115 protein-coding genes and 1 riboswitch (2 of these 116 running past the window's edge) are annotated in these 110,600 nt (G+C 55.7%); of the genes, 62 read left to right on the top strand and 53 right to left on the bottom strand.

Annotated elements, in window-relative coordinates; translation table 11 throughout:
* Nucleotides 1-649: the 3' portion of a type I methionyl aminopeptidase gene (map, locus tag F3J39_RS12100; RefSeq protein WP_071668125.1), read on the top strand. Its footprint begins 137 nt before the window's first position; 649 of the gene's 786 nt are visible here — the last part of the coding sequence; its start codon lies beyond the left edge, outside the window; the stop codon is at nucleotides 647-649.
* Here the strand turns inward: map and F3J39_RS12095 are convergent.
* A complete protein-coding gene (locus F3J39_RS12095; RefSeq protein ID WP_104085749.1) occupies nucleotides 646-1,560 on the bottom strand; it encodes a LysR family transcriptional regulator in 915 nt (304 codons plus the stop codon). The two genes, map and F3J39_RS12095, sit on opposite strands and share 4 nt — an antisense overlap.
* A gap of 133 nt (nucleotides 1,561-1,693) precedes the next feature.
* On the opposite strand from F3J39_RS12095, the gene hpxD reads away from it, so the two are divergent.
* The 4 genes from hpxD to F3J39_RS12075 all read left to right on the top strand — a co-directional run bounded on the left by hpxD (nucleotide 1,694) and on the right by F3J39_RS12075 (nucleotide 5,122).
* Complete coding sequence (gene hpxD / locus F3J39_RS12090; RefSeq protein ID WP_166714244.1) at nucleotides 1,694-2,725, top strand: molybdenum cofactor-independent xanthine hydroxylase subunit HpxD; 1,032 nt, start codon at nucleotides 1,694-1,696, stop codon at nucleotides 2,723-2,725.
* Between the two features lie 9 nt (nucleotides 2,726-2,734).
* Nucleotides 2,735-3,703, top strand: a complete 969-nt coding sequence (locus F3J39_RS12085; RefSeq protein ID WP_104085751.1) for a PDR/VanB family oxidoreductase — start codon at nucleotides 2,735-2,737, stop codon at nucleotides 3,701-3,703.
* Between the two features lie 435 nt (nucleotides 3,704-4,138).
* Entirely contained in the window at nucleotides 4,139-4,342 is a 204-nt protein-coding gene (locus F3J39_RS12080; RefSeq protein WP_040113773.1) for a general stress protein, read from the top strand.
* 513 nt (nucleotides 4,343-4,855) lie between these two features.
* Nucleotides 4,856-5,122, top strand: a complete 267-nt coding sequence (locus F3J39_RS12075) for a DksA/TraR family C4-type zinc finger protein (protein WP_040113772.1) — start codon at nucleotides 4,856-4,858, stop codon at nucleotides 5,120-5,122.
* A gap of 21 nt (nucleotides 5,123-5,143) precedes the next feature.
* On the opposite strand, the gene F3J39_RS12070 is transcribed toward F3J39_RS12075, so the two are convergent.
* Nucleotides 5,144-6,199, bottom strand: a complete 1,056-nt coding sequence (locus tag F3J39_RS12070) for a diguanylate cyclase (RefSeq protein ID WP_071668122.1) — start codon at nucleotides 6,197-6,199, stop codon at nucleotides 5,144-5,146.
* A gap of 343 nt (nucleotides 6,200-6,542) precedes the next feature.
* A complete protein-coding gene (locus tag F3J39_RS12065; protein WP_040113766.1) occupies nucleotides 6,543-7,592 on the bottom strand; it encodes an NAD(P)-dependent alcohol dehydrogenase in 1,050 nt (349 codons plus the stop codon).
* Between the two features lie 108 nt (nucleotides 7,593-7,700).
* Between F3J39_RS12065 and F3J39_RS12060 the strand changes: the two genes are divergently transcribed.
* Nucleotides 7,701-8,102 carry a helix-turn-helix domain-containing protein gene (locus F3J39_RS12060; RefSeq protein ID WP_040113764.1) on the top strand — a complete coding sequence of 134 codons (402 nt, stop codon included), beginning with the start codon at nucleotides 7,701-7,703 and terminating at the stop codon, nucleotides 8,100-8,102.
* A 34-nt stretch (nucleotides 8,103-8,136) separates the two neighbouring features.
* Here the strand turns inward: F3J39_RS12060 and F3J39_RS12055 are convergent, their stop codons facing one another.
* From F3J39_RS12055 to F3J39_RS12035, 5 genes are all read right to left on the bottom strand, one after another.
* Nucleotides 8,137-8,958, bottom strand: a complete 822-nt coding sequence (locus tag F3J39_RS12055) for a Cof-type HAD-IIB family hydrolase (protein ID WP_104085752.1) — start codon at nucleotides 8,956-8,958, stop codon at nucleotides 8,137-8,139.
* A gap of 242 nt (nucleotides 8,959-9,200) precedes the next feature.
* Nucleotides 9,201-10,307 carry an ABC transporter substrate-binding protein gene (locus tag F3J39_RS12050; protein WP_071668119.1) on the bottom strand — a complete coding sequence of 369 codons (1,107 nt, stop codon included), beginning with the start codon at nucleotides 10,305-10,307 and terminating at the stop codon, nucleotides 9,201-9,203.
* A gap of 258 nt (nucleotides 10,308-10,565) precedes the next feature.
* Nucleotides 10,566-11,537 carry a ParB family protein gene (locus F3J39_RS12045; RefSeq protein WP_071668118.1) on the bottom strand — a complete coding sequence of 324 codons (972 nt, stop codon included), beginning with the start codon at nucleotides 11,535-11,537 and terminating at the stop codon, nucleotides 10,566-10,568.
* Between the two features lie 7 nt (nucleotides 11,538-11,544).
* Entirely contained in the window at nucleotides 11,545-12,744 is a 1,200-nt protein-coding gene (locus tag F3J39_RS12040; RefSeq protein WP_104085753.1) for an AAA family ATPase, read from the bottom strand.
* Between the two features lie 1,026 nt (nucleotides 12,745-13,770).
* A complete protein-coding gene (locus F3J39_RS12035; protein ID WP_040113754.1) occupies nucleotides 13,771-14,706 on the bottom strand; it encodes a RepB family plasmid replication initiator protein in 936 nt (311 codons plus the stop codon).
* A 397-nt stretch (nucleotides 14,707-15,103) separates the two neighbouring features.
* On the opposite strand from F3J39_RS12035, the gene F3J39_RS12030 reads away from it, so the two are divergent.
* From F3J39_RS12030 to F3J39_RS12020, 3 genes are all read left to right on the top strand, one after another.
* Complete coding sequence (locus F3J39_RS12030; protein ID WP_166714243.1) at nucleotides 15,104-16,480, top strand: aldehyde dehydrogenase family protein; 1,377 nt, start codon at nucleotides 15,104-15,106, stop codon at nucleotides 16,478-16,480.
* A gap of 54 nt (nucleotides 16,481-16,534) precedes the next feature.
* Nucleotides 16,535-17,134: an NTP transferase domain-containing protein gene (locus tag F3J39_RS12025; RefSeq protein WP_166714242.1), complete on the top strand. Its 600-nt coding sequence runs from the start codon at nucleotides 16,535-16,537 to the stop codon at nucleotides 17,132-17,134.
* A gap of 111 nt (nucleotides 17,135-17,245) precedes the next feature.
* Nucleotides 17,246-18,556 (top strand): MFS transporter, encoded by a 1,311-nt coding sequence (locus F3J39_RS12020; protein WP_071668114.1) that lies wholly within the window; start codon nucleotides 17,246-17,248, stop codon nucleotides 18,554-18,556.
* Nucleotides 18,557-18,653: 97 nt separating this feature from the next.
* Here F3J39_RS12020 and F3J39_RS12015 read toward each other — a convergent pair whose 3' ends face one another.
* Complete coding sequence (locus tag F3J39_RS12015; protein WP_040113746.1) at nucleotides 18,654-19,202, bottom strand: XRE family transcriptional regulator; 549 nt, start codon at nucleotides 19,200-19,202, stop codon at nucleotides 18,654-18,656.
* Between the two features lie 119 nt (nucleotides 19,203-19,321).
* On the opposite strand from F3J39_RS12015, the gene F3J39_RS12010 reads away from it, so the two are divergent.
* The 3 genes from F3J39_RS12010 to corA all read left to right on the top strand — a co-directional run bounded on the left by F3J39_RS12010 (nucleotide 19,322) and on the right by corA (nucleotide 21,413).
* The gene (locus F3J39_RS12010) at nucleotides 19,322-19,978 is read left to right on the top strand and encodes an AzlC family ABC transporter permease (RefSeq protein ID WP_233207442.1); all 657 of its coding nucleotides are present in this window, start codon (nucleotides 19,322-19,324) and stop codon (nucleotides 19,976-19,978) included.
* Entirely contained in the window at nucleotides 19,968-20,288 is a 321-nt protein-coding gene (locus F3J39_RS12005) for an AzlD domain-containing protein (RefSeq protein WP_040113737.1), read from the top strand. The genes F3J39_RS12010 and F3J39_RS12005 overlap by 11 nt, the downstream gene beginning before the upstream one ends.
* Nucleotides 20,289-20,408: 120 nt before the next feature.
* Entirely contained in the window at nucleotides 20,409-21,413 is a 1,005-nt protein-coding gene (gene corA, locus F3J39_RS12000; protein WP_094110794.1) for a magnesium/cobalt transporter CorA, read from the top strand.
* 58 nt (nucleotides 21,414-21,471) lie between these two features.
* Here the strand turns inward: corA and F3J39_RS11995 are convergent, their stop codons facing one another.
* Nucleotides 21,472-22,206: an SDR family oxidoreductase gene (locus F3J39_RS11995; protein ID WP_104085755.1), complete on the bottom strand. Its 735-nt coding sequence runs from the start codon at nucleotides 22,204-22,206 to the stop codon at nucleotides 21,472-21,474.
* A 158-nt stretch (nucleotides 22,207-22,364) separates the two neighbouring features.
* On the opposite strand from F3J39_RS11995, the gene F3J39_RS11990 reads away from it, so the two are divergent.
* Entirely contained in the window at nucleotides 22,365-23,282 is a 918-nt protein-coding gene (locus F3J39_RS11990) for an AraC family transcriptional regulator (RefSeq protein ID WP_040113733.1), read from the top strand.
* A gap of 537 nt (nucleotides 23,283-23,819) precedes the next feature.
* Nucleotides 23,820-24,218 (top strand): response regulator, encoded by a 399-nt coding sequence (locus F3J39_RS11985; protein WP_104085757.1) that lies wholly within the window; start codon nucleotides 23,820-23,822, stop codon nucleotides 24,216-24,218.
* A 102-nt stretch (nucleotides 24,219-24,320) separates the two neighbouring features.
* On the opposite strand, the gene F3J39_RS11980 is transcribed toward F3J39_RS11985, so the two are convergent.
* Nucleotides 24,321-25,745 (bottom strand): MFS transporter, encoded by a 1,425-nt coding sequence (locus F3J39_RS11980; RefSeq protein WP_104085758.1) that lies wholly within the window; start codon nucleotides 25,743-25,745, stop codon nucleotides 24,321-24,323.
* A 110-nt stretch (nucleotides 25,746-25,855) separates the two neighbouring features.
* On the opposite strand from F3J39_RS11980, the gene F3J39_RS11975 reads away from it, so the two are divergent.
* Nucleotides 25,856-26,527, top strand: a complete 672-nt coding sequence (locus F3J39_RS11975; RefSeq protein ID WP_233207443.1) for a MarR family transcriptional regulator — start codon at nucleotides 25,856-25,858, stop codon at nucleotides 26,525-26,527.
* A gap of 46 nt (nucleotides 26,528-26,573) precedes the next feature.
* Here F3J39_RS11975 and umuC read toward each other — a convergent pair whose 3' ends face one another.
* The 3 genes from umuC to dsdC all read right to left on the bottom strand — a co-directional run bounded on the left by umuC (nucleotide 26,574) and on the right by dsdC (nucleotide 29,264).
* Nucleotides 26,574-27,836: a translesion error-prone DNA polymerase V subunit UmuC gene (umuC, locus tag F3J39_RS11970; RefSeq protein ID WP_094110791.1), complete on the bottom strand. Its 1,263-nt coding sequence runs from the start codon at nucleotides 27,834-27,836 to the stop codon at nucleotides 26,574-26,576.
* Nucleotides 27,837-27,838: 2 nt separating this feature from the next.
* Nucleotides 27,839-28,216, bottom strand: coding sequence for a S24 family peptidase (locus tag F3J39_RS11965; protein WP_104085760.1), 378 nt, complete (start codon nucleotides 28,214-28,216; stop codon nucleotides 27,839-27,841).
* A 124-nt stretch (nucleotides 28,217-28,340) separates the two neighbouring features.
* Entirely contained in the window at nucleotides 28,341-29,264 is a 924-nt protein-coding gene (dsdC, locus tag F3J39_RS11960) for a DNA-binding transcriptional regulator DsdC (RefSeq protein WP_348769943.1), read from the bottom strand.
* A gap of 211 nt (nucleotides 29,265-29,475) precedes the next feature.
* Here dsdC and F3J39_RS11955 point away from each other — a divergent pair, with 211 nt between their 5' ends.
* Nucleotides 29,476-30,795 (top strand): D-serine ammonia-lyase, encoded by a 1,320-nt coding sequence (locus F3J39_RS11955; RefSeq protein ID WP_071668107.1) that lies wholly within the window; start codon nucleotides 29,476-29,478, stop codon nucleotides 30,793-30,795.
* Between the two features lie 44 nt (nucleotides 30,796-30,839).
* Here F3J39_RS11955 and F3J39_RS11950 read toward each other — a convergent pair whose 3' ends face one another.
* From F3J39_RS11950 to F3J39_RS11940, 3 genes are all read right to left on the bottom strand, one after another.
* Nucleotides 30,840-31,316, bottom strand: coding sequence for a DUF1348 family protein (locus F3J39_RS11950; RefSeq protein WP_166714241.1), 477 nt, complete (start codon nucleotides 31,314-31,316; stop codon nucleotides 30,840-30,842).
* A gap of 42 nt (nucleotides 31,317-31,358) precedes the next feature.
* Entirely contained in the window at nucleotides 31,359-31,925 is a 567-nt protein-coding gene (locus F3J39_RS11945; RefSeq protein WP_104085763.1) for a TetR/AcrR family transcriptional regulator, read from the bottom strand.
* A 151-nt stretch (nucleotides 31,926-32,076) separates the two neighbouring features.
* Nucleotides 32,077-32,478 carry a RidA family protein gene (locus F3J39_RS11940; RefSeq protein ID WP_104085764.1) on the bottom strand — a complete coding sequence of 134 codons (402 nt, stop codon included), beginning with the start codon at nucleotides 32,476-32,478 and terminating at the stop codon, nucleotides 32,077-32,079.
* 138 nt (nucleotides 32,479-32,616) lie between these two features.
* On the opposite strand from F3J39_RS11940, the gene F3J39_RS11935 reads away from it, so the two are divergent.
* Nucleotides 32,617-33,219, top strand: a complete 603-nt coding sequence (locus tag F3J39_RS11935) for a TetR/AcrR family transcriptional regulator (protein ID WP_040113711.1) — start codon at nucleotides 32,617-32,619, stop codon at nucleotides 33,217-33,219.
* 62 nt (nucleotides 33,220-33,281) lie between these two features.
* On the opposite strand, the gene F3J39_RS11930 is transcribed toward F3J39_RS11935, so the two are convergent.
* A complete protein-coding gene (locus F3J39_RS11930; RefSeq protein WP_104085765.1) occupies nucleotides 33,282-34,286 on the bottom strand; it encodes an ABC transporter substrate-binding protein in 1,005 nt (334 codons plus the stop codon).
* A gap of 15 nt (nucleotides 34,287-34,301) precedes the next feature.
* The gene (locus F3J39_RS11925; protein WP_233207444.1) at nucleotides 34,302-36,320 is read right to left on the bottom strand and encodes a TonB-dependent siderophore receptor; all 2,019 of its coding nucleotides are present in this window, start codon (nucleotides 36,318-36,320) and stop codon (nucleotides 34,302-34,304) included.
* A gap of 341 nt (nucleotides 36,321-36,661) precedes the next feature.
* Between F3J39_RS11925 and F3J39_RS11920 the strand changes: the two genes are divergently transcribed.
* Nucleotides 36,662-37,411 (top strand): class I SAM-dependent methyltransferase, encoded by a 750-nt coding sequence (locus F3J39_RS11920; RefSeq protein WP_104085766.1) that lies wholly within the window; start codon nucleotides 36,662-36,664, stop codon nucleotides 37,409-37,411.
* 250 nt (nucleotides 37,412-37,661) lie between these two features.
* Here the strand turns inward: F3J39_RS11920 and F3J39_RS11915 are convergent, their stop codons facing one another.
* A complete protein-coding gene (locus F3J39_RS11915) occupies nucleotides 37,662-38,081 on the bottom strand; it encodes an ASCH domain-containing protein (protein WP_071668101.1) in 420 nt (139 codons plus the stop codon).
* A 279-nt stretch (nucleotides 38,082-38,360) separates the two neighbouring features.
* On the opposite strand from F3J39_RS11915, the gene F3J39_RS11910 reads away from it, so the two are divergent.
* Complete coding sequence (locus F3J39_RS11910; protein WP_071668100.1) at nucleotides 38,361-38,813, top strand: acyltransferase; 453 nt, start codon at nucleotides 38,361-38,363, stop codon at nucleotides 38,811-38,813.
* A 416-nt stretch (nucleotides 38,814-39,229) separates the two neighbouring features.
* Here the strand turns inward: F3J39_RS11910 and F3J39_RS11905 are convergent, their stop codons facing one another.
* Both F3J39_RS11905 and F3J39_RS11900 read right to left on the bottom strand, forming a co-directional pair.
* Nucleotides 39,230-39,529, bottom strand: coding sequence for an XRE family transcriptional regulator (locus tag F3J39_RS11905; RefSeq protein WP_071668522.1), 300 nt, complete (start codon nucleotides 39,527-39,529; stop codon nucleotides 39,230-39,232).
* Nucleotides 39,526-39,885: a type II toxin-antitoxin system RelE/ParE family toxin gene (locus F3J39_RS11900; RefSeq protein WP_104085767.1), complete on the bottom strand. Its 360-nt coding sequence runs from the start codon at nucleotides 39,883-39,885 to the stop codon at nucleotides 39,526-39,528. Before F3J39_RS11900 ends, F3J39_RS11905 begins: the two co-directional genes overlap by 4 nt.
* 618 nt (nucleotides 39,886-40,503) lie before the next feature.
* Between F3J39_RS11900 and F3J39_RS11895 the strand changes: the two genes are divergently transcribed.
* The gene (locus tag F3J39_RS11895) at nucleotides 40,504-41,514 is read left to right on the top strand and encodes a Gfo/Idh/MocA family oxidoreductase (protein ID WP_104085768.1); all 1,011 of its coding nucleotides are present in this window, start codon (nucleotides 40,504-40,506) and stop codon (nucleotides 41,512-41,514) included.
* Between the two features lie 74 nt (nucleotides 41,515-41,588).
* Here F3J39_RS11895 and F3J39_RS11890 read toward each other — a convergent pair whose 3' ends face one another.
* The 4 genes from F3J39_RS11890 to F3J39_RS11875 form a co-directional block, all read right to left on the bottom strand.
* A complete protein-coding gene (locus F3J39_RS11890) occupies nucleotides 41,589-42,620 on the bottom strand; it encodes a Gfo/Idh/MocA family oxidoreductase (RefSeq protein WP_166714239.1) in 1,032 nt (343 codons plus the stop codon).
* Nucleotides 42,621-42,632: 12 nt separating this feature from the next.
* Complete coding sequence (locus tag F3J39_RS11885) at nucleotides 42,633-43,820, bottom strand: Gfo/Idh/MocA family oxidoreductase (RefSeq protein WP_104085769.1); 1,188 nt, start codon at nucleotides 43,818-43,820, stop codon at nucleotides 42,633-42,635.
* Nucleotides 43,817-44,737: a myo-inosose-2 dehydratase gene (gene iolE, locus F3J39_RS11880; RefSeq protein ID WP_166714279.1), complete on the bottom strand. Its 921-nt coding sequence runs from the start codon at nucleotides 44,735-44,737 to the stop codon at nucleotides 43,817-43,819. The genes F3J39_RS11885 and iolE overlap by 4 nt, the downstream gene beginning before the upstream one ends.
* A gap of 501 nt (nucleotides 44,738-45,238) precedes the next feature.
* Nucleotides 45,239-45,847 (bottom strand): cupin domain-containing protein, encoded by a 609-nt coding sequence (locus F3J39_RS11875; protein WP_166714238.1) that lies wholly within the window; start codon nucleotides 45,845-45,847, stop codon nucleotides 45,239-45,241.
* Nucleotides 45,848-45,890: 43 nt separating this feature from the next.
* On the opposite strand from F3J39_RS11875, the gene F3J39_RS11870 reads away from it, so the two are divergent.
* A complete protein-coding gene (locus F3J39_RS11870; RefSeq protein ID WP_104085771.1) occupies nucleotides 45,891-46,586 on the top strand; it encodes a B3/4 domain-containing protein in 696 nt (231 codons plus the stop codon).
* 355 nt (nucleotides 46,587-46,941) lie between these two features.
* Here F3J39_RS11870 and F3J39_RS11860 read toward each other — a convergent pair whose 3' ends face one another.
* Nucleotides 46,942-47,841 carry a LysR family transcriptional regulator gene (locus tag F3J39_RS11860; protein ID WP_035897671.1) on the bottom strand — a complete coding sequence of 300 codons (900 nt, stop codon included), beginning with the start codon at nucleotides 47,839-47,841 and terminating at the stop codon, nucleotides 46,942-46,944.
* Nucleotides 47,842-48,068: 227 nt separating this feature from the next.
* On the opposite strand from F3J39_RS11860, the gene F3J39_RS11855 reads away from it, so the two are divergent.
* The 5 genes from F3J39_RS11855 (at nucleotide 48,069) to F3J39_RS11835 (ending at nucleotide 52,887) form a co-directional block, all read left to right on the top strand.
* On the top strand, nucleotides 48,069-48,425 hold the full coding sequence (locus F3J39_RS11855) for a cyclophilin-like fold protein (protein ID WP_166714237.1): 357 nt from the start codon (nucleotides 48,069-48,071) through the stop codon (nucleotides 48,423-48,425).
* Between the two features lie 127 nt (nucleotides 48,426-48,552).
* On the top strand, nucleotides 48,553-49,767 hold the full coding sequence (locus F3J39_RS11850; RefSeq protein WP_104085773.1) for an MFS transporter: 1,215 nt from the start codon (nucleotides 48,553-48,555) through the stop codon (nucleotides 49,765-49,767).
* Nucleotides 49,768-49,783: 16 nt separating this feature from the next.
* Nucleotides 49,784-50,830, top strand: coding sequence for an NAD(P)-dependent alcohol dehydrogenase (locus tag F3J39_RS11845; protein WP_104085774.1), 1,047 nt, complete (start codon nucleotides 49,784-49,786; stop codon nucleotides 50,828-50,830).
* Nucleotides 50,831-50,846: 16 nt separating this feature from the next.
* Nucleotides 50,847-51,875, top strand: a complete 1,029-nt coding sequence (locus F3J39_RS11840) for an alpha/beta hydrolase (protein ID WP_166714236.1) — start codon at nucleotides 50,847-50,849, stop codon at nucleotides 51,873-51,875.
* A 25-nt stretch (nucleotides 51,876-51,900) separates the two neighbouring features.
* Nucleotides 51,901-52,887 (top strand): aldo/keto reductase, encoded by a 987-nt coding sequence (locus tag F3J39_RS11835; protein WP_045325189.1) that lies wholly within the window; start codon nucleotides 51,901-51,903, stop codon nucleotides 52,885-52,887.
* Between the two features lie 228 nt (nucleotides 52,888-53,115).
* Here the strand turns inward: F3J39_RS11835 and F3J39_RS11830 are convergent, their stop codons facing one another.
* Entirely contained in the window at nucleotides 53,116-54,300 is a 1,185-nt protein-coding gene (locus tag F3J39_RS11830) for an MFS transporter (protein WP_166714235.1), read from the bottom strand.
* Between the two features lie 169 nt (nucleotides 54,301-54,469).
* Complete coding sequence (locus tag F3J39_RS11825) at nucleotides 54,470-55,399, bottom strand: LysR family transcriptional regulator (protein WP_104085836.1); 930 nt, start codon at nucleotides 55,397-55,399, stop codon at nucleotides 54,470-54,472.
* A gap of 123 nt (nucleotides 55,400-55,522) precedes the next feature.
* Here F3J39_RS11825 and F3J39_RS11820 point away from each other — a divergent pair, with 123 nt between their 5' ends.
* The 3 genes from F3J39_RS11820 to F3J39_RS11810 all read left to right on the top strand — a co-directional run bounded on the left by F3J39_RS11820 (nucleotide 55,523) and on the right by F3J39_RS11810 (nucleotide 57,380).
* A complete protein-coding gene (locus tag F3J39_RS11820; RefSeq protein WP_166714234.1) occupies nucleotides 55,523-56,089 on the top strand; it encodes an NADPH-dependent FMN reductase in 567 nt (188 codons plus the stop codon).
* A gap of 43 nt (nucleotides 56,090-56,132) precedes the next feature.
* Entirely contained in the window at nucleotides 56,133-56,657 is a 525-nt protein-coding gene (locus tag F3J39_RS11815; RefSeq protein ID WP_166714233.1) for a VOC family protein, read from the top strand.
* Nucleotides 56,658-56,798: 141 nt separating this feature from the next.
* Entirely contained in the window at nucleotides 56,799-57,380 is a 582-nt protein-coding gene (locus F3J39_RS11810) for a cytochrome b (protein ID WP_166714232.1), read from the top strand.
* Between the two features lie 144 nt (nucleotides 57,381-57,524).
* Here F3J39_RS11810 and F3J39_RS11805 read toward each other — a convergent pair whose 3' ends face one another.
* A complete protein-coding gene (locus tag F3J39_RS11805; protein WP_166714277.1) occupies nucleotides 57,525-58,067 on the bottom strand; it encodes a cysteine hydrolase family protein in 543 nt (180 codons plus the stop codon).
* Between the two features lie 452 nt (nucleotides 58,068-58,519).
* On the opposite strand from F3J39_RS11805, the gene F3J39_RS11800 reads away from it, so the two are divergent.
* The 3 genes from F3J39_RS11800 (at nucleotide 58,520) to F3J39_RS11790 (ending at nucleotide 61,001) form a co-directional block, all read left to right on the top strand.
* Nucleotides 58,520-59,215, top strand: a complete 696-nt coding sequence (locus tag F3J39_RS11800; protein ID WP_247648253.1) for a DUF2268 domain-containing putative Zn-dependent protease — start codon at nucleotides 58,520-58,522, stop codon at nucleotides 59,213-59,215.
* A 118-nt stretch (nucleotides 59,216-59,333) separates the two neighbouring features.
* A complete protein-coding gene (locus tag F3J39_RS11795; protein ID WP_166714231.1) occupies nucleotides 59,334-60,014 on the top strand; it encodes a hypothetical protein in 681 nt (226 codons plus the stop codon).
* A gap of 27 nt (nucleotides 60,015-60,041) precedes the next feature.
* On the top strand, nucleotides 60,042-61,001 hold the full coding sequence (locus F3J39_RS11790; RefSeq protein ID WP_040113689.1) for a sensor domain-containing diguanylate cyclase: 960 nt from the start codon (nucleotides 60,042-60,044) through the stop codon (nucleotides 60,999-61,001).
* 24 nt (nucleotides 61,002-61,025) lie between these two features.
* Here F3J39_RS11790 and F3J39_RS11785 read toward each other — a convergent pair whose 3' ends face one another.
* On the bottom strand, nucleotides 61,026-61,289 hold the full coding sequence (locus F3J39_RS11785) for a DUF2798 domain-containing protein (RefSeq protein WP_166714230.1): 264 nt from the start codon (nucleotides 61,287-61,289) through the stop codon (nucleotides 61,026-61,028).
* A gap of 123 nt (nucleotides 61,290-61,412) precedes the next feature.
* Between F3J39_RS11785 and F3J39_RS11780 the strand changes: the two genes are divergently transcribed.
* The 3 genes from F3J39_RS11780 (at nucleotide 61,413) to F3J39_RS11770 (ending at nucleotide 64,070) form a co-directional block, all read left to right on the top strand.
* Nucleotides 61,413-62,348: a LysR family transcriptional regulator gene (locus tag F3J39_RS11780; RefSeq protein WP_166714229.1), complete on the top strand. Its 936-nt coding sequence runs from the start codon at nucleotides 61,413-61,415 to the stop codon at nucleotides 62,346-62,348.
* 131 nt (nucleotides 62,349-62,479) lie between these two features.
* Nucleotides 62,480-62,866, top strand: a complete 387-nt coding sequence (locus F3J39_RS11775; RefSeq protein ID WP_166714228.1) for a cupin domain-containing protein — start codon at nucleotides 62,480-62,482, stop codon at nucleotides 62,864-62,866.
* Nucleotides 62,867-63,053: 187 nt separating this feature from the next.
* The gene (locus F3J39_RS11770; protein ID WP_040113682.1) at nucleotides 63,054-64,070 is read left to right on the top strand and encodes an NAD(P)-dependent alcohol dehydrogenase; all 1,017 of its coding nucleotides are present in this window, start codon (nucleotides 63,054-63,056) and stop codon (nucleotides 64,068-64,070) included.
* Nucleotides 64,071-64,109: 39 nt separating this feature from the next.
* Here F3J39_RS11770 and F3J39_RS11765 read toward each other — a convergent pair whose 3' ends face one another.
* Nucleotides 64,110-65,840 (bottom strand): DUF2534 family protein, encoded by a 1,731-nt coding sequence (locus F3J39_RS11765; RefSeq protein ID WP_166714227.1) that lies wholly within the window; start codon nucleotides 65,838-65,840, stop codon nucleotides 64,110-64,112.
* A 74-nt stretch (nucleotides 65,841-65,914) separates the two neighbouring features.
* Nucleotides 65,915-66,313, bottom strand: coding sequence for a DUF2946 domain-containing protein (locus F3J39_RS11760; protein WP_040113679.1), 399 nt, complete (start codon nucleotides 66,311-66,313; stop codon nucleotides 65,915-65,917).
* Nucleotides 66,314-66,499: 186 nt separating this feature from the next.
* On the opposite strand from F3J39_RS11760, the gene F3J39_RS11755 reads away from it, so the two are divergent.
* Nucleotides 66,500-67,441 carry a D-2-hydroxyacid dehydrogenase gene (locus tag F3J39_RS11755; protein ID WP_040113677.1) on the top strand — a complete coding sequence of 314 codons (942 nt, stop codon included), beginning with the start codon at nucleotides 66,500-66,502 and terminating at the stop codon, nucleotides 67,439-67,441.
* 3 nt (nucleotides 67,442-67,444) lie between these two features.
* Here the strand turns inward: F3J39_RS11755 and glsB are convergent, their stop codons facing one another.
* Entirely contained in the window at nucleotides 67,445-68,368 is a 924-nt protein-coding gene (gene glsB, locus F3J39_RS11750) for a glutaminase B (RefSeq protein ID WP_094110772.1), read from the bottom strand.
* Nucleotides 68,369-68,634: 266 nt separating this feature from the next.
* Here glsB and clcA point away from each other — a divergent pair, with 266 nt between their 5' ends.
* Complete coding sequence (gene clcA / locus F3J39_RS11745; RefSeq protein ID WP_166714226.1) at nucleotides 68,635-70,035, top strand: H(+)/Cl(-) exchange transporter ClcA; 1,401 nt, start codon at nucleotides 68,635-68,637, stop codon at nucleotides 70,033-70,035.
* Between the two features lie 113 nt (nucleotides 70,036-70,148).
* The gene (locus tag F3J39_RS11740; protein WP_040113672.1) at nucleotides 70,149-70,682 is read left to right on the top strand and encodes a sterol desaturase family protein; all 534 of its coding nucleotides are present in this window, start codon (nucleotides 70,149-70,151) and stop codon (nucleotides 70,680-70,682) included.
* Here F3J39_RS11740 and crtB read toward each other — a convergent pair.
* The 5 genes from crtB to F3J39_RS11715 are packed head-to-tail and all read right to left on the bottom strand — an operon-like array spanning nucleotide 70,621 to nucleotide 76,392.
* On the bottom strand, nucleotides 70,621-71,550 hold the full coding sequence (gene crtB / locus F3J39_RS11735; protein ID WP_166714225.1) for a 15-cis-phytoene synthase CrtB: 930 nt from the start codon (nucleotides 71,548-71,550) through the stop codon (nucleotides 70,621-70,623). The genes F3J39_RS11740 and crtB overlap by 62 nt on opposite strands.
* A complete protein-coding gene (locus F3J39_RS11730) occupies nucleotides 71,547-73,028 on the bottom strand; it encodes a phytoene desaturase (protein WP_166714224.1) in 1,482 nt (493 codons plus the stop codon). Before F3J39_RS11730 ends, crtB begins: the two co-directional genes overlap by 4 nt.
* Nucleotides 73,025-74,197: a lycopene beta-cyclase CrtY gene (gene crtY, locus F3J39_RS11725; RefSeq protein WP_166714223.1), complete on the bottom strand. Its 1,173-nt coding sequence runs from the start codon at nucleotides 74,195-74,197 to the stop codon at nucleotides 73,025-73,027. Before crtY ends, F3J39_RS11730 begins: the two co-directional genes overlap by 4 nt.
* Nucleotides 74,197-75,474, bottom strand: a complete 1,278-nt coding sequence (locus F3J39_RS11720; RefSeq protein ID WP_166714222.1) for a glycosyltransferase — start codon at nucleotides 75,472-75,474, stop codon at nucleotides 74,197-74,199. The genes crtY and F3J39_RS11720 overlap by 1 nt, the downstream gene beginning before the upstream one ends.
* A 12-nt stretch (nucleotides 75,475-75,486) precedes the next feature.
* Nucleotides 75,487-76,392 carry a polyprenyl synthetase family protein gene (locus F3J39_RS11715; RefSeq protein WP_071668403.1) on the bottom strand — a complete coding sequence of 302 codons (906 nt, stop codon included), beginning with the start codon at nucleotides 76,390-76,392 and terminating at the stop codon, nucleotides 75,487-75,489.
* A 329-nt stretch (nucleotides 76,393-76,721) separates the two neighbouring features.
* Between F3J39_RS11715 and F3J39_RS11710 the strand changes: the two genes are divergently transcribed.
* Nucleotides 76,722-76,940, top strand: coding sequence for a hypothetical protein (locus F3J39_RS11710; protein WP_040113660.1), 219 nt, complete (start codon nucleotides 76,722-76,724; stop codon nucleotides 76,938-76,940).
* 38 nt (nucleotides 76,941-76,978) lie between these two features.
* Here F3J39_RS11710 and F3J39_RS11705 read toward each other — a convergent pair whose 3' ends face one another.
* Complete coding sequence (locus F3J39_RS11705) at nucleotides 76,979-77,686, bottom strand: phage antirepressor KilAC domain-containing protein (protein WP_040113658.1); 708 nt, start codon at nucleotides 77,684-77,686, stop codon at nucleotides 76,979-76,981.
* Nucleotides 77,687-77,950: 264 nt separating this feature from the next.
* On the opposite strand from F3J39_RS11705, the gene F3J39_RS11700 reads away from it, so the two are divergent.
* Complete coding sequence (locus F3J39_RS11700) at nucleotides 77,951-79,144, top strand: zinc-dependent alcohol dehydrogenase (RefSeq protein WP_040113656.1); 1,194 nt, start codon at nucleotides 77,951-77,953, stop codon at nucleotides 79,142-79,144.
* A 41-nt stretch (nucleotides 79,145-79,185) separates the two neighbouring features.
* On the opposite strand, the gene F3J39_RS11695 is transcribed toward F3J39_RS11700, so the two are convergent.
* Genes F3J39_RS11695 through F3J39_RS11685 form a run of 3 tightly spaced genes read right to left on the bottom strand, consistent with a single transcriptional unit; the run spans nucleotide 79,186 to nucleotide 80,658 of the window.
* Nucleotides 79,186-79,533, bottom strand: a complete 348-nt coding sequence (locus F3J39_RS11695; protein ID WP_166714221.1) for a hypothetical protein — start codon at nucleotides 79,531-79,533, stop codon at nucleotides 79,186-79,188.
* Between the two features lie 21 nt (nucleotides 79,534-79,554).
* Nucleotides 79,555-79,728 (bottom strand): hypothetical protein, encoded by a 174-nt coding sequence (locus F3J39_RS11690; RefSeq protein WP_166714220.1) that lies wholly within the window; start codon nucleotides 79,726-79,728, stop codon nucleotides 79,555-79,557.
* Nucleotides 79,729-79,764: 36 nt separating this feature from the next.
* Nucleotides 79,765-80,658: a helix-turn-helix transcriptional regulator gene (locus tag F3J39_RS11685; RefSeq protein WP_052246563.1), complete on the bottom strand. Its 894-nt coding sequence runs from the start codon at nucleotides 80,656-80,658 to the stop codon at nucleotides 79,765-79,767.
* Nucleotides 80,659-80,775: 117 nt separating this feature from the next.
* Here F3J39_RS11685 and F3J39_RS11680 point away from each other — a divergent pair, with 117 nt between their 5' ends.
* Nucleotides 80,776-82,185, top strand: a complete 1,410-nt coding sequence (locus tag F3J39_RS11680) for an MFS transporter (protein WP_166714219.1) — start codon at nucleotides 80,776-80,778, stop codon at nucleotides 82,183-82,185.
* 3 nt (nucleotides 82,186-82,188) lie between these two features.
* Here the strand turns inward: F3J39_RS11680 and F3J39_RS11675 are convergent, their stop codons facing one another.
* From F3J39_RS11675 to F3J39_RS11655, 5 genes are read right to left on the bottom strand one after another with little or no spacing between them, the layout of a single operon-like run.
* A complete protein-coding gene (locus tag F3J39_RS11675; RefSeq protein WP_094110767.1) occupies nucleotides 82,189-83,277 on the bottom strand; it encodes an ABC transporter ATP-binding protein in 1,089 nt (362 codons plus the stop codon).
* Nucleotides 83,278-83,280: 3 nt separating this feature from the next.
* Nucleotides 83,281-84,228 carry a carbohydrate kinase family protein gene (locus tag F3J39_RS11670; protein ID WP_166714218.1) on the bottom strand — a complete coding sequence of 316 codons (948 nt, stop codon included), beginning with the start codon at nucleotides 84,226-84,228 and terminating at the stop codon, nucleotides 83,281-83,283.
* A complete protein-coding gene (locus F3J39_RS11665) occupies nucleotides 84,225-85,064 on the bottom strand; it encodes a carbohydrate ABC transporter permease (protein WP_040113648.1) in 840 nt (279 codons plus the stop codon). Before F3J39_RS11665 ends, F3J39_RS11670 begins: the two co-directional genes overlap by 4 nt.
* Nucleotides 85,054-85,962 carry a sugar ABC transporter permease gene (locus F3J39_RS11660; RefSeq protein ID WP_113655311.1) on the bottom strand — a complete coding sequence of 303 codons (909 nt, stop codon included), beginning with the start codon at nucleotides 85,960-85,962 and terminating at the stop codon, nucleotides 85,054-85,056. The genes F3J39_RS11665 and F3J39_RS11660 overlap by 11 nt, the downstream gene beginning before the upstream one ends.
* A 9-nt stretch (nucleotides 85,963-85,971) precedes the next feature.
* A complete protein-coding gene (locus tag F3J39_RS11655) occupies nucleotides 85,972-87,207 on the bottom strand; it encodes an extracellular solute-binding protein (protein WP_071668396.1) in 1,236 nt (411 codons plus the stop codon).
* 255 nt (nucleotides 87,208-87,462) lie between these two features.
* Between F3J39_RS11655 and F3J39_RS11650 the strand changes: the two genes are divergently transcribed.
* Together F3J39_RS11650 and F3J39_RS11645 are read left to right on the top strand one after the other, a co-directional pair.
* Nucleotides 87,463-88,632, top strand: coding sequence for an ROK family transcriptional regulator (locus F3J39_RS11650; protein WP_104085795.1), 1,170 nt, complete (start codon nucleotides 87,463-87,465; stop codon nucleotides 88,630-88,632).
* Nucleotides 88,633-88,794: 162 nt separating this feature from the next.
* Nucleotides 88,795-89,730, top strand: coding sequence for an ROK family protein (locus F3J39_RS11645; RefSeq protein WP_166714217.1), 936 nt, complete (start codon nucleotides 88,795-88,797; stop codon nucleotides 89,728-89,730).
* On the opposite strand, the gene F3J39_RS11640 is transcribed toward F3J39_RS11645, so the two are convergent.
* A complete protein-coding gene (locus F3J39_RS11640; protein WP_071668393.1) occupies nucleotides 89,724-90,605 on the bottom strand; it encodes a LysR family transcriptional regulator in 882 nt (293 codons plus the stop codon). The genes F3J39_RS11645 and F3J39_RS11640 overlap by 7 nt on opposite strands.
* Before the next feature lie 120 nt (nucleotides 90,606-90,725).
* Here F3J39_RS11640 and F3J39_RS11635 point away from each other — a divergent pair, with 120 nt between their 5' ends.
* Together F3J39_RS11635 and F3J39_RS11630 are read left to right on the top strand one after the other, a co-directional pair.
* Nucleotides 90,726-91,451 (top strand): pirin family protein, encoded by a 726-nt coding sequence (locus F3J39_RS11635; RefSeq protein ID WP_040113632.1) that lies wholly within the window; start codon nucleotides 90,726-90,728, stop codon nucleotides 91,449-91,451.
* 266 nt (nucleotides 91,452-91,717) lie between these two features.
* Nucleotides 91,718-91,930, top strand: a complete 213-nt coding sequence (locus F3J39_RS11630) for a glycine zipper 2TM domain-containing protein (protein ID WP_040113630.1) — start codon at nucleotides 91,718-91,720, stop codon at nucleotides 91,928-91,930.
* 116 nt (nucleotides 91,931-92,046) lie between these two features.
* Here F3J39_RS11630 and F3J39_RS11625 read toward each other — a convergent pair whose 3' ends face one another.
* The gene (locus F3J39_RS11625; protein ID WP_040113628.1) at nucleotides 92,047-92,484 is read right to left on the bottom strand and encodes a 6,7-dimethyl-8-ribityllumazine synthase; all 438 of its coding nucleotides are present in this window, start codon (nucleotides 92,482-92,484) and stop codon (nucleotides 92,047-92,049) included.
* Between the two features lie 548 nt (nucleotides 92,485-93,032).
* Here F3J39_RS11625 and F3J39_RS11620 point away from each other — a divergent pair.
* The 8 genes from F3J39_RS11620 to F3J39_RS11590 all read left to right on the top strand — a co-directional run bounded on the left by F3J39_RS11620 (nucleotide 93,033) and on the right by F3J39_RS11590 (nucleotide 97,804).
* Nucleotides 93,033-93,278 (top strand): hypothetical protein, encoded by a 246-nt coding sequence (locus F3J39_RS11620; protein WP_040113898.1) that lies wholly within the window; start codon nucleotides 93,033-93,035, stop codon nucleotides 93,276-93,278.
* Nucleotides 93,271-93,702 (top strand): type II toxin-antitoxin system VapC family toxin, encoded by a 432-nt coding sequence (locus F3J39_RS11615; protein ID WP_166714216.1) that lies wholly within the window; start codon nucleotides 93,271-93,273, stop codon nucleotides 93,700-93,702. Before F3J39_RS11620 ends, F3J39_RS11615 begins: the two co-directional genes overlap by 8 nt.
* A 44-nt stretch (nucleotides 93,703-93,746) precedes the next feature.
* Entirely contained in the window at nucleotides 93,747-93,869 is a 123-nt protein-coding gene (locus F3J39_RS18940) for a hypothetical protein (RefSeq protein WP_255420987.1), read from the top strand.
* A gap of 261 nt (nucleotides 93,870-94,130) precedes the next feature.
* Nucleotides 94,131-94,251, top strand: a riboswitch (TPP riboswitch).
* Between the two features lie 122 nt (nucleotides 94,252-94,373).
* Nucleotides 94,374-95,318, top strand: coding sequence for an FAD-dependent oxidoreductase (locus tag F3J39_RS11610; RefSeq protein WP_166714215.1), 945 nt, complete (start codon nucleotides 94,374-94,376; stop codon nucleotides 95,316-95,318).
* Nucleotides 95,302-95,499 carry a sulfur carrier protein ThiS gene (gene thiS / locus F3J39_RS11605; RefSeq protein WP_040113622.1) on the top strand — a complete coding sequence of 66 codons (198 nt, stop codon included), beginning with the start codon at nucleotides 95,302-95,304 and terminating at the stop codon, nucleotides 95,497-95,499. Before F3J39_RS11610 ends, thiS begins: the two co-directional genes overlap by 17 nt.
* A gap of 3 nt (nucleotides 95,500-95,502) precedes the next feature.
* A complete protein-coding gene (locus tag F3J39_RS11600; RefSeq protein ID WP_094110761.1) occupies nucleotides 95,503-96,261 on the top strand; it encodes a thiazole synthase in 759 nt (252 codons plus the stop codon).
* A 10-nt stretch (nucleotides 96,262-96,271) separates the two neighbouring features.
* Nucleotides 96,272-97,240: a HesA/MoeB/ThiF family protein gene (locus F3J39_RS11595; RefSeq protein WP_071668390.1), complete on the top strand. Its 969-nt coding sequence runs from the start codon at nucleotides 96,272-96,274 to the stop codon at nucleotides 97,238-97,240.
* A 105-nt stretch (nucleotides 97,241-97,345) separates the two neighbouring features.
* Nucleotides 97,346-97,804, top strand: coding sequence for a hypothetical protein (locus F3J39_RS11590; RefSeq protein WP_166714214.1), 459 nt, complete (start codon nucleotides 97,346-97,348; stop codon nucleotides 97,802-97,804).
* 403 nt (nucleotides 97,805-98,207) lie between these two features.
* On the opposite strand, the gene F3J39_RS11585 is transcribed toward F3J39_RS11590, so the two are convergent.
* Nucleotides 98,208-99,122, bottom strand: a complete 915-nt coding sequence (locus tag F3J39_RS11585; protein WP_040113614.1) for a LysR family transcriptional regulator — start codon at nucleotides 99,120-99,122, stop codon at nucleotides 98,208-98,210.
* 137 nt (nucleotides 99,123-99,259) lie between these two features.
* Between F3J39_RS11585 and F3J39_RS11580 the strand changes: the two genes are divergently transcribed.
* The 3 genes from F3J39_RS11580 to F3J39_RS11570 all read left to right on the top strand — a co-directional run bounded on the left by F3J39_RS11580 (nucleotide 99,260) and on the right by F3J39_RS11570 (nucleotide 102,390).
* Nucleotides 99,260-100,261: a zinc-binding alcohol dehydrogenase family protein gene (locus tag F3J39_RS11580; RefSeq protein ID WP_071668389.1), complete on the top strand. Its 1,002-nt coding sequence runs from the start codon at nucleotides 99,260-99,262 to the stop codon at nucleotides 100,259-100,261.
* Between the two features lie 218 nt (nucleotides 100,262-100,479).
* Entirely contained in the window at nucleotides 100,480-101,247 is a 768-nt protein-coding gene (locus F3J39_RS11575) for a transporter substrate-binding domain-containing protein (RefSeq protein WP_071668388.1), read from the top strand.
* Between the two features lie 39 nt (nucleotides 101,248-101,286).
* Complete coding sequence (locus F3J39_RS11570; RefSeq protein WP_166714213.1) at nucleotides 101,287-102,390, top strand: DUF2817 domain-containing protein; 1,104 nt, start codon at nucleotides 101,287-101,289, stop codon at nucleotides 102,388-102,390.
* On the opposite strand, the gene F3J39_RS11565 is transcribed toward F3J39_RS11570, so the two are convergent.
* Nucleotides 102,352-103,122 (bottom strand): 2OG-Fe(II) oxygenase family protein, encoded by a 771-nt coding sequence (locus tag F3J39_RS11565; protein WP_104085800.1) that lies wholly within the window; start codon nucleotides 103,120-103,122, stop codon nucleotides 102,352-102,354. The genes F3J39_RS11570 and F3J39_RS11565 overlap by 39 nt on opposite strands.
* Before the next feature lie 97 nt (nucleotides 103,123-103,219).
* On the opposite strand from F3J39_RS11565, the gene F3J39_RS11560 reads away from it, so the two are divergent.
* From F3J39_RS11560 to F3J39_RS11550, 3 genes are read left to right on the top strand one after another with little or no spacing between them, the layout of a single operon-like run.
* Nucleotides 103,220-104,122 carry a LysR substrate-binding domain-containing protein gene (locus F3J39_RS11560; protein ID WP_040113604.1) on the top strand — a complete coding sequence of 301 codons (903 nt, stop codon included), beginning with the start codon at nucleotides 103,220-103,222 and terminating at the stop codon, nucleotides 104,120-104,122.
* A 56-nt stretch (nucleotides 104,123-104,178) separates the two neighbouring features.
* Nucleotides 104,179-105,036: an AraC family transcriptional regulator gene (locus tag F3J39_RS11555; RefSeq protein ID WP_166714212.1), complete on the top strand. Its 858-nt coding sequence runs from the start codon at nucleotides 104,179-104,181 to the stop codon at nucleotides 105,034-105,036.
* Between the two features lie 33 nt (nucleotides 105,037-105,069).
* Nucleotides 105,070-105,477, top strand: coding sequence for a DUF2000 domain-containing protein (locus F3J39_RS11550; RefSeq protein ID WP_166714211.1), 408 nt, complete (start codon nucleotides 105,070-105,072; stop codon nucleotides 105,475-105,477).
* A 20-nt stretch (nucleotides 105,478-105,497) separates the two neighbouring features.
* On the opposite strand, the gene F3J39_RS11545 is transcribed toward F3J39_RS11550, so the two are convergent.
* Nucleotides 105,498-106,532, bottom strand: a complete 1,035-nt coding sequence (locus F3J39_RS11545; RefSeq protein WP_166714210.1) for a LacI family DNA-binding transcriptional regulator — start codon at nucleotides 106,530-106,532, stop codon at nucleotides 105,498-105,500.
* Nucleotides 106,533-106,742: 210 nt separating this feature from the next.
* On the opposite strand from F3J39_RS11545, the gene F3J39_RS11540 reads away from it, so the two are divergent.
* The 3 genes from F3J39_RS11540 to F3J39_RS11530 all read left to right on the top strand — a co-directional run.
* On the top strand, nucleotides 106,743-107,771 hold the full coding sequence (locus F3J39_RS11540) for an ABC transporter substrate-binding protein (RefSeq protein ID WP_040113596.1): 1,029 nt from the start codon (nucleotides 106,743-106,745) through the stop codon (nucleotides 107,769-107,771).
* 74 nt (nucleotides 107,772-107,845) lie between these two features.
* Complete coding sequence (locus F3J39_RS11535; protein WP_166714209.1) at nucleotides 107,846-110,068, top strand: iron ABC transporter permease; 2,223 nt, start codon at nucleotides 107,846-107,848, stop codon at nucleotides 110,066-110,068.
* Nucleotides 110,065-110,600 carry the 5' portion of an ABC transporter ATP-binding protein gene (locus F3J39_RS11530; RefSeq protein ID WP_166714208.1) on the top strand. Its footprint extends 526 nt past the window's final position, so only the first 536 of its 1,062 coding nucleotides appear in the window; it begins with the start codon at nucleotides 110,065-110,067; its stop codon lies off the right edge, out of view. The genes F3J39_RS11535 and F3J39_RS11530 overlap by 4 nt, the downstream gene beginning before the upstream one ends.

Genomic DNA, 110,600 nt, shown 5'->3' with positions numbered 1-110,600 from the left:
TCACGATTATATCGTTGATGTTTTAAACATCACGCCGGCAAATATCGGCTATCACGGCTATACCCGCACGGTCTGCACGTCAGTTAATCATGTAGTCTGCCACGGTATCCCCGGCCCGAAACGACTGAAAGAGGGCGATATCATTAATATTGATGTCGCGGTCATCAAAGAGGGCTGGTATGGCGATACCAGTCGCATGTACTTTGTGGGCCAGCCTTCAGTTCGTGCCAGACGACTGGTGGATATCACATACGATGCTATGGTAGCGGGTATCAACGTGGTTAAACCCGGCGCCACGCTGGGCGATATCGGTGCAGCCATCCAGCGGGTAGCTGAAGGCGCAGGGTTCTCGGTTGTGCGCGAGTATTGCGGTCATGGCACCGGACGGATCTATCATGATGAACCACAGGTGCTTCATTATGGTACGGCCGGTAAAGGCCTGGCGCTGGAACCCGGCATGATCTTTACTATTGAGCCCATGATCAACGCCGGGAAAGCGGCAACCAGCGTATTGAGTGATGGCTGGACGGTAGTGACCAAAGATCGTTCCCTCTCCGCGCAGTGGGAGCATACCGTTGCGGTTACGGATAACGGCTTTGATCTTCTTACACCCTGGCCGGATGGCACCGGCAGCTACTCTCCGGTTTAGCGCTGAGTGACACTCATCGCGTCAATCACCTCTGTCATCTGCTGAATCAGCATCTGCGCCGCGCGCGAAAGCTGTCGCGACGGTGCGGTGCATAAGGCCAGCGTCAGGGGGCGCATAACGCTGTGCCTGAGCGGTACGAAGCTTAACTCACCCTGTTCAACCTCGGTCATGACATCCAGCAGGCTCAGCACACAGATACCGCTGTTCTGCGCCACCAGCGTATGGATAAGCCGTATATCATTACAGCCGATTACATTTTCAGGCTGGAATCCCTGCCGGTGATAGAGCGCAGTGACGCGCTCATGAACAACCAGTGAGTCGCCCGGCAGAATATGCCGCTCGTGACTCAGTTCACTGAGCGAGACAGCGTCACGGGTGCTGAGCGGATGCCGGTTGTTCATCACCACGCCCATTTCCAGTTCGGCAAAAGCCAGTACATTAAGGCCGCTCTGCCCATCCGGGTCGAGGATCAGACCAAAATCGATTTCAGATTGCCGGATAAGCTGGCTGATGCGCTGGCTGTTATCAACGGTAAGCGTCAGATTCAGCCAGAGGTGCGTCTGCGCCATTGCCGCTATCCGTTCAGCTATCCGGCCCCGGGTCAGAGACTGCACCATTCCCAGAGTGACATTGCCGCGTTTTAGCCCCTGTATCTCATCGAACCGCTGACGCGTAACGCGAAATTCGCGCTGCCAGCGCGTGAGATCGCTGTAGAGCAACTCTCCGGCAGTGGTCATACGCAGACCCTCAGGCAGACGCTCAAACAGCGGCGTGTTAAAGGCGGCCTCTGCCTGCAAAATTTGCCGGTTGATCGCAGAGGCCGACACGTGCAGCTTTTCTGCCGCTTTGCGCAGGCTGCCGCTGCGGGCGACTTCGGTAAAATAGAGAGCGAAGCGGGAGAATGGGCTCATCGTGCACCTGTACACTTTTTTGCAACAGCAGACTGTAATCTTAGCGATGGATCGTAACACAGAAGCGTAATAACAATGTCCTGACAAACATTATGTTTATCACGCTGTGTGAACTGATTATCAGGAGATAACTATGTCCGGTCCGACACCGCCCGCCCACTGCACTTTTGATCCCGAAGACTGGCTGCGCCTTGCGCGCCACTGGCATCCTGTTGCGCGCAGCGGCGATATCAGCAGCGCGCCGGTGAAGGCGACTCTGCTGGATGAACAGCTGGTGCTGTATCGGATTAAGGGGGACGTGGTGGCCGCACGTGATATCTGTCCACATCGTGGCGTACCGCTGACGCTGGGTTTCCATGATGATGAGGGCATTATCTGTCCCTATCACGGCCTGCGTTTTGGGGAAAATGGCCGGTGTAACCGTATTCCATCGAGTCCGGACCAGCCGGTGCCTGCCAAACTGCATCTTACCTCTTATGCCGTGACGGAACGTTTTGGACTGATCTGGGTTTGTCTGGCGCCCGACAGTCAACAGCCGGCAAAACTGCCGACGATGCCGCACTGGGATGACAGCGGGTTTCAGCAAATCAACTGCCCTGGATTTGATGTCGCAGGCTTTGCCGGCCGCCAGGTAGAGGGCTTTCTGGACGTCGCGCATTTTGCCTGGGTGCATACGGACACCTTTGCCGATGCGGCTAACCAGCTGGTGCCGGCATATAACCCGGTTGAAACCGACTACGGCTTCAGCGTGGACTACTGGAGTACCGTCAGTAATTTTGCTGCCGGCAGCCCGCAGCAGGCGCCCGACGGCTTTGAGTGGCTGCGACGTTTTGAGATGCATCTGCCCTTTACGGCCACGCTGACCATTTTCTTCCCTGGCGACGCCCGCCTGACAATCATGAATGCGGCCTCTCCGGTTTCAGCCCGCCAGACGCGCATGTTTGCGCCTATCGCACGCAACTTTGATCTGCACATTCCTCCGGAAGAGGTGCACGCCTTTAACCTGCGCGTTTTTGAGGAGGATCGGCTGATGGTGGAGACCCAGCGCCCTGAACGTCTGCCGCTGGATCTTACGCTGGAGGCGCATATTCCGGCCGATCGCAGTTCAGTGGCCTACCGGCGCGGGCTAAAACGTATGGGATTTGGTGAATTTTTTCTGGTGTGAGGGGCGGCAATGAACGAACTGATTAATGTGGTGACAGACGGCATCTGGCGTCAGGGCCGCCGTAACCTGAGCGTCAGGCTGATGACGACAGACGGGCAATTGCTGCCCGCATGGCAGGCAGGTGCGCACATTGATGTGCATCTGCAGCCGGGAATGATCCGGCAATATTCACTGACCGGAGCGGAAAACAGACGTGACTGCTATGAAATTTGTGTGGCGCTTGAGGCTGAGTCGCGCGGTGGGTCGCGCTACATACATGAAACGCTGCGCCCGGGCATGCAGCTTGCTATTTCTCCGCCACGTAATCTTTTTCCGCTGGTCGCTGCCAGGAAGGTTATCCTGCTGGCCGCAGGCATCGGCATTACTCCGCTTTCTGTGATGGCACAGGCGCTGGAGGCAGCAGGCCAGGCGTTTGAACTGCACTATTATCTCAGAGAGCGGGGCGATGAGGCGTTTGCAGCACTCCTGAACCAGAATTTTGCGCACGGCGTTTGTCACATCTGGTACAGCAGTGAGGGTGTCAGCGCCCGCACTCATCAGCCTGAGAGTATCGCTCGCTATCAGCCCGGCGCACATATCTATCTCTGTGGTCCGCTGCCTTTTATGTCCCATCTGCAGCTTCAGGCTGAAACCTGCGGCTGGCCTCCTGAGGCGATTCATACAGAGGCATTTAAAGCAGCCGCACCGCAGCAGGTAACTGAGCAAGGCGCAGCGTTCACTATAACCCTGGCGCGATCGGGCAGAAGCTGGCTGGTTCCGCCGGACCGTTCCATTGCAGCAGTGCTGACTGAACAGGGTGTGGAGGTTGCGCTGTCATGTGAAATGGGTATGTGCGGAGCCTGTCTGACACCTGTTACTGAAGGCCAGCCGGACCATCGCGATACGGTTCAGTCTGACAAAGAAAAAGCGGCGCCCTCCCAGTGTATTGCACTCTGCTGCTCCCGCAGCCATACCGTCAGCCTGACAATCGATCTCTGAACAGCCGGCTGCTGACCCGGCCAGCAGCCTGGCCTCCCCTGCCCCGATAAACACGCCTGTTATCATCTATCATTTTCTGTCTATTTTTAGTCCCGGCTTATGTTCCGGTCCTCAATACTCTGTCACGAAAAAAATAAACGAAGCGCAAATGAATACCTGCACCCTTTTATTGCATGACGTAATGCTGTGCCCGGCTAATTGTCACAACTTTTCATTAAACCTTTTCAGGACGCAAAGAACGCTTTCCTTTATCAAAGTAAAATGCTAACTATTCACCTGCGTTAGATTAAGATAACAGAATCGCTTAAGATCGATTCTTACTTAAACAAACGACCCGTCGTAAATTAAAAAGTCAGGATAAATTCTGTCTTGAACATGGTAAAAACAGCGCTACATTTATTTTTGCCACAAGTCAGCATGAACAGAGAGGAAAAAATGCAGGATTCCAGCAATAACCCGGAAGAAGCTGAAAAAACCAAACCACGCCGCGGTGGTGCAGGTAACTTTGCTGCTAACAAAGAACGTGCTGCCGAGGCAGGCCGCAAGGGCGGCCAGGTCAGCGGTGGCAACTTCAGAAACGATCCTGAACGGGCTATTGAAGCGGGCAGAAAAGGAGGGAAGATCAGCCGTCGTAAGTAAACTTATACAGAGCCCGATATCTCTGCACTTCATTTAATTCTGAAAATGACACTCTCCTGACATCGTTTACGCTTCGCTTACGCGAAAGAATTAACCTGTCAGGAGAGTTATTTTTTCATTCGGAGAAGAATTTTCGATTAAAACTTGATCGATACCCTTTTTTACCGCTTCGCTTTATTAACAAAAAAACGTTCTATATTTTCTGACTGACTTACAAATGGCATTTTTATTAACCAGCAACATGAATGGATATATTTGTACAACGCACAACCCTTTGTACACTTTTATTAAAAATATAAACCCATACTACAACGCATTTTAAATAATAAACGACCTAACTCTATATTTAATAAAGAAAAATTGCATTAATGATGCATCTTATCGTTGCCTGCGCAAATGCCGGGTATTTCGTTTGAGGAGGCAGCAATGAGGGATGACTGCAACCGCACGCAAAGTGCGACGCGTGCATCACCGCTGACTATAGTTAATATTCAGCAACGATAAGGGGGCTTTATGGCAGGTGGCTGGTCGGAAGATGGCGCAGTCCAGAAACAGATTGATGCGACGGTTGATGATGCTATCGCCCGGGCGCGAAGTCATCTTAAGCAGGGTGACAGTGCACGCTTCTGTGATGAGTGTGGAGAACCGATACCCGAAGCACGTCGCGCGGCACTGCCCGGCGTACGCTACTGTATCCAGTGTCAGTCTGAACTGGATAAGAAAGAAGCCAGCAGTAGCGGTTATAATCGCCGGGGCAGTAAAGACAGCCAGCTGCGTTAGCCTGGCGCAGACTTGTGTTACTCAGCTCCAGAGCAGAACGTCGTTACGCCCTGCCCGCTTTACCTGATAGAGGGCCTCATCCGCATGGCGCAGCCAGTCGCGCAGAGAATCAGCGCTGCTCGCAGGAGCGATACCGATGCTAACCGTGCAGTGAAAATCAGGAGCGGCAGGCAAAGCAACCTGCGCTATTTTTTCACGCAGTCGCCTGGCGAGAGCAACCACGGTTTCATCACTGGCATGGTGAACAATAACGCTTAGCTCATCACCTCCCAGACGCGCGGGTATATCCTGAATACCGACATAGTTGCGCAGCAGAGCGGAAATTTCTGCCAGCAGAAAGTCTCCGGCTTCATGCCCCCAGGTGTCATTGACGGCCTTGAAATGGTCCAGATCCAGCAGCAGCAGATAGCCGTTACTGTCGCCACGCCGCGTACTTAAAAACTCACTCTCCAGCCGTCGTTCAAATAGCCGTCGGTTAGGGATCTGCAGGCCCGGATCCATCAGAGCTACGCGCTCCAGTTCGCGATTACGCTTGCGCAGCTGCCAGGTCAGATTATAAGAAGCGATACTCAGCGCCAGCATGTAACAGCTGGCGAGCGGCAGCGTCAGCCACACCGTCTGCGTCGTAAAGGCACTCTCTATCCGTGCACCATCGAGTATCCACACCGACAGGAAAGCCACTATAAACGCTTTAATAGCGGAGATGAGAAGCGTACTGCCTCCCGCCGCATAGCGATCTGAGGCCAGTACGGCCATGATAATCACCGAGGGCACCGGAGTGAGCGACATCAGCGCCACCCATATCCCGCCAAAAGCGGCATCGAGCGTAAGGTTGTTACGTTCAGCGCTGGTCGGATCTTCAGCGCGCAGTGCACGCTGGCAGGCAAGCCACGGCCAGGCAAAGGCATTAATGAACAGTAAAGCACTGTAGAACAGCTCGCGCTGCGTATCGAGCAGCACAGAAAGAATAGGAAAGAAACAGAGTACAGTACCGAGCTGACGCATAAAAAACATGCGCCGGACGAAACGTCTCGATCGTTTTTTCAGATGATCATCATCAGGGGTGTAATAGTTCATTCTAAGATAAATCTGATCAACAGGAACTGCAGTTTATCGGGAAAAAGGCGCAGACAGCGAATTATTTTGACGCTTCCCCCTTATCGATTGAAGTTACCGTGCTTATGTAATTACGCTGGCGCACATCGGCTGTTTTTACCATCATCCTTTCATTGATAAAATAATTATACTTATCAAACAGATAAGCTGGATAAATCTGACAGCCTGAAATAAATGCTGCACTATTCAGACTGCCAGTAAAGCCCGGCTTAAGAGATTATTTTTTTCAGATTACATCGTTTAACATGTCACCTGAAGAGCCTCTGTTGGCGATTTCAGGCTGAAATCGCTGTTAATCATAGACTTACCATTGAGTCGCTTGCATATCGATGACAAAACGATAGTGCACATCGCCGCGTAGCATACGCTCAAATGCCTGTTCTATCTCATCCCCGGTAATAGTCTCGATATCCGCCACAATATTATGCTGGCCGCAGAAATCGAGCATCTCCTGCGTTTCCTGTACGCTGCCGATTGAAGAGCCAGTGATGCTCAGCCTGCGGAAAACCATTGGGGTGATATCCGGCGAAATATGTGGCCGATCCGGAATACCTACCAGCACCATACGTCCATTGGTTTTCAGCGTGGCAAGATAGGGATTAAGGTCGTGCGGAGCTGCCACGCAATTGATGATGATATCCAGCGAAGTCTGGCAGGCTGCCATCTCCTCCTCATTGCGAGATACCACTACCCGACTGGCCCCCAGGCGCAGTGCATCGTCGCGCTTGGCGGCAGAAGTGGTAAACAGAGTGACGTCTGCCCCCATTGCGCTGGCCAGCTTAACCGCCATGTGTCCAAGTCCGCCCAGTCCAACCACGCCCACACGGTCGCCTGCTTTAACATTGAAATGGCGTAATGGCGACCAGACCGTAACCCCGGCGCAGAGAAGCGGTGCTACCCCGGCTGGTGGCAGATTTTGCGGAACGGCGACCACGAAGTGCTCATCGACAATTACGCTCTCAGCGTATCCTCCCCAGGTGGTGCCGCCGGTGTACTTGTCGGTTCCGTTATAGGTCGCGGTAAAACCCGCTTCACAATATTGCTCTTCATGCTGCTGACAGAAATGGCAGGTCCGGCAGGAATCCACCATTACGCCAACGCCAACCAGATCGCCTGGCCTGAATTTGCTGACTTCACTGCCCGCCTCCGTTACCCGGCCAACAATCTCATGTCCCGGTACCAGCGGATAGCGGCTGACGCCCCATTCATTACGCGCCATGTGCAGATCAGAATGGCAGACGCCGCAATAGAGGATCTCAATTTTGACATCCTGTTTTTGCAGCGGGCGCAGCGCGACGCTATCGGACGTCAGGGGTGCGGTTGCATTATGTGCAACCAGTGCATTGATTTTCATTGTGCCTCCGGCAAAGATGGCTTAATAAGCTGAGAGGCGGCAGACTATAGTGAATGCGAAAAAGAATTAACAGTAGGCACCAAACGGTGACCTTATAAGGAGTCAGGCATGCCAGCCTGGGAAGAGGGTAAACTGGTCTTTTATGCGGATTCACCTCCGCGCAGACTGCTGGAGCTGTTCTCTGTCAAATGGAGCACGATGGTGCTGCATGCGCTTTATCACTGGCCAGATCACTGTGCCAGAACCGGCGAGCTGCAGCGCAGCCTGCAGGGCATATCAAAAAAAATGCTGTTTCAGACGCTAAAAGCGCTGGAACAGCGCGGCCTGGTTGAACGGCGGGAATATGACGTTACGCCCGCTAAAGTCGACTACCGGCTCACCCCGCTGGGAATGACATTTGCCCGACCGGTGGAGGAGATGTATACGTGGGGGCTTAAGAACCAGGCCGCGCTGGATAGTATGGAGGCTAATCTGCACGCTGCCCGGCTTAAAGCTGAGTCAGAGGAGTAACAGAGCCGCCGCGGGCGGCTCTGTCAGGTCAGACTTAGTTAAACGGCGTTTCCCGGGCCAGCAGGCGCGCAATGACGTTGAGTGCGCCCTCTTCGTTATTGTTCTGCGTACGATAGCGGGCGACTGCCGCAACCGACGGGGCAGCGTTATCCATGGCAAAGCTGTAGCAGGCCTGTCGCAACATCTCGATATCATTTGCGCTGTCGCCAATCGCCAGCACCTCACAATCATCAATGCCCCATTTTTGCTGCAGCATGGCAATGCCGTGCGCTTTATGACAGCCAGGAATAATCAGGTCAATAAAGCCGAATCCGCTGGAGACCGGATGCATAATGTTCTCAATTGCGCTCAGCTCATGATGCAGCCGCGCCATCAGCGCCTCAACGCCTTCATGCTCAAGATTTAATGAGAATTTAAAAATGGTGTCGTCGATGCTGCTCAGATCGTCGCGCTTTTCCAGCCGGCGATAGTGATTGCTGAGTTTATTCACCACATGTTCAGGCATAGAGGTGTGCACATAGGCGCTGTTACGACCGCAGACCACGACGCTGATATCAGGCTCTTTCGCCAGGATAGTCAGGATCTGCTCTACCCGCTCAGGCGCCAGCTCTCCGCAAAACAGTTCCTCATTGCAGTCTGAGACCCAGGCGCCGTTTTCAGCAACAAACGCGATCTCATCCTTGATATCAGGAAAATAGTGTTGCAGCTGATAATACTGATTGCCGCTGGCAACAACAAAGCGGATCCCTTTCTCTTTGAGCAGTGCGTACTGGCGGGCAAAACGCTGCTGATTATAGTGCTTGTTATCATCAAGGAAGGTGCCATCCATATCTACTGCAATCATCTTAACTGCCATTACTCTCTCCCATATAGAATCTGCCGTCAGCCCGTCCGGCCTGTTATAGAGTATAAGCTTACTCGCGACGTGGATTAATGAGAATGTTAATAGTGACGATGTTCACTGCTTTCAGAGATTTCTCGCTGGCAGACGCGGAGCATCTGTATGGTTTACTGATTACAGTGAATAAGATGAGTTGCACAGCGTAAGATGCCAGGCAAAGAAGGTTGCCGGCGGCGCATTAAGGCCGCCCGGCTCAATCAGTTATTGTCAGGATAGCTCAGGGTAATAGCGTCATCTGGCAGATGCGTGAAGGTTTTAACCAGCTGGTGATAATCGGCAACCGGATTCAGCGCGGCAAACTGCTGCGGATAGAGATCTTTCGCCAGGATTTCCATGCCGATGATATTCCACGGATGGTTGTAGAAATGGTGATAGATACCATAAGCCCGGTTCTGCTTCACCGGCTCAATCTGTGCCACGCCGGTACGGCGCGTCAGGGTCTGGAAGGTTGCAGTGACCTCCTGAGGCTTAACCCCATAGCCAAACGGTAACACGTTGCTGTTAGGCCGTTTAGAACCGGTCATGATATAGACATCAGGCTTCATCGCGATGATTTTTTCCAGCGAAACAAAACCTGAGTTGCCCGGTAAAAGTGCAGAACCGATATTTTTGCCTCCTACCGCTTCGACCAGTCCGCCCCAGCCGTTATGACTGTGCGTAAAACAGCAGTTATCGCTGTTGCCGGCAATAGGCTCGATAAACACCGTGGGTTTCTTTTCAATGCCGCTGACTTTATTCGTAATAGCGGACATTTTTTGCTGATAGAAAGTTGTATAGTCCCGGGCCTGCTCTTCGCGGTTAAGGATCTGCCCAAGCAGAGAAACACTTTTAGCTGTGTTCTGCGCCGGGTGCAGTTCATAGTCTACAAACACAACCGGGATGTGCAGATTTTCAAGCGTCCTGACCACACCAGACTGGATCAACGCCGGTTTTGCACGTAACTGTGCAATCATCACATCCGGCTGCTGCGCCAGCACGCTTTCAAGGTTGACCTGACCCTGGTCGTTGAATCCCATATCAACAATTTTTTCCGCCTGCGGCCAGCGTGCTTTCAGCATTTCCCAGGTTTGCGTATCCTGTTTTTTAGGCAGGTTATTCCAGGCTACAACGCGTTCAAAAGGATTATCACGATCGAGCAGAGCCAGCGTCAGTACATCACGCCCATCCTGTAAAATAATATGGCGAGGCTCTTTAGAAAACGTATGTTGCTGTCCATCCAGATCGGTGATGGTCAGTGGATAGGTGGTGGCTGACGCTGATAAAGCCACACCCAGGCTCAGCGCCACGCCGCAAATAACTTTCATTTGAACTCCGTTCGTTACTGAATAGTAATTATTATCATCTAATTTATCATAACTGGTAAAGCCGGAGCAGGGTCCGTGCGGGTGCGGTTGTAACGGAATGCGTCATCCTGCCGGATAAAGGCTCTCTTTTGTTACGTAAAACAGCCTGAAACAGTGGCGATTTCAGGCTGAAATTTTTAGCTCAAATCTATAACTGACAATCACTTAGGCGTGAAAAAGGGGTGGCGAAAGCAAATAAACCGCCCGCAGGCGGTATGGTTACTGCTCCAGATATTTAGCAAGCGTGCTGCTGATGACCTTATCCAGCTCATCCTGTAGCTCTTTAGGCTGGCGATTAAATTCATAACTGAAGGTGCGCCCTTTGGATTTTTTCCGGGCAAAGCGATCTTTGTCAGCAAAGTCCCAGAGCGACGTCGTCACGACTTTCTCTTTTCCCGGAGCCTCAAGCAGTGCGTTACTGCCATTGCGCACCAGACGCAAAATGGCATTCTTCACTTCATCTTCAGCCAGACCATCTTCAGAGGCAATCTCATCAATATCCGCGCTGATAGTCTCTACCAGCGTGGTTATGCTCTGTTGCTTCTCCTGAAGCCTTTCACATGCCTGCAGCAGCAGCTTATAGTCCGGATAGGCGAGTTCAGCATGGTTAGGAAACAGCATGATCAGTTCAGCCGGCACACTCGCGGCCTGTAAGGCGCGTGTCACTTTAGCCTGTGACAGTCCCTGTTGCTCAGCAATCTCTTTTTGCGACAGGCCACTCTGCTTTAGAGCCAGCAGGCGCAGACCTACTTCACGCAAATTATGCTCACGCGCAGTCTGAATATCCTGAGCCAGGCGACGTGCTTCTTCGGCAGAGATATCCTCATCAGTCACCAGTATGCTCAGACCCGTTTTGCAGAACAGCGCGGCAGCGCGACGGCGGGAGCCATCAAGTACTTCAATGCGCTCACCGCGCTTTACCCCGATGGCGGGAAAAAACTGCTGCAGTTTGATCGTACGAATGATGTCACGCAGCGATTCTGGCGTCAGGCCAGACTGGTCGCGACCGTTGGTCTCCTGCACGACAAAAGTCTTTGCTTCCACATCGCGGGCAGAGACGTGCTGAAGTGAGAACAGCGCGCGTTTGCCGGTATTCAGCACAAACGTTTGCGTATGTTCTGCAGCAGTGTGTTCATTTTGCAGAGGTGACTGGCTGAAAGTACGGCCAATAGTAATGCGTTTTGCGCTCATCTTAACCTCAGTTCAAACGAATAAATTCAATACGGTCAAATACGGCTTTGGCAAAATCCTCTGCAGCCGATCGCGCGTTTTTCAGTGCCTCACTGCTGCCCACATAGGTAGAAGGGTTAGCTGAAATCACCGTATCAAACGACTCACCGCAGCGCTCAAATCCGTCAAGCCGCGGCAGCGCCGCGTCCAGCATATCGCCACCGAAAATCTCTTTAGCCAGGCTGTGGCACATCTTATGATCGGCTTTGTTGGAGAGTTTCGACATAAAGCCGATATTGCCCTGCAGCCGGCATTCAGCCCCTGAGGCTTCAATAATCTCTACCAGCTCAGGCAGTCGGGTAAGGTATTTGAGCGTCGAATGAAAATCGACCTGCGCAGGCGGAACGGGCGTCATCAGCAAATCAGAAGCAGCAATCGCATTTTTGAGAAACGCATCCAGATGCGGGCCGCTATCAATAAAAATGAAGTCATAATCTTTTTTGAGCTTTGCCACAACGTTTTCATACAGCACAGCGTGCACGTTCTGCCCTGGCAGGTGTTCATGACAAAGCTCCTCCCAGCGTGAAGCGATAAACGCATCATCAATTGAAGCGGGCAGTACATCCACGCCCGGGATGATTGAGGGCACAATAAAGTCGCTTTTCAGCTCTTCGCCGCTGACATTCTGCAGCATCGCCTGGGCGGCAGTGGCTTCTACCAGACCCACTGAACGTTCATGATTCAGAAACATGGTGGCCGAAGATTGCGGATCCAGATCGATGACCAGAATACGTAAATCTTCAAACAGCATATGCGGATGCGCCCGCAGCGCATGTGCCAGCGAGACGGTTGAGACCGTTTTGGAGACGCCACCTTTCAGATTGCCAACGAAGAGGGTATAGGCTTCCGCGTGGCGATCGCGATATTTAGGTACGCCCCGGTGATGGTAGATATCGACAATGTTTTCAATCGACATCGCATATTTGGTGGAGCTGCCGGCAGCGCGTTTATCAAACACGTAGCCATTTTCTTCCATCTCATTGACCGCATAATCAACGCTGGCGCGCGTCAGTTTTGGCAGTTTAGCCAGCGCGGCTTTCGCATAGACCTGATAAAACGTATTTTCTTTGAGTTCTTCTTTTTGTGCCTGAATCTGCTCGGTGAGACTCATCAGCATTCTTTCTGAACGTTGAGCAACCTTCAGAATCTGCTTCTCATCATTAGCCATACCTGCTCCACACATGTAGGATTTATGACTTTATACTTAAATCCTGCACATAAGGCAATTACTTATCCTGTAAACCGGAATGCTTAATTATGCCTGCAGAATGTATTGCCCGCAGCATTCACTGTAATCAGTAGCCGCTAAACGTTCACTGTAATCAGCAAACGTAAAGTTGCAGGCGTTCAGATATAAGTCGGAAGTCCAAAGATTCACTGTAATCAGTAAATGAGGGCGCAGCGTTCACTGTAATCAGTAAAAGATTCACTGCAGGCTGCTGCAAACACGCTGTGTGAAGCAGGCTCTGGCCGGTATCTCTCTGCACGTTCACTGTAGTCAATAGTCAGCTGTTAAAAACAGAGGAGACCCTCTTCGGCAGCATTCACTGTAGTCAGCATTCTCCGGCAAATTAGCCTCTCTCTGGCTGTAACGTTCACTGTAATCAGGAGAGCCACAGAACGCGGTCGTTTAGCATCACCGGCACCTGGATCGTCTATACGCAGCACGTTCACTGTAATCAGTAGCGGATGCCCGCTCTCACTGCATTAAAGCCTGGCCACATTCACTGTAGTCAGTAACGGCCCGTCTTATCGCTGGCAGCGTTCACTATAATCAGCAGACAGGTCCGCAGGCGGCCTGGGCAATAGAGCGGGCCGTAAAAGGTATTGCTTTCAGCTGTCGTAACGCTATCTGGCCCTCTGCTGATTACAGTGAACAGCAGCTGTGTCCTCTATACAGTGGTCACAGCAGGGCAGGGCAGAGGGTTAGCAGGCGTTCACTGTAATCAGTAAACAGAGCGGGATTAAGCTGCCTGAAAAGATATGTTAGTGCTTACTATCAATTTATGCTACGTCTGGTGCATACCGTGCCTGATTGTTCCCAGCCTGGCTAAAGAAGTCTACTGTTTACAGTGAACGTTACTGATTACAGTGAACAGCCAGCCTGCATGGGGAACATTAAGGAGCAGAGTAGCGCTGCACGGCTGATACGGCACAGCGGCGGGAAAAGATGTTTTGCTGATTACAGTGAACATCACGACTCGTCGTCAAACTCGATCTCATCCAGCACGTCGATGCTCTCCAGATTTCCGATACCATCCAGCTTGGGCGTCCTGCTATGGATGATGAAAAACACTGAACGTCCACGCTTAATCTCGGAATAGTCGAGATAGCCTATCTCTTTCAGCTGCTCCATAGCACGCCGCACCACATGGTTCTGCGTGGTGGTTTTCGATCCCAGGTTAAGACGCATACGCAGTCGCGCCAGCGAGATAGGGGCCGGATTAACAGGAAGGCTTTCCAGATAGGTATAGAGCGCCTGAGCAGACTCTTTACGTTTCAGGCGCGAAATGGCCCGCAACTGAAGCAGAACCTTGTGATCAAAGTTATATAACTCAAACAGCTTCGGATCGGCCTGAATGCGAACCAGATCTTTTTCCCGATCGTAATAGGCAGATTGTACAAGGTGAGTATGATAAGCCTTGCCGTTACCTTCAAAAGAGAGCGTATTGGTTGCAATGCGCCGTAATGAGGCATCCAGGCGCCTGCGCAGGGCTGCAGAGGAGTTCGCTGACGGAATACCACACATCTTAACGAAATCGATAAAAGGTAGCGTGACCGTGTCGCCTTTGGTCGGATAACGGGAGAAAGATTGAATAATCCCTGCCCAGGTTTTGAAATCGTTATCCATATCCAGTCTGGCACCGGTTATGGTGATCTTCTCATACCCTTCCGCTTTTACCAGCGAGAGGTTTTTCAGCTCTTTGGTCGCATCAGTGGAGGCCATAGCCCCGGATTTGCCGCGAGCAGTGGATTTAAGGGTGGGAACAAACAATCCCAGACGCATCAGTGCCACAGGCTGGACAGTATTATTCTTGTTAGGATGGAGCTGGATAACTTCGCCACTGTTTTTTGTCACCGACAGAAAAGGTTCCAGTAACGCCTTGTTTTTACTCTCTTTGTCTGCCATGGCATGAGATCTTCATTTTGTGGATGAAAGGGATCGTTTTCTGATTACAGTGAACATTAGCACTGATTATAGTGAATATTCCACAGAGTACAGTGAATATAGCACTGATTACAGTGAATGCTTTACTGATTATAGTGAACATGATCACCCTTTGAGGCCTTGTGTGGTGCGGCCTGCGACGATCGGGGATCTCTTAGGATCTATCTTTGATCTCTTTATGATCTCTTATTGGGATCTGGTTTATGTATAAGTGGATAACTCAGGATCCCACTATAGAGACCCGCTCTTAGTTGATTTCAATTAGAGAACAACTTGCTCAATATTATTCATTTTATATCAATAGTAATCGGGCGTATCGTAACAGGCACGATCAACAGCAATGTACTGAGGAATTCTGATGACTGACCATGTGATTTCACGTAATCCTGCAACGGGTGCCATTCTCGCAACGTATCCACTCCAGACCGCTGAGGAACTTGACCGCTCTCTTGCACAGAGCGCTGAAGCCGCTGAGCTGTGGCGTAATACAACGATTGAACAGCGTGTGAAGGTACTGCGCCAGCTGGGTGAACAGCTGCGTCAGCGTCAGGATGAACTGGCAACGATGGCTACACGAGAAATGGGTAAGCCTGTTGCCCAGGCACGTGCAGAAGTCCTGAAATGTGCCAGCTTATGTGACTGGTATGCCGAACATGGCCCGGCAATGATTGCTGATAAACAGGCTCCGGTAGAGGGTCAGCAGGCGTGGCAGTCATTCAGACCACTGGGCGTCATACTGGCCGTGATGCCGTGGAATTTCCCTTACTGGCAGGTGCTGCGTGGCGCTGTCAGCATGCTGCTTGCCGGCAATACCTATCTGTTAAAACATGCACCCAGCGTGATGGGATCGGCTTATCTGATGGCTGAACTGTTTGAGGCAACAGAACTGCCGCACGGTGCTTTTACCGTTATCAATACGGACAACGACGGCGTTTCAGCAGCAATCAGCGATTCACGCGTTGCAGCCGTTGCAGTCACCGGGAGCGTACGCGCAGGCGCCGCTATCGCAGCACAGGCCGGTGCGGTACTGAAGAAAACAGTACTGGAGCTGGGCGGTGCCGATCCTTTCATCGTACTGGCCGACGCAGATCTTGACGCTGCTGTCGCTTCAGCCGTGGTGGGCCGCTATCAGAATACCGGACAGGTTTGCATGGCAGCGAAGCGCTTTATCATCGAAGAGAGTATCGCCGCCGAGTTTGAAGCGCGTTTCAGCCAGGCCGTAGCCGCACTGAAAATTGGCGATCCGCTTGATGAGCAGACCTTTATCGGTCCGATGGCACGCTACGATCTGCGTGATGAACTGGATGGGCAGGTGCAGCAAACGCTCAAAGAGGGCGCACGTCTGGTGCTGGGCGGTCATAAAATTGAGGGGGAAGGAAATTACTATGCCCCTACCATTCTGGCTGATGTGACGCCGGAGATGACAGCATTTCAGCAGGAAATATTTGGCCCGGTCGCGGCAATCACTACGGCGCGTAATGCAGAACACGCCCTTGCGCTGGCTAACAACAGCGATTTCGGTCTGAGTGCCACCGTCTGGAGCCGCGATGAGTTGGTGACCAGCTGGCTGGCAGAGCGGCTGGAAACAGGAGCGGTATTTATCAACGGCAACGGCGCATCCGATCCGCGTGTCGCGATTGGCGGCGTTAAAAAGAGCGGCTATGGCCGTGAGCTCTCCAGTTTTGGCGTACACGAGTTCTGCAATATCCAGACAGTATGGAAAAACCGTCGCTAACTGCCCTGAGGCGCGCAATACTGTGCGCCTCACGATTTTCAGGTAGCCAGCAACATGAAAAGTCCGGGCATTATCATCCTTGCAGCAGGGCAGGGAACACGTTTTCAGCAGGCGGGCGGAAAAGGCAATAAGCTGCTTGCCCTCTTGCCTGACAGCACCGGAACACCCCATCCTGTGCTCGGTATGACGCTGCATGCAGCACAACGCAGCGGGCTGCCGCTTCTGCTGGTAACGCGACCTGAATATACCGCAATACGGGCGCTGGCTGCCGCGCAGGCGATACCGGTGCTGTGTGTCAGCAGTGCAGGCAGCGGCGAGACGATTGCCGCTGCCGTTCGCGCTGTGCCGCACTGGTCTGGCTGGCTGATTCAGCCCGGCGATATGGCATGGGTTACTGCAGAAGATCATCAGCGTATCGCCGGCGCACTCTCCGAAGGGGCCTCCCAGGCCCGTTTTTGCTGGCAGAACAAACCCGGCCACCCGGTAGGCTTTGCGGAAGAATATGGCCCGGCACTTAGTGAGTTAAAAGGGGACAGCGGCGCCCGCTCGCTGCTTGATACCGCGCGCCTGCTGCGTTTGCAGGGACACGCTGGCGTGATCCGCGACGCCGATCTCCCCGTTACCGCCACGCCGCTCGCCCGCCGCAGGAAGTAGTGGCGCAGGGTGATAATTACCGCTACTCTCGCGCGGTCATATTTATGCGAACGGGTGACACACTACCCGGTTGACCGTCCCTGTTCAGAGTCATGGTACGCGGAGAGAGTGATGAGCGCAGTAGCCGATCCTTCAGTAATCCAGTCGCGGCGGGAAAGTGCCGCCATCTATCGAAAAATAACGTTAAAACTGATCCCGTTTCTCTGCCTGTGTTATCTGGCAGCCTACCTGGATCGCATTAATATTGGTTTTGCCAAGCTGCAGATGGCAAGCGACTTAGCGCTAAGCGAAACGGCGTTTGGTCTGGGTGCGGGTCTGTTTTTTGTGGGTTACATTCTGTTTGAAGTGCCAAGCAACCTGTTTCTGCAACGCACCGGCGCACGGATCTGGATCGCGCGGATCATGATCAGCTGGGGAGTGCTCTCGGCGTTAACCCTGCTGGTAAAAACTCCCGGTCAGTTCTATACGATCCGCTTTTTACTGGGCGTGGCAGAAGCAGGGTTTCTGCCGGGCGTGCTGTTTTATCTGACCCGCTGGTTTCCCTCATGGCGACGCGGCCGTATTATTGCGCTGTTTATGCTGGGTTTGCCACTTTCCAGTATCATCGGCGGCCCTCTATCAGGCTGGATCATGACGCACTTCGACAAACTGCACGGGCTACATGGCTGGCAGTGGCTGTTTCTGCTGGAGGGCTTGCCGAGTATTCTGCTGGGGCTGATGACGCTGCGAATGCTGCCGGATGGCCCGGCAGAGGCATCCTGGCTGAGCGTTCAGGAAAAACAGGTCATTGCTGATGAACTCCGCAGCGATGCGGGCGAAGCTGCTGAGGCGAAACACCGGCTGCGGGATGGCCTGCTTAATTTGCGGGTAGTGATGCTGGGCGGAATCGATTTCTCCATACTGCTTAGCGCTTACGCAATGGGCTTCTGGTTACCGACGCTGCTGAAAAAAGCAGGCTCCACCGATCTCACCACGATTGGTTATCTTACGGCGGTCCCAAGTCTGGCCGCGCTGGCTGGCATGCTGCTGATTGGAGCCAGCTCAGACAGGCTGCGCGAACGCCGCTGGCATATTATTGTTCCATTTATCATCGGTGCAGCCGCAATGGCCTGCGCGCCCTTCTGGAGCAGTAATGTGGCTGTAACCGTGCTGCTATTTTCCATTGCGCAGGCGATGATTATTGGTGCCGTGCCGGTTTTCTTCAGCCTGCCCGCAACCTTTCTGACCGGTACTGCCGCCGCCGCAGGTTTTGCGCTCGCCTGCTCAATTGCCAATATTGCAGGCCTGGTCAGTAATTCTGTTATGGGAATCGCGCTGGATATGACCGGCAGCAGCGACGGGGCGCTGTGGCTGTTTGCTGCCTGTTTATTGCTCAGCTGCCTGCTGGTGCTGGCACTGCCGGCAAAACTGGTCAATCGCTGATCGCCATAAAGCGCGCCTGTTACGGGCGCGCTTTACTGATTACAGTGAACGTTGCGTACACGTCAGGCAGGACGCGTTTATTCAGGCTCAGGCGATATCAGTTCTGCTCAGAGAGTTGCACCGCCATGGTATCGGCTTCCAGTGCTTCAAACACGTGGGGTTCATCAGCGGGATAGCAGATGTAATCGCCAGGATTCAGCTCCACCGGCGCATCGCTGGGTCCTACCCTGGCCCGCCCGCGGGCAATGATAACGTGCTCAACCGAACCGGGCGGATGCGGCTTTGAAGCGCGCGGCGCGCCTGGCTGACTGGTCACCAGATAGAGGTCGCGTCGCCCGCCTGGCGGGCAGCTGGCGAGCAGAGCCGCCTGATAATCAGCCAGTTCAGCCGACACAATCATCCCTTCACCTTTGCGAATAACCTGCAGACGTTTTACCTCTGGTTCCAGCAGGCGGGCGAAAGGAATATTTAACGCGACACAGAGCGCCCAGAGGGTTTCGATACTGGGATTGCCGTTGCCCGCTTCCAGTTGTGAGAGCGTTGATTTTGCCACACCCGCACGGCGAGCCACTTCAGTCAGTGAAAGTCCGGCACGCTGCCGCTCGCGGATCAGCCCGGCGGCAATAGTATCAATCGGTGGTGTCACAGCAGCTCCTGTTCGTTTTATCGAACGTTTGTTCATCTTGTAAAACAATTTCTGAACGTTCATTATACTGTCTTTACTGTTCGGTATGAGATCAATATGTGATGCGTGCGGGGATTAACGTGCTTGATCGCGGCGTGATAAAAGCGATTGTTTTGGTTTGTCTGGCAGACGGTATTGTGGGCCTCTCCTATGGCTCGCTGGCCGCTGCACAGGGTTTTCCGCTCTGGGTGCCGATAGCGCTCTCTACGCTGGTGCTGGCAGGCGCTTCGGAATTTCTGTTTATCGGCGTTGTTGCTGGTGGCGGAAGCCCGCTCACTGCCGCCGCCGCCGGGTTGCTGGTCAATGCGCGCCATCTGCCGTTTGGCATTGCGGTAAAAGATCTGGTGGGGCAGGGAGGCCGCAGCCTCCTTGGCTGCCATATCATGAACGATGAGAGCGTGGTATTTGGTATCTCGCAACCGGGACTGCAGCAGCGCCGGGTTGCCTACTGGCTGTGCGGACTCGGTATTTTTGCGGTCTGGCCACTCACCGTTATCGGCGGCGCCATGATTGGCCGCTTTATTCCTGACGTTTCCGCCATCGGGCTGGATGCGGTTTTCCCGGCGATCCTGATTGCGCTGATTTTTCCGGCGCTGCGCAAACGGCGGACACGCATTCCGGCGCTGGCCGGGACCGCACTCTCTGTCGCGGTCACGCCTTTTGTACCGGCAGGAATGCCGGTGCTCTTTTCCCTGCTGGGGTTGCTGAGCTGGCGGGAGCGTAAAGATGGACAATAGTCTGGTCATTGCCGGTATCGCGCTGCTGGCCGTCGGAACGTACGCTATCCGTTTTGCCGGATACCGTCTCGGCAGCCGGCTGCCGATGTCAGAAAAAACGCGCAATATGCTGTCAGATGCTGCCACGGTCCTGTTGCTGGCGGTGGCGGTCACAACCGCACTGTTTGAAGGAACGCACTTTGCCGGCATCGCACGGGTAGCAGGCGTTCTGTTTGCTGTTTTTCTGGCATGGCGACGGACGCCGTTGATTCTGGTTATCGCAGGAGCCGCAGCAATGACGGGATTACTGCGTTATCTGGGCGTGCCGTAACGACTTTTCAGGCTGGCAATATCCGCCTGCCACGGCTTTTGCTACCCTAACAGTATAAGGCGTCGCTTCCGGATCCCTTCAGAGAGCGACAGAGTAAGCCAGAGCAGGATTGAGGCAAAAATGGAAAAGCAGGAACGAACCGACAATCATGCAGATGAGATCGTCAACTGCGTGGTCTATCGTCATGGCGAGCGGCAAGAGCATGTCGATGTTGCAGAGATCAGCGATATCCTGAAAGAAGATAAATCGTTCGTCTGGCTTGGGTTATACCAGCCCGAACCCGCTTTTATGCAAAAGCTGCAGGAGGAATTCGGGCTGCACGAGCTGGCGATCGAAGATGCTCTGCTGGCGCATCAGCGTCCTAAGATTGAACAGTATGGCGAATCGGTATTTATCGTGGTCAAAACGGCGTATATGCAGGCGCAGCAGCACATCACGTTTGGTGAAACGCACTTCTTTCTGGGCAAAAATTTCCTGATTACGGTACGCCATGGATCGCGGGAAGGCTATGCCGCAATCCGGGAAAAAGCGGAAAAGAATCACGCCATGCTGTGCCAGGGGCCAGGCTATGCACTCTACTGTATCCTCGATTTTATCGTAGACAACTACAGTAAAATCACACAAACGCTCAGCGAGCGTATCGGTAATCTCGAAGATGGGATGTTTTCCACGCGCTTTGATAACCACGCGCTGGAGCAGGTCTACCATCTGCGACGCCAGCTGCTGGCGCTGCGCAACGCCGCGATGCCGGTCACTGAAATCTGTCCGCAGCTGGTTCGTTTCCATGAAGATATTATCCCAAAAAATCTGCGCGCCTATCTGCGCGATGTGCAGGATCACGCGCATCACGTCATGATCGATGCAGAGGATATGCGTGAAACGCTGGCCAGTGCTATGCAGGTCAACCTCGCGCTGGTCTCTGTACAGCAAAGTGAAGTGAATAAGAAGCTGGCGGGCTGGGGCGCCATTTTGATTGTGCCAACAATTGTATTCAGTATGTATGGCATGAACTTTTCCGACATGCCGGAGCTGCACAGCCATTTTGGTTATCCGGTGGCGCTGGGATCAACGCTGCTTATCTGCTGCATTATGTGGTGGCGGCTGAAGCGCGCGGGCTGGTTATAACGACGCCCGCGCGTCGATGCCTGAAATTTCAGCCTGAAATCGCCAGAATTTTTATGGCTTAAAACGGGCTGGCAGTAGGGCGCAGCGTGATTTCACTGACGTCAACCTCGCCAGGCTGATCGATAGCCCAGCTGACCGTCTGCGCTATCGATTCCGGTTTAAGGGCGATAGCCCGAAAGCTGCGCATTGCCTCCTGGGCCACATCGTCAGTGATGCTGTCAGCCAGCTCAGATTCCACTACGCCTGGATTGATAACGGTAACGCGCAGAGCGGACGACTCCTGCCGTAATCCCTCAGAAATAGCGCGGACGGCAAATTTAGTGGCGCAGTAAACCGCCGCGGTGGGTGAGACCGTAAGCGCCCCGATTGACGCGATATTGATAATGTGCCCCGCCTGCTGCTGCTGCATTGCGGGCAGTACTGCAGCGATGCCGTAAAGCACGCCGCGCACATTAACATCCAGCATCTGGTCCCACTCTTCAACTTTCAGTGAAGCCATCGGAGAGAGCGGCATCACGCCCGCATTGTTAATCATCACATCAATCCGCCCATATTTTTCAATGGCCAGACGGGCTAATGCCTGTGTATCAGCGCGCTGCGTCACATCTGTCGTCAGATAATCTATCCGGGCACCCTGCTGCTGCAGCTCATCACACAACGATGCCAGACGTGTGGCCCGGCGTGCACCAAGGATCAGCCTGTGACCCTGCCTGGCCAGATAGCGGGCGATGGCTTCACCGATACCGCTGCTGGCGCCGGTCAGAATAATTACTTTCGCTTTTGCATCAGTCATCTTTTTTTCCTCGTGTGAAGTACCCTGCTATTGTTGAAAAATGCCGCAATCGTCAACAGACCTATTCACTGCGCATCTTTGCCTGATCCTCTCGCAGAGCGAGCCGCGCGCTGCGCCTTGTGACTAAGCAGGAATTCAACTATCCGGGAGAACGTGTGATGAATGACGTGCAACAGCAGATTTGCACTTTGCTTAACCAGCTGGCACCGCAGGAGGGATATACAAAATCCCTGCTGGATAGCGTGTTATTTATGCGGGCTAATCAGCAGTGGGCGCGCACGCCGGTACTTTATGAGCCGGGCATCATCATTATCTGCCAGGGCGCTAAGCGTGCCTTTCTGGCGGATAATGTCTACCGCTATGACGCGCAACACTATCTGGTATTATCTGTGCCTCTGCCATTCTCAGCGGAGACTGAAGCGACGTCCGCTGAGCCGCTGCTGGGCCTGGCGATCCGTTTTGACGTTAACGTACTGGCGAAACTCATCGCGCAGGTGCCGGCAAAGCCTGCGGGTGAAGAGAGGGCGACGGCTGCTATTATCTCCACGCCGCTGGATAGCACACTGCTACAGAGTACGCTGGCACTGCTTCAGGCATTACGGGATCCGCTTGAGGCGCGGATACTGGGGCCGGCCCGTGTGGAAGAGATCTGCTTTCGCATTCTGATGGGGCAGCAGGGTGCCGCTGTACGCGCCGCGCTGGCGTATCAGGGCCATTTTGGCCGCATTGCCCGGGCGCTACAGCAAATCCATGATAACTGGCAGCAGCCTATAAACGTTACGCAACTTGCCCGTGAGGCGGGCATGAGCGTGCCGCGTTTTCATCTGCACTTTAAAACCGTTACACAAACTTCACCCATTCAGTATCTTAAATCACTGCGCTTACATCGTGCACGACTGATGCTGATCCAGCAGAACCTGACCGCAGCCGGGGCAGCTGCGCGTACAGGCTACGAAAGTGACTCACAGTTCAGCCGCGAATTTAAACGCCTGTTTGGCCGCAGTCCGGCAGAGGAGGCGCGCATAATGAAACGGGCATTTACGCTGCTGCCAGCCGAACCATACGACCTGTTTTAGCACCCTGCACGCGGGTAACGGCTGACTGAGCATCACCCCCTGCCACAGAAAGAAGCCTGAATGTTTTAAAGCGAATCCCCCAGTTATTCGTGGTATTGGCGGCTGCGTTATCCAGACTTGTGCCGATGGCGTTCCGGGAAGGGATATGAAAAGATCGCGCATCTTTAAGTGAAGCACCGCTGCCGCCTCAGGAACAGCGCATTGCGCTGCGCGCGACAGGTTTCCGGCAGCCGTGCTGCAGGCTGTTGTCAGCCATGCTGCAGGCACTTTTTATCGTTCAGGCTGACCTCTCTTATTGCACTGCAGCCTTACGGCAACATGTCGCTTCTGCTGCACGATAACGGAAGAACAACCCTGAGGCAGGCTACGAACTTTTCTGAAATAGAGGCTGGCAGCCGCAATCTGTCTTCGCCAGTCAGTACCAGATTTTTCTGCAAATGCGCCCGGCGCTGTACCTGAACGGTCAGCGGGTGCTGATAAATCGCGCCAGATATGGTGCAGAGATAACGTTAATTTTCCCGGTGGCGGAGTAATGGAATGAGCGCGAAAGTGTGGTTAGTGGATGATGATTTGTCAGTAAGGGAGTCGCTGGGATTTCTGCTGAAAACCGTAGATTACGAGGTGGCTGACTTCGGCGATCTGGCGACATTCGACGCCGTTGCCAGTGCAGAAGCGCTGCCGCTGCGCGGCTGTCTGCTGGTGGATGTGCGGCTGCCCGGCATGGATGGGCTTAACTGGCTGACCGAACAGCGCGCCCGTCATCCGCTGCTGCCGGTTATCCTTATGACCGCGTATGGTACGCTTGACGTCTGCCGCAGCACGTTTCAGGAGGGAACGTTTGATATTTTTACCAAGCCGCTCGACATTGAACCGCTGCTTGCAACCCTGCATCGCGCGATGAATGAGAGCGAACAGCGTGCAGTGCAGCAGGGCTGACGCTTTCTGTTATCTCGCTCAGCCCGTCGGTAACGTCTGTATTACGCATAACGTTCTGCGCCAGATAAAGCGCCTCTGACAACTGTCAGAGGCGCTCCGGCTTTAGCTGGTTTTCTGCTGCTTAAATCCGGTGAGCACCTTTTTAGCACTCAGCAGAGAGAGCAGCGGGGCGGCTGCCATAACGGCAAAAAGCAGCCAGGCCGCAGAGGAGGCGCCAGCGATTCCCCCCGGCGCCGACAGGCCTCCGGCGTTAGCGAGCATACCGGCGATGGCAGAACCCAGAGCCGTAGCAAACAGCTGAACCGTAGTGATGGAGGTGGCTGCTGCATCCTGATCGTCTGCGGGAGCCACCTGCAGGATGCGCGTCAGTAAATGGGGCCAGCCCAGCCCGATACCAAAGCCAATCAGCGCCAGTCCTGTCCCGATCAGCACAAGTATCTGTCCGTCGCTGCTGGCTGAGCGCGGAGTCACAATAGCCAGTAGCACCATACCCGCCAGAACCAGCGCCGGTCCTGCGGCAATTGCGCGCTTAATGCCCCGCGTCTGCCAGCCGGAGCTCCAGATCTCCGATACCGTCCAGCCTGCGGCCATCAGCGCCGCCACATAGCCCGAGATCAGCGGCGTCTGCCCATGCAGGATTTGAAGAAAATAGGGTACAAAGGTTTCGCTGGTCATACCGATGATGAGCAGCGCCATGGTGATATAGAGCGCCAGCAGAGGCGAGCTGAGGCGCAGCGCATTACGCGGTAACAGGCGTGTTTCACTGATAAACTCCTGGCGAATTAACAGCAGCAGCAGAATAACCGCCGCACATATCCCGGCTATATTCACCGCAATGTCAGAGGACATGCTCGCTGCGCTCACGGTCATAACGGCCGCAACCAGTAACAGCAGCTGCATCCAGGGGAGCTTTCCGGTGTGGGAAGTATCGGTACGATTATGAGCAGGGAAAATCAGCCACACCAGCAGCATATAACTCAGCGTGACGGGGATCAGTATGCCAAACGCCATGCGCCAGGCGTCCATTTCAGCAAATATTCCTCCGGCCGCCGGGCCCAGAAGCGTCGCCACGCCCCACATGCCGGAGATCAGCGCCATCGCGCGCGGCCAGAGCTTTTCCTCAAAAACGGCATAGATCATGGCATAGCAGAGCGCGAACAGAAAACCACCGCCCAGCCCCTGTAGCGCCCGACCTGCCAGCATTACCGGCATAGCGGGCGCCAGTGCGCAGACCAGACTACCCGCGATAAAAAGCAGCGCCGCCAGCAGATAGGCCTGTCGCGCGCCCGTCACCGCCAGCAGACGCGCGGTCAGCGCTGAGCCCAGTATTGAGGCGACGACAAACAGCGTTGTGTTCCATGCATAGAGGTGGAGTCCGCCTATCTCCCTGATGACGGAGGGAAGCACCGTAGTGGCGATGTAAACATTAATGGCGTGCAGTGCAACGCCGCCTGAAAGCGCAATAGCAAAAAACAGGTTTTTGCCTCCCAGTAATTCACTCCAGCTTCCTTCCTGTCCTGACGACATATAAGCCTCCCGGCATGCGTTGCGTCATATGCCCCGTTGCTGAGCGCAGCGGGATCCATTACATTAATAAAACAAGACAACGCTTGGATTATTAAAGAGGGTAAAATATTTTGTCAAGCAATCGCTTGTTAAACTCGGGCGATAGAGCACAGGCAACACCAGAGCGCCTGCTTTATCTGCTGAAAACGCGCGGGCCACTGCAGTCTGCTGAGGCGGGAGAGACGCTGGGCATGACGGCTGAAGCGGCACGCCAGCAACTCAGCAAACTTGCCTCATCAGGGCTGATAGAGTCGTTCTCCCGCAGCAAAGGAGTTGGACGTCCGGGGCAGTTCTGGACGCTGACGCAGGCGGGCCACGGCCGGTTTCCGGATTCCCATGCGACGCTGACGGTGCAGCTGCTGGATACGGTACGGCACGCTTTTGGTGAACAGGCGATCGATCACCTGATAGATTTGCGCGAACAGAGCAGCCGCGCCGCTTACCAGCGTGAGCTACAGGATGCTGTCGATCTGCGGGATCGGGTGGCGCGGCTGGCGGCACTGCGGTCGCTGGAGGGCTATATGGCAGAGTACGAGGAGCAGGATGACGGAACGCTCTTGCTGATTGAGAATCACTGTCCTGTCTGCGCCGCTGCCGCCGCCTGTCAGGGATTCTGCCGCGCTGAACTGATGCTGTTCAGCGAGGTGCTGGAGGCGAAAGTCGAGCGCGTTGAACATATTCTGCAGCAGGCGCGACGCTGCGCTTACCGCATTACGCCGTTCACAGAGCACGCTGCAGAGTAAGGTTTGATGCGCAGGAGCAGACTGACTCGCCGGAGGCGACAGCCTGCTATCGGATCACAGGGATATCAGCCAGGCGAGTGGTATAGCGGGGTGAGAGCATGTTGCGTTTCATCTGCCACGCCTGGTTTCCTGTCGTCTGGCTGGCGAAACCGATTTTGCCTTTCCCTGAACGGTTTATGGCGTCGAGAGCGGTCATCAGCGCATCCGCATTGGCACGCGGCTGCTGCTGGCTGAACATATCAAACTGCGTGCTGCCTGACTGCCAGAAGTCGCTCAGCATTACGCCCGCTTTGGCATAGCGAAAGCCGTCGCGCCAGATAGCGTTCAGCCCCTGCAAAGCAAAGGCGACGATGTCACGCGTGTCCGCCGTTGGATATTGCCAGCTGACGGGCGCGGTAGCAGAGTACCTGGGATCGTCGCCATAGCGGCCGGTCGTCACAGAGACGGTGAGATGACGGCAGCGGGAGCCCTGCTGGCGCAGCTTTTCAGCAGCCCGGGTCGCATAGGCCATAACCGCCTGCTGCATATCATCCAGCGTCGTGATGCGCTGCCCGAAAGAGCGTGAATTAACGATCTGCTGTTTTGGCGGCGGCGCATCCTCCAGTGCCAGACAGGATTCGCCGCGCAGCTCGCGTGCAATGCGCTCAACAATCACATCAAATTTTTTGCGGATCGTACTGGTATTACTTTCTGCCAGATGCAGCCCGGTGGTGATCCCCATCTCTTCCAGACGCTGAGCGATTCGCCAGCCAATACCCCAGATATCGCCAATGCGCGTCAGCTGCAGCAATTTTTGCTGGCGCAGGGGATCGGAGAGATCGACCACGCCGTTTGTTTTCGTCCACTGCTTGGCCGCCTGATTCGCCAGCTTGGCCAGCGTTTTGGTCGGGCCAAAGCCTACGCCTATGGTCAGGCCGGTTTCCTGGCGAACGCGCTCGCGCATCTGCTGACCAAAGCGCTCCAGCGGCATATAACTGCTAATGCCCGTGACATCAAGAAAGCTTTCATCGATAGAGTAAACTTCCTGCCCGGCAGCCATCTCATCGAGTATTGCCATCATCCGCGCCGACATATCGCCATAAAGCTCATAGTTAGAACTGAAAACGTGTACGCCATTGTCACGAAAATAGCGTTCATGCTTAAACCAGGGGGCGGCCATCTTTATACCCATGCGCTTTGCTTCAGCTGAACGAGCAATCACGCAGCCATCATTATTTGATACCACGCAAACGGGTTTGCCGCGCAGATCGGGCCTGAAAATGGTTTCACAGGAGGCGTAAAAATTGTTGGCATCAGCAAGCGCAAACATACCTATTCTCCTGCAGGCCCGGTGAAACCCTGGCCCGCGATATCATTGAGCGCATAAGCCACCACGCCCCACACCGGCAGCAGCTGGTTCTCGTCGAGCAGAACGATAGCATCGGACCTCTCCAGCGACTGCAGCGCCGGAACGGGTTTCAGCAGCAACCTGCGCAGCACCAGTTCACCCTCAAATTCCGCCACAATAATCTGACCGTGCCGCGGCGTCAGTGCCCGATCAACTGCCAGCACTGAGCCTTTGACGATACCCGCCTCCGGGCAGGCTGTATCACTGCGCATCAGGTAGGTGGACCAGGGCGACAGCGAGACGATATCACCCAGGTTCAGGCGCGCTTCGATAAAGTTTTGAGCCGGATTCTGAAATGCCATATGCCTGTTTCGCTGAGGATAAAAAGGGTGGGCAAGTGTCCGGCTATTATACCCGATCTGCTTAAAAATAGCGCGGTTTACGCCGTGATCCTGCTCTGCCAGCGTGACGATACTATGAGCGTAATTATTTCTCTTTCGCCACGGTTTCCTGCAGCCAGCGGATAAAGGTTTCTGTTTTTGGCCAGCGTCTGTCGGCGCGGGTAGCGATGTAATACCGTTCGCTGCACAGCAGCGCCAGGCGCGGGAAAGGCGTTATCAGTTCGCCAGAGGCGATACGCTGTTTCACCAGCGCCTTACGTCCCATCGCGATGCCGGCATGGTTTATCGCTGCAGCAACCGCAAGCTCTGCCTGATCGAATTCGGCACGGCGCGCTGCCGTAATATCCACGTCAAAATGCGCTGCCCACAACCGCCACTCATTTTCTCCGGAATCGATACTCCACGCCTGACGATCGTGCAGCAGGCGACAGCTCCGGAGATTCTCCGGGCAGTCCGTCAGCCTGAATTGTGCAGCGTAGCGCGGGCTGCAAACCGGAATAATATGTTCATCCATCAGCGGGTCCAGGTGAAATCTGTCCGGCACGTCAGCATCAAAACAGATGGCCAGATCGGCACCCATTTTATGCAGGTCGACCGGTTCGTTTCCGGTATTAATAACGAGATCGATAGCGGGGTTTTGCTCCAGAAAAGAGGCCACCGCCGGTGCAAGCCAGGCGTGCGCAAACGACGGGCGACTGTAAACCGTAAGCCTTCCGCTGGATCCCTGATTTCTGATGCCCTGAATTTCCCGGTTGAGGTAGTCGAGTGAGGTACTCATGGCATTGAAGATCCGCTCACCCTCTTCGGTCAGCAGCACCCTGCGGTGTAAACGGGTGAACAGCGAGATACCGAGCTCTCTTTCCAGCTGGCTGATACGGTGGCTGACAGCGCTGGGCGTCAGTGCCAGCGCCGCCGCCGCTCCGGCAAACGAGCCGTGGCGGGCAGCGGCTTCAAAGGTGAAAAGACGTCCCAGCTTGCCACCCTCTATTTCACGCATCTCAGAGAACACATTTTTCACCTTTACTGTTTAAGCTGCTGATTTAGCGATTAGTTATTTAACCGGCGTGGACGTTGCAGATAAAAATGCACAATGCGTGCTCGCCTGTTGAGTTAGCTGAGCTCATGTTAAGTTGAAAAACCATCGTTTGTCACCGCGCAGCCGCGTGCATATAAATAACGCTCTGTTTTCTTTTGATGCGTCGGGCTGAATGAGAGTAACCATGACTGATTTAACTGAAAAACTCCGGTCTGTACCGGCGGTAAGCGATCTGAGGGCGCTACGTGAAACCATCTGGTTTAACGATCAGGTGACGACGGCAGAGAGGGGGCTCCTGCATACGGGACTGACGCGTGAAGAGGCTGAAGATGCCGAAGCCCGCCTGCGCCGTTTCGCTCCGCTGATCGCCGCCGCCTTTCCGGAAACGGCTGAAAGCGGCGGTATTATTGAGTCAGATATGGTACCTCTACCCGCGATGCAGGCGCGGCTGGCGCAGCGTGCGCCGCTGCCAGGCAGACTCTGGCTGAAAAAAGATAGCCATCTGCCCGTTTCAGGTTCCATCAAAGCGCGCGGCGGCATTTACGAAGTTCTCGCGCACGCAGAGAAGCTGGCGCTGGAGGCGGGGCTTATCACGCCAGCCGATGACTACAGCCAGCTGCTTTCTCCGGCGCACCGTCAGTTTTTCAGCCAGCATAAAATAGCAGTAGGTTCAACGGGCAACCTGGGCCTTTCGATCGGCATAATGAGTGCCCGCCTCGGGTTTCACGTTACCGTTCATATGTCGGCAGATGCGCGTCAGTGGAAGAAAGCGCTGCTGCGCAGGCGTGGAGCGCACGTGATTGAGTATGAGCAGGATTACGGCGTCGCCGTGGAGCAGGGCCGCAAAGCGGCGGAGTCCGATCCCGACTGCTTCTTTATTGATGATGAAAATTCACGCACGCTGTTTCTGGGCTATGCCGTTGCCGGCCTGCGCCTGCCAGAGCAGCTGAAGGAGAAAGGCATTACTGTGGATGCCTCCCATCCGCTTTTTGTGTATCTGCCTTGTGGCGTGGGTGGCGGCCCGGGAGGCGTCGCCTTTGGCCTGAAGCTGGCTTTTGGCGATAACGTTCACTGCTTTTTTGCGGAGCCAACCCATTCACCCTGTATGCTGCTGGGAATGAGCACCGGCCTGCACGATGGTATTGCGGTGCAGGATATCGGTATCGACAATAAAACCGCTGCGGATGGACTGGCGGTGGGCCGCGCCTCCGGCTTTGTCGGCCGGGCGATGGCGCAGCTGATCGACGGCTGCTATACGCTCAGCGATCGCACCCTGTTTACGCTGCTTGCCATGCTGGATGAAACGGAAGGTATTCAGCTGGAACCTTCCGCGCTGGCGGGCATGCAGGGGCCGCAGCGCATCGCGGCAAGCCCCGCTTATCTGGCACAGCAGGGCATCACTCCGCAGCAGCTGCAGCAGGCCACGCAGCTTGTCTGGGCGACAGGTGGCGGCATGGTTCCTGCTGATGAAATGCAGCGCTACCTCGCTAAAGCCAGCTGCTGATAAACCCATGCAGCAGGGCAGTCACGCGAGCTGCCCTGCCGCCGTTACAACCCCAGCGCAGTCAGCCCCGGATGATCGTCCGGACGACGTCCCAGCGGCCAGAAAAATTTGCGTTCGCTCTCTTTAATAGGCATATCGTTGATACAGGCAAAACGGCGCTTCATCAGGCCATCGCCTTCAAACTCCCAGTTTTCATTGCCGTAAGAGCGGAACCAGTTACCTGAATCATCGCGCCATTCATAGGCGTAGCGGACAGCAATGCGGTTGCCATCAAACGCCCAGAGCTCCTTGATAAGACGATACTCAAGCTCTTTTTTCCATTTACGGGCCAGAAACGCTTCGGCTTCTTCACGGTTATGAGCAAACTCGGTGCGGTTGCGCCATTGTGTGTCCGCTGAGTAAGCCAGTGCGACTTTAGCCGCATCGCGGCTGTTCCAGCCATCTTCAGCCAGGCACACCTTTTCGATGGCCGTTTCGCGGGTGAAAGGAGGAAGCGGCGGGTGTTGGTATGAATCAGACATGGTAAAACTCCTGTTAATTCAAATTTGATGAGTACGCAGGCTTCAGGAAACCTGCTCCAGCAGCATTTTCGCAATATCCCGTGCGTCGTCGGCCGCGCTCCCGTTCCCCATAACATAGGACGCGGTAATGGCGCCCTCTATCAGAATCAGCAGCTGTCTGGCCAGCGCCTCGGGATGTGCAACATTCATCTCTTTGCTGAGCTCCAGGGCGTAATCCAGTAACTTCTGCTTGTGGGTTTTCGCTATCTGGCGAACGGTATCGTCAGGGTTGCCTGTCTCACCGGCGGTGTTGATAAATGCGCAGCCGCGGAAACCCTCTGACTCAAACCAGCTTTTCAGCGCGGTAAACATATTCAGAATGCGATCCTGCGGCGTATTGCCTTGATCGGACGCGCTTCTGAACCACGCCATCCACTGCTCATCGCGCACGCTCAGCGCGGCTGATGCCACCTCCTCTTTACTGGCGAAGTGATGATAAATACTTTTTCTGGCGACGCCTGAGGTTTTGACCAGAAGATCCATGCCCATGGCGTGGATACCGTTCTGATAAATCAGCTGCTCAGCGCTCCTGAGAATTTTTTCCCGGGTACTGACTGATGTTTTGTTCATGGCTTTAAGGTAGAACGATCGTTCTACCTCGTCAACGTTTTTTTAGCAGGAGGCTATCACCGGGGCGACAGACAGCTATGCAATGCTGACTGAGCGGATCAAAAAGGGAGAGCCGTAAGCTGGCCCTCCCTGATATTGCTCTGCAACGTTTTTATGCCTGAGACTCAGGAATGCGGGCGATAACCTTTATCTCAAAATCAAACCCTGCCAGCCAGTTAACGCCCAGGGCGGTCCAGTTGGGGTAGGGCGGCGTCGGGAAAAGAGTCTGTTTCACCTGCATGATGGTTGAAAACTGGTTTTCCGGGTCGGTATGAAAAGTAGTCACATCAATCATATCTTTGAACGTACATCCTGCCACAGCGAGCGTGGCTCTGAGATTCTCAAAGGCAAGCTGTACCTGGGTTGCAAAGTCCGGCTCCGGGGTGCCGTCGTCGCGGCTACCCACCTGCCCGGAAACAAATAATAAATCGCCAGAGCGGATTGCTGCAGAATAACCATGCTGTTCATAAAGAGCATGGCGATGAGCAGGAAAAACGGGTGTTGGCTGGGTCACAGGGACTCCTTTGTGGGAGAACAACAGGGGATGCGCAGCATAAATAAAACAATTAATATACGCGGCGTATGTAAAATTAATCACACATACGCTGCGTATGTCAAATGGCATGCGCGGCGTTAGCAGCAGGAGAAGTATATGGTTACCAGACGCCGCACAGAAACGATGGAAGAAAACCGGAAAAAGTTGATTGCAGCTGCGCGCAAAGCGTTCGCTGAAAAGGGATTTGCAGCTGCATCAATGGACGATTTGACTGCCAGTGTCGGTCTGACGCGCGGGGCGCTTTACCATAACTTTGGGGATAAAAAAGGCTTGCTCGCCGCGGTAGTGACGCAGATCGATTCTGAAATGGCGCAACGCGCTAAACGTGAAGCGGTTCACTCCGATAACGACCAGCAAACGCTCCTGGCTGAAGGGATAGCCTATATCAGGATGGCGCTGGATGAAGAGGTCCGGCGCATTGTGCTGCTTGATGGTCCCGCTTTTCTTGGCGATCCTGCAAAATGGCCGAGTCAGAATAACTGCCTCAGTGCTACGCGTGAGAGTATTACCGATCTGATTGAACGTCGCGTAATCAAATCAGTCGATGCGGATGCGGCTGCGTGGCTGTTAAATGGCGCGGCACTGAATGCCGCGCTATGGGTCGCTGCCAGCGGTAATCCACAACAGGCATTACCAAAAGCTATTCAGGCGTTTACTCTGCTCTTCGGCGGTCTGCTGGAAAGTGTTGCGCAGCCATAACGCCGCTTTAATTGGTCTGGATACCACAGCTTATCAACGAATATTGCAAAATCCTGCCTGCCTCAACCGGGAGGCAGTGCCTGCAAAATACGCTGCGCATCCTGTTTGCTCAGCGGATAATCGTAAAATGTCCGGTAAAATTCCTGAGTGGCGTCAATCAAATCGCGCGTTGCAAACAGCGCCGGATGCAGTTTTTTGGCAGCCCACTGGATTTGCAGTGCGACTTCAGTGCCGTAGCGATCCCAGGGAAAGACACCCGATGGATTCTGCCACACCTGCTGCTGCTTCACGGCTTTTACGCTGGCGAACAGCGATTTGTAGTCAGAGTCAGCCAGGGTTCCCGCGCCGGCACCGATAATAATCACATCCGGATCCCAGCGTATCACCTCCTCCGGTGAAACAGGGCGCATATTGCCATCCACGGAGGCGGCGACGTTCCGGCCACCCGCAAGCCTGATCCAGGTATCAATCAGGGTATTCCGGCCATCTACCTTCAGCGGATGCAGCGACTGAATATGCAGCACGCGCGGGCGTTCACTCTCCGCAAGCGCGGCCGTTTTGGTCTGAATAGCAGCGATTTGCGTATCCAGATAGCGATTATAAGCCCGGGCTCGCGCGGCCGCTGCCGGTGTGCCGACCACCTGAGCCGTGGTAGTGAGTGAGCGTTTCATCGAGTCAAAATCATCAAAATTCATTGCCAGTACGGGAATACCGGCCAGACGATAAGACTCTGCATCGGGATCGTTAGCGGGTACAAAAATCGCATCAACGTTGCGTGCCACCAGCGCTTCACTGTTAAAGGTTTTACCGTGTGCCTGGAGCGCCTGATTTAACGATGGCTGTACCTTAAACATCCACGGCCGGTCCGCCGGATGGTTTACGGTTGCCACAATCCGATCGCCGGCGCCCAGCGTCATAAGCAGAGAGTGGTGGGCAAACCAGGCATCGGCTATGTGCAGCACCGGCTGGCTCAATTCAATCTTATTCCCGCTGTCGTCAGTGACTGTCTGAGCCGACGCCAGAGCGCTTACGACCAGAAGCGGTAGTGCCCATTGCAGGCTTTTCATCAGTAAATATCCCTGTCAGAAGCTGAGTTGCATGGAAACCTCTACCCGGCGCGGTTCACCCACAGAGGCGCTGGCATAACCGGCCCCGCTGTAACCGTTCAGGCCGCCGGGCACGATCTTGGTCCAGTAGTGACGATTCGTCAGATTAGTGACATCAAGACGGAATGTTGTAGCGGTATTAAACAGCCGGGTTTTATAGGCCGCCCCGGCATCCAGCGTGGTGTAGCCGCTTACCTGGCCTCTGTTTTGATTGTCGGTCATGCGCTGTCCCATATAATGAATGCCGCCATGAATATCGGTGCCGCTGAGCACCGGTAAGTCATAGGCCGCGAACAGGCTGGCCGTATAGCGTGGCAAACCCACAATCTGTTTACCCGTTGTTTGACGGCTGGCTGTTTTCACTAAGCGCGGATCAAGCCATGTCATGCCGCCAAAAAGGTGCAGGCGATCGGTTACGTCTCCATCAGCGAGCAGCTCCAGACCGCGGTTGCGCTGCTCACCGTCTATCCCATACTCTCCGCTGGCGTTGGTATAGGCGAACGGACGTTTGATCTGAAACAGTGCGGCAGTCAATAACAGCCGGTTAATAGCCAGTTTACTGCCCGCTTCAATCTGGCGACTGCGATAGGGTGTCAGTATTGTCCCGGCATTATTCGCGGTGGCGGGGGCAGTATCACCCTGCTGCAGGCTGTCGGCATAGGTCACATAAAGCGTCAGCGGATCGACCGGTTTATAGATTACGCTGGCAGACCCGCTAAAGCCGCTATCTGATGAGTGACTGCTTCGGCGGCCCGTTTTAGCATAGCCGGATGAGCTGAGCAGGCTTTCACTGCCCGCTAACAGTGTGCTCCATTGCGGAGAAAACTGCAGGGTATCGCTCAGCAGAAATGCGTGCTGAGTGGCTGTCGCAGAATGATAACGCCGGGTGAAATCGGGATAGTCAGGCTCACTAAATGTCTGTGGGTTATCCAGTGAGGCACTGCCCAGCGTTAAGGTTCCACCCTTACGCGGATTGTAATTTTTCCAGACAAACCCCCGCACGCCAGTGGCTATCTGATGATGGATACGGCCAGTTTCGATTTCACCCTCTAAGTTCGCCATATAACTGTTGATAGTGAAACGACTGGCTGTCGCTGATGAAGTCGTTGTCGTGTAATCGCCACGTTTATTCGTAAACGTATTGGTGACAGCAGTGGACTCGCGATCGGCTATCTGACGCAGCACGCCAGCTTCACCGAGCCAGTTGCCGTCAAAATCATGCTTCAGATGGATGCCGGCGGTCAGCGTATGGTTATCATTTCCCGCAAAGGATTGTCCCAGATGAGCCGTTTTTGGATTGGGAGCTGCGGGCAATGTCAGGCCGTTACCCAGCGCAAATTTCCCCGGCAACCCTTTTTCATAAAAATGGTAATAGCTGAAATTAGTTTCCAGCAGGGTCCGATCGCTCAGGCTGGCATCCAGGGCCAGGCTGAAAAGCTGACGTCGTTTTCTGCTGCCGCTGACGTAGCCACTGCCCCTGTCATCCAGCATATTCAGCCGATAGCGCAGCCGATCGTTGCTATCCACCGGACCACTGAAATCACCGGCTATCTGATGACCCGGGCCACTACCTCCTCCCAGAGTAACGCTTCGCTGCGGTGTATCACTGGCGCGCTTACTGACAAAATTAAATAATCCTGCCGGATTAGCCGGACCATACAGTGACCCGGCGAGGCCATTAAGCACCTCAATATGGTCGAACTGTTCAGCGGCATAGTCCGTGGTTGACACGACATTCAGGCCGTCAATCATGCTGTTCTGGACGACACTTCCCTGCATGCCGCGCGTCTGCGGACGTGCACCCTCTCCCTGAACCGAGGGCAGGTAGCGGTAGAGATCGCTTACGCTCTTAAGCTGCTGACGTTTCATCAGACGGGGAGACACCGTCTGAACCGGCCAGGGAGCGTCACGTATTTCTCTGGCACCCAGGCTGCCCAGGTTAGCTTTCTTATCGGTTGCAGAAGGCGCGTCGTCTGGTAAAGCATTAACGACCATCGCAGGTTGTTCATTTACGGCATATATCGGCATAGCAGCGCAATAACATTGCGCTGGTGAACGTTGTCTTCACCAGGATCAAACGTTTAACAAACATGAAATTTCCAACATCTGTCGAAAGGGCAGGCATCATTACTTAACGCTATATCAGTGAGTATATAACGACTTATATGAGTTAATCGACTTAAATCAAAACCTGCCCGGTAACATTAAATTATATCGAATGTGATTAAACCAGCGGTGCTTTCACAGTGCTAATGATAGCTCCAGGAGTGGATCGCATTGCCTAAATCAATACTCTAAAATGTGCCCTGAACCAAATATCTACGGAGAGGATTCAGGTGAAATATTTTGATGAACTATTAATGGAAGCTATGGAGGCCGATACAGAGGGCTGGGGGTTTGACTGGCTGGACGGGAAAGCGACAGAGGAAAGGTCCTCCTGGGGTTACGCGAGGTTAATCGGAGAACGCTTAAGCCGGGTAACGTCAGCACTGGACATTGATACCGGTGGAGGAGAACTATTAAATGAAGTTCCCGAGTTTCCTGCATATATGGCCGCAACAGAAGCGCGGCCCCCGAACCTGAAAAAAGCCCGGCAGCACCTTTCACCCCGGGGGGTAAATATTGTTGATACTTCCATCACCAAAAAGCTTCCTTTTAGCGAACAATCTTTTGACCTGGTCACATCCAGGCATCCGGTAGCACCGGACTGGCCAGAAATATATCGGGTTCTTAAACCCGGAGGAAGCTATCTGGCACAGCATGTTGGACCTGCATCTGCATTTGAATTAATCGAGTATTTTTTAGGACCACTTCCCAAAGAGAGAATGTACAGAGATCCTGGCAAAGAAAAAGAGGATGCGGAGATGGCGGGTCTGAAGGTCATTGACTTACGCACAGCACGCTGCCGGATGACGTTTTTTGATATCAGTGCCGTTGTCTGGATTTTGCGAAAATGCGTCTGGTGGGTCCCGGGCTTCTCCGTGGAGAAATACTACAAAGAATTGCAGGCGATGGACCAGAAAATGCGCCTGGGTCAGCCATTTGTTGCGTATTCCACCCGACATTTGATCGAAGCAAAACGTTAATGCTGATCGCTTTGCGGTTGACGTCTGCTTTGTGCCAGAAGCAGATCAAATGCTTCAGGGGGTGTTCATGTCAGGCATTTTCTTCATTCTTTTAACTGCCGCAGCATACACCCGATGACTTTTGCGGGTTCGTAGCCAGGATGCTATGTCTGATGTGGCAGAACTTTCCGGTCGCCCTCTTTTTGACGTCCGCCTCTCTCATCGTGGACCTCAACTCTGCGTCAGTCCGCTTTGTGTCAGGAGCGGACAGTTACAAAATCTCTGTAAGTTCAAATTCCTCAAAGACAAGCTCCATTTCTTCAGAATAAGTGCCTTCACGCTCAAAATAACGCTTATGACCTTCATTCCAGTACTCCAGACTTAAATCACCTTCACCTTCCTTACTGGCGAGTTCACTCGTCACTTCATTGAAGCGGATAACCTGCATCCTGAGCGTTCTGATCACGCACATTGGCTGCCCGGTTCCGTTAAGAATGATATTATAACTTCCTACGCAGGGAGCTTCGCCTCGTTCATGTTCATGCTGAAAAGATGCTATCGAAGAGCATGTCGCTGTTTTACTGCCACTCAAAACCAGTTGTACGAGTTCATCAGCAAGTTCCGGGCTGTCGCCAAATTGCCATGCCAGTGCACCGGGATAAATGTTTTTTAATTCTTCGAGCTTTGTCATTTTTAGCCTTTTTTAATTTAATACGCTTAAGGAAGTAACCCATTTTCGTTCAATATGAATTACCTGATTCAAATATTCATCACTGTTGCACTGCTGCGAAATCCCGCTTTTCGCTCATAGCTAACGTCGATCTGTGCGCAAGTCCGCTTCGCGCCAGAAGCGGATATTGCGATCCTCATCGTGCGCGAATGAGTAAAAGCAGGTTAACCTTGTTACCTCGTGACGATAAAAATTGTGCAAGCTTTTAGCCGAACCATTTCAAGTAAGGACACAGTTTAAATGAAGGTTATTGAAAGTGGCATTCGTGACGTAAAACAAGGCGAAAATGTGAGAGTAATCACGCCAGTAAACATCTATGAGTGTGAACTGGGTGATGATGTTTTTGTAGGGCCATTTGTAGAGATACAAAAGGGATGCGTTATAGGCGACAGAACCCGAGTACAGTCACACACTTTTATCTGTGAGAACGTTACCCTGGGTAAGGATTGTTTTATAGGCCATGGCGTAACCTTTGCCAACGACTTGTTTAAGAATGGCGCTCCTGATGCTTCTGCAGAAAGCTGGATACATATCATATTAGGTAACGCGGTAACCGTGGGGAGCGGGGCAACTATCTTAACCACGGACATTTGCAGTGGTGCGGTGATTGGTGCCGGTAGCGTGGTTACAAAGCCTGTGCTGGTAAAAGGCGTGTATGCGGGTAATCCCGCCAGACTTTTGAGAAAGCTCTAATCAGATACTCTGCAAGTTGCCAGCCTGAAATCCTGGCAATCTGAAACCGTTAAAGTCCGCTTTTCGCTCATAGCGGACTATAGGCCAACTACAGGGCTGTTTGCCATCAGATCCAGCCGGAATCCTCTGGCGACGCTTGTGACGTCTGGCGGAGCTTACTGATTCTGCCGGTTAGTGCATCAGGGTTGATGACTTGGCCCTACCGGGGAGCCGGAAGGTACCATCAGGATGTTTATGCTTTTGACCATCAGAGGAAGAAAAGCGGAGGAGGAGCTGTCACACAGCAGCGTTAAGTGAAGAAAGCAGACCGCGAGACAGCGCGTCGCAGAGAGGAAGCGCAAGCGAAGGGAAATAACCGGTACGTCAGTCGCATTTTTTCCGGGTAACACCGTAAACGGCCAGACTTACGGGTGCAGTTAAAGTGTGAAATCGACATGCTCGCCGCCGGGCATATTGACACCGATAGTTAGCTGGCCGCCGAGCGCTTCAACATATCGTTTGAGCGTCGCGATTTTCAGATCCTCGCCGCGCCCTTCGATAGCCGCCACGGAAGGTTGCGCGATCCCCATAGCTTCTGCCTGCTGCTTCTGCGTTTTAGCCAGCGCCTCGCGAAGTTTATACAGCTGAGAATCAAGTCGCATTTCTGCAACTTTATCATTCACCTGAGTCAGTTCCTCGGGTGTCAAATCAGCCATTAGATCATCCAGCGTTTTCATTTTCCACTCCGTTTCAGTTGGTCCAGGTGTCGGTGATACTCGCTTTCAGCCGTTTTAATCATGGTCTTGTAGAAACGCTTTTCATCAGCGCCTTCTTTGTTACCCGCGCAAAGGATGATGGCTTTGCGAAGAGGATCGAATACAAAGAATCCTCTTACAGGCCGGCCGTTGCTCTGTACTCTGAGCTCTTTCATATTGAGGATTTTCGAGCCGTACAGCGTATCGACATGCGGCCGCCCAAGGTGTGGACCTTCCTGCTTCAGAAGGTTCAGCGCGGCAATTATGTCTAACTGCATTGCTCTGTCCTGCTCTTTAAGCCATTCAGCGAACAAACCCGTGGTTTCAACAATCCACACAGGCCCACCTTTATAAATTACAATCTATATAGCATATATATTAGAGTCTATATTTTCAACGCTGTTCTGTATCTGTTTGGGCATGTGATGGTGGGCTTTACTGCTGGCGGGTTCTGTTACAAATTCTGGACAGACCGGAGCCGCCTCGCTACTCGGGCCTTTAGTGTAAACCTGCAGCGTCATTACCGGCCCAGCCCTCAGCGGCTAAATCTTTCTATGGTCTGAACGCGCTGCTGCTGGCCCGCTACAGGGGTTGATCTAAAGTGCGCCATCTGGGCCGGCGAAACCGGAAAATCGGGTGCCTTAGAATTTTGATGCTAATGTCCGCTTAGTGCCAGAAGTTAATATTTACCGCAGAGCAGTAAACACCGCAAACTGCCTGCATAATAATAAGCCATCAGACGCTAATAAAAATGCTCCTGCATATAGAGCATAAAGGTCACTTTGCTGCTGGTATATTCCTCAGGTGTTTCACCACGTTCATCTCAAGAGTCAGTGTTTTCATCAGGGTTCCTGCTGAGGTATTTCCCTCAAAACATGCATTTCTCAGGATAGGCGGGCAGGCTAAGTTGGCAACGTCTTTATCGCTCAACGTAGACCTTCAGACAGGAAATCACCATGACGCAGAAAAAACGCTTTGCCCTGATTGGCTGTGGTTTTATCGGACAGGTACATGCTGCAAATCTTGCGGCTCATCCGGAGGTTGAGCTTGCGATGCTGGCCGACATTGATACGGAGCGGGCCGCCGCACTGGCCGGGCAGATGAAGTGCATGGCGGGCGAAGTCAGCGCCGCCATCAACAGTGACAATATAGATGCCGTGCTGATTGCCAGCGCAACGCCGTCACACGCTGAACTGCTTGAAGCGGCTGCGCGGGCAGGTAAGGCCGTCTATTGTGAAAAGCCGATCGATTTGTCGCTGGCAAGAGCGATCCGCGTTGCTGAAAACGTGCTGCCTCTGAAGACAAAAATCACGATAGGCTTCAATCGCCGTTTTGACAGCAGCCATCAGCAGTTAAAGCGTCAGCTGGAACAGGGAACTGTCGGACGTCCTGAGTTAATTCAGATGGTCTGTCGTGCGTCAGAGCTTCCGCCGCTCAGTTATCTCAGGTCATCCGGCGGCCAGATGCGTGACCAGGCAATCCATTTTTTCGATCTGCTGCGCTGGCTGACAGCCGATGACGTTATTTCAGTAGGTGCGATGGGTGCAGCACTGGCCATGCCGGCCATTAGCGAGTTTGACGATGTGGATACGTCGGTGCTGATTATGCAGATGCAGCAGGGATCATTTGCGCAGCTCGATAATACGCGTCGCACGGGCTACGGTTATGACGAAAGGATCAGCGTTATGGGTGCAAAAGGACTGGCAGAGTCAGGTTCGCAGAGCCCGCCGGGTATGACGCTTTTCCAGGGAAAGGCGATTATCAGGCAGGGACTTTATGCAGACTGGTTCAGTCGTGTGCAGGGCACCTATTATCAGCATCTTGACGCTTTTGTCCGCTATCTGAACGGGGAAGAGGTGACTGATTTACCAGGGCTGCTGGATGGGATCCGGGCGCAGGCGGTCGCAGAAGCCGCGACGAAATCTCTGACAACCGGGATGTTCTGCCCGGTCGATAACGTATTCTGACAACGGTCCGGGGCCAGTCCCGTGAGGATATGGCCCCGTAAGCTAAGGATACTCAGGTCCTTCTTTCACAAATATTAACGCTCTTCGTTGAAAACGATACCCAGCTGCTCCCTTACCGTATCCATCGCGGTCAGAGTCATAAGTACGGCGGACAAAGGGCGGACAGGGGAGTCGTTTAATCCCTGTCCCACGCACCATGCAAAATGTCGGATCTCATGATAGAGCTGCGTGTAGCGGTTGGCGGGTTCCTCCCAGCACAGCGTATGACCGCCCTGGCTCGAGGTCAGTACAAAGCCGCCGGGCGCATAAAACTGTCCCGCCAGAACCAGAGTGGCATCGCGGCCGGCAATCACCGCACTGCCGGGGGTATTACTGAACAGAGTCGTGTTCAGTACCGAATGCATGCCGCTGGCATGTTCGAACAACATAGAAGCCTGTCCGTTAACATTTTCTGTTGCCGGCTGTCCGCTGGACTGAATGCGCACAGGTGCACCTGCCACCATCACGCTCAGCGAAACCAGATAGCTGCCCAGATCCAGCATCGGACCGCCGGCCAGATCGGCATTGAAGATGCGGTGATCCTGCGTAAAAAACTCACCGTGATCGGCAGTCAGGGTATGAAGGTCGCCCAGAATGCCGTCGGTTAAAAGCTGACGCAGCACATCATATTTTGGCGCGAAATCGCACCACATACCCTCCATACACAGCAGGCCTTTTTGACGGGCGCGCGTCTGCAGGGCTTCTGCTTCCCTGACATTCAGCGCCAGGGGTTTCTCTATCAGCACATGTTTGCCTGCATTAAGTGCTTTCATGCCATCCGGATAGTGATGGTTATGTGGGGTGGCGATATAGATGGCGTCCAGATCATTCATTGCCAGCATTTCATCTGCACTGCTGAAGGCCGCCGGAATGGCCCAGCGATCGGCGAATGCCTGTGCTTTAGCTCTGTTTCTTGCTGCTACAGCAACCAGCTGCTGTCCGGTGTGCTCCTTCAGCGCGCGGGCAAAGTGTTCAGCGATCCAGCCAGGGCCAATGATGCCCCAGCGCAATACGGGTATCGACTTTTCAGAGGGCAGTCGCGGAACGGGCAGGGAAGAGGGAAACATAATGATTCCTTTTTAAGTACGGTCCTGGCGGTTGCCTGCTACAGCAACCCACTGACGGGATAGGATAGATTGCTCAATGGCGGTCAGAACCTGCTGATTCTGCAGGCCAAATGCAAAGTTCGGGTAACAGTCGCCGTCGCCGCAGATCCCCTGCACCAGGTCATGAACCTCAATCACTTTGACATCAAAATAGCCGAGCCCGCCGCCGCCAAAATCGAATCCGAAAAAGCCTGAATAGGCCGGGATCTGGCTGCCGGCATAGAGGGTCTTAAAGCCCCTGTCATTTTTGTCATCGCTGAAGCGATAAACCTGCAGCTCATTGAAACGTTCGCCATCCATATAAAGGGTGCCCTCTGTACCTGAGACTTCCCAGAACACCCCAAAAATGCGACCGGCAGCGAGGCGTGAAGCTTCGATCACGCCGCTGGCCCCGCTTTCAAAGCTGACAAGGCACTGAACCTGGTCGTCATTTTCCACCTCACGCCATTCTGCCTGCTCATCGATGCGACTGGCATAACCGGCGTCCACCTGCGGAACCGGGCGCTGCCGCAGCCAGGTCTGGGCGCTGGCCGTTACCTCGCTGATCTCACCCATGAGAAACTGCGCGACGGAAAGGGTATGGGCCCCCAGATCGCCCAGCGAACCGCTGCCGCCCAGCTTTTTAGAGCAGCGCCAGGACCAGGGCAGTTCCGGGTCATTATAAAAACCCTGATCAAAGGTGCCACGAAAGCGGATTGGCGTGCCGATATCGCCGCGCTCAATAATCTGTTTTGCCAGCAGCGCCGCAGGCGTTTTGATATTATTGAAAGCCACCATCGTTTTGACGCCCGCCTGTTCTGCTGCCAGAGTCATCTGCAGCGCCTCTTCCGTGCTGACGGCCAGTGGTTTTTCACAGTAAACGTGCTTACCTGCCGCAATCGCGGCCAGCGCCATCTCATAGTGCAGATGATTGGGGGAGGTGATATCGACCACGTCAACCTGCGGATCGTTAATCAGATCGTGCCAGTCTCCGTAAGCCTTATCAGCCCCAAAGCGCACCGCATTCGCATCGGCTAAAGTCTGGTTTTGATCGGCCAGTGCATAGAGATGAGGGCGCTTTGGCAGGCCGGGATAGATCATTGCCGCACGGCGGTAAGCATCAGCATGCGCCTGCCCCATGAAGCCCGAGCCGATTAAGCCAATGTTGAGTTTGTCTTTCATTGAGCAACTTCCTCTGTTGAGAGGGACTGTGAAAAAGTGCTTTTTACCCAGTGAAACGCCCGGGAAACGGCAGCAAACGGCTCTTCTTTTTGCGGGTCCTGTTCGGCTTCTACTATCAGCCAGCCCTGATAATCTGAGCGCGCAATAAAATCAGTCAGCGGAGAATAATCAATGCATCCCTCGCCCGGCACCGTGAAGAGTCCCGCGCGTACTGCATCATTAAAGCTGAGGTCGTTTTCCCGGACGCGATGTAGCACCTCAGCGCGGACATCCTTCAGGTGGATATGCACGATACGATGACCAAACTTTTCTGTTATCTGAGCCAGGTCAACACCCGCGGCAAAAGCGTGCCCGGAGTCCAGAACCAGTCCGACACTCTCAGCGGTTTTAGTCAGAAACTCTTCCAGTTCATGGTGTTGCTCAACCAGCATCATCAGATGATGATGGTAGGCAAGTTTCAGGCCAAATCTCTCCATCAGAATATCGGCAAACTCGCTGACTTTGCCGGCATATTCATCAGCATCCAGGCTGCACAGGGCCGGAGAAAGAGAAAGAGGCTCGTCCAGCGGATAGCTGCCAGGCATACAGCCGCATTCGCCGTAAACCATAACGTCTGCTCCTGATGCTTTGAGAAGCCCGGCATGTGGTTCCACGGCCGCGATTTCATCAGCAACGCTGCGTTCGGCAAGGAAACCGCTGTACCAGCCCGAAGCGAGCTGAAGCCCCGCTTCATGCAATAGTGGGGCTAATTCGGTGTGGGTTCGGGGAAATTTTCTGCCCAGCTCAATCCCCTGATAACCGGCAGAGGCAGCCTGTGTCAGGCAGGTTTCAAGTGAAATAGTGTCGCCCAGATCGGGCAGAACGTCGTTGGTCCAGCTTAACGGGCTTACACCTAATCGAATACGTGAACTCATCAGGACACACCTCCTTACAGGTCAGTCTGTAAGCACTATAAGGAAGGCGTAAGCAGAACCGATATCGGTTCAATGAGGTAAAACCCTCAACTGAAGAAAATAGTGAATCTCTCTGTTTCAGCGTGTTATTGCCAGGATTAACTTTATAAATAACCCATTCTGCGGGTTAATTTTCAGACTGACAGATCCGGCACATTAAACGCTCCAGAGATGACAGGCGATGCACAAGAATTGTTCGGAAGCTGGCCGCAATAACGGTTAATGGCGCGCGCATGATCCGGAATATGCCTTTCATTGACCCTGCTCCATCAACTCCAGCGTCTGTCCGTCGGGGCTTTGTAGATATATTACTCTGAGTCCAGAAGAACAGGGATTCTTCAATGTTTCTGACTGAAAAACCGACGTGATCCGCTCTTTTAAACATGAAGTTACCTGCTGAGTTTTAGAAAATAAGCACTAAACTATCTGAAATCTCACTTTGGAACTTCACGACAAAAGCGGACATCATCTGGCAGACTGCTTTTCGTGTACAGTCATGATAAAAACCAGGGGATCTTCCTCCCGGTTTTCATAAAAATGAGGAACATCTGTTCTGGCAGTCGCCGAACAACCGGCTCTTAAAAGATATTGATGGTCCTGTACCCCAAGCGTGAGTGAACCCGCCTGAACATAAAAAAGTTCAAGCGTTCCTGCTGTATGGCCGGGGGAGTCAAACCTTTCACCCGGTTGCATTTCCCACATCCAGAGTTCTGTCATATCAGGGCCGCCAGATCCAGCGAGCAATTTTGCACTGCCGCCTTTTTCTCCTTTCCACAATTCCGGTATTTCATCTGATGAAATCAGGCGGACTGCCGGTTTTGAGCTGACATCCACAAAGTCAGCCACTGCAACGCCCATCGCGGCAGCCAGCCGGCATAGCAGGGCGATACTGGGATTCGCTCTGCATCCCTCTATCTCAACCAGCGTTCCCTTGCTCACGCCGGCCCGGCGGGAGAGTTCATCAAGAGACATTTTTTTTTGCTGACGATACACCTTAATCCGCTGAGATACGGCTTCATTAACAGTGTCGGCGATAGCATTAGCGTCGGTCATTAAATTGACTTTTTCGGTCATCGGTCATTATCATGATGTAAATTGGTCATTAAAGGATTATCCCATGTTAAAAGTATCTCCGTCAATTGCTCCCGATATTTATCGCATTGCACCTGGATTTCGGGCATTGAGTATCGTCGGGCAAGCCGCACCGGTGATAAATCCTGGTGCAGGAGAAGCTGCGCTACAGGATGCATGTAAAGCAGTTCTGGCGGGTCAGCCAGAATGGGCGGAATCTCATCTGGCCGCCTGGGGGGAAGTTTTCCAGAAATTTGGCGCTAAGCCCAAACGTACGCCGTGTTCAGCTGATGCCTTGCGTAAGCGCGTATTGCGCGACGGGACAATGCCGGCGCTCGACCCCATTGTTGATCTCTATAATGCTGTCAGTCTTCGTTATGCCGTACCGGTGGGTGGCGAAAATATCTCTGCCTATCAGGGAGCGCCATGCCTGACTGTGGCAAAAGGAACAGAACCTTTTGATACGCTTAAAGAAGGCGGGACAATCATTGAATATCCTTCGCAGGGTGAGGTGATATGGTGTGATGAGGCCGGTGTAACCTGCCGACGCTGGAACTGGCGCCAGGGGATCAGAACTCGCCTGGGTGTCGAAGCACAGCAGATGTGGTTCATCCTTGAGAGTCTTCCCCAGATGCCGCTGGAGATGCTTCACGAAGCCGGGAAGATGCTGACAGACGGCCTGGAAAAAATGATGCCCGGTGTAGAGTTCGAGGCCTCTCTCATCCAAGAAGTACACCAGTAATACCCTTCAGAAGAGGCGGGTATGTTTACCGGCCTGACGGCGTTTTCATTAACTCCGTTTATCGCCCGCGACGTGGATGAAAAGAGGGCAGGCGCCTCCTTTTTCCACGTGTCTGTATCGGTTAACATTTATGATAATCCCGGCACTACCCATTTCACCGTTACGGATAAACTACACGCTCGCCTCTCATGCCGCAGACCAGTCAGAGGCAACGCTCTGCCTGAATGACAAACTTTACGATAAACGTATAAAGCACGCTTTTCGCTCTTAGCAGATGTTCATCGAACTTCGTCCGCTTTTTGCCAGAAGCGGACTTTCACGTCCGTTCTAGAAATATTGGCCCGATAATTCAGCGTTAAATTTTCCGGTTAATACGCAACGCATCCACAACGAGTGAAAACGCTGGGGAAGGCTGTTTACGGCTGGGATAATAAAGATAGTAGCCGGGAAAAGGACGGCACCATTCTTCAAGCACGCGAATCAGTTTTCCTTCCTGCAGATGTGTGCCGAACTCCTCTTCAGGTAAAAAGGCAATGCCCAGTCCGGCAAGAGCTGCGTCAACGACATGTTCCGATGTGTTAAACGTCAGTTGCCCTTCAACCCGAACGTGAAATTTACCGTTTTCCTGCTCAAACTCCCAGGCGTAAATTTTCCCCGATTGAACCATGCGCTCATTAATACAGCAGTGTTGCATCAGATCGCGTGGCGTCTGAGGGGCGGCGCACCGGGCGAAATACTCAGGGGAAGCTACAGCCGCCATGCGCAGTTTCGGGCCAATGGGTACGGCTATCATATCTTTGTCGATAGTGTCTCCGAGCCGCACGCCGGCATCAAAACGATCCGCAACGATATCTCGGAACCCGTGGTTGGCATCAAACTCAATATGAATATCAGGATATTCGCGTAACAGTGGTGTCAGTTTTGGCAGCAGTGTGGTCTTCAGAACATTAGGTCCACATGTAATACGGACGGTCCCGGCAGGTTTATCACGCAGTGCCGTCAGCATGTCCAGCTCGGCTTCAATCTCATCAATACGATGTCCCACAGACTGCAGCAGTCGTTCCCCGGCAGCCGTCACTGACACACTGCGCGTGGTCCTTGTCAGCAGGCGGATTTGCATCCGTTCTTCCAGCCCGGAAATCGCCTGGCTCAGTGCGGGCTGGGTCACGCCGAGCTGGGCGGCAGCGCGTGTAAAGCTGCCCTCACGCGCCACGGTGACGAAAGAGAGTAAGTCGTTGAGATTGCGTCTGGCCATGCTCGTTTCCGGTCCATTTATAAATTTTACTTATAAGGGTATTAAGTATTCATTAGCTAGTTAACCCGCTGCATATTGGTAACAATAATGCGATGAAAAAGTCAACGCTAACCCTTATGCAAAACGCTTACTGCAGAACATCACTGCTGCTCCTTGCCGGCCTGCTTTTCATCACGCAGTCCGCTATGGCGGGTGACAACGACCGGGGAGTGGCGCAGGAGACGCTTATGAAAATTGAGATCATTGTGGAGGGAGAAACCGCCACCGCCACCGCCATCCTCTTTGATACGCCGACAGGCCGGGACTTTGCGTCTTTGCTTCCCCTCAGCCTGACGCTGGAAGACTATGACGATATTGAGCGTATAAGCGACCTGCCGCGCAGGCTTTCCACGGTGCAGGCACCGGACGGCATAACGCCGGAAGCCGGAGATATCACTTACTACGCGCCCTGGGGCAACCTGGCGATTTTTGCCCGGGGCAGGGCTTACGCCCGTTCACTGATCCCGTTAGGGAAAGTGGATTCCGGACTGTCGGTCCTGCAGCGCCACGGACCTCTTGCGGTGCAGATCAGGGTCGCCAACTGACCCGCAGCACCTTCCGTACCGCGATTATCCCTCTTATCCCGTCCCCGTATGCCGTTTCAGCTCTTCCTGCAGCGCTGAAGGCTCCGGGGCACAGACTTCATGTTATCTACTGAAAAGAAATCCCTGAATGAGTAATAAGACAGACGAAAACAGAAAAAAAAACACCGGAAGCGGGAAACAGCCTGCGCACTGGAGTGGTGTCTTTGCCATGACGCTGTGCGTCTTCGCCCTGATCGCCTCCGAATTCATGCCGGTCAGCCTGCTGACACCGATGGCGCAGACCCTTCGTGTCACCGAAGGCATGGCCGGACAGGGCATCGCCATTTCCGGGGCATTTGCAGTGGTAACCAGCCTGTTTATTTCCGTGCTGGCAGGCACGCTTAACCGGAAAACGCTGCTGCTCGGCCTGACCTGCATTATGGCAATTTCCGGTGCTGTTATTGCGCTGGCACCCAATTACCTGACCTATATGGCGGGCAGGGCCCTGATTGGCATTGTGGTCGGCGGGTTCTGGTCGATGTCGGCCGCGACGGCAATGCGTCTGGTCCCGGTGCATCGTGTTCCGCTGGCGCTGGCTATTTTCAACAGCGGCAATGCTCTGGCTACCGTCGTGGCTGCCCCTCTGGGCAGCTGGCTCGGATCGGTTGTTGGCTGGCGGGGCGCCTTCTTCTGCCTGGTGCCGGTCGCCATCATAGCGTTTGTCTGGCAATTACTCAGTCTGCCTTCCATGTCGGTCACCCGTCAGGCGGCTTCCCGCAACGTTTTCACGCTGTTTCGTCGCCGGGTGGTCACGCTGGGCATGCTGGGTGTGGGGATCTTCTTTATGGGGCAATTTACGCTCTTTACCTACATCAGGCCTTTCCTTGAGACGGTGACGCGGGTGGATGACGCAACGGTGACCCTGGTCCTGCTGGTTATTGGTGTTGCGGGTTTCATCGGCACTACGCTGATTGGCCGGGTGTTAAAACGCGGGTTCTACCCGACCCTGATGGCCATCCCGGTACTGATGGCCATCACCGCGCTGGCACTGATTGCCTTCGGCAGTCAGGTAGCCATCGTGACGGCGCTGCTTGGGCTGTGGGGGCTGATTTCCACTGCCGCACCGGTGGGATGGTGGGCATGGGTTCCGCGTACCTTCCCGCAGAATGCCGAAGCGGGCGGCGGACTGATGGTGGCGATGGTGCAGCTGTCCATTGCTCTCGGTTCGACGGTGGGCGGCCTGCTTTTCGACCATCACGGCTACCAGAGCACCTTCCTGGCCAGCGCCGCGATGCTGATTATCGCAACCGTGCTGATCTTTCTGACCTCGCGGTCAGACACTTCTGCCGCAGACCATTCATAAACCCAGGAGTAATGCCATGACAGTTAAAGCTTACGGCGCCCATGCGGGCACACTGCCGCTGGAGCCGATGGATATCACCCGTCGCGCCCCCGGTGCCCATGATGTGCAGATTAATATCGCGTACTGCGGAGTCTGCCATTCGGATATCCACCAGGTACGCGCTGAATGGGCTGGAACGCTCTATCCCTGCGTACCGGGACATGAAATTGTCGGTCGTGTAGTGGCCGTTGGCGATCACGTCTCCGGTTTTTGTGCAGGGGACCTGGTGGGGGTCGGCTGCATTGTCGACAGCTGCCGGCACTGCAGTGACTGTGACGACGGACTGGAGAACTACTGCGACCATATGACAGGGACATACAATTTCCCGACGCCGGATGCGCCAGGCCACACGCTGGGCGGATATTCGCAGCAGATTGTGGTGCATGAGCGCTATGTCCTGCGCGTCACTCACCCGGAAGCGCAACTGGCCGCCGTGGCTCCGCTGCTGTGCGCGGGGATCACAACGTACTCACCACTGCGTCACTGGCAGGCGGGGCCCGGCAAAAAGGTCGGAGTGGTCGGTATCGGTGGACTGGGACATATGGGGATCAAGCTTGCGCACGCCATGGGCGCGCATGTCGTGGCCTTTACCACGTCTGAGTCCAAACGTGACGCCGCCATAGCGCTTGGTGCAGATGAGGTGGTGGTCTCCCGTCATGCCAGCGAAATGGAAGCCCATGCAAAGAGCTTCGATTTTATCCTCAACACCGTTGCTGCGCCGCATAACCTCGACGTGTTCACTGCGCTGCTGAAACGCGATGGCACGATGACCCTGGTGGGTGCGCCGGCCACGCCGCATGACTCGCCAGAAGTGTTCAGCCTTATCATGAAGCGCAGATCGATTGCCGGGTCGATGATTGGCGGCATTCCTGAAACGCAGGAGATGCTCGATTTCTGCGCCCTACACGGCATTGTCGCCGACATTGAGCTTATCCGCGCCGACCAGATTAACGATGCCTATGAGCGCATGCTCAGGGGCGATGTGCATTACCGGTTTGTCATTGATAACGCCACCCTGGCTTAATGATAAGGAGACCATCATGAAAAAATTTACGTTAGCGCTGGGGCTGTTGATCAGTGCATTTGCTTCCTCTGCGGCGGATATGTCCCGTGGGGCCGATAATTTTTATAAAGGCGATAAGGTGACGCAGCAAAAAGTCACCTTTAAAAACCAGTACCAGATGGCCGTGGTCGGCAACCTGTTTATCCCGAAAAAGATGAACCAGAATACCCGACACCCGGCGATCGTCGTTGGTCACCCGATGGGGGCCGTTAAGGAACAGAGTTCGAATCTCTATGCGCAGAAGCTGGCGGAGCAGGGGTTTGTCACGCTGGCTATCGATCTCTCTTTCTGGGGAGAAAGCGAGGGCAAACCGGGGCACCTGATTTCACCGGAAATCTACACAGATGATTTCAGCGCGGCGGTTGATTATCTAAGCACACAGCCGTTTGTCGATCCGGATAGCATCGGTGTATTAGGTATCTGCGGCAGCGGAAGTTTTGTTATCAGTGCCGCCAAGATTGACCCGCGTATGAAAGCCATTGCCACGGTCAGCATGTATGACATGGGGAGTGCGTTCCGTAATGGCCTCAACCATTCCCAGACGCCGGAACAACGTAAGGCCTTTATCCGGTCAGCCACAGAGCAGCGTTTAGCAGAGTTTCAGGGAGGCGAGACGGCCTACATTCCCGGTACCGTGAATACACTGGACGCTTCAACGCCTGATATTCAGCGCGAGTTCTTTGATTTCTACCGCACCGAACGCGGCGGCTACACCCCACAGGGTCAGAAAGAAGAACTGACGACGAAACCGATGCTGAGCAGTATTGGCAAGTTTATGAACTTCTATCCGTTCAACGATATTGAAACCATCTCTCCGCGCCCGATGCTGTTTATTACCGGCGATCAGGCACACTCAAAAGAGTTCAGCGAGGACGCTTTCAAACGCGCCGGTCAGCCTAAAGAACTGTACATCGTACCGGGCGCAGGGCATGTCGATCTGTATGACCGTACCGACGTAATCCCTTTTGGCAAGCTGACAGACTTTTTCCGTAAGAATCTGCAATAACACGTTCAGTTAAGGAGCATTTGACATGAACTACAAACATCTGGGGCGTACCGGTCTGAGGGTGAGCCGCATCGGTCTCGGTACCATGAATTTCGGTGAGCTGACGGATGAGTCGGCCAGCTTCAGGATCATGGATGAAGCCGTGGATGCAGGTATCAACTTTTTCGATACCGCTGATGTCTATGGCGGGCCGCAGTCGCCGGATATGGCAAAGGGTTACGGAACATCCGAAGAAATCATCGGTAACTGGCTGGCGCGTAGTGGTCAGCGTGACCGGATAGTGCTGGCCACGAAAGTTTACCAGCCGATGGACACGGGGCCGAACGACAAATACCTGTCTGCCTACCATATCCGCCGGGCCTGTGAGGCCAGCCTGAAAAGGCTGAAAACGGACCATATCGATCTCTATCAGATGCACCATATCGACCGGAACACGCCCTGGGAGGAGATCTGGCAGGCCATGGAACAGCTGATCCGTGAGGGTAAAATCAGCTACGTTGGCAGCAGTAACTTTGCTGGCTGGGATATTGCCACTGCACAGTGCAAGGCCGACGCGCGCAACCTGCTGGGGCTGGCATCGGAACAGAGCCTGTACAATCTGACTCAGCGCACGATTGAGCTGGAAATCATTCCGGCGCTGCGTCATTACGGCATTGGCCTGATCCCCTGGAGCCCGGTCGGGATGGGGATGCTGGGCGGTGTTCTGAAGAAAATTGCCGGTGGCCGCCGGGCATCACCGCAGTTGCAGGCACAAATCAACCGCCTGCGGCCACAACTGGAGGCCTGGGAAACACTGTGTGATGAGCTGGGAGAAACACCATCAGACGTCGCGCTGGCTTGGCTACTGCAGAACTCGGTGGTTAGCGCCGTGCTCAGTGGTCCGCGTACAGTTGAACAGCTCCGTCAGAATCTCAATGCCCTGACGCTGTCTCTTTCAGACGATACGCTCAAAAGGCTGGATACCATCTGGCCGGGGCCAGGCGGAGAGGCACCTGAAGCTTACGCGTGGTAAAAGGTTATCAGTGTTAACAATTACCGGCCTTCGGGTCGGTAATTACATTATTTCGGCGAAATTTATTTATTACCTGAAGATGTTGTACTTTTCATCAATTCTTGGATGTCCGCTTTTCGCTCCTGGCGGACGTTCATCGAACTTCGTCCGCTTTGTGCCAGAAGCGGACGTTACTTATTGTGAAAAGCAGAATGCTGGCAGGCTTATTTAGATGAGGATTTATTGCGCTTAAGCTTTGCCAGTCGGATGTACTACTGCAATATGCCCTGTCTTGTCAGTGAGTCCCGATATAACCGCCAGAATCAGCGCTATCACAGAGAGTATCGCACCAGCCCAGTTAGGCGACTGCAGACCGAACCCTGCAGCAATGACAGCTCCACCCAGCCAGGCACCGACGGCATTGCCGAGATTGAATAGGCCAATGTTAACGGCAGCGGCCAGCGTTGGCGCGCCAGCTGCCCGCGCTTTGTCCATGACCAGTTTCTGGATGGGAGATACGGTCGCAAAACCAAAAGCAGCCATCAGGAAAATACAGAGCGCCGACATAAGCTGACTGTGAGTCGTAAAGTTAAATACCAGCAATACCACGGCCTGAGCGGCCAGAGTCACGTACAGCATCGGCATTAGGGCGCGGTCGGCGTATCTGCCGCCCAGCTGGTTGCCGACAAACAGACCCAGACCAAACAGCAGCATCAGCCAGGCCAGGCTGCTTTCGCTGTATCCGGCAAGTTCCGTCATCATCGGGGCGATATAGGTGATTGAGGTAAAAAATGCGCCCGGCCCAAAGATCGTGATGCCCATCGCCAGCAGAACGTTAACGTTACGGAAGGCATTAAACTCATGTGCAAAATTATGGTTTTCCGGTCTGGGCTGATGTGGGATGAGCATGCCGACGCTGATAACGGTAATGCCTCCAATTACGGCAATTGCCATAAAAGCTTCCCGCCAGGACAGGTGGTGTCCGATCCAGGTCCCGGCCGGAACACCGATCAGGTTGGCCACGGTCAGCCCCATGAACATAAACGCAATAGCCCTGACACGTTTAGACGGCGCGACCATATCTGCAGCAATAATCGATCCGATGCCAAAAAAGGCGCCGTGGGTCATGGACGTGATTATCCTGCCGAGGATGGCAATACCCAGCGTCGGCGCAAAGGCCGTCACGATATTACCCGCCACAAACAGCAGCATCAGGAATATCAGCATCGCTTTACGGGGCACTTTTGAGCCCAGAATAATCAGGGCCGGCGCCCCGACAAAAACGCCCAGAGCGTAAGACGTCGCCAGGTTTCCGGCCACTGGAATGCTGACATTGAAATCAGCGGCAATAACGGGAAGCAGGCCTGCAATGATGAATTCAGTGGTTCCGATACCGAATGCACCTATTGCCAGTGCCCAGAGAGCAAATGGCATAACAAATATCCTGTCAGTTAAATAGGGTTGTGTCTGAACTGCGCATTACACCGGCCGGTTTCCGTTAAAAACCGGTGCGGAACTTACTGGCAGCAGCGAGACGTGCAGAATATAAGTTTGCCGGAAGTTGATAAATAACCCTGAAATCGCCTGAGTGGGGACAAAAATTCTACCTCATCGCGCCGAAATATCCCTCGCCGGCCTTCCTGAGCAGCTCATCCACGATAAGCCTGACTTTGGGGATCAGGTGCCTTGTTCGGGGCCAGACGACGTTCAGCTCGACCGGTACGGGCATATGATCGGGCATAACGGCAACGAGGCTGCCTGCATCAATATGGTCATTCACCATCGACTCCGGAAACTGAGCAATACCGGCTCCAGCCAGGCAGGCCTGAAGCATGGCGTCTCCATCACTTATCTGGTGCGCCGAACCGGAGATAAACTTCATCTCCCGTTCCCCGGCCGGTCGCAGACGCCAGGCAAGAGGCGCCCCGCGCCGGTAGCCCATTATGCAGCTGTACTTTTTCAGCGCCTCGATATTTCCGGGCTGACCGTGCCGCTCAATATAAGCGGGGGAGGCGCATAGCATGAGGCGCTGCCGGCTCAGGCGACGGGCAATAAGCTCATCGGTGCTCTGCAGGTCGCCTAGGCGCAGCACCAGGTCAACGCCTTCCTCCACAGGGTCAATCAGTCGGTCGTTAAAGGTCAACGCCAGTCGCAGAGCAGGATAGCGGTCTGTCACTTCAAGTAGCACGGGCATCATCAGATTGCGTCCAAATGACGCCGGCATGTCTATACGGACCGTTCCGGCGGGGTTATCCTGGCGCCTGCTAAGCGTGTTTTCCGCTGAATCCATAATTTCCAGCGCAGACAGACAGCTGGCGAGATAAGCCTCACCGTCACTGGTCAGGCTCAACTTGCGGGTTGAGCGGTGAAACAGCCGAGTTCCCAGCCTTTCCTCAAGGCGTGCCACGCTTTTTCCCACGGCCGATTTGGTTATACCCAGCAGCTCTGCAGCTTCAGTAAAGCTGCTCGATTTGGCCGTCGTAACGAAATTGGTAATTCCCCGCAGGGATTCGGCAGTAAATCCGGTAGACATAAAGTTGACTCTCTGGCGACTCATAACGCGTTTATCGATGTGTAATTCTATACCAGGCTTGATTCAGTCCGTAAGCAAACCGCCGGCGCAGCCGGAAATTCATTCAAAGCACAGGAAGCAGTTATGTCTCAGGCACAACCTCTGAAATTTGTCTCACTGCTGGGCAGCCTTCGCGCGGGTTCATTCAACGCCGTTGTGGCCCGTAATCTTGAGCTGCTGGCGCCGGAAGGCGTGGAAGTCAGCGCGCTCGGATCTGTCAAAGACATACCTCACTACGATGCAGACCTGCAGGCTCAGGGGTTTCCTGAAGCGGTCGTGGCAATGGGAAAATCGATAGCGGCAGCGGACGGTCTGATTATTGTCACGCCTGAATATAACTATTCCGTGCCGGGCACGCTTAAGAACGCGCTGGACTGGCTTTCCCGCCTGCCGGATACCCCTGTCGCCGGTAAGCCCGTCGCCATACTCACAGCGTCGCCTGGTGCCATAGGCGGTGCGCGGGCACAGTATCACCTGCGCCAGATTCTGGTCTTTCTCGACGGCAGAGTGCTTAACAAGCCAGAGGTCATGATTGGACAGGCGGCGTCCCGGCTTGACCCGGAAACCGGCAGTATTACGGATGCGGACACCCGCAACCTGATTACGGCGCAGCTCAGCGCGCTTGCAGAAATGGCCCGCCGTCAGGGTTGATTTCTAACGTCACTCCTATCTGTAAAACCACAGGGAGAAAACCATGTCTACTGATATTATTCGCGGTATGGACCACGTTGGCATTACCGTTTCCGATATTGATGAGGCCACCCGCTTCTTTTCTGAGGCTTTTGGCGCGAAAGTTATATACGACTCTGTGTCGCCGTCAGATGACGACGTAAAAGGCGAAGATACGGAAAGCATTCTTAATCTGTTCCCGGGCACGAAAATTACCACGGTAAGAATGATGAAGCTCAAGCACGGCCCGGGGCTTGAGCTTTTTGAAATGAAGGGGCCGGAGCAGAGTCAACCCGTGCGGCCCAGCGATTACGGCCTGCAGCATTTTGCCGTATACGTTGATGACATCAGTGAGGCTGTCAGCCTGTTCGAGCGGGCCGGCGGAAAAATGTTCACCTCTCCTCAGCCCCTGATGTTTCCGACCGAGGTCGGAGAGAATAACTTTTTCTGCTATGGACGTACCCCGTGGGGCAGCGTCATTGAACTGATTTCTCTGCCTTCAAAGCTTCCGTATGAGGACCATACTTCTCTGCGTCGCTGGAAGCCCTGACAGCAGTCTGGTGCGCCTGTGCTTTGCACCTTCGCTACTGAAGATTATCTCAGTAACGAAGGTGCATAAGCTGCTGACTCATATAGAGCTGTGCTACCAGCCAGCTGCCGCCTCTCCGTTTTGGCTGCATGGAGCATACTTATGTCCCCCGTTAAGGTTCAGCATTTTACGTCTCTGGCTAAGTTTCTTCACTGGCTGATGGCTTTAATCTGGATTGGAGCCTGGTTTATTGGCTATGTTGCGGTAACGTGGCGCGATGAGCTTAACGGGGATCATTCGCTTACCAGCGCTCATAAAGCTCTGGCGAGTACATTACTGTTACTCGTCATCATACGTATAGGCTGGCGTCTGACGCATCCTTCTCCGCCTTTACCGGATAGCATGAGCGCAGTAATGCGCAGGGCCGCCCATGCCGGGCATTTTGTGATATACGCAGCAGGCCTCATCGCACTGCCGGTATCCGGATGGCTCTGGAGCTCGGTTGCTGACAAGCCGATTATGGTGCTCTGGTCATTCAGGTTGCCGCCACTGATCGCACCGCATCCCGAATATTATGAACTGATGAAAGATATCCACGTCACTCTTGCCTTCACAATGGGCGCTTTAATCGCCGGGCATATTCTGATTGCCCTCAAGCATGCATTGATCGACCGGGACGGCGTAATGAGCGGGATGCTGCCAAAGGCCTTTATTTCACGCAATCCGACTGACATAAAACGTTAATAATTATACCTCCCGCTCTGTTTTAACTTATACCAGTGTGAACGTCCGCTTTTCGCTCATAGCGGACACTGGCCGATAGATCGGATTGTTCTATACGTTGAGCATAGTGTCTTCAGCCGCCCTGCGGGCGGCTACAGTTAATACTCATTTCCCGATAACGTTCCAGTCGGCCGCAGTGGATAGCGTAACAAACGGGCCAGCCAGCGTGACATTATGATGGCTGACGATCTCTTTAGCTGACAGGCAGCAGTTATCCATTGTTGTATGCGCATCTGAAATCAGCACTGTCCTGAATCCGCGTTCCGACGCTGCACGGCAGGTCGTGTCCACACAAAATTCTGTTTTCATCCCGGCGATAACCAGTTCCCTGATACCTCGCTGGCTGAGCTGATGCTGCAGGTCCGTATTCTGAAAACAGCTGGGATGCTTTTTAATAAACACGACATCACGCTCAGCGTGCACGTTCATTTCAGGTATAAGTCGGGTTAACGGCCCCTGCTCTGAGAAAGGAGAGTCATCAGGTCCGGTATGGCGCGCAAAAAAGATGGGTATCTGAGCCCGCCTGGCTTTTTCAATCAGCAGACAGATATTCGAGAGTACAGAAGCCGCGGAATAGGGGGAAACCGGCCCGCGAAAAAGCCCGTGCTGCATATCGATAATTAAAAGCGCATTTTCAGAAATCATAATATATCTCCATTCGGTAAGTTATGAACGGAGAGATCGTTTTCCCCGTCCGGTCTGGCGGGGAGTCAGAGTCTGTTTTGTCAGGTGCCAGTCACAGATGCGCTCACGCCGCCGAAGGTGCCGGTGGTTGTGACGGTGGTTGTTGACTGAACTGACTTAATCATCGCCTGGTTTTCGCTTATAAGTTGGTGACAGTAAGAGGAAACATAATAACTTAAAAAAGCTGTTTTCTGGTTTTAACACCATAACTCACCTGTTACAACAGATATGTCCGTTGACTGATATCGGTTTTTTCCTGTGACATCCAGGCCAGATAATGCATGGTAATATGACTTCCGTTTTTCACATAAGGCCACCTGGTAATGTCTGATATAGCGTTACTGCATAAAAGCGGGCTTTGCGACAGAAGCAGATAGCGCGATCTGCAATGGCGCATCAGGAGATTCGCTATATGTTTGCTGGCAGGCGAATATATACTCTCATTTTTGGATGGTGCTGACATGCCTCACATAACCCTGCATATTCTGAATACCCAGAAAAAACTGACCGCTCACCGTAAATGGCTTCAGGCCAGCCTGACCGCTACCTATCAAAAAGCTCAGCGGCTGATGCCGGTTCCTTCGCTGGATGTGGTGGTTAAAGCCGGAAAGTTTGTGATCCCTGAAAAAGGGCACACGGGTTTTTGTCCTGAGCCAGGCGTTATCTATTTAACGGTCGACCCTGAAAACCCGGCATTCTGTAAAAATGAAGCGCACTCGCTTGAGCGAATGTTTGCTCATGAACTGCACCATGCGGCCAGGTGGGCAGGGCCCGGATACGGCTCAACGTTAGGGGAAGCTATCGTTTCTGAAGGACTTGCCGGGCACTTTTCTCTTGAGCTTCTAGGCGGTAAACCTGAACTCTGGGAAAGCCTCAACTCAGATATTATTCAATCCTTCGCCCGGCAACTGCATGACAGCTGGCATCGCACCGATTACGATCACAATGCCTGGTTTTACGGAACCGGCGATTTGCCAAAGTGGCTGGGATACACCGCAGGCTTTGAGCTGATTTCCCGGTATCTGGCAGCCTCTCCGCATCTGAAAGCTTCAGCGCTGGCAAACATAAATGCTGCGGAGCTGAGGGATTTTATAGACTCTTCGTTTCTCTGAAGCATTGTTCTGTTTATCAACGGAAGCTGGCGGGCGCGCTTCTTCAGGTCCGGGTCATTAATCTCTGCTAAATATATGACCACAAGCCGATGCTTAAATTAATGCCTGAAGGGTTGCTATGAACGCAATAAGTTTGCAAAACAGATATCACGCTGTGAATAACAATACTGCGGCGTTGTGGGCGGAAAATGCAGGTATCGGGAAGGTCAGAGAGGAAAACTACTACGATCCGACCCGGCTCGCGCTGGCAACGGGCATACGGCCCTCCGTGACCGCAGATATTTCACGCCTTATTGCGAAGTTAACTCAGCTCACCGCAGGTGACCGGCTTGCCGATACGTTGCCCGCCTGCGGTTTGCATTTTACTTTCTTACCCCTGACTCTGCCGCTCTATCACGCAGATGAGCCACTGCCAGCGAAAGTGGATCAGTTAATGGCTATCTGGCGTGAATTTGCAGCGGAAAAAGTTTTGATTACGCATCTGCGGCTGGTAGCGTTACCCGATCAGCTTTTGCTGGCGGGGATCCCGGCACATCCTGCGCTGGCGCTGCGCGAGCAGTTCTGTGCAAAGGTGCTCGATTCTCAGTGGAAAAATGAAATCCTGATGCGCCATGCCGGCAGAGCGTTGCCGGCTCCCTTCTGGCACAGCACGCTGCTGCGCTACGGGGCGGCGTTTTTACCTGAACCTGTGCGCGCGTTTTTCTTTAAGCATCAGGCCGCCACGTTCGGTGATGTAGCCGGGGAACTGACGCTGGTGAAAACTAACTATAACTGGACAGAGTGCTATCCCTTAAAATAGTCCAGGGCGAAAAGAGAAGAGGTTGCTATGAAATTGCCGGGAATGCCGGAAAATGAAGCTGCGCGGCTGAAGTCGCTCCACAAACTTGGCCTGCTGGATACGCAGGACGATGAGCGCTTTGAACGACTGACCCGCATTTCCCGCCGGCTGTTTCAGGTACCGATAGCGCTAATCAACCTTATCGATCGCGATCGTCAGTGGGCGCTGGCGTGTCAGGGGATCAACGGCCGCGAGATGAAACGCGACATCTCTCTGTGCGCGCATGCCATTATGCTGGATGAGCCTTTAATCATCACAGACGCGCGCGAAGATGCGCGGTTTTATGACAATCCGCTGGTGACCGGCACGCCGTTTATCCGTTTTTATGTGGGGTATCCGGTGCGGCTGCCCGACGGTGCCGTTGCCGGTACTCTGTGTCTGGCTAACAGCGAACCGCGCCGTTTTACCGACGACGACATTGCCGCAATGAAAGACGTGGCGGCGATTGTCGAAGATGAATTTCAGGTCACGCACATCGCAATGGTGGACAGCCTGACGGATATTCCCAACCGGCGCGGGTTTTATGCGATGGGAGAAAAGCGGTTTCAGCAACTGCAGCAGCAGGATCGCGACTTTGCCATCCTCTATTTTGACCTCGACAAATTCAAGCCTATCAATGACCTGTGGGGCCATGCAGAAGGCGACAACGTGCTGAAGATCTTCGCCGCGCTGCTCTATCAGCAGCTCGGACCGGATGACATTGCAGGCCGTCTCGGCGGCGATGAGTTTGCTGTATTGCTGGCCCGGCAAAGCGATGCTAAAGCCTACCTGTGCCGGCTGCGCGAGGCGCTGTCAGTATGGAATCAGCAGGCGGCTAAGCCCTACAACATTAATTACTCGTTTGGCATGATCGCCAGTGAGGCAGGCAAATATGCCTCGCTCGCGGAAATGATCGGCGAGAGCGACAGCGTGATGTATGCCGAAAAGCGTCGCAAAAAGCCGCGCTAAGCACGCGGCCAGCTGTGCAGGAGATTAGTGGCCGTGAACGGTTAGCGCCACCAGCCGGATAACCACCGGACGTACAAGCAGAATGCAGACAAAGGCAGCAGGCATCGCCACCTGATAAGCATTCATCACATTTGTCATATAATGCGGGCCTGGACCAGACTCTGCCAGCGTAATAACCAGGCTCATCAGAAACGCCATAATGGTCGCCATGTACAGAGAAAATATATAAGGGGTAACCCGATGTGGCAGCCGTAAGCGCTCGCCAGCTGACGCAATTGCTTTAATCATAAGATCTCTCCTGACCGGTAAGTTAAGAAACAGCGGCTACCTTACGGGCCTGTGCCGGACAAAAAAAGCACAGCTGTGCTTTAATCATTGCTAAGCAACATTTACGAAAAGAGCGGGCCGCTGATGGATATGCTGGGGTTGATCGACAATTTTGTTCGCGTAGTGGAAAACGGCACTATTGCCGCTGCTGCCCGCTCCAGAGGAATGAGTGCTGCAGCCGTAAGCCAGAGCCTGGCCCGGCTCGAAACGCACCTCGGCGTGCGTCTGCTTTCACGTACCACCCGCAGTATGGTCCTGACGGAAAGCGGTCAGCGTTATTACGCCAAAGTCCGCCATATACCGTATGATATTGCGCTTGCTGCGCAGGCTGCCGCTGTGGAAACCGGACCGCAGGGTCCGCTGCGCATTGCCACCACCGCGGCGTTTGGCCGCTACGTGGTTGCCCCTCTTATGCCGGCTTTTAATGAAATGTTCCCCGGAATTGACGTAGAACTGATCGCTACCGATCGTGATGTCGATCACCGGCTGGAAAATATCGACGTCAGCCTGCGCATTGAGGCACAGCTGAACGATCGGCTGGTGGCGCGAAAAATCGCATCCCTGTCGTTTATTTTCTGTGCGGCACCCGCTTATCTCTCCCGTGCAGGTACCCCGCAACGCATTGACGAGCTGAGCGAGCACGCCTGTCTGGTGTTTCGTTATCCCACAGATGGCCGGTTTCTTCCCTGGAGCTTCAGCGCAGACGGGGAGGTCGTTACCGCCCGGCTGAATCCCCGTTTTATCAGTGACGATATCGATATTATTGCCAGAATTGCCGTCAGCGGTGGCGGAATTGCACGGCTGGCAAGCTTTATCGCCCGGCCGCTGATCGCCAGCGGCCAGCTAATCCCGCTGTTTACTGACGACAAACAGGCGATTCAGTCGCTGCCGATGATCATTTACGCCTGCGTCAGTGAGCGTTCCGCCCTGAGCGCAAAAGTCAGGGCGTTTATTGATTACATTGCGGCAGCGGTTGCCACAGATGAAAAGATGTCATCGGCGCCGGTCCGGGGTGATTAACGCGGAGTGCGCAGCCGCAGGACGGAAACCGCAGCAGGGGCAATACCCTGTTTTAACGTCAGGTCGCGTACGCGTCGGTAAGCGCAGCAATGTTCTACACTCCGGTAACGCGTAAAGTAACAGGAGTAAAGATGACGGACTCAAAAAACAGCGAAATCGTGCATGAACTGGTGTCAGAGAGCGGCACCGCATGGAACGGACAGGCTTACGACTGCTATCCGTCAGGCAAGCCACAGATTTCCGTTATGCGCATGTCGCTGCCGCCCCACAGTGAACTGCCGTGGCATACGCACCCCATGCCGAATACGGCTTACGTGCTGTCGGGCCAGCTGATTATTGAAGATAAAGAGAGCGGCCGGCGCCAGCATTTTAATGCCGGTGAAGCGCTGAATGAGACGGTTAACAGTGCGCATCGCGGCTATACCGCTGAGCAGGCGACCGAGCTGATTATTTTTTATGCCGGGGCAGAGGGGCAGTCGCTCTCTGAGCCGCTGCCGGGTGAAGAGCCGGAGTTTTAGCGTTGAACCGGGTGGAGAGTGACCGGAGGCGCAACAGCGCCGATCTGCAGCCGGTTCGCTTTAACCCTTAATGCTTTTTGCGCCCCGCAGCGTTTTTGATCGGGCTGGTTGCCTGGTTGCTCGCCTAAATCATCACGGCGCCTCTGCTAAACTTGCCGGGTCGTAACTAAAAAAACAGAGGACTGGAATGAAAATCAAAAGCTATGCCGCGATGAAAGCGGGCGAAGCACTGGTGCCGCACGAATATGAAGCTGGTCCGCTGAACGCGGAAGAGGTGATGGTCGAAGTGGACTACTGCGGTGTCTGCCACTCCGATCTCTCTATGATCGACAATGAGTGGGGCATCTCCTCTTTCCCGGTCATTGCCGGGCATGAAGTTATCGGCCGCATCAGCGAGCTGGGAGCCGCAGCGCAAAACAAAGGGCTGAAAGTGGGCCAGCGCGTGGGCATCGGCTGGACGGCGAAAAGTTGTCAGCACTGCGATGCCTGTATTAACGGCGAGCAGGTAAACTGCGAAAAAGGCTCTGTCCCGACCATTATGAACAAAGGCGGCTTCGCCAGCCACCTACGTGCGGACTGGCAGTGGGTGATCCCGCTACCGGAATCAATTGATATCACGTCAGCCGGCCCACTGCTCTGCGGTGGTATTACCGTATTCAAACCGCTGCTGATGCACAACATCAACGTTAACAGCCGCGTCGGCGTCATCGGAATTGGCGGTCTGGGCCATATGGCCATCAAACTGCTGCGTGCCATGGGTGCAGAGGTGACCGCGTTTAGTTCAAACGCCAGCAAAACTGAATCTGTTAAAGCGATGGGCGCCGACCGCGTGGTCAACAGCCGCGATCCAAAAGCGCTGAAGGCGCTGGCGGGTCAGTTTGACCTGATTATCAGTACGGTTGCGGTCGATCTCGACTGGCAGCCCTATTTCCAGGCGCTGGCCCCGCACGGTAAGTTCCATACCGTCGGTGCAGTAATGAAGCCGTTCCCGGTTCCGGCATTTACCCTGATCATGGGCGATCGCGCGGTAACCGGCTCCTCTACCGGCTCGCCGGGCCAGCTGCGTACGCTGATGCGCCTCGCCGCGCGTACTGATATCGCGCCGCAGGTAGAAGAGTTCCCGATGTCAAAAATCAACGATGCGCTGGAGCATGTGCGCGCCGGTAAAGCGAACTACCGCGTTGTGCTGAAAGCTGATTTCTGATTCAGAGATGAAAAGAGGTGGCTCAGCCACCTCTTTTTTTTACCCTTTGTTTGCTGAATCGTCCTGCTCGCCGAGGAAGAAGTACCAGAGCGGAATCGACATCAGTCCGGTAAATACCAGCGTGTAGAGCGTAATCATAAAGCCCTGCGTCAGATACATGGTCAGCGACCAGTGGCTGAACGGAATACCATACTGATCGATCACGCCACCGATAATCGCATTACTCATCACCGTACCGACAATCAGCGCCAGAATGAACAGGCCGCGCAGAAAATAGCGCATCTCTTTACGTTTGACCGTAAAGCGGGCGCGAATAATGCCCAGCGGCGACTGCTGTGCAGCGAGGATCTCCGCTTCAGTCATTGGCGTACGCTGCTGTCTGCGCCAGCGCAGATAATCGATGGCTAAAAACAGCAGCAGGCTGACACCCATGACCGGCAGCGCATACCCCAGCGCTACGGCCAGCAGCAGGGAGAGCAGGCGCGCCGTGAGCGGCAGCGCCAGCCAGCTTGCCGTTAGCGTCTCAAGCGGGCTGGTAGCAGCCGAAGCGGGGCGGCGCAGCCACCACATGCGGTAGCCCAGCACAATCATGGTGCAGAGGCCGAGACCAAAGAGAGCCAGCAGCAGCTGATTGGGCAGACCAAACAGCACACCCATATGAGCATCCACGCCCCAGCGGGTCAGTTTTGCCACCAGCGGAAAGCGGGCAAATTCAGCGCGATCCACGATCGCGAAACTGTGCGGATCCACCGACACCGCATCCACCTGCGTGGGCCAGCGGCGATCGATTTCCGTGACGGTCCAGGCGCTGCCGCTGTTTTTCGGCTGGCGCAGCTCCACTTTCGCTGCATCAATCCCGTTCGCACGCGCGGCATTCAGCGCCTGGTCCCAGTCAGCATCGGGCATATTGGCGGGCGCCGGTTTCATCATGGGCATGCCGGGTTTGCGCATCGCCGCCATATCGGTCACTGACATACTGTGATGATCGGCGTGCGGATCGGCGGGGGCGACCGGTGCATCCGGATCGAGTACCGTTCTGACCTGCGGCGTCAGCCAGTTCAGCTCACTGCGCATTTTATCGATGTTCGCGCCTGCCCACTGTGACCAGGTGAGGCCGGTCGCAGAGAAGAACAGCAGCCCGAGCAGCAGCAGCAGTCCCAGGGTGGCGTGCCAGTGGCGGCTGAAAGTCAACCCGCTGCGTGCCGGTTTAAGCCGGCGCTTCGGCCGGGTCGCCAGCCACAACACCACGCCACCCAGCGCGGCTACCCAGAGCCAGCTTGCCGCCAGCTCGCTGTAGTTGCGTCCGGCATCGCCCAGCAGCAGGCTGCTGTGCAGCAAATCGAGCGTGGTGCGCAGCGGCAGTATGCCGCTGGTTCCGTAGACCGGCATATCTCCCTTTATCTGCAGGGTATAGGGATCGATAAACAGCGCGCGCGAGGTCGAGGCGCCCAGCGCCGGATCGCTGAACTGCACGCGGGTGGTCTCCTCTGCACCCGGTGCCGGTCGCACCGCGTAAATATGCGCATCTGCGCCAGCCCTGGCACGTGCCGCGCCGATCTGAGCCGACAGCGGCTGCGGTTCACCAGCGGGCGTTACCGTCAGCGCATCGTGATAGACCAGCTGTTCGAGCTGAGGCGTGAGCACATAGAGCGTGCCGCTCAGCGCAGCAATAAAGATAAACGGCGCAACGAACAGGCCGATATAAAAATGCAGGCGGCGAAGCAGATTGAGCACCGCGCCGCGCGGTGCTGCAGAATTAACAGCAGACAAAAGCGTCTTCCTTCTGAAAGTAAACAACCGGGGCGACGGGCAGCACGCTGCGCCCGCGCCACGTTAAAGCGGATTCAGTTAAGAAGCGGGGAAGGCGGTCCGCGCGGACGGGGTATGGCCACCCGCCTGCGCACTACGGGTGCCGCGCGCCGCGGCAGCGGTGGCGCACGGGAGTGAAGCAGCATCAGCCAGATAAAGGGAATAAACACCCAAATCATCAGCGGCACATGCACCAGCAGATCGCAGTAGCCGCAGGCGAGCTCGCCGTCGTCCGCGTCATGATGCATCATGCCCGGCATGGCGTGCTCCATCATCTGATGATGATCCATCTCCATCATGGCCGGGGCAGGCTGCGAAACGCGCTGCTGCTCAATCAGGCTTTTCGACACCACCGGCGCAACAAACAGCAGCAGCACCGCCAGAATGGCGAGGCAGGCAGTAAGGCGCTGGCGAAGTGCAGGTAAAACCGTCATAGCAGATAGCAGGTCACGTCAGAGAAGAGGCGGAATTGTAACGCGATTGCCGCTGCCGCGTTAAACAAACGCCGCCGGAGAGGGAAATAATTCGCATTTTTTGAAAAAGCTCACCCCGGACGCCGTTTTTGTTAACCTTAATGCAACCTGATGAGAACAGTGCAGAAACAATAAAGCGGAGCGAAGATGAAAATAGTGATGCTGGATGGTGATACGCTGCCCGAACGGCCGGCGCAGCCAGAATGGTGCAGTGCATGGGTCTGGCGCGGACAGACCGCACCCGCGGAGATTGTGTCTGCCCTGCAGGGGGCGACGATAGCCATGACAAATAAAGTCCCGCTGCGCGCCGACACGCTGCGGCAGCTGCCTGAACTGCGCTATATCTGCGTCACGGCTACCGGCTATGACTGTATCGACCTTGACGCCTGCCGGGCGCAGGGCATTGTGGTCAGCAATGTACCCGGCTACTCCACCCGCAGCGTGGCGGAGGGGGTAATCGCTGCGCTGTTCGCGCTGCGGCGACATCTGATGGATTACGCCATCAGCAGCCGCGACGCGTGGCCCGCCTCGCCGCACTTTTGTATCCATCGCGAGCCGCTGCAGGATATTCAGGGTGCGGTACTGGGCGTGGTCGGCAAAGGCGATATTGGCAGCGCAGCGGGTGAGATGGCGCAGGCGCTGGGTATGACGGTGCTCTATGCTGAACGGCCGGGGGCGGCAGCCGTCCGCGCCGGCTATACCGCCTTTGATGAGGTGCTGGCGCGCAGCGACGTACTGACGCTGCACTGCCCGCTGACGCCGCAGACGCAGCAGATGATCAACCGGCAGACGCTGGCCGCGATGAAACCGGGAGCGTTACTGATCAACACCGCGCGCGGCGGACTGATTGAAGAGGAGGATCTGGCGGCCGCGCTGCGTCAGGGAACCCTCGGCGGCGCGGCGCTGGACGTGCTGAGCAGTGAGCCGCCACCCGCTACGCATCCGCTGCTGCAACCCGGCGTGCCCCGGCTGCTGCTGACGCCGCATATCGCCTGGGCAACCCGGCAGGGCGTGGCGAATCTGCTGCGCGGTATTGAAGCCAACCTGGAGGCGTTTGCGCAGGATAAACCGCGTAATCAGGTGAGCTAAGGGTCAGAATACCGAGCGGCCCAGGCGGTCGCTCAGCTTCTCCAGCAGCGCGGTGCCGGCCAGTGAATTGCCTGAGCGATCCAGCGCCGGAGACCAGACGGCAATGCTCATCTCCCCCGGGATCACCGCAATAATGCCGCCGCCCACGCCGGATTTGGCCGGCATGCCCACCCGCCAGGCAAATTCGCCGGCGCCATCATACATGCCGCTGGTCATCATCAGCGCATTCACCTGACGCGCCTGACGCGGCGAGATCACCGCCCGGCGATTATCCTGTGTGCGTCCCTGGTTGGCCAGATAGAGAAATGTACGCGCCAGTTCGTTGCAGCTCATGGCCAGCGAACAGTAGTGAAAATAGGTTTCCATCACCTTGCTGACATCGTTATTAAAATTGCCAAACGATTTCATCAGCCAGGCAATGGCAGCGTTCCGGGCAGAGTGCTCATACTCAGAGCGCGCGACGCCGCGGTCATACAGAATATCCTCCTGCTGCGCCAGGCCACGGACAAATTCCAGCATGCGCTGGCGCGGAGCCGTCAGGCGGCTCTCCAGCAAATCGCACATCACCAGCGCGCCGGCGTTAATAAAGGGGTTACGCGGTTTGCCCTGTTCCAGCTCCAGCTGGACCAGCGAATTAAACGCCTGTCCGGATGGCTCTTTACCCACGCGCTGCCAGATTTCAGCGTCTTCATACAGCGTCAGGGCCACCGTCAGCGACAGCACCTTAGAGATGGATTGCACTGAAAAGCGCGTAGCGGCATCACCCGCCTGATAGCACTCACCTGACGGGGTACAGATTGCGATCCCCAGCTGGTCAGGCTCCACGTCCGCCAGCGCCGGAATATAATCCGCCACCTTTCCCTGCTGCGTCAGCGGCCGGACCTCGCTGATAATCTCTTCAAGCAATGCGTTACTGAGTTCTGACACATCCCGCTCCGATAGTAATGAATCTGGCCACAAGGGCGATGGCCAGGATGATGGTGATTTGCAGGCGCCGCGTCAATCCGCCAGCCGCAATTCTGTGACACATTCTGTCGCGCGCGGTGACAGCACGGTTGCGGACTGTATATGAATTAACCGCAACGTAAAATTCTGTTGCGAATGACCAGGTTACGGGCTGCCCGCTTTTGACTATGCTGGAACGGTGCAGGGCGCCGGGACGCTGCACATGGATTTCTGATTAGGAGAAACTGATGCCTGTTACACCTTCTGACGCTGAAGAGACTATGCGTCGCCCTGGCCGGTTTATGCGGCTGCAAACGCTGCTGCGCCGGGACACCACGCCGGTAAGGCTTTTGCTGCTGGCGGCGCTGGTCGGCACCCTGACCGGCCTGGTGGGTGTGGCATTTAACCGGGCGGTCAACCTGATGCTGCAGCTGCGTATCGATACGCTCACTGCACAGCATAGCGGTTTCGTGACCGGAGCGATCTCTGCCTTTGCCGCCTCTGCCATCATGGGCGGCGTGGGCTATTTTCTGGTGCGCCGCTTTGCGCCTGAGGCGGGTGGCTCGGGCATTCCGGAAATTGAAGGTGCGCTGGAAGAGCTGCGCCCGGCACGCTGGTGGCGCGTATTGCCGGTAAAATTTTTTGGTGGCATGGGCGCACTCGGTTCCGGGATGGTGCTGGGTCGGGAAGGACCGACGGTGCAGCTGGGTGGGAATATCGGCGGCATGTGCAGCGATCTGTTTCGCCTGCGCAGCGCTGAATCGCGCCACACGCTGCTCGCAACCGGTGCGGCAGCCGGTCTTGCAGCGGCCTTCAACGCACCGCTGGCGGGGATTTTATTTATTATTGAAGAGATGCGTCCGCAGTTTCGCTACAGTCTGGTTTCAATCAAAGCGGTATTTGTTGGCGTCATCATGGCCAGCATCGTCTACCGGCTCTGCGAGGGCAATAGCGCTATCATCGATATCGGCCAGCTCAGAGATGCGCCCACTGATACATTATGGCTCTATCTGCTGCTGGGGGTGGTGTTTGGCGCTGTCGGCGTCGCGTTTAACCGGCTGATCTTCACCATGCAGGATCGCTTTCAGCGTCTGCATCGCGGGCGCACCACGGCGTGGGTGCTGTGGGGCAGCGTGCTGGCCGGACTTTGCGGTGTACTGAGTATGCTGCTGCCGCAGGCGGCCGGTGGCGGGATAACGCTGATCCCGGCATTCTCTGGCGGCGAATATAGCGCGCTGATGCTGTTTGGTCTTTTTATGCTGCGCACGCTGGTGACGCTCTGCTGCTTTGCCTCCGGCGCACCGGGCGGCATTTTTGCGCCCATGCTGACGCTGGGTACGCTGCTGGGCACCTGTTTTGGCCAGATCGCTATAGCCTGTTTTCCGGCGTGGCATCTGGAAGCGGGCACCTTTGCGGTTGCCGGTATGGGCGCGCTGTTTGCCGCGTCGGTCCGCGCGCCGCTGACGGGGATTGTGCTGGTGCTGGAGATGACCAGCAATTATCAGCTGATCCTGCCGATGATCATTACCTGTCTGGGCGCTACGCTGGCGGCACAGTTTTTTGGCGGCAAGCCGCTCTATTCATCACTGCTGGCGCGCACGCTGGCGAAAACCCCGCTGAAAGAACCGCTGTCGCGCGATGCCAGCTGACCCGGCTGTGGCAGAGATAAGCGTGACCCTCGCGCTTATTTCACCTATGCTGACTTGCGGCATCCCGTATCGCAGTCCACCTTTACTCTTTGACCTTTTAAAATGGACGCACCATGCTCTGGTTATGGAACACGCTTATTTTGCTGGCAACCGTTGCACTGATGGAAGCAGTGGCGGCGCTCTCGCACAAATATATTATGCACGGCTGGGGATGGGGCTGGCATCTCTCTCATCATGAACCGCATACCAGCAGGTTTGAACTCAACGACCTTTACGCCGTTGTGTTTGCCGTGCTCTCAGTCGGGCTGATTTACTATGGCGTGCAGGGCATGTGGCCACTGCAGTGGATCGGCGCCGGGATGACCACCTACGGCGCGCTCTATTTTATGGTGCATGACGGGCTGGTGCATCAGCGCTGGCCGTTTCGCTACATTCCGCGCAAAGGCTATCTGAAGCGTTTATATATGGCGCATCGGATGCATCATGCGGTGCGCGGGCGTGAAGGTTGCGTCTCGTTTGGTTTTCTCTACGCACCGCCGCTGCATAAGCTGCAGGCTACGCTGCGTGAACGTCACGGTCGCAAACCTAACGCGGCCGCTGCCACAGATCGGCAGGACGCGGCTGCGGACGCGCCACGCGAGAAGTAAGCGCAATCCCCGCGCCTTTGAGCAGCAGCGCCAGCTTTTCCCCTTTGCTGGTGCGCTGCCGCGCATCCCAGGCCCGCATACCCGCATCCTGCACTTTTACCCCGATTTCGCGATACACCCCGTGGGCCGTCGCGATAGCCCACGCCGAGCGCAACGGCAGATCGGGCAGCCCGCTGCGGGCCGAATGGTAGTAAGGCTCCGCCGCTGCTACCAGGCGTGCAGCCAGCGGCGCTATCGCCGCACGATAGTGCGGATCGGCCAGCTGACTGGCACGTAACCCGGCTTCCGTCAGCCAGCTTTGCGGCAGATAGCAGCGCCCGTTTTGCGCATCTTCAACAATATCGCGTGCAATATTTGTCAGCTGAAACGCCAGGCCGAGATCGCAGGCGTGATCGAGTACGTTCTCATCGCGTACGCCCATTACGCGCGCCATCATCAGACCCACGACGCCCGCTACGTGATAGCAGTAACGCAGTGTGTCATCAAAGGTGATGTAGCGCTCTTCGCGCGCGTCCATAGCGAACCCCTCCAGATGATCAAACGCCAGCTGGGGCGGAAGTTCATGCGTCAGCGCCACTTCCTGAAACGCACGAAAGGCGAGTTCATCCATATGCGCGCCGCTGTATGCGCGGCGGGTCTCAATCTGCAGATGCTGCATGCGCGTTTGCGCGTCTGCCACCTGATGTTGCGTGCCACCTTCACCCAGCGTCTGGCCGTCAATCACATCATCACAGTGACGACACCAGGCATAGAGCATCAGCGTGCTGCGGCGCGTAGCCGGGTCAAAAAGCTTTGCTGCAGTAGCGAAGCTTTTCGAGCCCGTCGCCATGGTCTGCGTGACCTGCTCAATCAGGGGGGGCTGATTCATCCGGCAAGATCCTCTACCATCAGCTGCGCGGTAGCTTTAGCTGAGCCGATGACACCCGGAACGCCAGCGCCGGGATGCGTGCCCGCACCGACCAGGTAGAGATTGCTGATGTCGGCGTCGCGGTTATGCGGCCGGAACCAGGCGCTTTGGGTAAGGATCGGCTCCAGCGAAAACGCTGAGCCCTGATGTGCGTGCAGCGTGTCGCGGAAATCTTCCGGCGTAAACATACGCTGTGTCACTATCTGTTCGCGCAGGCCTGGCATGTAGTGCTCCTCAAGATAAGCAAAAATACGGTCGCGGAAGCGCGGCCCTTCCTGCTGCCAGTCGATTGCGGCAGTACCAAGGTGCGGAACCGGCGCCAGCACATAAAAACTGCCGCAGCCTGCCGGTGCCAGCGACGGATCGGTGGTGCAGGGTGCATGCAGGTAGAGCGAGAAATCGTCCGCCAGCTGGTTGCTGTTAAATATTTCATTAATCAGCTCGCGGTAACGCGGGCCGAAGCAGACCGTATGGTGCGCCAGCTGAGCGTGCGGCTGGTTAAGGCCAAAATAGAGTACAAACAGCGAATTACTCATTCGCTTCCGCTTCAGCGTGGCGGCGCGCTTACGGGCGACTGCATGGTGCTGCAGCAGCCGGTCATAGGTATGTACGACATCAGCATTGGAGGCTACGGCACTGGCGTCAAAGCGACGTCCATCTTTTAGCTGCACGCCGCTGATGCGATTACCCTGCGTTTCCAGCTGGCTCACTTCGGCATTAAGCAGCAGCTCGCCGCCGAGGTCGCGAAACAGCCGCGCCATGCCATCGACCAGCGCGCCGGTACCGCCTCGCGGAAACCAGACGCCCCATTCGCGTTCCAGCGCATGAATCAAAGTGTAGATAGAGGATGTTGCAAACGGATTACCGCCCACCAGTAAAGAGTGGAACGAAAAGGCCTGGCGCAGATGATCGTCCTGAATAAATTTTGCCACCATATCGTATACGCTGCGCCACGCCTGCAGGCGGCCCAGCTGCGGGCCGGCGCGCAGCATATCGCGGAAATTCAGGAACGGCACCGTGCCGAGTTTGAGATACCCCTCTTTAAATACCGCCTGTGAATAGGCAAGAAACCGGCGATAGCCTTCAACATCCTGCGGATTAAACGCGGCGATCTGCTGCTCCAGCAGGGTCTGATTATTGTCATAATCAAGCACCTTGCCATCTTCCCAGCAGAGACGATAAAAGGGCGTGACCGGCATCAGCTCAACGTAGTCGCTGAGTTTTTTTCCGGCCAGCGTGAAAAGCGCTTCAATGGCGCTGGGATCGGTGATCACTGTCGGACCGGCATCAAAGGTAAAGCCCTCATCCTGCCATACGTAGGCGCGCCCGCCGGGTTTATCACGCTGCTCCAGTAGCGTGGTCGGAATACCCGCCGCCTGCAGACGAATAGCCAGAGCCAGGCCGCCAAAGCCCGCGCCAATCACATAAGTACGTTTCATTCTTTCTTCCCTGGTAGCGAAGGAGTCATCAACAGTGCGCGCAGCGCTTCTCCCACCGGCACCGGTGGTTTACCGCATAATATGCGTGCTTTATCCCTGAGAAAGAGCTCTCCGGCGTAAAAGCGACTGATAAGACCGGCATCAAGCCGGTAAAAACGTTGCATAACCTGCCAGCGTTTTTCCGGCCGTCCGGCAAGGAACAGCATACGATTGAGCAGGCGGAAAAAATGCTGCTCGCGCCACTGGCGGCGGGCAAACTGTTCAATACGCTGGCTGAGCATTTCTGCATTACAGGGCAGATCAGCCGCGATCTCATCCGCCAGCGCAACGGCAGAGGGCAGCGAATAGCCCGTGGTCGCATGAAACAGTCCGGCGCGCAGCCCGCTGCAGGGCTGACCCTGCTGCTGCTGCCAGAAGCGTTCAATATCACCATCAAGCGTGATCGGCAGGGAACCCTGTTCTTCACGCAACAGGCGGCTTAGCTGCCAGCCCTGCTGCTCTGCATAGTGCATGATGTTTTGTCGTGCCTGTTCGCTATCGAGCGTGGCGTGATTGATATAGTGGGTATCTTCAATCAGCAGCCGTTCAGCGCTGAGCGGCAGGGTATAGACAAAGCGATAGCCGCTGTGCTGATCGACCGTGGCATCCATCAGTACCGGCTGCTGCAGGCCGTGCGGACGCGCCAGATGCCACTCCTGACCGACAAACGACTGATAACCAAGCCGCAGATGTGGCGTGGGCTGCAGGCCGCGTCCATCAATCACGGCGCGGGCGTGCAGCACGTCGCCGTTTTCCAGGGTTACGCTTTGCGGTGTTACGCTGCGCACGGGCGCTGCGGTGCGCAACCTGTCTCCCAGCGTTTCGCGCAGATGGCGGGCGAAGTCCTGTGAGGCGATGGAACAATACTCCCCGCGCAGATTACGCCGCAGCGCCGGAAAGCGGACCTGATAGCCTGGCCAGCGCGCGGATAGCAGCGGCTCCAGCCAGGTAAACTGTGCGTCACTGACATCGTCGCGGTGAAACGACCAGGTATGATTGCCTGCCGGCTGAGCGGCACTCTCCAGCAGCAGAATGTCAGGGGCCGGCTGCAGCTGCATCAGCCGCAGGGCGATCAGCCCGTTTGCCAGCCCGGCCCCCACCAGAATAAGATCGGCATGCGTTTCTGACATCAAGTCGCCTCCGCCAGCACAATCTGTTGCCGGCACAGCGCCTGTTCAGCGATATCAGCCGCACGCTGACAGCCGCCGGCGCGCTGCAGCTGCGCCTGAATCGCGGACATGCGCAGACGGTAGTGAGAATCGGACAGCAGCAGTTGCAAATGTGTCTCCAGCTGATGAGTGCGGCTGAAGCGTGAGGCGCGACGCCCCACGCCATGCCATTCGATACGCGATGCCACACCGGGCTGGTCAAACGCAATAGGCAGCGCCAGCATTGGAATGCCCTGCGCCAGCGCTTCCAGCGCGCTATTCAGTCCGGCGTGCGTAATAAACACCTGGGCATGCTGCAGGGCAGCGTGCTGGTCGAGAAAATCGGTTACCCAGGCCGCCCCGGCCAGCTCCAGCTTGCGTACCTGATGCGCGGTCAGCCCGCCGCAGTGGGCAACAACCAGTGATAATCCGAGATTGCAGCAGGCGCGCGCCAGGCGCAGAAAGAGCCGAAAGCGGCGTCCCTGAAGTGTACCCAGCGAAGCGTAAACCACCGGCTGACGCAGCGCGGGCCACGGCGGCGGCAGATGAGTCGTGATACTCTGCTGACGCAGCGGCCCTACGGCGTGATAGCAGGCGGGAAGCTGATGGCGCGGAAAATCAAATGCCGGCACCAGCTGGCTGATTTGGGCCAGGGATGAGAGGCAATCCTGCAGGCCTGAACGTGGCGATAAACCAAATGCGCGCGCATGGCAGGCGATCACGTGGCGATGACGACGCATGATGCGGTCATACATGCGGCTGCTGGCCGCAAAACGTTTCAGCGCCTTCTCATCCTGACCATAGCGAAACGACATCACCGCCAGCGGAATGCCCGCTTCGCGATTAACCGGCAGCGCGCAGGCAACGGAAATAAACGGCAGGCCCAGCGCCTCAGCTACCAGCCCGCCCGCTGCCTCCATCTGATCGGCAATCACGCCATCCACCTGCAGTTTTTTCAATACCGCCGGTAATTCACGACACAGCATATCGGTGGTTTCAGCCATATCGTTGATTACGCGAAACAGGGAAAGGCCGCCGGGCGCGGCCAGGCGTTGCAGAGCCGCCGCCAGAGAGCCGGCCGGATGAGTTTGTTCACCCACCGGGGTAAAGGCGATGCGTTCATCGGTCAGCAGCGTACGTGCGTCGGCCTGCTGGATAAAGGTAATATGATGCCCGCGGCTGATAAGGGTCTGTGCCAGTGACTGCAGCGCGTGAAAATGGCTATAGAGTGGCGGCGCAATAACGGCAAAATGCCCCATAAATGATCCGCGTTAGTTGAACATTGCCAGCTGCTGATTAAACAGGGCATGCATATATTGACGGGTTGCAACGCCGCGGTGACAGGCGCAGGCAAGATGTTCATCAGCGCTGCGCAGATGCTCACGCAAACGGCGCTCCGCACCGTCAGCACCCAGCATCTGAACCAGCGTCGATTTGCCCTGATCTTTATGAATATCTTTACCGGTATGTTTGCAGCCATCAGCAAGATCGTCCAGGAGCTGAAAAGCCTGGCCCAGATCCTGCGCAAAGTAGCTGAGTTTCTGACGCATTACCGGCGCAGCATCAGTCACAATCGCCGCCATCTGCAGCGCAGCGCGAAAAAGCACGCTGGTTTTCAGTTCGTTGGTTATGGCAATCGCTTCCGGGCTGCGGCTCTGTCCACCTTCATGCAGATCCTGAAACTGACCCTGAACCAGCCCCTGCAAACCTACCGCCGCAGAGAGTTCAGCAATGGCGTCTGTTTTGTGCTGGGAGGGCAAATCTGGCGCGAGCGCGATAACTTCATAAGCGCGGCTGAGCAGCGCGACTGCTGCCAGGATAGCCACGTTTTCGCCAAACTCGCGATGCACGGTGGGACGACCGCGTCGCATCAGCGCATCGTCCATGCAGGGAATATCATCCAGTATCAGCGAGGCCGCATGCACCATTTCAACCGCGCAGGCGAGATCGAGAATGCCACGCTTTGTCAGGTCATAGCCCATGTCACGCGCCGCCAGTAACAGCAGCAGCGGACGTATGCGCTTACCGCTCGGCAGCGTGCCGGCACGCATAGCGGCCCGCACGCGATCGGAGGGCTGTCCGGCTGGCAGTAGCAGCTCAAGATTCTCCTGCAGAGCATGGCAAAGCTGGCGAAGATCGTTTTCCTGATTTGCTGCAATTTCGGCATGGGCGGTCATAGCGGCTATCCATGGTTAATAAACGTGGCGCTTTTTTTATTAACCGTAGACTGCGCAGGGGAAGAATGCCAGCGGTGATGACTCGTTAAGTCTCAGAAACCAATTATTTATATTAATTTACCGTTCCGGCTGGCTGGTATGGCATCAGGCCCGGCAGATCGGAATACATTGCTGTCAGCATCCTCAGAAACAGCAGCGCGCAGAGCAGGGAAGAGAGGCAGAAGAGGTTATTTTTTGACCTGAAAAAACGAACTTGCCGATCGCGATCAAATTTCAGCCATCAGCATTGCAGGAAGATACCTGTAGTCAGGAAATAACCGGAGGCAGCAATGAGCAAATCACTAATGCGTTTATCGGATATGGCGCGCTACCTGGGCGTCTCTCCCGCCGTGCTGATTCGCGCTATCTGTAATCGCGGCACGCTGGAGAAGGTGCCGCTCCCCTCTGCAATTGATGAAGAGCTGCCGCTCTCCAGCCGGTGCTGGTCACCGCAGGAGGTCAGGCAGTTTCGCCATCAGCTACAGCGTCAGCGGCATCAGCACAAGTAAGCAGGCAGAGCCGATGTCTGTTCATCGGCTCTGCTGTATCAGGCGGCGACGCCTGCAGGATGAGAGGCCAGGTGACCCGCCCACAGGCTTGCAACCCATTTCACGCCTTTCGCGGTAAAGCGGGCCTGTGAGAACGCGTGCTGATTTTCACCCGTACCGGTGCGGAAAGAGAAATAGCCCGCCTGCACATGGTGTTTCTGTGGCGCCAGCGTATTTTTCTCCCGGTACATAATATTGCGTTCAAGCAGGAACTGCCGGAAGTCAGTCTCTTTGACCTTCAGCATTTTACAGAGCTGACGAAATCCAAGCGCTTCATTGACCTCAGTGAAACGGTCAAAAAACTCCGCTTTTGGCGCAGAGAGCGCCAGCTGCTGCTCTGCACGCCGCCGCTGTTCAAATTGCTCCGCCCAGGCACGGGCTGCTTCGGCCGGATCCGTGAAGTCCGGCAGCTGAGCGATCTTTTCTTTCTCCTGCCAGCGATCGAGCAGATCGGCAGTAAAGCCGGGCGAAAGTCGGGCTACGGCGAGTAACGAGTCGCGTTTATTGAGCAGAAACTCCTGACGGCTCTCACCTTCATGCTCGTAAAGACTGACCGTAACAGGCTGGGAAAGGCGCTGTGCGGTTTCCAGGCTTTTAATCAGGCGCTTCACTTCGCCGTGCGTGATGCCAGTCAGTCTGGCAAGGTCACGGCTGCTCATCAGCAGAGACACGGTTTGAGCAGCAAGAATTTCCGTTGAGATCATCATTCGTATCACCTCTTAAAACGTCATTCAGTCATCAAGACTGCTGGATAAGTATACAACTTACTGTAGTTATATCCAGTGTTTTTTTTAACCAATTCGGTAGTTTTTCTGCTGCTGTGCGCCACGTTCCGGCGCAGCTGCAACCCGGTTGCACCACGCGGGCAGAACTGCCGATGCGCTTGCCTAATCAGCAATTGATGCCAGGCTCAGGCAATTCGCCTTAAATAATGTCAGACACCTGCTGCGCTTATTAATGAGGAGTTAAGAATGAAAGCGTTAACCTATCATGGCCCGCACAAAGTACGCGTTGAAACGGTTCCCGATCCGGTATTGCAGGAAGCGGATGATATTATTCTGCGTGTCACTGCAACCGCTATCTGCGGTTCTGATTTGCATTTATATCGCGGTAAGATCCCAAAAACTGAACATGGCGATATATTTGGTCATGAATTTATGGGTGAAGTGGTGGAAGCTGGCAGTGCCGTAACCAATGTGGCGATTGGCGACCGCGTGGTGGTGCCGTTTGTGGTCGCCTGCGGCGACTGCTTCTTCTGCCATCTGCATCAGTATGCCGCCTGTGAAACCACTAATCCGGGTCGCGGTGCGATACTCAATAAAAAAAATATCACGCCACCCGCCGCCCTGTTTGGGTTCAGTCATCTTTATGGCGGAATACCCGGCGGACAGGCAGAATATGTTCGCGTGCCGAAAGCGAATACCGGCCCGTTCAAAGTGCCGCTGGCGCTGCCGGATGACAAAGTGCTGTTTCTGTCCGATATCCTCCCGACCGCCTGGCAGGCGGTGCAGAATGCCGGGCTGGATAAAGGCTCAAGCGTCGCGATCTTTGGTGCCGGCCCGGTAGGTCTGCTTAGCGCCGCCTGTGCAAGGCTGATGGGTGCCGAAGATATCTTTATGATTGATCATAACGCCTATCGTCTGGAGTTTGCCCGTCAGCGCTATGGCGTTACGCCGATAAATTTTGACGAGATTGACGATCCCGCAGCCTGGATTATTGACCATACCAAAGGGAACCGCGGCGTGGATGCGGTGATTGATGCAGTGGGCTTTGAAGCCAAAGGCAGCCTGACCGAAACCGTCCTCAGCAATCTGAAACTTGAAGGCAGCAGCGGCAAAGCGCTGCGTCAGTGTATTGCGGCCGTGCGTCGCGGTGGGGTGGTCAGCGTGCCGGGCGTCTATGCCGGTTTTATCCATGGCTTCATGTTTGGCGATGCGTTCGATAAAGGGCTGACCTTCAAAATGGGACAAACGCACGTGCACGCCTATCTGCCACGGCTGCTGTCGCTGATTGAACAGGGATTATTAACGCCGGAAGAGATTGTTACGCATCATATGCCGCTGGATGCGGCGGCAGAGGGGTATGAGATCTTTGATAAACGCAAAGAGGATTGCCGCAAAATCATTCTGGTGCCGGGAATGAAATCGGCTACTGCTGAAGCCTGACGCTATGGAGGCTGCCGCGTGGCAGCCTGCATAACAGAAATTCAGCGTACGCTGCCTTCGTCACGGTCGCTGAGTTCATAAAGCGACACTTCAACAAACGGCATGTTATCCAGCCTGTCGCCGTAATCTTCACTGACATCAGGCAGGCTGGTGAACTGACCATCAACAAACAGAAAACTCAGATGCCGTTCAACCTCTTCCAGCAGCTCATCCACCTCTTTTGCGGTTTCACCCTGAGCGTCTTTACCATCCAGTTTCCAGCGAAAATGATTACCCACGATTTCTGCGCTGCCAATATCAACTACTTTGGCATCGATATTTTCTAACAGCAGACGCTGGCGGGCAAAATAAAGCAGATAGGGCATCCGATCGCGATTAATTTCAGACATACATTACTCCTGAATAATATTTCAGTGCGGGAAATAGTTGCGTACAGCATATACCGACCAGTAAACCGCGTTCAGGCCCAGCCAGGCCCAGCAGCCCCAGTAAGCAACGGGTTCACGCCGGGTACGCAATTTAGGCAGAAATGCCAGCAAATAACCCGCCGCCGCAATAAGCGCAACGAAATAAAGAAATTTCATGCTTTCTCCTGATTATTTATCATGAAGTAAGCATAGTCAGATTAACGCATTTGTGGAGCGCAGCGCCTGATATCCGGCAATGAGTTTTTCCAGTGCCGCTGCGCTTGTTTCGTCCGCCGGGACGTAAACCAGCAGGCGGTCACCATTGCGTGAAGCGGACCACCAGTTATTCTGACGCAGCGTAAATTCCCCGGTTTCCGCCCGCCAGAAACGCTTGATCCGATTCTCCACTTTTCCCAGCTCGTAACGCTGCCAGGTCTGTGCAAATTCATCAGAACTGTTAATCAGCCGGGTGAGAAAGCTTTCCCAGTGCGGATCGCCAAGGTGTTCTCCCATCTGGCCGCGAAACATGGCCACCATCTGCGGCATGACTTCATCCCAGTCGCGTATCATGCCGCGCCAGCCGGGATGATTAAACGCCAGCCAGATACAGTTGCGATCCTCAGCCTCTACGCTTGCCAGATCTATACCCATCAGCGCACACCACGCAGCGTTATAGCCAATGATGTCAAAACGCGGTGTCTCAATAATGGCCGGCAGCTGGATAGCATCCAGCATCTGCTGATTATGCTCAGCGAGTTTGCAGCAGGCGGCAACCTGAAGGGCGGGCAGTTTATGACCGGCGAGCGAGAAAAGATGCTGCGTTTCAACGTCATTACACTGCAGTGCTGATGCGATCGCCGTCAGCGTTTTCAGCGACGCTTTAATATCGCGACCCTGTTCCAGCCAGGTGTACCAGGTGACGCCGACATCAGCCAGCTGGGCGACCTCTTCGCGGCGCAGGCCCGGCGTGCGCCGCTGGCGCATACGCGGCAGACCCAGCCTGACAGGATCGAGGTTTTCCCGTCGGGAACGCAAAAAGGCGCCCAGCAGTTTGCGATTCGTATGAACCTCTTTTTCAGCATATTTTACAGCGGGTTGAATCGACATCAGCGTCATTTCTCCGGCCAGACGGGTGGTTTTAATACCATGATAATCAAAAACTGGTACCCGGTTATTTTTCAGCAGATGCTATGCCGCAATGAACACGAAAACAAGGTGAAACTGATGCACACTCCGCAACTTCGTCAGGCGGGACTGATGGTACTGCTGGCCGGGCTGTTACTGCCTATGATCGACTTTTCAATCGTTAACGTGGCGCTGGATGCAATGGCGCATAGCCTGCAGGCAACGCCCACCCAGCTGGCGCTGATTGTTGCTGTCTATGGTATTACTTTTGCCGTTTGCCTCGCGATGGGAGGGCGGCTCGGAGATAACTATGGCCGGCGCCGGGTTTTTATCAGCGGTGTCGGGATCTTTGCCCTGGCTTCGCTGCTGTGCGGTATGGCAAGCGGGGCCGGGATGCTGATGTTTGCCCGCGCGCTGCAGGGAGTGGGTGCGGCACTTATCGTGCCGCAGATCCTGGCAACGCTGCATATTACGCTGCAGGGCAGGGAGCATGCGCGGGCGATTGGTCTCTATGGCGGAATGGGCGGGCTGGCGTTCGTGATTGGTCAGGTGCTGGGCGGCTTTCTTATCAAAGCCGATCCGGGTGGGTATGGCTGGCGCAGCGTGTTTCTGATCAACCTGCCGATCTGTCTGGGCGTACTGGTGGCTGCGCGCCGCTTTATTCCGGAAACCCGCAATGCGACCCGCGTACCGGTTGATATTAGCGGTGCGCTGCTGCTGGGCGGAGCCACAGGCGCACTGTTGCTGAGCCTGGCGCTGGGGCCGGTGCTGAACTGGCGCTGGCCATGCGTGCTGTTACTGCTGCTGGCGCCGCTGTTTTTGCTGCAGCTGCGACGGGTCTCTGTGCGTGCTGAAGCGTCAGGCCGTTCACCGCTGCTGCCCCCGTCACTGCTGCGTTTACCCGGCGTGCGTTTCAGCCTTACGCTTGCCGTTATCTTTTTCTCCTGCTGGAGCGGGTTTATGTTTGTCATGGCTCTGACGCTGCAGTCCGGGCTTGGCTTCAGCGCCTTTGACTCCGGTAACGCTTTCATAGCGCTGGGGGTAGCCTATTTTATCGGTGCCATGCGGTCGACCGCACTGGTCACGCGCTTTGGTACGCGCACAATGCTGCTGGCTGGCTGTGCTATTCAGATCACCGGCCTGCTGGCTCTGATGGCAACCCTGCAGCTCCGGTGGCCGCAGGCGGGTATTCTTGCGCTGGCGCCAGCTACGGCACTCATTGGATTTGGTCAGTCTTTTATCGTCAGTACCTTCTACCGTATTGGCATGCGCGATATTCCGCATCATCAGGCGGGCGCCGGCAGCGCCATGTTGTCGACCGTGCAGCAGTCGGCGATGGGGCTGGGGCCGATGCTGCTGGGCGGCGTATTCAGCCATTTCAGCCAGACCGGATCCTGGCTGAGTGCTATCAGCGGTACGCTGGGGACTGAACTGCTCTCCATGCTGGTACTGGTGGCGATCGCCTTAATGCAGCATGACAACGTGGCAACCACACCCGCAGAAGGATAACGTTCACGGTAACGGCGGCGCTTCCGGCAGACGCTGGCCACTCTGCGCATCGAACAGGTGGATTTTTTCCATGCGCAGCGCAATCGTCAGCGGATCGCCGCTGCCGGCTGCGTGACGGCCAGGTACCTGCATATGCAGCGTATGCCCGTGCCACGTCAGATGCAGCAGCGTGGATTCTCCGGTGATCTCCGTAACGGCGACCTGCGCCAGACTGCCCTGCATCGCCGGTATCAAATCGTGGGGGCGGATGCCAATCATCAGCGCAGCCCCTTCCTGTGCCGCGTGCTGCCAGCGCGGAGGAAGCGGCTGCCAGAGATCTTCACATTCAATGCCCGGCACGCCATCACGCGTTACCAGGTGCGCCGGCAGCAGATTCATCGGAGGCGAGCCGATAAAGCGGGCGACAAACAGATCCGCAGGACGATCGTAAATGCTGAGCGGGGCGCCCTGCTGAACGATCTGACCTTCGCGCATTACTACAATCTGATCGGCCAGCGTCATCGCCTCAACCTGATCGTGTGTGACATAAATCATGGTGGTTTTAAAACGCTGGTGCAGTGCTTTGATTTCCGCCCGCAGCTCCATGCGCAGCTGAGCATCAAGATTAGAGAGCGGTTCATCAAACAGGAAAACCTGAGGATTTCGCACCATCGCCCGGCCCATCGCCACGCGCTGACGCTGGCCGCCGGAGAGGGCGCGCGGGTAGCGCTGCAGCAATTTATCGATACCCAGAATAGCGGCAACGCGCGCAATCTTACTCTGCTGCTCCGCGCGGCCCACCTTTTTAACCTGCATATGAAAGGCGAGGTTTTCAGCCACGGTAAGGTGCGGATAGAGCGCGTAGCTCTGGAACACCATCGCCATGTCGCGGTCGGCCGGATCGCGATCGCCAATCGGTATATCGTTCATCAGAATGGTTCCCTCTGACAAACTATCCAGCCCGGCCAGCAGCCTCAGCAGCGTGGACTTACCGCAGCCGGACGGGCCAACCAGTACGGTAAAACTGCCATCGGGAATGCTGAGACTGAGCGGATGCAATACCGTCTGTTTGCCGTAGCGTCTGGCGACGCTGACGAGCTCAATACTGGCCATAAATTACCTCTCCTCTGCAGAAAATGGCAGCTGTTGCCAGCCGGGATAGCGGCGTGGCTGCGTGCTGATCGCCTGTGATGCCACGGCAATGCCCCACTGCAGCGCGCGGCTCAGCGGCTGCTGATGTAACAGCGCGGTGAGAAAGCCGGCGTTGAAACTGTCACCGGCTCCTATGGTATCCACGACGGTGACGGGAGTGGCAGGCTGTTCCAGCCAATGCGCACCCTGCCAGCAGGCGGCACCGGCACTACCGCGCTTCACCACGCAGCCGCCACGTCCGCTCAGGGTTCCCGCCAGCTGCCGTGCGCTCTCCGGCAGCGTTGCCGCCGCACCGAGGCCCAGCGTCTCTGCTTCATTCAGTAACAGCCAGTCGCAGAACGGCAGCCACTGTGCGACCTGCTGCTGCACCGCCGTGCTCCAGCCCTGCGGAGGCCAGCCGGTGTCTACGGCGATCGCAAAGCCGCGCTGGCGCAGCGCCTGCAGCAGCGCGGCATAGTGCGTAGTGAGTGCCAGACAGAGAAAAGCGCCGCACAGCAGGACAATATCTCCCGGCGAGGCACGCTGCGGGATTTGAGCCAGTACGTCATCCACGCTGAGTTGCGCCACGTGACCAAAATTGCTCAGAAACGAGCGCTCGTGATCGCTGTGCGTAATGCCAACGGTGACAGACGTTTCGCAGGCGTAGCGTCTCCAGTGCGCCGCACTGTTTGGGAAGTAGCCCGCCAGCCAGGCGCTGAGGCCATCATTCCCCTGATTAGCGACAGCGCGATGGCGAACCTGCATCGCTTCCAGTGCCAGCGCACAGTTACCCGCCGAGCCGCCCGGACGCAGTTCACTCTGAGGGAGCATGACTTCAGTGCCGCGCTGTGGCCAGCTATCCAGCGTACCCATGATCAAATCGGCGTTAACGTTGCCAGCGACGTAGAGCGTTGCGTTACAGTCAATTGTCATCCTTTACTCCCGCCGCTGGCCAGACCGCTCACCAGCGTTTTCTGCAGCCAGACAGCAATTAACAGAGGGGGAACCGAAGCCAGAATGCCAACCGCAGCAATCAGGCCGTCATCGGTTGCGCGTCCGGCAGTAAAGCCGGCAATGGTCACCGGCAGCGTTTGCGCCGTAATATTGCTGGTGAACAGCAGGGCATAGAAAAATTCATCCCACGCCAGCAGCCAGCCAAACAGCGCTGCGGCGCCCAGAACCGGTTTTGCCAGCGGCAGCGTGATGCGCAGCAGCACCTGCCACACCCGCAGGCCATCAAGCCGCGCAGCCTGTTCAATATCACGCGGCAGAGTGTCAAACTGGTTTTTGAGCATCCAGGTCAGAAACGGCAGGATCAGCGAACAGTAAACGATAATCAGACCCGGGCGGGTGTTCAGCAGATCCAGCTGCTGCAGCAGAAAGTAGAGCGGCAGTACAAAGGCCACCGGCGGCACCATATAGATGGCCAGTGACGCAAACAGCCAGCCGTCGCGTCCGGGATAGCGCGAAAAGCTGAAAGCGGCCGGGATCGCCAGCAGCAGACAGACCAGCGTTCCTCCCGTCGCCACCAGCAGACTATTACCCAGCGCATGCAGAAACAGGGTTCCCGGTTCACCCGGCGCCAGCGACAAAAGCCGGCCGTAGCGGCTGAAATCCCACTGGCGCGGTATCCACTCCAGAGGCACGCGCGTCAGGTCGCTGGTGGCGCTGACGCTCATCAGAAACAGCCAGCCCATCGGGGCCAGAACCGACAGCGCCACGGCGGCTGCCGCCACATATTTAGCCACAGATATCATCTTACGCTTCATGGGCACTCCCCCGGCGACGCTGCCGCCACAGCAGCAGCATATAGAGCGCAATCAGTACGGCACACAGCAGCGTCATCAGGATGGCATAGGCCGCTCCGCTGCCGGCGCGCAGATAGCTGAAGGACTCCTGATAGACGTAGAAACTGAGCGTTTTGGTGCTATCTACCGGCCCGCCCCGGGTCATGACATAGATGATGTCGAATATTTTGAACGCATCAATGGTGCGCAGTACCAGCGCCACGCTTAGCGCTCCGACGATGGCCGGAAAGGTAATGGCGCGAAACCGTCGCCAGGCTGAGGCACCGTCCAGGCGCGCCGCCTCAAAAAGATCGTCCGGAATCGACTGCAGCGCAGCCAGCACCAGCAGCGTAACCAGCGGATAGTTCTTCCACACATCAGCAAACATCACGGCGTTAAGCGCTGAGTCGGGTGAACCCAGCCAGCTGCGATAGCCATCCAGGATACCGAGCTGTGTCAGCAGCGCGTTGACGCTGCCGTAGTCCGGATTAAAATTAAGCCGCCACATCATCGCGTTAACGATTGTCGGCAGCGCCCACGGCAGGATCACCAGCACGCGCAGCACGTTGCGGCCGGTAAACCGCTGATTAAGCAGCAGCGCCACCAGCACGCCAATGACGCCCTCGAAAGCAACCGACACCAGCGTAAAATAGAGCGTGCGCCACAGCGAAAGCCGGAAGTCGGGATCGCTTAAGGCGTACAGGTAGTTCTCCACGCCGATCCAGCCGGGCGCATCGCCGCTGCCTATCAGGGCTGCGTCGGTAAAACTCAGCCAGATGGTCCGCATCAGCGGCCAGGCGGTAAGCAGCAGCATGACCAGCAGCATGGGGGCCAGTAGCACCCATGCCTGCCGTCGCTCACGTTGACGCAAACTCAGCATGCCCGCTCCTTAGCGCAGCCGCGCGGCACTTTTATCGACCGCCTGCATGGCGGCTTCCGGGGTCGCGCCGCCGGTCAGCACCTGCTGCAGCTGCTGCTGCAGCGTGCTGGAGAGACGCGAATAGTCTGCGGTTTCAGGACGTGACAGCATTACGCTCAGCGACGTGTCCGCTGCCTTAATCAGGCTCTCCTGATCTTTCATCACCGCCGCATCCTGATAAGAGCTTTTCCAGATAGGCAGGCTCAGACGGGCATAGTTGTTCTGCACCGGCTGAGAGGTCATGTATCGGATATACTGCCACGCCTGATCGGCATGGGTGCTGCCGCTGGCGATACCGAGCCCCATTGAGCCGTTGACCGCGCCCGCTTTGCCTGGCGCATCGCCGGGTGCAGGCATAATGCCAACCTGACCCGCAACTTTGCTCTGTTTTGCATCGTTGGCCATGTTGTACATATAAGTCCAGTTCAGCGCGAACGCGGCATCGCCATTGGAGAACGCTTTGCGCACATCTTCTTCCAGATACTCACGTGAGGCGGGGTTAGTCAGTCCGTCATCAAGCGAGCTTTTCATCAGTTTTACCGCCTGCAGTGAAGCGGGGCTGGAGAAGCTAAGCTTGCCATTCTGATAGAACTGCCCGCCAAAGCCGGAGACCAGCGTGGTGTAGTCGCATACCAGCGCTTCCGCCTGAGACCAGCTCCACACCAGCGGATAATTCACGATCTTTTTCTCTTTAATAATGCGCGCGTCATCCATTACCTGCTGCCAGGTTTGCGGCAGGTCGCGGATACCCGCTTTCTCCAGCATCGCTTTGTTGTAATACAGATATTTGGTGTCCAGAATCCACGGCATACCGAGCGTTTTACCGTTGAACACCACGGTTTTAAGCGCGCCGGGGAAAATCTGCGCCTTATCTTCGGCACTGATACGGCTGCTGACATCCTGCAGCAGGTTAAATTTTGTGAATTCCGCCGGCCAGATCGCATCAAACAGCACCACGTCGTAGCCATTTCCGCCCGCACCCCGTGCCGCGACAATCTTGTCGTGCAGCGCTTCATACGGCACAAACTCAAGGTTGACCTTTACGTCCGGATTCGCTTTTTCAAACGCCTGCGTCATGGCGCGAATATCGCTCTCACTATAGGCTGCCTGAGTCATAAACAGCGCATTGAGTGAGGTGGCCGCCGTCGCGCTGGCAGCGCTGGCGAGCAGAAACAGTGCCAAACAACCGTGAACCGATTTTTTCATGATATGTCCGCCTGAAAGCTGTGAGAGATTAATTAAATCAATTTGATTGATTTAATAACGTGCGCAAAAGTGTGCGTCAGTTGCCATGCCACAGAAAGGTAAGCAAGCGATGTGCCAGAAACGATCTGCTGCGGGTCCTGCTTCTACTTTGCACGTTTTCTCGCCGCTGTCAGGTAAACAGGTTGTAAAATGTGCCAGCGATCATAGATATTGTTGCGGTGGCAGAGCGGCCAGGCGCGAAAAGGAAATAGCACGATGAGAACATCAGGGACTAACCTTGAACACGCGCGGGCGCATAACCGGCGCGTGATCATTGAGGCCATTCGCCTGCACGGTGAACTGACACGGGCTGAGCTGGCGCGGCTCACGGCCCTGACCGCGCAAACGGTATCCAATATTGTCGCTGAACTTGAACAGGCGGAACTGCTGATAAGCCACGGACCGCGACGTCAGGGACGCGGACAGCCCGCTATTCCCGTCACGCTGAATCCGGCCAGTGCGTTTTCAATCGGTATTCATCTTGATCACCAGACGCTGCTGATGGTGCTGGTGGATTTAACCGGCGAAATCCATTTTCGCCGTCTCATTATGGTGCAAAAACCGGAGCCTGCTGCCACCCTGGCGCGCATCGCCTCGGTACTGGATGAGATTAAGACGCAGCTGGGTGCGCGCTGGCGCAAAGTGCTGGGTATCGGCGTTGTGATGCCCGGGCCCTTTGGCGTTGAGGGACTCTCTTCACTGGGGCCGACCACGCTGCACGGCTGGGAAGATGTCGATATTGCAGGAGAGCTGGCGGCACTCAGTCAGCTGCCGGTGACGCTGGAAAATGATGCCACGGTAGCGGCAATTGGCGAGCGCTTTCACGGCGTGGCGCGCCATCTTAATTCGTTTATCTATCTCTACATTGGTACCGGGCTGGGTGCAGGTATCATTGTTGATGGTCACGTCTGCAGCGGTGATGCACATAACGCCGGTGAAGTTGGCCATATGGTGGTGGATCCCGGCGGGCGCGACTGCTACTGCGGCAATCAGGGGTGCCTGGAACGCTATGTCTCGCTGCAGGCAGCCTATGAATTCTGCGGGCTTGATCCCATGACCGCGCTGCCGGACGATTTGCTGGCGGTGCCGGCAGAGCTGTTTGACGCGTGGATCGCCACTGCGCTGACGCCGCTGCGCCAGGCCATCAATATGCTGGAGTGCATCTTTGACGCAGAGAGCGTGATTATTGGCGGTATGATCCCCGCTGCCCTGCTGGAGAAAATCGTTGCGCGCCTGCCGCCGCTTTACCAGTCTGTGCGCGGGCGCTACCTGACCGCCACGCGCATACGGACCGGAATGAGCGGCAGTGATACCGCCGCGCTGGGTGCGGCAGCGCTGCCGCTGTTTGATGAGTTTAATCCGCAGTTTCAGGTATTAATGAAATGAGCATGATGATGCGCCAGGCTGGCGCCGGTAATCCTGCGCGGCGTCTGCATACCTTTTAGCCGTTTATTGCGCCGATGCGAAAAAACCTGTGCGGCCCGTTTCCTGCCGGCGTTATTTTATTTACATTGCCAGCAACTTTTTGCTGACCCAGCGGACTCTGCAATGACTATTCCTGCCTTACCGGTAATCTGCCTCGATCTTGGCGGTTCATTTATTAAACTTGGCGTGATGACGCAGGCTGAGCAGATCCAGCTGCTCGATCAGCAGCCGATGCCCGCCCGCTCCTGGGAAGCGTTTTGCGCTACCGTCAGCGATACGATCGCCAGACATCAGGCACATTTCAGCGCGCACTCCCCGGTCGCGGTTTCCACCGCCGGAATTGTCGCGCCACTGAGCGGCGAGATGTTTGCCAGTAACATACCTGCCTTTCACGGACGTCATATGGCGCAGGAGCTTGGCGCATACCTGCAGCGTCCGGTCACGGTCCATAACGATGCCGACTGTTTTGCCGTTGCGGAGGCGCTGGCCGGGGCCGGACAGGGGCATAAAGTGGTGCTGGGCGCTATCCTCGGTTCAGGCGTGGGCGGCGGACTGGTTGCAGATGGCCGGCTGATCACCGGTCAGAATGGCTTAACCGGTGAGTGGGGACATGGCCCGATCACACTACGCGAAGTTGATATCGCAGGCAAAACGGTTGCCATACCGCGTCAGCCGTGCCCGTGCGGTCAGAGCGGCTGTCTTGATACTTATGGCGGAGCGCGCGGTCTGGAAACCCTGCACCGCGTGCTGCATGATGAAACGCTCACCAGCAAAGCGATCGTTTCACGCTGGCAGGCAGACGAAAACCAGGCGCAGCAGACGCTGGAGGCGTGGCTCCAGCTGGTGAGTGAGCCGCTGGCCTACACCGTTAACATCACCGGAGCGAGCTGCGTCGCCGTCGGCGGCGGGCTGGCCTCCGTTGTTCCGCTGATAGCTGCCCTTAACGAGGCGGTGCAGAAGCGGGTGCTGCGCCGTACGCCGCAGCCGCTGGTGATCCCCGGCCGCCATGCTCATCAGGGTGGCATGCTGGGTGCAGCGCTGCTGGCGCTGGCTCACTGAGCCGCCAGTTTTTGCTGTAAAAACGCAATAAACTGCCGGTGGATCTCGCTGCGCTGGCGATGCTGCGGGTAGAGCGCATTAAGGTGCAGCGAGGCGGGCTGCCACGCATCCAGCACGCGTATTAATTCACCGCTGGCCAGCGCCGGCGCCACGATAAATTCCGGCAGCAGGATCAGCCCCAGCCCGGCAATCGCCGCATCGCGCAGCATTTCACCATTATTACTGACCATCGGCCCCTGAACTGCCACGACGCTGCGCTGCCCGTCCCTGAACAGCTCCCAGCCCTGCTGACTTTCCCGGCCGTAGCGCAGGCAACGGTGCAGCGACAGTTCCGCAGGCGTCTCCGGCGCTCCGGCGCCCTGAAGATAGGCAGGGCTGCCGCAGATCAGCCGCCGGAATTCGCCCAGCCTGCGTGCGATCAGGCTGGAGTCGGGCAGGGTGCCGATGCGAATAGCCATATCAAATCCTTCTCCCACCATATCGACATGGCGATCGGCCAGCTCAACCTGAAACTGCAGGCCGGGATGCAGCGTGAGGAATTCAGCAATGTAGGGGGAGAGATGCGTAATGCCAAACGACATCGGCACGCTCAGACGGAAGTTACCCTGCAGAGCCTGATGACGACCGGATACTGCCAGTTCCGCTTCCTGTACATCATCCAGTATGCGCTGTGCGTGATGCGCAAACAGCAGACCATTTTCTGTCACCGAAAGCTTGCGGGTATTCCGGTTGAGCAGGCGGGTGCCCAGCGCCGCTTCCAGCGCCGCCATGCGGCGGCTGACATACTGCTTTGAAAGCATCAGCTGTTCAGCGGCTGCACTGAAGTTGCCCGCATGGATAACAGCAACGTAAATACGAAGATCGTCTATCTGCATAGTGTCCACTAATTCGTGACAGTGATTGTCATGTCAGCACATTGTTGAGCAAATCAGTTTACGTATACTGAATCACATCAGGAAGCAAAATCGTTTCCCTTACTTATTCAGGAGCAGATCATGATTGAACAACGCCTTTCAAATCAGCGCGGCACCGGCGATCACGGCTGGCTGTATTCACGCCACACCTTTTCCTTTGCAGGCTACCGCGATCCACAGCAGGTGGGCTTCTCTGATCTGCTGGTGATTAACGACGACCAGGTTGCACCCGGTCGCGGCTTTGGTGCCCATCCGCACAATAATATGGAGATCATCTCCTATGTGCTGGAAGGTGCTCTGGAGCACAAAGACTCAATGGGTACCGGTTCTGTTATCGTGCCGGGTGATGTGCAGCTGATGAGCGCTGGCAGCGGCGTGACGCACAGCGAGTTTAATCACTCGAAAAGCGATAACGTGCATTTTCTGCAGATCTGGATTGTGCCGGCAGAGCGCAATACCGCGCCAGGCTATCAGCAGGTTTCCGTGGCGGAACAGGATAAGCGCGGCAAACTGCGCCTGATTGTCTCGCCGCAGGGCGAGTCCGGTTCGCTGCAGGTGCGACAGGATATGCGCATCTATGCAGGCCTGTTCAACGATAATGAGCAGCAGACGCTGACGCTGGCAGCCGATCGCTACGCCTATATTCATGTTGCGCGCGGCAGTATTGAGGTTAACGGCGTGCGCTTCAGCGCGGGCGACGGCGCGCGGGTGCGTAATGAAACGGCGCTGACTTTTGCGAATGGTAATGATGCCGAGGTGCTGGTGTTCGATCTGCGTCCGCTTGAAGTGAATCATCCTCAGCGTTAATAGCCAAAAAGGGTAGCGTGCTGCGGCGCGCTACCCTTTATTCATAACTATTCTCCATTATTTCTTCACCATTGGCTGTTTTATCAGCGCTTAATTCGGAACCCGGACAGGGCCAGACTAAAATAAGAATTTTTACCTTTCTTAAATTTCTGCAGCACTTTAAATTCGCATCCTGAGACCCATGCCGCCTGCTGGCAAAGGGCGATCAAATAACTAACAACATTAACCTGATTGCATTCCATTATTAAATGGTAATGAGGATTTTGATGACTTTAAAACGCAGCTTTAATATTGCCGCCGTACTGGTGCTGGCTTTGTCTGTTACCGCATGCAGCGGCATGTCTCATCGTGGTAAAAATACCGCAATTGGTGCTGGCGTTGGCGCGCTGGGCGGTGCCGTGCTGACCGGCGGCAGTACGTTCGGTACGCTGGGCGGGGCGGCTATTGGCGGATTGATTGGCCATGAAGCAAGTCGTTAAACAGTAAATATGACAGGACGCGCATAATGGTATTATTGCGCGTCCTGTAAATAAGCTTATTTCTGCATTGCACGCCATTATTAAACAGGCGGAACAAACGTAATGCTTTATCAGCCTTAATCAATATTAAGCTGATGGATAGCCAGCACGGCTCGTGCAGCTTCTTTTCCTTTCTTAATAAAATGCTCGGTATAAAATGATTCCAGTTCATTGACCGGCTGAAAATTATGTGGCGTCAGTGAAACAGAAAACACCGGTACGTTGGTACTGAGCTGCACGCTCATCAGGCCGTCAACCACTGCCTGCGCAACAAAATCGTGACGGTAAATCCCGCCATCCACGACCAGCGCGGCACAGACAATGGCATCAAAACGACCGGTTTCGGCCAGGCGCTTTGCCAGCAGCGGCATCTCAAAAGCACCGGGCACATCATAGGTTTTCAGCACGCTGTCTGCGCCCTGCTCATTGAATTCACTGACAAATCCTGCCAGCGCATTGTTCACAATATCTTTATGCCAGCCAGCCTTGATAAAGGCGATTCTAATCTGTTCCATAAGTCTTCCGTCATTTGCCAAAGTAGAGTAGGCGGATAATTATCCGTAAAATCTCATCATTTTCATTAACATGAGTGTGTATAACATAGGCTGAGAGCGCGATCCACTCCGTTGCGATGCAGGTTTTTCATGTCATCTTCGGGCCGAAATCACGCTAGCGAATCTTGTGAAAAGTTGGCGCTGAAACTTTCCATTTGAGCCCGGTCTTCTCACGTGCGCGGGTAAAGGCAACCATGATCTGATTTAAGCTCAACGCCGGGACCACGCGATCTGAGTCGTTGCTGAGCGCTCAAAGCTGATCAAGAACATCCAGGACTGAACGTTTTGCACCCATTAGCATGTTGGCCATATCAATGACGATTTTCATCCCTGTTTAACTTTGTTCGATGCAAATTTTCCGATCCCGAATATTCGTCCATTTCATAGAATAAACATCGGTTATCAAATAAGAGTATCAATATCAGTTGCTTATATAAAATATGGCCACTTGACCACTTTTATCAGGTAGGTGATAATATGACCTCATGACCGCAATTAATGAGGTTAATATGAAAGTCCTGAATGTAGCCGAATCGAAAGCTCGTTACTCTCAGATTTTGAGTTCAGCGAGTAGCGGTGAAAGTTTCATCATTGCTAACCACGGCGATCCGATAGCCATGATAGTTCCTTATAAATCAGCGCCTCTGTTAAACCGTGTTGGCTTTTTAGATCATAAAAAGTATGCCATTCCTGATAATTTCAACGATTTCATGTCAGATGAAATCCAGTCGATGTTTGAAGGTGGCAATGACTAGTCCTGTAAGAACGCGGAACATCTTTAATCGCTATCTTCTTGATACTCAATATCTTATCTGGGCTTGCGCAGACTCTAAGCGTCTTCCGCAAGCCTGTTTCGATCTGATTGTTGATCCCTTAAACGAGCTATATTTTTCCGCCGCATCTATTCATGAAATCGCCATAAAATTCGCGTTAGGTAAACCTCATTTTACGGTTGATCCAGAGGAGATTTTGCGCGGCTTGCTCGCAAACGGTTATAACGAACTTCCCATTTCATCACATCACACCGTAAGTCTTAAACGTTTGCCTCGTGATATGCACGGCGATCCGTTTGACCGGCTGATCGTTGCTCAGGCGAACATGGAGGCGCTGACCTTAATCACGGATGATGAAAAAATTATTCGATATTGTTCAGATTACATTCCGATGAAAACGTTCTGATAAAAACACACCCGTCCCGAGCGGGTTTTTTATGGGCTAAATTCATGCATGAAACAATGACCGGGATCGAGCTGGGTGGCGTGCCCGATCGCACCTTCGGCAAAGTTTATTACCGCAGCATTACCGACCCACAGGAAGCAGCCAAAGCCCTCGCCGCGACGAATTAAGGCTTTGAGTCTTTCATAATCCCAGACGTAAACGTGGCATTACATTCGCTGTTTTCCGTAGAAAATATATTAATTTAATGTGATCTGATTTCTGGTCTCAGACGCCGATAAGCCAGAAAACCGCGTTCAAAACGGCTTCTAAGTTATTGTTTAAAAGTGTTGAGAAACCGTAAACAGTCGTTTTCTGCAGTGCAAGATTTAAGCGCCTGAAGAGAGCCTTAAAAGGCTCTCCTTGACGGCGTGATGCGGCTTGAATAAAACTAAAGATGTCGGGGGAGTCTCGCCACAGAGACTGAGAGGCTGATAGCGCAACCGCGCGGTTCAGCGACCCTTTGAACCTGACCCAGTTGATACTGGCGTAGGAAGACTGAGGGCGCCAGACCGGTGCCGTCCGGGATGTTGCAGCAAACGGCTGCACCTCCTTATCTCCCTTCCTGTATCCGCGGGTCTCAGTCAACACTGAGAGGCCGATGTGACCCTTCTTTTTTATCCGGAACACAGACAATGAGCCGCTGGAGCGTGTTAGGCGCAGGCGTCAGCGGACTATGCGTGGCCACCCTGCTGGTGGAGCGTGGTGAATCAGTTGAAGTCATCGATGACGCGCAGCGTCCGCCCGCATCCTGGTATGCCGGTGGCATGCTGGCGCCCTGGTGTGAAGCAGAAAGCGCGCCCGCCGAGGTTATTTCACTGGGTCAGCATGCCGCTCGCTGGTGGCAGCAGCGCGTAAGCTGCGTTGAGCATCAGGGCACGCTGGTGCTGGCTCCGCCACGCGACAGTCAGGAGCTGAACCGTTTTGCGCGCCTGACTCACGCGCATCAGTGGGTCAATCCGGCAGAGGTAGAGCCGGCGCTGGAGGATCGCTTCGCACGGGGGCTGCTGTTTGCGGGCGAAGCACATCTCGATCCCCGGCTGGCGCTCACTGAGCTGCGCCAGAAGCTTGAGGCGCACGGTGCAACGTTCCATCACTCCGCGCCTTCCGGGCAGATCATCGATTGTCGTGGCATTCATGCCCGCGACGCGCTGCCCTCGTTGCGGGCCGTGCGCGGTGAAATGATTATCTTACAGAGTCGGGATCTGCACTTTTCACGACCGCTTCGTCTGCTGCATCCGCGTTTTCCCTGCTATCTGGTTCCGCGGCGTAACGGCTGCTTTATGCTGGGTGCCACCATGGTCGAGAGCGATGATGACAGCGCCATCAGCGCGCGCGCCATGATGGAGTTGCTGAGCGCCGCCTGGGCGATACATCCGGCGCTGGCTGAAGCGCGCATTATCGAGAGCGCCAGCGGCCTGCGGCCCGCCTGGCCGGATAACCTGCCCGAAATTCGTTATGAAAACGGTATTTATTATCTTAACGGCATGTATCGCCACGGCTTTCTGCTGGCGCCGATGCTGGCAGAGCAGCTGATGCAAAAACTGATTCAGGAGACCCCTTATGCAAATCCAGCTTAACGGACAGATCGTTGAAACCCAGGCGCAGACAGTCAGCGAACTGCTGCAGGAGCAGCAAATCGATGCCAGCTGCGTGGCGACAGCGCTGAATGGCAACTTCGTGCCCAGAAGCGCTTACTCCCGTCAGCCGCTTGCGGCAGGCTGCCAGCTGGAAGTCCTGTCACCGATGCAGGGAGGGTAACGCATGTTTTACGACTTTACGGGCGCATCGCGCTTTCTGCTGGGTACAGCAGGGTATCCGTCACCGGCCATTCTGCAGCAGGCGATAGCGGCGGCGGGCAGTGAAATTATTACCGTAAGCCTGCGGCGGGAGGGCAGTGCGGGTGCCGCGTTTCGCGACCTGCTGGCCAGCCTTAACGTTCGCGTACTGCCCAATACCGCAGGTTGCCACACGGTGAAAGAGGCGGTAACCACGGCGCATATGGCGCGCGAGCTGTTCAATACGGCCTGGATCAAACTTGAGGTGATTGGGCATGCCGATACGCTGCAGCCCGATCCGTTTGCGCTGGTGGAAGCCGCACGCATCCTGTGTGCTGAAGGATTTAGCGTATTTCCCTATACCACGGAAGATCTGATTGTTGGCGAGAAACTGCTGGCTGCTGGCTGCGAGCTACTGATGCCCTGGGGCGCACCGATTGGCTCAGGGCAGGGCCTGCGTAATATTGACGGATTGCGCGCCATGCGGGCGTGGTTCCCGGATACGCCGCTGATTATCGATGCCGGGATCGGTGCTCCTTCCCAGGCGGCGCAGGCGATGGAGCTGGGCTTTGACGGCATTCTGCTTAATACCGCCGTCGCGAAAGCGGGCGATCCCATCCGCATGGCAGCGGCGTTCAGCCAGGCCATTGCTGCGGGGCGCAGCGCCTGTGAGGCAGGGCTGATGGAAAAGCGCGATATGGCGATGGCATCAACGCCGGTATTCGGTCTGGCCACACTAAGCTGAGGAGAACAGGATGGAACGCTATCAGCGACAGATGATACTGCCGGAAATCGGTGCGTCAGGGCAGCGTAAGCTGGCGCAGGCGCGCGTGCTGGTAGCTGGCGCGGGCGGGCTGAGCGCGACGCTTCTGCCGCAGCTGGTGGGGGCCGGCGTGGGGACGCTGCGTATTTATGATGCCGATGAAGTGGCGCTGCATAATCTGCATCGCCAGACGCTCTTTACGCAGCAGGATATCGGGCAGTCAAAAGTGCTCAGCGCGCGTCAGGCGCTGACGCAGCGCAATCCTGAGGTCAATATCGAAACCTGCGCACAGGCCCTGACGGCCAGCAACATCGCGCAGGCTATGGCTGACTGTTCGCTGGTCATCGACGCGGCCGACAATTTTGCCGTTACCTGGCAGCTTTCAGACGCCTGCTATGCGACCGGTACACCGTTTATCAGCGCTTCAGTGCTGGGCCGGCAGGGCTATGCGGGCGGATTTTGCGGAGGTGCGCCCAGCTACCGGGCGCTGTTTCCCCGGCTGCCGCGTACGGCTGCCAGCTGCAACACGGCAGGGGTGATGGGGCCGGCTGTGGCCGCGCTTGGCGCCATACAGGCGCAGATGGCGCTTACGGTGCTGCTTGATCTGCAGCCGTCTCCGCTGGGATTACTGGTCAACTGCGATTTTGTGAACTGGCACTTTCGCGCGTTTCGCTTTGATGAAGCGCAGGAGCCTGTCGTGCCGGGCGTGCCCTTTATCGACTGCTCGCTGCTTACCCCGGCAGATTGTATTGTCGAGCTACGCAGCCGGGATGAAGCGCCCCACAGCGTGGCAAGCCAGGCTGAGCGTATTTTGCCGGCAGATCTGGCGGCCTGGCAGCCACCCTCTGGGCGGCGCATCGTGCTGGTTTGCGCCAGCGGTATACGCGCCGCACAGGCGGCCAGCGAGCTGGCGGAGCGGGGCTATACGGACCTGGCGATTCTGGCGGCCAGCAGCAGTTAGCCGGCGGCAGGTTTTTCGGAAAATACTGGAATCCTGTGACTGTTATCACATGAGAAGCCACGCTAAACTAAACGCTTCTCATTTTGCTAAGGGATGATCGTCACAATGCTTTCACGTTTTACACTGGCTTCTTTAACCGCTGCCTTACTGCTTACCGGCTGCGCCCGTCATCACGCTGATGAGACTGCCAGCACCGCGCCGGCAGAGGTGAGTGCTGCCGCACCGATTGAGAACAGCAACACCGACACGCCCTTTGCCAGCGGACCTACGGTAATCAACGTTTCACACCTGGTTACGCGCACGGATGATGGATCGGCAGTGTATGTTACCGTTGACGGCCAGGAAGCGGGCATGCTGAAAAAAGGTGAGAATAAAGAGATCCACGTGGCGGCAGGCAAGCATGAAATCGGCGGCTATGTACAGACGCTGTTTGGTTTTGGCAAAGTCACCATTCCGGGCGTTGATATCACCACGGATACGGCTAAGCCGAAACATGTGGTTTATTCAGTGACCCGCCAGCGTCCGCAGTTCAGTGAAAGCAGTACGCCTCCCGATAACTCCTGAGAAAGTGCGGTGCTGCAGCACCGCTCCCTCCCGCGATATTCATCTGGCTGTCTGACATCAGTTCAGCAGCGCATGAATAACATCAATGACATTGATTACCACAATAAACAGCACGAGGTGTGTGAGCAGGTTGCGCGATCGGGGTCTGGAATAAGACATTATCTATCCTGAATAGTTAGCCTGACAAATATGTGCTGTGGCTTACTATTACTGATTCAGAATAAGAATACCATGCCAGGCCATCTTAAACCGGAGGCGGACAAGGGTTACGCGTCAGGAAAAGCTGACCGGCTCTGGTTTGATAGCGTAAAGGCAGCAGAGAATAGAGAGGAATCCGAACGGGATTATTCGTGATGCTGGCGCTGATAAGCGTGAGAGTAGCGGTTAACCGCTGGCTCACTCATTAATCTTTGCCCGGCAGCGACACGCTGTTTTGCAGATGCTCACGTAAGTGATGGTGCAGGGCGCGAATCGCTGGCGAGAATTGCCTGCGGTGCGGACAGATCAGATGCAGTGGCGTCGCCTCACCTTTTACCTCAGGCAGAATCAACTCCAGCCTCCCCTGATGTACATCCTCAGCCACATCCAGCCAGGACTTATAGGCGATACCCATTCCTGCCAGCGCCCAGCGGCGTGCGACTTCCGCGTCATCACACATAAGGCGGCTTTTTACCGTGATAAGCTGCGCGCCCTCCGCCTGCGGAAAGCTCCATTTATCATATACGTGGCCTCCCATCATAAACGGCAGACAGTGATGGCGGGTGAGATCGGTCAGCGCGGCAGGCCGGCCATGTTCAATAAGATAATCGGGTGATGCGACCAGTACCCGCCGGTTATTTTCAGCCAGCGGCAGCGCAACGTAGCTGCTCTCCTCTAATTTGCCGTAGCGAATAGCGATATCTACCGGATCGCGGAAGACGTTACTGACCTGATCGGAGAGTGAAAGGCGCAGCTGCAATCCGGTATGCTGACGGCAGAAACGGGTCAGTAACGGCAGCAGGATATGCCGCCCGATATCGGATGGCATCGCAATTTTCAGTTCACCGCGCAGTTCGTCGTCATGACGCTGCAGACTCTCTGCACCTGCCTGCATCAGCGCCAGCATCTCCTGTGCAAAAGGCAGATAGCGCTCACCCTCGGCGGTAAGCCGCAGACTGCGCGTTGAGCGCGCAAACAGGCGGCGATCGAGATCGCGCTCCAGCCGCTGAATTGCCGCGCTGACCTGACCCGGCAGCAGGTTTGCTTCGCGCGCGGCACGGGAGAAGCTGCCCAGCGCAGCTGAGCGGACAAACAGCGTAATATCTTCGAGACGAACCATGACGTTTTTACCTGGCAAACCGGATTTTCACTCTACGAGTGAAAGTCTTCCCCTGCAACGTCGATTTTTCCATGCGCCATTGCCCGCTATGCTTGATGGGTATTCAGAAAATCTGTCAATCACCATGGAGATAAGGCATGAAAGCCATTGTTTATAGTCAGAACGGCTTACCCATTTCGGATGAAAATGCGCTGTATGACGCTGACGTCGCCAAACCCCAGCCGGGCGCCCGCGATCTGCTGGTCAAAATCAATGCCATTGCGGTGAATCCGGTCGACACCAAAGTACGTAAAGGCGCCGCCACTGAGCAGCCGCGCATTCTGGGCTGGGATGCCGTCGGTGTGGTAGAGGCGGTGGGTGAAGCGGTTACGCTGTTCCGCCCGGGCGATGAGGTGTTTTATGCCGGCGATATCAGCCGGGCCGGCAGCTATGCAGAGTATGGTCTGGTGGATGAGCGCATCGCCGGCCACAAACCGCGCTCCCTGAGCGATGCCGATGCGGCTGCGCTGCCGCTGACGTCACTCACCGCATGGGAGCTGCTGTTTGACCGTCTTGAGGTGCAGGCGGATGAGAACGCAGCGCTGCTGATTGTGGGCGCGGGCGGGGGAGTGGGTTCTATTCTCACCCAGCTGGCACGCAAACTCACCGGGCTGACAATTATCGGTACGGCATCCCGTCCTGAGACTGAAGAGTGGGTGCAGCAGCAGGGCGCGCATCACGTCATCAATCATCACCAGCCGCTGGCGGAGCAGCTGCGTGCGCTCGGCATCGACACGGTGAAATATGTTGCGTCGCTGACCCATACCGACAGCTACTATACGCAGCTGATTGAGGTGCTGGCGCCGCAGGGCAAGCTGGCGCTGATTGACGATCCGGAGACGCTGGATGCCATGCCGCTTAAGCGTAAAGCGATCTCATTACACTGGGAGCTGATGTTTACGCGCTCGCTGTTTGAAACGCCGGATATGCAGCGCCAGCATGAGATTCTGCAGCGTATCAGCCAGCTGATTGATGATGGCACCCTGCAGACCACCGCCGGGGAGCATCTTGGCAGCATCAATGCGGCTAACCTGCGCAAAGCGCATGCGCTGATCGAGAGCGGACGCGCGCGCGGCAAGCTGGTGCTTAGCGGTTTCTGATAACGTGATTCACCCGGCACGGAGCGGCCGCTTCGTGCCGGGTTTCAGTCAGGAAAACGTCACCCGCCGCCTTAAGTTAATCTGATGGCCGTCGTAATTTTCGCTAACCCCCTAACTATTATAAGAATTTGCTCTGCAAATCGCGGCTGCCGCTCTGGCTGAATGCTGCGGGTCATGATATGACTGCTCTCTGTGCTTTCAGCCTTCCGGAGAGAATTATGTATAAGCGAATTTCACTGGCTCTGCTGCTCTCGTACTGCGCTATTCAGTCAGCCGCGGCGCAACAGACGCTGCGTTTTGGCGTCGATCCCACCTTTCCCCCTTTTGAATCCAAAGCCAGCGATGGCTCGCTGCAGGGGTTTGACATCGATCTCGGCAACGCCATTTGTGCCCAGGCCAAAGTGAGCTGCAAATGGGTTCAGATTGGCTTTGATGGCTCTATTCCGGCGCTGCAGGCAAAGAAGTTTGACGCGATTTTGTCAGCCATGTCGATGACGGAGAAACGACGCGAGCAGGTTGCATTCAGCGATATGCTTTATGTCACCCCCAGCGCGCTCATCACCCCGGCTGACAGCGCCCTGACTGATGATATCGCCACGCTGCGCGGTAAAAACATCGGCGTAGCGCAGGGGACTATTCAGGAAACCTACGCGCAGACTTACTGGGCACCCAAAGGCGTCAGCGTGGTCTCCTATCCCAACCAGATGGAGATTTATCCCGATCTCGTTGCCGGACGCCTTGATGGCACGCTGGCAAATGCGGTGTCTGCCGATCAGGGCTTCCTGAATACCGCAGAAGGAAAGAAATATGTGAATAAAGTGACCCTGACCGATAAAGCTGTATTAGGTAACGGCGTGGGAATCGGGCTGCGCAAAGATGATGTCGCAAATCTTAAACTGATTAATGCGGCCCTGGCAGAACTGCACCGCAACGGTACCTACGATCGCCTGGCGCAGAAGTATTTCAAATATAAAGTTTATCCCTGATCGGGATGTGTGAATCCGTTATCTGCCAGCAGGAGAATTATGCGTAACCTGACCGATTACCGCACGCAACGGACCCGCTTCCTGGCTGCCGTTGAGCATAAAAAAGGGGCGCTGCACACCTGGCAGCATCCGTTATGCGGTCCGGCCGGTGAAGCGCTGTTTACCGATCTTGCCGTGATTGGCAACCCGCACGCCTCGCGCGTCATGCTGATTATCTCCGGCACGCACGGCGTGGAGGGATATTACGGGTCGGATAATCAGATAGAGTGGCTGAAAGATCTGGATGCGGCCCGCTTACCGGCAGAGTGTGCTGTGATGCTGATTCATTTGCTGAACCCGTGGGGAGCGGCGCATCTGCGGCGCGTCAATGAAGAGAATATCGATCTGAACCGCAATTTTATTCCGTTCAGCGCGCCGCTGCCGGATAACGCTGACTATGCACGCTATCACGCGTTTTATCACGGCGAGCGGGCAGAGGCGGATCGGCTGCTGGCTGCCGCGCTGCAGCGCGACGGCTGGCCGGCGATCAAGCGGGTGGTGGAGGCCGGACAGTATCAGCACGCTGATGGTCTGTTTTATGGCGGAGAGCACGCCACCTGGTCGCAGCAGACGCTGCATAAGATCGTAACCGGCCATCTGCTGCGGGCAGAACAGATCCTGAGTTTCGATCTGCATACCGGCGCAGGCGCATGGGGACACCCGATGCTGCTGGGCATTGCGCAGAAGCGGGCTCCCGCGCACGCCTGGGGACGCGAGCTGTATGGTGAATGGCTGACGCTGATCGATACCGGAAGCGGGCAGGAGAGCGCCACCGGCGTCACGGCAACGGCCACCGGTTACGTCTCGCAGTTTCTGCTGGAGCAGCTGCCGCACGGTGCCATCCTGCCGCTGGTGGTGGAGTGTGGCACCTACGCAGGTGAAGAGATGCACCGGCGGGTGCGGGACGATCACTGGCTGCACTTAGAGGGCGATGTGCAGAGTGCGGCCGGGCAGGCCCTCAAACAGCAGCTGGTTGAGGGATTCTGGCCACAGGACCGCGACTGGCGTGAGCTGACGGCATTCCGCACGCAGCAAATTTTCCGGCGCGGCTGGCAGGCGCTGCTGTCACAGCCGGCCGTAAAACGTCATGCGGGCGGTCTCTGACAGCGCAATTCCCGGCTGCGTATTGTAAGCGAGCACCGCCAGCATGCGGGTGATATCACCTTCGGTCGGCGTCACGCGATGAAGCGAATTGCGTCCGCGAAACAGCACCAGATCGCCCGCCTCAATCGCCAGCGCATCCGGCGTGCAGGCTTCATTGAGCACAGCGGCGACGCCGTCGTAGTTCATCTCGCCCGCGTCAGCATCGCGCAGATCGCGTACGTACTGAAATATGCCGCCCGCCTGCGGCTTCTGCAGCAGCAGAGTAATGGCAAAGGAGGAGTTGTCGAAATGCCAGCCCAGCTCCTGCCCCTGTGCGGCATAGTGCAGGTTGATTGACGAGAGCGGATCGGCATAAGGATAGAGGGCGCTCTCGTTCAGCACCTCGCAGAGAAACTGTTTAAACAGCGTATCGTTGTACAGCTGACGCAGCGGTGAGTCGTGAGCAATCGCCTCATCGGTAATACAGCCTTTGGTGCTGATGACATCGCGGTTACGGGGATGATCTGCGCTCAATGTCTCGTCTGTTTTCAGCAGATAGACGTTATGGTTGCTGCGCGTATGCCAGGCAAGATGGCGCTGCGCGTTCCCTTCTGTAATGATAGCCTGCAGCGCTGCCGGCTGCAGAAATTGCCGCAGCACCAGGGCGCCGTGTTGTTCCAGCTGCGCGCGACACTGCGCGCGCCAGTCAGCGTCCGCCAGAGGATGCAGGTCAAAACGTATTAATCCAGACATAGTGCGTTTCCCGGTAGCAACAGTGTCATAAAACTCTACGATGCTGCGGCGGGAATGCGTAGCGATAAATCATTACTGCCCTGCTAAGGAAACGTTAATGTCCGTCAGTGCTTCGCGTCTGCCAAAAATCAGCCTTATTCTCGCGTTCAAAGCTGCTGCAGAGCTGGGCAGTCTTGCAAAAGCAGCCGCGCACCTGGCGCTGACGCCGGCGGCGATCAGCCAGCAGATCCGCCAGCTGGAGACGCTGCTGGGTCACGCTCTGTTTGTGCGCACGCAAAACGGGGTCATGCTGACAGAGAGCGGCCGGGCCTATCTGCGCTATGTTTCAGAAGCGTTTGATATCCTGCGGATGGGACAGCTCAGTCTGCGCCAGGCGGCCAGCCGGCCTGCGCTGACTCTGTACGCACTGCCGGCGCTGGCGTCAAAGTGGCTGATGCCGCAGCTGAACCACTGGCGCGCGTGCTGTCCCGCGAGCGACCTCTGCCTGCATGGCACCCATGCACAGGTCGATTTCAGCGCCACGCCGGCTGATTTCGCTATCGTATTCGGTGACGATCGCTATCCGCAGCTGGAGAAACAGCGGCTGTTTCATGACGAGGTGCTGCCGGTAGCCAGCCCGGCGCTGCTGCAGCGCTTCCCGCGCGATCGGCTATTTAACCAGGCGCCGCTGATCCATCTCGACTGGGGCAATGAGGGGCGTTTTCTGCCGGACTGGCAAAGCTGGCTGCAGGCGCGCGGCCACGGCGAACCCGCGCAGCAGCCCGCTTTCACCTTTAACCTCACGTCGCTGGCGATAGATGCTGCGGTTGCGGGGGCCGGGCTGCTGCTGGGCCAGCGGCGTCTTATTGCCGCTGAGCTGGCGCGGGGCGATCTGGCGATCGCAGATAGCTTCAGCCTGCCGCTCAGTAAGCCCTACTATCTCGCCTGGCCGCAGCGCACGCTGCAGCAGCCCGACGCCCGGGCGCTGATAGAGTGGCTCACTGCGCTTGCGGCCGCCTGATTTTACCCGCACGCTGTAGCCAGATAATCTGCACCGCTGCCGGAAGGGACGAGACTATGTCAGAAAATAAAGATTGGGTTGAGCTGCGACGCGACCAGGAGACCGGCATTGAGAGTATCAACGCCCACTTCAGCGGTCACGCTTACGACGCACACGATCACGATGAGCTGCTGGTCGGGGTGACCCGGCAGGGACTGCAGCGCTTTAACTGCCGTCGCGCACTGCATACCAGCACCCCCGGCCGCGTCATTCTTATTGAACCGGGCGCGGTGCATGATGGCCACGCGCCGGAGGCTGCGGGTTTTACCTATGTCATGCTTTACCTGCCGCAGCCGTGGGTGGCTGACATGATGCAGCAGCGCGGACAGGGAGATATCGCCCGGATCGGCGGCGCGTTCCGGCATACGCTGACGGATGACGTGCAGCTTGCCCGCGCCACGGAAGAGGCGTGGTATGCCATTCACCAGCGCGAAGGGCGTCTGGCGCGCGATCAGACGCTGGAGCAGTTGATAACGCTTCTGTCGCGGCATCTTGAGCGGCGTCCGGAGCGACCTGATACGGTGGCACAGCGTCAGATGCTGCTGCTGCGCGACTATTTGCATGATTTTATGGCGCAGGATGTCGGACTCGACGAGCTTTCACGCCTGGCCGGGCTGGATCGCTTTCGCCTGACGCGCCAGTTCCGGCAGGCGTTTGGTCAGACGCCGCACGCTTATCTGGTACGCCTGCGGCTGCGCGCGGCGCGCGCGCTGCTGGCGCAGGGCGTGGCACCGGTTGAAGTCGCTGCCCGCACCGGGTTTGCCGATCAGAGTCATCTCGGCCGCTGGTTCCGGCGCGCCTGGCATATGACGCCGGCGGCCTATCAGCGGGCGTGCACAAACGTTCTATACGGCGCACCGCCGCATCAGGAATGATAGCGTTTTCCTTTCTGAAGAGAGCGTTATGCCATGTCTGACACCAAAATTGCCCTGATCGTACGCGATGATTTAGCCACCTGGCAGCGTCTGAACGTGGTGGCGTTTATCGCTACCGGCCTTGCCGCCGGGTCACCGGAGATGCTGGGGGAACCCTACATCGATGCGCAGGGACGTCACTATGGCCGGATCGCCGGACAGCCGATGCGGGTGTTTTCCGGCAATCTCGCTGGCCTGCAGCGCGCGCATCGCCAGGGGCTGGAGCGTGAACTGACGCTGATACCCTATGTAGAAGCGATGTTTTCTACCGGCAACGACGCGGCTAACCGCGAGGTGTTTCTGGCAGAAAACGCGCAGGAGATGAATCTGGTTGGCCTGGCGCTTTTTGGTCCGAAAAAAGCGGTCGACAAAGCGATCAAAGGGCTGGCGCTGCATGAGTAGTCAGCCCGGCTGACGCGGCGTCATCCGCCGCGAACCGAGCCGCGCCAGATCACCTCTGCCTGATAAAGACGCGACGCGTGCGGCTCTCCATCCGTACCGGAGGCGTCATGCTCGCCCGATTCCGTGGCGCTAAGCCAGGCCACGGCGTCACGTGCAAACTGCTCTACTGGCTGTGCAAAGGTTGTCAGGTTATAGGACGCCCAGCCCGCCTGCGCAATGTTGTCATAGCCGAACAGGCAGAGATCGTCTGGCACCCGTAGCCGGAAGCGGTGACGCGCTTCATCCATCACGCCGCAGGCGATAAGGTCTGTCACGCAAAATATCGCATCAGGCCGCTGCGCGCGCGTCAGCAGACGGTGTGCCAGAATCTGTCCGCTTTCATATGAGGTTGTACCAAATCTCTCAACGGTAACGTGCAGGCCAGCGTCTTGCGCAACGGCCAGAAACGCCGCTTCACGCTTCTGCAGGCTGGGCGTGCCGGCCAGCGAGTTAGCAAAGGCAAGATGGCGGCAGCCTGCGCGCTGAAAGGCCATAACGGCGGTTTCAGCAGCGCTTTGCGCGTCCAGATGAATGCTGAGCGAGCCTGGCAGCGTTTCATCGCGGTTAATCAGAATGATGCGCTGTCCGTGCCGGTAGCACTGGGCGGTGATGGCACGGTCCGGCATGCCTGACAGGATAATCGAGGCGTCGGCGCGGAAATTGATCGCCTGCAGCAGCGCGGCCGACACGCTGCTGTCAGAGCGATCGGTATTGATCACCATCGCCACTTTGCCCGCCTCCTGCAAAAATTGTGTCAGCCAGCGCACCAGCGTCGCGCGGTAGGGCGTGGCGATCTCTGAGACAATCAGACAGACAATGCCGCTGCGGTTACGCACCAGGCCGCGTGCCAGATGATTTACGTGATACCCCAGCTCTTCTGCGGCTTTCATTACTCTGGCCCGCGTAGCGGCAGAGACGCTGGCACCCGGCGTAAAAGCACGTGAAACGGCTGACCGGGAGACTCCGGCTCGCGCTGCCACATCCTGCGCGCTGACGCCCGCTTTATCGTTATGCATGGTTACATCCTCAACTCCCGTCGCTTAACTGAGTCTGCCGCAAATTGCAAAGCTGTGCAAATTATCCTTCGGCTTAAATGTTGCATTTTTGTGACGCAGGCAGTCAATTGCAGAGTACAGCGTTTGACAGCCTATTTTCTGTCCGTTACTAATTTGCACACACGTGCAAATAACAATTAATGCGCACCCTCTGCCCGACAGGAGACTACTATGCGAACCCTATCCCTTGCCGTTGCTCTCACCCTCTCAGCGGCTGGCCTGCCGATAACCGCCTCAGCTGCAGGCAATCTTAATATGATCTGTTCAGCGGATGTCGTGGTGTGCGAACAGATGACGCGTATTTTCAGCCAGAGCCATCCTGACATCAAAGTGAGCATGGTGCGGCTGTCAGCCGGTGAAGCCTACGCTCGTCTGCGCAGTGAAGCGCGTAATCCGCGTACCGATATCTGGTGGGCCGGCACCGGCGATCCGCATATGCAGGCGGCGGCGGAAGGACTGACGCAGGTCTACAAATCACCGCTGCTCGATCAGCAGCAGCCGTGGGCACAGAAACAGGCGGAAAATGCCGGTTATCGCACCGTGGGGATCTATGCGGGGGCGCTGGGCTGGGGATACAACACGAAACTGCTGGCAGAGAAAAAACTGAAAGAACCCACCTGCTGGGCGGACCTGCTTGACCCGGCCTTTAAAGGCGAAATTCAGATCGCTAATCCGAATTCATCCGGCACGGCATACAACACGCTGGCCACGCTGGTGCAGATTATGGGTGAGGACAAGGCTTTTGATTATCTGAAAAAACTCAATGCCAATATCTCACAATATACCAAATCGGGTTCGGCACCGGTGAAAGCCGCAGCGCGCGGTGAAGCGACGGTCGGTATTGTGTTTATGCACGATGCCGTCGCCATGCAGGTTGATGGATTCCCGATAAAAACCGTTGCGCCGTGTGAAGGCACCGGCTACGAAATCGGCTCGATGTCAATTGTGAAAGGCGCACGCAATCTGGCCAATGCCAAAGTCTGGTATGACTGGGCGCTCAGCGCAGAAGCGCAGTCGCATATGAAAGAGGCGAAGTCATTCCAGCTGCCCTCTAACCGCACTGCGGAAATCTCAGAATATGCGCCGCGTTTTGAGAACATCAAACTGATCGATTACGACTTTAAAACCTATGGCGATACGGCCAAACGTAAAGCGCTGCTCGGCCGCTGGGATAAAGAGATCGGCTCTGGCGCGCAGTAAGCCCATCTATGCAGACAGATATTCCGGGCTGGTGCAGATCGCGCCAGCCCGCTCCCTCCCGTTCGAGGTGTTATATGAATGCACATAATCGCCGTCTGACAGGCGCTCTGCTATCGGGGGCCGTAGCGCTGGCGCTGCTGCCCTGGTACAGCCTGGAAGCGGGTTTTTTTGATACCGGCTGGATCCTGTCGCTCTGGCGTGATGAGGCCAGCGCGCCGGCGCTGTGGCAGCTCGCGGCACATCCGTGGCTGTGGGGCGCGCTGACGCTCTGGCTGTTATGCGGTGTCAGTGGCCTGCTGCCGGGCAGACAGCGCAGCGCGCTGCTGCTGTTATTCAGCGCGCTGGGGATTCTGTTTCTGGTGATTGAGGGCCATGCCATTGGCTACAGCGGCTGGAACTGGCTGTGGCTGGAGAATCAGTTTGGCACGCTGGAACAGGGGCAGCCTGCAATGGGAGCTGGCGCAATTTTACTGCTGACCACCTTTCTGCTGCTTTTTGCCTTTGCGCTGGCCGAGCGCGGCGTGCTGAGAGGAGATGCCTTTGTGGTGGCAGCGCTGGTGCTGATCACCGCGCTGGTCAGCGTATTTGTGCTCTACCCGGTGCTGAGTATGTTTGTGGTCTCCGTACAGGACGTTGACGGCAGCTTTCAACCCGATGGCCTGTTAGCTAACCTGCATGATCCCTCAATCTGGAGCCTCTCCTGTCTGGCGGGCGGCAGCTGCGGGACAGCCTGGCGCACGCTCTGGCTGGCGCTGATGACGGCGACCGGCTCCACGCTGCTGGGGCTCGCTTTCGCGCTCGCCGCCACGCGCACGCCGCTGCCCTGTAAAAAAGCGCTGCGCATGCTGACCATTCTGCCCATTATCACGCCACCGTTTGTTATCGGACTGGCGCTGATCCTGCTGTTTGGCCGTTCGGGAGTGGTGACAGAACATCTGGCCGCGCTGTTTGGCATAGAGCCCGGTCGCTGGCTCTATGGCCTGACCGGGATCTGGATCGCGCAGGTGCTCTCTTTTACACCCATCGCTTTTCTGGTGCTGATTGGCGTAGCCGAGGGCGTCAGCCCCTCGCTGGAAGAGGCGTCGCAGACGCTGCGTGCCGATCGCTGGCGCACCTTCAGCCGCGTTTCGCTGCCGCTGATGGCGCCGGGCCTGGCAAACGCCTTTCTGATCAGCTTCATCGAAAGCATGGCCGATTTCGGCAACCCGATGGTGCTGGGTGGCAGCCACGGCGTGCTCTCGACAGAAATTTTCTTCTCGGTGGTAGGCGCCCAGAACGATCCGAGCCGCGCGGCGGTGCTGGCGATGATCCTGCTCTGCTTCACGCTGGCGGCCTTTGTGCTGCAGCGCCTGTGGCTGGGGGGCAAAAACTTTGCCACCGTAACCGGCAAAGGGGATGGTGGCCAGCACAGCCAGCTGCCGCGGCTGCTGCGCGGCGGCGTCTATGGGCTGGTGATCCCGTGGGGCCTCTTTACCCTGGTGGTCTACGGCATGATTCTGGTCGGAGGTTTTGTGCAGTCGTGGGGCCTGAACAGTGCGCTGACGATTGAGCACTACGTGCGCGCTTTCCGCGTGAGCATCAGCGACGGACACCTGCTGTGGAGCGGGGTGGCATGGAACTCCTTCTGGACCACGCTGGAGATAGCGCTGATCGCCGCGCCGCTCACCGCAATTGTCGGGCTGCTGACCGCCTGGCTGATTGTGCGCCAGAAGTTTGCCGGGCGGCAGACGTTTGAGTTTCTGCTGATGCTGAGCTTTGCCATTCCCGGTACGGTTATCGGCGTAAGCTATGTTATGGCTTATAACCTGCCGCCGCTGGAGATCACCGGGACGGCGATGATCCTGATCGCCTGTTTTGTCTTCCGTAATATGCCGGTGGGCGTGCGCGGCGGCATTGCCGCCATGAGCCAGCTCGATAAAAGTCTGGATGAAGCGTCGCTGACGCTGGGTGCCAGCAGTTTCCGCACGCTGCGCAAAGTGGTACTGCCCCTGCTGAAACCGGCCATCAGCGCCGCGCTGGTCTACGCCTTTGTGCGCGCGATTACCTCTATCAGCGCCGTGATTTTCCTTGTCAGCGCGCAGTACAACATGGCGACGTCCTACATCGTTGGCCTGGTGGAGAACGGAGAATATGGTGTGGCTATCGCGTACTCCACCGTACTGATCTTTGTCATGCTGCTGATTATTGGCCTGTTCCAGTGGCTGGTGGGTGAGCGCCGGCTGCGCCGCGTGGCGCGCCCGGTAGATGTCGCCGCTCCGCCCGTTGCTCCATCCTTAACCCAGGAGAGTGCTGTATGAGTGCCATCAAAGCAGGTTCCGTTGTATTTGAACACGTCACTAAGCGTTTTGCCGGGTTTAACGCGCTGCCGGATCTCTCGCTCACCGTGGAGCCGGGTACGCTGGTAACGCTGCTGGGTCCTTCCGGCTGCGGTAAAACCACGACGCTGCGCCTGCTCGCCGGGCTGGAACATCCTACCTCCGGACGGATACTGATTGGCGGGAAAGACGTCACCCATCTGCCCGCTAACGAACGCGATGTGGCGATGGTTTTTCAAAGCTACGCGCTGTTCCCCCATATGAGCGCGCTGGAAAATATCATGTACGGGCTGCAGTCGTCCGGGATGACGAAGCGTGAGGCGCAGGATCGCGCGCGTGAAGGCCTGAAACTGGTAGGACTGGAGAGTCAGGGACAGCGTCTGCCTTCAGAATTGTCAGGTGGCCAGCAGCAGCGCATTGCGGTGGCGCGCGCGCTGGTGCTGGAGCCGCAGGTGCTGTTGCTGGATGAGCCGCTTTCTAACCTGGATGAACGGCTGCGTCGCCGGGTGCGGAC

This window comes from Pantoea sp. Acro-807 (assembly GCF_011752675.1).
Taxonomy (GTDB): domain Bacteria; phylum Pseudomonadota; class Gammaproteobacteria; order Enterobacterales; family Enterobacteriaceae; genus Pantoea; species Pantoea eucrina.
Note: the sequence above shows the minus strand (reverse complement) of the source record. Positions and strands in the feature narration are given on the sequence as shown.

Excerpts from the sequence above, each read along its gene's own strand:
- F3J39_RS12095 (WP_104085749.1), bottom strand. The coding sequence starts at position 1,560 with ATGAGCCCATTCTCCCGCTTCGCTCTCTATTTTACCGAAGTCGCCCGC.
- hpxD (WP_166714244.1), top strand. The coding sequence starts at position 1,694 with ATGTCCGGTCCGACACCGCCCGCCCACTGCACTTTTGATCCCGAAGAC.
- F3J39_RS12085 (WP_104085751.1), top strand. The coding sequence starts at position 2,735 with ATGAACGAACTGATTAATGTGGTGACAGACGGCATCTGGCGTCAGGGC.
- F3J39_RS12080 (WP_040113773.1), top strand. The coding sequence starts at position 4,139 with ATGCAGGATTCCAGCAATAACCCGGAAGAAGCTGAAAAAACCAAACCA.
- F3J39_RS12075 (WP_040113772.1), top strand. The coding sequence starts at position 4,856 with ATGGCAGGTGGCTGGTCGGAAGATGGCGCAGTCCAGAAACAGATTGAT.
- F3J39_RS12070 (WP_071668122.1), bottom strand. The coding sequence starts at position 6,199 with ATGAACTATTACACCCCTGATGATGATCATCTGAAAAAACGATCGAGA.
- F3J39_RS12065 (WP_040113766.1), bottom strand. The coding sequence starts at position 7,592 with ATGAAAATCAATGCACTGGTTGCACATAATGCAACCGCACCCCTGACG.
- F3J39_RS12060 (WP_040113764.1), top strand. The coding sequence starts at position 7,701 with ATGCCAGCCTGGGAAGAGGGTAAACTGGTCTTTTATGCGGATTCACCT.
- F3J39_RS12055 (WP_104085752.1), bottom strand. The coding sequence starts at position 8,958 with ATGGCAGTTAAGATGATTGCAGTAGATATGGATGGCACCTTCCTTGAT.
- F3J39_RS12050 (WP_071668119.1), bottom strand. The coding sequence starts at position 10,307 with ATGAAAGTTATTTGCGGCGTGGCGCTGAGCCTGGGTGTGGCTTTATCA.
- F3J39_RS12045 (WP_071668118.1), bottom strand. The coding sequence starts at position 11,537 with ATGAGCGCAAAACGCATTACTATTGGCCGTACTTTCAGCCAGTCACCT.
- F3J39_RS12040 (WP_104085753.1), bottom strand. The coding sequence starts at position 12,744 with ATGGCTAATGATGAGAAGCAGATTCTGAAGGTTGCTCAACGTTCAGAA.
- F3J39_RS12035 (WP_040113754.1), bottom strand. The coding sequence starts at position 14,706 with ATGGCAGACAAAGAGAGTAAAAACAAGGCGTTACTGGAACCTTTTCTG.
- F3J39_RS12030 (WP_166714243.1), top strand. The coding sequence starts at position 15,104 with ATGACTGACCATGTGATTTCACGTAATCCTGCAACGGGTGCCATTCTC.
- F3J39_RS12025 (WP_166714242.1), top strand. The coding sequence starts at position 16,535 with ATGAAAAGTCCGGGCATTATCATCCTTGCAGCAGGGCAGGGAACACGT.
- F3J39_RS12020 (WP_071668114.1), top strand. The coding sequence starts at position 17,246 with ATGAGCGCAGTAGCCGATCCTTCAGTAATCCAGTCGCGGCGGGAAAGT.
- F3J39_RS12005 (WP_040113737.1), top strand. The coding sequence starts at position 19,968 with ATGGACAATAGTCTGGTCATTGCCGGTATCGCGCTGCTGGCCGTCGGA.
- corA (WP_094110794.1), top strand. The coding sequence starts at position 20,409 with ATGGAAAAGCAGGAACGAACCGACAATCATGCAGATGAGATCGTCAAC.
- F3J39_RS11995 (WP_104085755.1), bottom strand. The coding sequence starts at position 22,206 with ATGACTGATGCAAAAGCGAAAGTAATTATTCTGACCGGCGCCAGCAGC.
- F3J39_RS11990 (WP_040113733.1), top strand. The coding sequence starts at position 22,365 with ATGAATGACGTGCAACAGCAGATTTGCACTTTGCTTAACCAGCTGGCA.
- F3J39_RS11985 (WP_104085757.1), top strand. The coding sequence starts at position 23,820 with ATGAGCGCGAAAGTGTGGTTAGTGGATGATGATTTGTCAGTAAGGGAG.
- F3J39_RS11980 (WP_104085758.1), bottom strand. The coding sequence starts at position 25,745 with ATGTCGTCAGGACAGGAAGGAAGCTGGAGTGAATTACTGGGAGGCAAA.
- umuC (WP_094110791.1), bottom strand. The coding sequence starts at position 27,836 with ATGTTTGCGCTTGCTGATGCCAACAATTTTTACGCCTCCTGTGAAACC.
- F3J39_RS11965 (WP_104085760.1), bottom strand. The coding sequence starts at position 28,216 with ATGGCATTTCAGAATCCGGCTCAAAACTTTATCGAAGCGCGCCTGAAC.
- F3J39_RS11955 (WP_071668107.1), top strand. The coding sequence starts at position 29,476 with ATGACTGATTTAACTGAAAAACTCCGGTCTGTACCGGCGGTAAGCGAT.
- F3J39_RS11950 (WP_166714241.1), bottom strand. The coding sequence starts at position 31,316 with ATGTCTGATTCATACCAACACCCGCCGCTTCCTCCTTTCACCCGCGAA.
- F3J39_RS11945 (WP_104085763.1), bottom strand. The coding sequence starts at position 31,925 with ATGAACAAAACATCAGTCAGTACCCGGGAAAAAATTCTCAGGAGCGCT.
- F3J39_RS11935 (WP_040113711.1), top strand. The coding sequence starts at position 32,617 with ATGGTTACCAGACGCCGCACAGAAACGATGGAAGAAAACCGGAAAAAG.
- F3J39_RS11930 (WP_104085765.1), bottom strand. The coding sequence starts at position 34,286 with ATGAAAAGCCTGCAATGGGCACTACCGCTTCTGGTCGTAAGCGCTCTG.
- F3J39_RS11925 (WP_233207444.1), bottom strand. The coding sequence starts at position 36,320 with ATGGTCGTTAATGCTTTACCAGACGACGCGCCTTCTGCAACCGATAAG.
- F3J39_RS11915 (WP_071668101.1), bottom strand. The coding sequence starts at position 38,081 with ATGACAAAGCTCGAAGAATTAAAAAACATTTATCCCGGTGCACTGGCA.
- F3J39_RS11910 (WP_071668100.1), top strand. The coding sequence starts at position 38,361 with ATGAAGGTTATTGAAAGTGGCATTCGTGACGTAAAACAAGGCGAAAAT.
- F3J39_RS11905 (WP_071668522.1), bottom strand. The coding sequence starts at position 39,529 with ATGAAAACGCTGGATGATCTAATGGCTGATTTGACACCCGAGGAACTG.
- F3J39_RS11895 (WP_104085768.1), top strand. The coding sequence starts at position 40,504 with ATGACGCAGAAAAAACGCTTTGCCCTGATTGGCTGTGGTTTTATCGGA.
- F3J39_RS11890 (WP_166714239.1), bottom strand. The coding sequence starts at position 42,620 with ATGTTTCCCTCTTCCCTGCCCGTTCCGCGACTGCCCTCTGAAAAGTCG.
- F3J39_RS11885 (WP_104085769.1), bottom strand. The coding sequence starts at position 43,820 with ATGAAAGACAAACTCAACATTGGCTTAATCGGCTCGGGCTTCATGGGG.
- F3J39_RS11875 (WP_166714238.1), bottom strand. The coding sequence starts at position 45,847 with ATGACCGAAAAAGTCAATTTAATGACCGACGCTAATGCTATCGCCGAC.
- F3J39_RS11870 (WP_104085771.1), top strand. The coding sequence starts at position 45,891 with ATGTTAAAAGTATCTCCGTCAATTGCTCCCGATATTTATCGCATTGCA.
- F3J39_RS11860 (WP_035897671.1), bottom strand. The coding sequence starts at position 47,841 with ATGGCCAGACGCAATCTCAACGACTTACTCTCTTTCGTCACCGTGGCG.
- F3J39_RS11855 (WP_166714237.1), top strand. The coding sequence starts at position 48,069 with ATGAAAATTGAGATCATTGTGGAGGGAGAAACCGCCACCGCCACCGCC.
- F3J39_RS11850 (WP_104085773.1), top strand. The coding sequence starts at position 48,553 with ATGAGTAATAAGACAGACGAAAACAGAAAAAAAAACACCGGAAGCGGG.
- F3J39_RS11845 (WP_104085774.1), top strand. The coding sequence starts at position 49,784 with ATGACAGTTAAAGCTTACGGCGCCCATGCGGGCACACTGCCGCTGGAG.
- F3J39_RS11840 (WP_166714236.1), top strand. The coding sequence starts at position 50,847 with ATGAAAAAATTTACGTTAGCGCTGGGGCTGTTGATCAGTGCATTTGCT.
- F3J39_RS11835 (WP_045325189.1), top strand. The coding sequence starts at position 51,901 with ATGAACTACAAACATCTGGGGCGTACCGGTCTGAGGGTGAGCCGCATC.
- F3J39_RS11830 (WP_166714235.1), bottom strand. The coding sequence starts at position 54,300 with ATGCCATTTGCTCTCTGGGCACTGGCAATAGGTGCATTCGGTATCGGA.
- F3J39_RS11825 (WP_104085836.1), bottom strand. The coding sequence starts at position 55,399 with ATGTCTACCGGATTTACTGCCGAATCCCTGCGGGGAATTACCAATTTC.
- F3J39_RS11820 (WP_166714234.1), top strand. The coding sequence starts at position 55,523 with ATGTCTCAGGCACAACCTCTGAAATTTGTCTCACTGCTGGGCAGCCTT.
- F3J39_RS11815 (WP_166714233.1), top strand. The coding sequence starts at position 56,133 with ATGTCTACTGATATTATTCGCGGTATGGACCACGTTGGCATTACCGTT.
- F3J39_RS11810 (WP_166714232.1), top strand. The coding sequence starts at position 56,799 with ATGTCCCCCGTTAAGGTTCAGCATTTTACGTCTCTGGCTAAGTTTCTT.
- F3J39_RS11795 (WP_166714231.1), top strand. The coding sequence starts at position 59,334 with ATGAACGCAATAAGTTTGCAAAACAGATATCACGCTGTGAATAACAAT.
- F3J39_RS11790 (WP_040113689.1), top strand. The coding sequence starts at position 60,042 with ATGAAATTGCCGGGAATGCCGGAAAATGAAGCTGCGCGGCTGAAGTCG.
- F3J39_RS11785 (WP_166714230.1), bottom strand. The coding sequence starts at position 61,289 with ATGATTAAAGCAATTGCGTCAGCTGGCGAGCGCTTACGGCTGCCACAT.
- F3J39_RS11780 (WP_166714229.1), top strand. The coding sequence starts at position 61,413 with ATGGATATGCTGGGGTTGATCGACAATTTTGTTCGCGTAGTGGAAAAC.
- F3J39_RS11775 (WP_166714228.1), top strand. The coding sequence starts at position 62,480 with ATGACGGACTCAAAAAACAGCGAAATCGTGCATGAACTGGTGTCAGAG.
- F3J39_RS11770 (WP_040113682.1), top strand. The coding sequence starts at position 63,054 with ATGAAAATCAAAAGCTATGCCGCGATGAAAGCGGGCGAAGCACTGGTG.
- F3J39_RS11760 (WP_040113679.1), bottom strand. The coding sequence starts at position 66,313 with ATGACGGTTTTACCTGCACTTCGCCAGCGCCTTACTGCCTGCCTCGCC.
- F3J39_RS11755 (WP_040113677.1), top strand. The coding sequence starts at position 66,500 with ATGAAAATAGTGATGCTGGATGGTGATACGCTGCCCGAACGGCCGGCG.
- clcA (WP_166714226.1), top strand. The coding sequence starts at position 68,635 with ATGCCTGTTACACCTTCTGACGCTGAAGAGACTATGCGTCGCCCTGGC.
- F3J39_RS11740 (WP_040113672.1), top strand. The coding sequence starts at position 70,149 with ATGCTCTGGTTATGGAACACGCTTATTTTGCTGGCAACCGTTGCACTG.
- crtB (WP_166714225.1), bottom strand. The coding sequence starts at position 71,550 with ATGAATCAGCCCCCCCTGATTGAGCAGGTCACGCAGACCATGGCGACG.
- F3J39_RS11730 (WP_166714224.1), bottom strand. The coding sequence starts at position 73,028 with ATGAAACGTACTTATGTGATTGGCGCGGGCTTTGGCGGCCTGGCTCTG.
- crtY (WP_166714223.1), bottom strand. The coding sequence starts at position 74,197 with ATGTCAGAAACGCATGCCGATCTTATTCTGGTGGGGGCCGGGCTGGCA.
- F3J39_RS11720 (WP_166714222.1), bottom strand. The coding sequence starts at position 75,474 with ATGGGGCATTTTGCCGTTATTGCGCCGCCACTCTATAGCCATTTTCAC.
- F3J39_RS11715 (WP_071668403.1), bottom strand. The coding sequence starts at position 76,392 with ATGACCGCCCATGCCGAAATTGCAGCAAATCAGGAAAACGATCTTCGC.
- F3J39_RS11710 (WP_040113660.1), top strand. The coding sequence starts at position 76,722 with ATGAGCAAATCACTAATGCGTTTATCGGATATGGCGCGCTACCTGGGC.
- F3J39_RS11705 (WP_040113658.1), bottom strand. The coding sequence starts at position 77,686 with ATGATGATCTCAACGGAAATTCTTGCTGCTCAAACCGTGTCTCTGCTG.
- F3J39_RS11700 (WP_040113656.1), top strand. The coding sequence starts at position 77,951 with ATGAAAGCGTTAACCTATCATGGCCCGCACAAAGTACGCGTTGAAACG.
- F3J39_RS11695 (WP_166714221.1), bottom strand. The coding sequence starts at position 79,533 with ATGTCTGAAATTAATCGCGATCGGATGCCCTATCTGCTTTATTTTGCC.
- F3J39_RS11690 (WP_166714220.1), bottom strand. The coding sequence starts at position 79,728 with ATGAAATTTCTTTATTTCGTTGCGCTTATTGCGGCGGCGGGTTATTTG.
- F3J39_RS11685 (WP_052246563.1), bottom strand. The coding sequence starts at position 80,658 with ATGTCGATTCAACCCGCTGTAAAATATGCTGAAAAAGAGGTTCATACG.
- F3J39_RS11680 (WP_166714219.1), top strand. The coding sequence starts at position 80,776 with ATGCACACTCCGCAACTTCGTCAGGCGGGACTGATGGTACTGCTGGCC.
- F3J39_RS11675 (WP_094110767.1), bottom strand. The coding sequence starts at position 83,277 with ATGGCCAGTATTGAGCTCGTCAGCGTCGCCAGACGCTACGGCAAACAG.
- F3J39_RS11670 (WP_166714218.1), bottom strand. The coding sequence starts at position 84,228 with ATGACAATTGACTGTAACGCAACGCTCTACGTCGCTGGCAACGTTAAC.
- F3J39_RS11665 (WP_040113648.1), bottom strand. The coding sequence starts at position 85,064 with ATGAAGCGTAAGATGATATCTGTGGCTAAATATGTGGCGGCAGCCGCC.
- F3J39_RS11660 (WP_113655311.1), bottom strand. The coding sequence starts at position 85,962 with ATGCTGAGTTTGCGTCAACGTGAGCGACGGCAGGCATGGGTGCTACTG.
- F3J39_RS11655 (WP_071668396.1), bottom strand. The coding sequence starts at position 87,207 with ATGAAAAAATCGGTTCACGGTTGTTTGGCACTGTTTCTGCTCGCCAGC.
- F3J39_RS11650 (WP_104085795.1), top strand. The coding sequence starts at position 87,463 with ATGAGAACATCAGGGACTAACCTTGAACACGCGCGGGCGCATAACCGG.
- F3J39_RS11645 (WP_166714217.1), top strand. The coding sequence starts at position 88,795 with ATGACTATTCCTGCCTTACCGGTAATCTGCCTCGATCTTGGCGGTTCA.
- F3J39_RS11640 (WP_071668393.1), bottom strand. The coding sequence starts at position 90,605 with ATGCAGATAGACGATCTTCGTATTTACGTTGCTGTTATCCATGCGGGC.
- F3J39_RS11635 (WP_040113632.1), top strand. The coding sequence starts at position 90,726 with ATGATTGAACAACGCCTTTCAAATCAGCGCGGCACCGGCGATCACGGC.
- F3J39_RS11630 (WP_040113630.1), top strand. The coding sequence starts at position 91,718 with ATGACTTTAAAACGCAGCTTTAATATTGCCGCCGTACTGGTGCTGGCT.
- F3J39_RS11625 (WP_040113628.1), bottom strand. The coding sequence starts at position 92,484 with ATGGAACAGATTAGAATCGCCTTTATCAAGGCTGGCTGGCATAAAGAT.
- F3J39_RS11620 (WP_040113898.1), top strand. The coding sequence starts at position 93,033 with ATGAAAGTCCTGAATGTAGCCGAATCGAAAGCTCGTTACTCTCAGATT.
- F3J39_RS11615 (WP_166714216.1), top strand. The coding sequence starts at position 93,271 with ATGACTAGTCCTGTAAGAACGCGGAACATCTTTAATCGCTATCTTCTT.
- F3J39_RS18940 (WP_255420987.1), top strand. The coding sequence starts at position 93,747 with ATGCATGAAACAATGACCGGGATCGAGCTGGGTGGCGTGCCCGATCGC.
- F3J39_RS11610 (WP_166714215.1), top strand. The coding sequence starts at position 94,374 with ATGAGCCGCTGGAGCGTGTTAGGCGCAGGCGTCAGCGGACTATGCGTG.
- thiS (WP_040113622.1), top strand. The coding sequence starts at position 95,302 with ATGCAAATCCAGCTTAACGGACAGATCGTTGAAACCCAGGCGCAGACA.
- F3J39_RS11600 (WP_094110761.1), top strand. The coding sequence starts at position 95,503 with ATGTTTTACGACTTTACGGGCGCATCGCGCTTTCTGCTGGGTACAGCA.
- F3J39_RS11595 (WP_071668390.1), top strand. The coding sequence starts at position 96,272 with ATGGAACGCTATCAGCGACAGATGATACTGCCGGAAATCGGTGCGTCA.
- F3J39_RS11590 (WP_166714214.1), top strand. The coding sequence starts at position 97,346 with ATGCTTTCACGTTTTACACTGGCTTCTTTAACCGCTGCCTTACTGCTT.
- F3J39_RS11585 (WP_040113614.1), bottom strand. The coding sequence starts at position 99,122 with ATGGTTCGTCTCGAAGATATTACGCTGTTTGTCCGCTCAGCTGCGCTG.
- F3J39_RS11580 (WP_071668389.1), top strand. The coding sequence starts at position 99,260 with ATGAAAGCCATTGTTTATAGTCAGAACGGCTTACCCATTTCGGATGAA.
- F3J39_RS11575 (WP_071668388.1), top strand. The coding sequence starts at position 100,480 with ATGTATAAGCGAATTTCACTGGCTCTGCTGCTCTCGTACTGCGCTATT.
- F3J39_RS11570 (WP_166714213.1), top strand. The coding sequence starts at position 101,287 with ATGCGTAACCTGACCGATTACCGCACGCAACGGACCCGCTTCCTGGCT.
- F3J39_RS11565 (WP_104085800.1), bottom strand. The coding sequence starts at position 103,122 with ATGTCTGGATTAATACGTTTTGACCTGCATCCTCTGGCGGACGCTGAC.
- F3J39_RS11560 (WP_040113604.1), top strand. The coding sequence starts at position 103,220 with ATGTCCGTCAGTGCTTCGCGTCTGCCAAAAATCAGCCTTATTCTCGCG.
- F3J39_RS11555 (WP_166714212.1), top strand. The coding sequence starts at position 104,179 with ATGTCAGAAAATAAAGATTGGGTTGAGCTGCGACGCGACCAGGAGACC.
- F3J39_RS11550 (WP_166714211.1), top strand. The coding sequence starts at position 105,070 with ATGTCTGACACCAAAATTGCCCTGATCGTACGCGATGATTTAGCCACC.
- F3J39_RS11545 (WP_166714210.1), bottom strand. The coding sequence starts at position 106,532 with ATGCATAACGATAAAGCGGGCGTCAGCGCGCAGGATGTGGCAGCGCGA.
- F3J39_RS11540 (WP_040113596.1), top strand. The coding sequence starts at position 106,743 with ATGCGAACCCTATCCCTTGCCGTTGCTCTCACCCTCTCAGCGGCTGGC.
- F3J39_RS11535 (WP_166714209.1), top strand. The coding sequence starts at position 107,846 with ATGAATGCACATAATCGCCGTCTGACAGGCGCTCTGCTATCGGGGGCC.